The sequence below is a fragment of the Actinomadura rupiterrae genome, assembly GCF_024172125.1.
GTDB lineage: Bacteria > Actinomycetota > Actinomycetes > Streptosporangiales > Streptosporangiaceae > Spirillospora > Spirillospora rupiterrae.
In genome coordinates this window covers 288,358-403,700 of the sequence record NZ_JAMZEA010000005.1, presented here as the reverse complement: position 1 = coordinate 403,700, position 115,343 = coordinate 288,358, and the positions used below count along the sequence as shown (strand labels likewise).

Here is a 115,343-nt window from a genome sequence, read left to right as displayed (position 1 = left end):
CTCCACCCGCTCGGCTGCCGTGAACAGCGCTCCCACGACCCGCAGCTCGGGGTAGGCGGTGATGGCCCGGCACGCGTCCGCCAGCATCACCGCGGCCACCGGATCGACGCGGTCGAGGTCCTCGGGGAACAACCGACCCCCGGCGTCCCCATCGCCCGTAGTCATGCCGGTCATCATCCTCGCGCGCACGTGCCGTGGCGAGTGGTTCAGACCATTTTGTTGCCTTGGCGACCGGGGAACCCGGCGGTTCGGGCAGTTCGGTTAATCGGGACGACGAGCACCAGCAGGCTGGCGGCCAGGAAGCCCAGTCCCGACAGGGCGACCGGGCCGAGGTGCTCGCCCAGGACGGCCACGCCCAGCACGGACGCGACGGCCGGTTCGGCGAGCGTCAGCGTCGTCGCCGTGGTCGCGGGCGTGGTGCGCAGGCCGCGCGCGAACAGCAGGTAGGAGCCGCCCGTGGCGATCACGCCCAGGTAGAGCGCCACGCCCGGGCCGGTGCCGGTGACCAGCCAGCCGGGGGAGTCCAGCAGCAGGACGGGCAGCGACACCAGCCCCGACAGGCCGAACAGCGCGGCGACGACGCAGCGGTCGCGCTCACCGCGCATGATCAGGACCGACGACAGCGTGGCGTACGTCGCGTAGGCGAACCCGGACAGCAGCGCGAGCGCGATGCCGACCGGCTCGACACCCGCGCCGCGTCCGCCGATCACCAGGGCCGTGCAGCCCGCGACGGCCCCGGCGGTGGCGACCAGCCACCGCCCGGTCGGCCGGGACCGCCCGGTGACCAGGCCGATCACTCCGGTGAACGCGGGCGAGCTGCCGATCGTGACGACGGTCGCGACCGCGACTCCGGTCCGTCCGGCCGCTACGAAGAACGCGGTCTGGTAGACGATCATCGCGGCGGCGCCGCCGGCCAGCATCGGCAGCGCGCGGCGGGCGCGCAGCAGCCGGCGCAGGTCGGCACGCGCCGTGGCGAGGACGACCCCGGCGAGCAGCAGCCCGCCGAGGACCATCCGCAGCGCGGCGACCGACACGCTGGACGTCCCGTCCGGCGCGAAGGTGCGGACGGTCCCGGTGGTGCCCCAGAGCGAGGCGGCCAGCAGCACGTCCGCCGACCCGCCCAAGCGCGGCCGGCGGCCACCGGCCGTGCTGTCAGAGGGCGTACCGGTTCCGGAAGAGCGGGTTCCGGACGTGTCGGAAAGGCGCGTCAGGGCACGCCGGGGCAGAGCGGAACGCAGGGACATGGAGAGAACGCTCCCGGTCTCGAAAACGGAGGATGCCATCCGGTTTCGGGACGCGGAAGGACACGGGCCGGGCGCCGATCAGCGCCGGACCCGGTCGTCAGGTCTCAGAAGAGCTCGCCGCGCCCCGGTCAGGAGCGGGGCGGTCCGCAGTTGGGGGTCCAGTACTCCACGCTCGCAGGATAGCGCGTCCGGTGGGATGGCTTCGTCCTGCGGCGGCGTAGAGCGCCCGGGGGCGCCCCCGGAAATCGGCCGGGTGAGGGGGCGGGGTCAGGCGAGGACGGCGTCGGGCTCGGCGGTGAGGGTGCGGCCGACCAGCGGCGGCAGCTCGCGGACGACCTTGGCCAGCTCGCGCAGGTCGCCGTCCACCAGGGCCTGCGGGCCGTCGCACAGCGCGGTCTCCGGGTGCGGGTGGACGTCGATGATCACGCCGTCCGCGCCGACCGCGATCGCCGCGCGGGTGAGCGGCAGCACCAGGTCGCGGCTGCCGCCCGAGTGCGACGGGTCGACGATGACGGGCAGGTGGCCGAGGCGCTGCGCGACCGGGACGGCGGAGATGTCCAGGGTGTTGCGGGTGGCCTTCTCGAAGGTGCGGATGCCGCGCTCGCACAGCACGATGTCGAGGTTGCCGCGCTGCGCGACGTACTCGGCGGCCATCAGCCACTCCTCGATCGTCCCGTTCATGCCGCGCTTGAGCATGACCGGCTTGCCGGACTCGCCGGCGGCCTGCAGCAGCGCGAAGTTCTGCGCGTTGCGGGTGCCGATCTGCAGCATGTCGGCGTAGGAGGCGACCAGCTCGACGTCGGCGGCGTCCACGACCTCGGTGACCACGGGCATGCCGGTCTCCGCGCGGACGTCGGCGAGGATGCGCAGCCCGGCCTCGCCGAGCCCCTGGAACGCGTACGGGGATGTGCGCGGCTTGAACGCGCCGCCGCGCAGCAGCGTCGCGCCCGCGGCCTGCGCCATCTGCGCCGCGGCGAGGGTCTGCTCCGGGGTCTCCACCGCGCACGGCCCGGCGATCAGGGTCATGGTGCCCGGGCCGATCGGGACGCCGCCGACGCGGACGACCGACCGCTCCCGGTGGTTCTCCCGGCTGACCAGCTTGTAGGGCGCCGAGATCCGGACGACGTCGCTCACCCCGCGCAGCGAGCGCAGGTTGAGGGAGCCGAACTGCTGGACGTCGCCGACCAGCCCGATGATGGTGCGTTCCACGCCCCGGCTGACGAACGCGTCGCCCCCCGCCGTCTCGACCAGTGAGACGACGGCCTTGATATCCGCCTCGTTGGCTTCCGGAGCCATGACGATGACCATGGTGGTGCTGCCTCTCGTGCCCGTGCGGGAGTCCGGCCGGATCCCGCGGTGGTCGACCCCGTGAACGAAAAGAGCCCCGGGCCTGTCTAGGCCCGGGGCTCTTCCGCGTGAGGTCTGTCAGCGCAACGTCTGGCAGACCAGCCGCCCGGGCTGGTCGAACCAAAAGAGATAGACGACGTTGCGCACGTGCACACAGTAGCCCATCAGGGCGGGTGCGGGCGGCGAGGGCCCCGAATATGGCTCAGCTCACGCCGGATGGCAGGATGGCCGGGTCATGCCGCGACCCGAGACACCGTCCGAACAGACCCCCGAGCCGAGCACCGGCGCGGCCGCCGCCGCGGGGCCCGGTCCCGACGCCGCCCCCGGGGACGGCGAGCGGGCCGGGCGGAAGGCGCTGCCCCCCGGGCAGTACGTCCCGCGCGGCTGGCCCGTGCTGCACTACGGACCCGTCCCGAAGTTCCGTCCCAAGGAGTGGGATTTCCGCGTCTTCGGCGCGACCGCCACCGGCGGGCAGTACCGCTGGACGTGGGACGAGTTCGACGGCTTCCCGCGGGCCTCCGCCGTCGCCGACTTCCACTGCGTCACCAAGTTCACCATCCCCGACAACCACTGGGAGGGCGTCCCCGGCACGGCGATCGTCGAGCTGGCGCCGCCCGACCCGGACGTCACGCACGTGATGGTGTGGGCCGAGTACGGCTACAGCGCCAACATCCGGATGAGCGACTTCCTCGCCGACGGGACGATGTTCGCCACGCACCGCGACGGCGAGCGCCTGCCCGCCGACCACGGCTTCCCGATCCGCCTCGTCGTCCCGCACCTGTACGCGTGGAAGAGCGTGAAGTGGGTGCGGGCCGTCGAGTACATGGTCAAGGACCGGCGCGGCTTCTGGGAGGAGCGCGGCTACCACAACGTCGCCGACCCCTGGCACGAGCAGCGCTACTCCTACCAGGAGGACGAGACCGACTCCCCGCCCCTCTGACCCCGCCCCGCGAGCGAGATCCCACCGATCATCACCTCCGCCCGCCACCGATCACTACCTCCGCCCGCCACCGATCACTACCTCCGCCCGCCGCCGGTCTCTCCGAGCCCGGCGGCGGGCGGGTCCTTTCCGGCCGGGGTGCAGGGCGTTGGGGCGGCCCTGTCGGCGGGTGCGTTGGTCGGGGCGTGGCCGGAGTCGGCCCTGGGGGGTGTCCGGAAACTGTGACGTGCGGGCGTCAAGGGCGTTACTTTAGGTCGTCATGGGCGCACCGTCCGTACTCGACGTCATGGGCACCGGTTCCATGGCCGCCGTGGCGGCCGGGGCGGCGGTCCTGTCCCGGTTGCGCCGCACCAGGAGGCGCGGCTTCGCCAACCCCGCGGACGAGGCGACCTTCGCCACGCTGCACACCATCTCCCGCGCGTCGCCCGCGCTGCGCGCCGGGCTGACCAGCGACTCGGCGCGCAAGGCGGCCCGGCACCTGCGCGCGCTGCTCGGCGCGGACGCGATCGCGCTGGTCGCCGCGCCACCGGGGACGGTCGCGCCGTCCGGGGCGTCCGCCGCGTCCGGGCGGGTCGCGACGCTGCTTGGCGTCGGCGCGGACGACGAGCCCGACGAGGACGACCCGCTCGCCGCGGCCGTGCTTCTCGCCTGGGACGGCGTCGGCGCGGACGGCCACGCGGACGCCGCTACCCGGCACGCCCGCCCGGTGCTCGCGACCGGGCGTCCGCGCGTCGTCAGCACGGACCCGATCGCGTGCGGCGACGCGTCCTGCCCGATCCGCGTCGCGGTCGTCGCGCCGCTGGCGATCGAACGGCACGTGGTGGGCGCGCTCGTCGCGTACGGGCCGCAGCCGTCCGCTACGCGCGTGCGCGCGGTGGGCGAGGTCGCGCGCTGGGTGGCGGGCCAACTCGAACTCGCCGAACTGGACTCGTCCCGCGCGCGCTTGGCGGAGGCCGAGATGCGGGCGCTCCGCGCGCAGATCTCCCCGCACTTCGTCTACAACTCGCTGACGACGATCGCCTCGTTCGTCCGGACGGACCCCGTGCGCGCGCGTGAGCTGCTGCTCGACTTCGCCGACTTCGCCCGCTACTCGTTCCGCAACCCGCGCGAGTTCACCACGCTCGCGGACGAGCTGCGCTCCATCGACCGCTACCTGCTGCTGGAACGCGCGCGGTTCGGCGACCGGCTCCAGTTCAGCGTGGAGGTCGCGCCGGAGGTGCTGTCGGTCGCGGTGCCGTTCCTGTCGCTCCAGCCGCTCGTCGAGAACGCGATCCGGCACGGGATGCAGGGCCAGGCGCGCGACGAGTTCCGCATCCGGATCGTCGCGCGGGACAACGGCGCGGAGGCCGCGATCAGCGTGGAGGACGACGGTGTCGGCATGGACCCGGAGCGGCTCAGCCAGATCCTCGCGCCCGGCACCGGCGCCCGCGACCGATCCGGTCGCAACGCGTCCGGCGGGAACGGCCGCGGCGGCGGCGCGGGCATCGGCCTCGCCAACGTGGACGAGCGGATGCGGCAGGTCTACGGCGATGAATACGGACTGACCGTTGAGACCGCGCTCGGCGCCGGCACGAAGGTGAACCTGCGGGTGCCCAAGTACCGCCCGGCGTCCTTCCCCGGCTGACGCGCCGGGCGTCCGCGCCCGGCGCGCCGCGCGTCGCCGTTCGAGCCCGTCCAGCGTTACCTGGCGAAACCGATTGCGGACGGACGGTGATGGCGGGCAAGGTCGTCTCATGCTGCGCGTGCTGGCCGTCGACGACGAGGTGCCCGCCCTGGAGGAGCTGTCCTATCTGCTGCGGGAGGACCCGAGAGTGGAATGGGTGGGCGGCGCGGGCGACGCCGCGTGCGCCCTGCGCGACCTGTCCCGGATGCTCGTGGCGGGGGAGCGGCTCGACGCCGTGTTCCTCGACATCCGGATGCCCGGCCTGGACGGGCTGGACTTCACCCGCCTGCTCGCCGGGTTCGCCGCCCCGCCCGCCGTGGTGTTCGTCACCGCGCACGACGACTGCGCCGTCGCCGCCTACGAGCTGGGTGCGCTCGACTACCTGCTCAAGCCGGTGCGGCGGGAGCGGCTCGCCGAGGCCGTCCGGCGGGTGGCCGAGGCGGCGGGCCGCACCGGCAGGCCGGACGACCCGGGCGGGCCCGGCGGCGCGTCCGGCGCGCCGGAGGAGGACGAGATGATCCCGGTCGAGCTCGGCGGCCGCACCCGGCTGGTGTCGCGCCGCTCGGTCACCCACGTCGAGGCGCAGGGCGACTACGTGCGGCTGCACACCGCCGACGGCAGCTACCTGGTCCGGATGCCGCTCGCCTCGCTCGCCCGCCGCTGGGAGGACTCCGGCTTCATCCGCATCCACCGCAGCACGCTCGTCGCGTCCCAGCACATCACCGAGCTGCGCTTCGACGGCGGCCGCGCGGCCGTGCAGATCGGCGACGAGCTGCTGCCGGTGAGCCGCCGCCACACCCGCGCCGTCCGGGACCTGCTCGTCCGCCGGTTCCGGCACGGCGACACCCCGGACACCCCCCTCGCCCGCGCCGACAGCGATGCCTGAGCCGATGCGGCGCCCCGTGCCGACAGCGATGCCTGAGCCGAAGCGGCGGCCCGCGCCGACAGCGATGCCTGAGCCCAAGCGGCGGCCCGCGCCGACACCGCCGCGCAATTCGCCGCCGCCCGCAGCCTCCCCGGCCCCCGAGCCGCCGCGCCCCGCGGTGCCACCGATGCCGGAAGCGGCGCGGGCCGCCGGGGCCGAGCCCCGGCGGGTGGTGGTGGCGAGTCCGCGGACGCGGGCGGCGCGGTCGCTTCCGGTGCGGGCGGATGAGCCGTACACCGGTCCCTACTCCGGCGCCGCCGGGGTCTCCGGGCGGTCCGGGCCGTCCGAGCGGTCCGGGCCGTCCGGGCTGGACCACGACTGGAACATCGCCGCCGACCTGGACGAGCAGACCGAGCTGGGCGCCGTGTACGTCCGCACGCTGGTCCGCGCGCAGCTCCGCACCGCGTTCGGGACGGGCGGCATCGTCCTCGCCGTGGTCGCCGCGCTGCCGCTGCTGGAGCTGGCGTCCGGGCCGGCCCGCGGCCGGATGCTGGGCCTGCCGCTGCCCTGGCTGCTGCTCGCCGCCGGGATCCAGCCGCTCTGGATCCTCGCCGCCCGCCGCCAGGCGCGGCTGGCCGAGTCCGCCGAGCACGACTTCGTCCGGCTGGTGAGCCGTCCGTGAGCGGGGCGGCGCTCGCCGCGGCCCTGTCGGTGCTGACCGTGGTGGCGGCGACGCTCCGCCAGGGCGCGGCCGGGCGCCGGACCCGGCTGACGGCCACGGACCTGCTGGTCGCCTCGCGCGGCGTGACGCCGCTGTGGAACGCCTCGGCGATCAGCAGCGAGTACATCTCGGCGGCGGCGTTCCTCGGCACCGCCGGGCTCGTCCTTGCCTACGGGACCGACACGCTGTGGCTGCCGGTGGCGGCGACCGGCGGGTTCGTGCTGCTCGTCGCGTTCGTCACGGCGCCGCTGCGCCGGTCCGGCGCGTACACGATCTCCGACTTCGCCGAGTGGCGGCTCGGCTCGGTGGCGGTGCGGCGGACGGTCTCGGCGTGCGTGTGCTTCATCGGCTGGTTCTACCTGCTGCCGCAGTTCCAGGGCGCGGGCGTCACGCTGCGGGTGCTGACCGGCGCGCCGGTCTGGGCCGGGTGGATCGTCGTCGTCGGAGTCGCGCTCGCGATCACGCTGTCCGGCGGGATGCGCAGCATCACCGCGGTCCAGGCCGTCCAGTTCTGGGTGAAGCTGCTCGCGGTGGCCGTCCCGGCGGCGGCGCTGCTGGTGCTGTGGCGGCTGGACGGCGCGAGCACGCCCGCCGGGCCGCCGGTGTTCGCCCGCGCGACGACCATCCGGGTGCAGACCGACTCGGCCGTCCGGGTCTCGGTGGACACCGTCGCCACGGTCAGCGGCCCGGTGGACGACGGCCGGCACGACGGCGACGAGGTGGTGCTGACCGCCGGGCTGCACCGCGTCGGGGCCGGGGCCGAGCTGCTGTTCCCGCGCGGCGCGGCCGTCCCGCACGCGGCCCGGCTCGCGCGGACGGGCGGGGCGTGGTCCATGCCGTCCGGGCGCGGCCGCGACCACTCGCTGTACACGACCTACTCGGCGCTGCTGGCGGTGCTGCTCGGGACGATGGGCCTGCCGCACATCCTGATGCGCTTCTACACCAACACCTGCGGGCGCGCCGCGCGCCGGACGGCCGCGATGGTGCCCGTCCTGCTGTCGCTGTTCTACCTGTTCCCGGCCCTGTACGGGACGCTCGGACGGCTCTACACGCCCGAGCTGCTGATGACCGGCGACACCGACGCGACCATCCTCACGCTCCCGGGCAGGCTCGCGCCGGGCCTGCCCGGCTCGCTGCTGGTCGGGCTGGTCGCGGCGGGCGCGTTCGCCGCGTTCGTCTCCACCACCTGCGGCGTCGTGGTCGCGATCGCCGGGACGGTCTCGCAGTGCTTCCTGCGCGGCGGCACCGGGAGCTTCCGGATCGGCGCGCTGTTCGCGCTGGCCGTCCCGCTGTGCGCGGCGGGCGCGGCCGGGACGCGCGGCGCGGCGGGCCTGGTCACGCTGGCCCTCACGGTGTCGGCCTGCTCGCTGTGCCCGCTGCTGCTGCTCGGCCTGTGGTGGCGGCGCCTCACCCCGCTCGGCGCGGGCGCGGGCCTCGCGTTCGGCGGCGGGCTCGCCGTCGTCGCGGGCGGCGCGGGCCTGTTCCTCGGCCCCCGGCACGGCTGGACGGCCGCGCTCCTCGCCCAGCCCGCCCTGATCCTCGCCCCAGCCTCGCTCGCGGTGATGGTCGGCGTGTCGCTGGCGTCCCGGCGGTCCGTCCCGCAGCGCGCCGACCGCGCCCTGGCCAGGATGCACCTGCCGGAAGAGATCGTCGTCCGCTGACCTGCCGCGCGTCCCCTGACCTGCCGCGCGGCCCCTGACGTGCCGTCCGGTGATCCGCCGTGCCGTCCGGTGATCCGCCGTGCGGCCCGCCCGGCGGGCGACCGTTCGTCGTGCTGGAGGTACCGTTCGTCGTGCGACTACGCTACGTATAGCTCTGACTACGCACCGTTTACCGAATCACGGGTTTCGCAAGGCGCCGGACGAGACATCTCACCTCTAGTGTTCTCTGTGTCACCGGGAAGCGACACAGGTCCCGAGAGGACACGAAAGGCAACCACGGAGATCCGGCGAGCGCCAGTCGACCGCCGGATCGCGCCAGAGGATCCCGTACCGGGGGGGTGGGATCCACTGGCCTACCGCTCGGGCGCCGCTGGACAGTCGGGGGGTTGTTCAGCGGCGTCCGAGCTTTTTTCGTCTCGGCGCCCGGTCCGGATTTCCGGACCGGGCGCCGTGCCGCGTCTCAGGCGCCGTGCCGCGTCTCAGCCGTCGCGGAGGCGCTTGAGGGTCGCGATGTCCTCGGCGTGCGGGGCCGGCTCGCGGCCCGGGGTCTCGATGACGAACGGGACGCCCGCCACGGCCGGGTGGCGGAACAGGTCCGCGAACGGCGCCTCCCCGATGTGGCCCTTGCCGATGTTCTCGTGCCGGTCCTTCTTGGACCCGCAGACGTCCTTGGAGTCGTTGGCGTGGACCAGCTTGAGCCGGTTCTCGCCGACGGTCGCCACGAGCGCGTCGATGGTGTCCTTGACGCCGCCGGGCGCCGCGAGGTCGTGGCCCGCCGCGAACGCGTGGCAGGTGTCGAGGCAGACGCCCAGCCTCGGGTGGCGCTCCAGGGCGTCGAAGTAGGGGCCGAGGTCCTGGACCTTGGCGCACAGCATCGCGCCCTGGCCCGCCATGGGCTCCAGGAGCAGGTCCGGGCCGTCCTCGGGGATCTCTTCCAGCAGCGGCAGGACGTGCTCGTGGATCTGCGCCATCGCCGCGTCGTAGGTCTGGCTGACGGCCGACCCGGTGTGGACGACGACACCGCGCGCACCGATGGCCTGGCCGCGCCGCAGCGAATGCCGGACGGCGGCGAGCGACTTCTCCAGCGTCTCGGGGGTCGGCGAGCCGAAGTTCACCAGGTACGGCGAGTGGACGTAGACGGGGATGTCGTCGCGCTCGCGGAGCATCGCGTCCTGCTTGGGGTCGCCCTCGGGCAGCGCCCAGCCGCGCGGGTTCGAGGTGAACACCTGGACCACCTCGGCGCCGATCTTCTCGGCGTACTTCAGGCCCCCGGTGGCGAGGCCCCCGGCCACCAGCACGTGCCCCCCGACGGGGCTCTTCTCAACGGTCATAGACCGTCCAGCCTATCCGGGGGCCACGACATTCCTGCCCGGGCTTCAGGGCCCCTTGACGAGGGTGACGGTGGAGCCGCGCGCGGCCTGGCTGCCGCCGGACGGGTACTGGATGCGGACGGTGTCGCCGAACGCGCCCTGCACACTGACGTGGAACCCGGCGTCCTCCAAGGCGCTGCGGGCGTCGTCGACCGACTGGCCGGTGACGCTCGGCACAGGCAGCTGGTCGGCCTGGTCGCCCTGGTCGTTGTTGTCGCAGCCGAGGTGCCAGCTGCCCAGGTTGACCCAGCAGTCCTGCTTGTTGACGATCAGCGTGACCTTGTCGCCGCGCGACAGGCCGGTGCCCGGGGCGGGCTGCTGCTCCAGCACGGTGTTGGCGGGCTTGCCCTTGTCCTTGCGCTTCTTGGTCTCGACGGTCAGGCCCATCGACTTCAGCGTGTTGGTGGCCTCGTCGGCGTTCCGGCCGACCAGGCTCGGCATGGTCATGCCGGTGCTGACGACGATGTTGACGTCCCCGTCGTCCGGGGAGACCTTGGTGCCCGCCGTCGGGTCGGTGCGCAGCACCTTGTCCTTCGCGACGGTCTGCGAGGTCGCCTGGCTCACCTCGCCGACGGTGAAGCCGGCTTCCTTGAGCTTGTTGCGGGCGTCGCCGAGCGAGGAGCCCGAGACGTCCGGGATCTCCCGCGGCGTCTTGCCGAGGGACGGCGTGAGCGTGACCGTCTGGCCCTTGGACACGCGCGCCCCGGCCGCCGGATCGGACGCCGCGACCGTGCCCTTCTTCGCGCGGTCGCTGTAGGCGGCCCGGCCGAGCCGGACGTGCAGGCCCTCGCCGCGCAGCTTGCTCTCGGCCGCCGCGACCCTCATCCCGACGATCTTGTCCGGGACGTGGTCGTACTGGCCGGACGTCTGCCACCAGATCGCCCAGCCGAGCACCACGGCGGCGACCGCGGCGACGGCGATCAGCGCGTACCGGCCGGTGACCGCGCCGATCGCGCGGTCGGCGCCGGTGCGGCGCGGCGGGACCTCGTCCGGCGGGTAGCCCTCCGGCATCGTGCGCGGGTCGTAGACGGCGGTGTGGCCGCTGCGCGGCTCGCCGGGGTTCTCCAGGACGGACGTCGGCCGCATCTGCGCGTCCGCGATCCGCTGGTCGATGTCGGGCAGCAGGCCGCCCGCGACCTCGGCCGCGGCGGCCAGGAAGGCGTTGGCGTCCTGGAACCGCTCGTCGGGGGAGTGCGAGGTGGCCCGCGTCACCAGCGCGTCCACCTGCGGCGGCAGGCCCTGGACGGCCTGCGACGGCGGCGGGACGACCTCGTTGACGTGCTTGTAGGCGACCGCCAGCGGCGAGTCGGCCTGGTGCGGGAGCGCGCCGGTGAGCAGCTCGTAGAGCAGGATGCCGGCCGCGTAGACGTCGGACCGGACGTCGGCGTTCCCGGACACCACCTGCTCGGGCGCGAGGTAGCCGACCGTGCCGATGATCAGCCCGGTCTTGGTCATCTTGCTCGCCGACTCGGCCCGGGCCAGCCCGAAGTCGGCCACCTTGACCTGGCCGTCCTCGGTGATCAGCACGTTCTCGGGCTTGACGTCGCGGTGCACCATCCCGGCGCGGTGCGCCGCGCCGAGCGCCGCCAGCACCGGCTGGAGCAGGCCGAGCGCCTCGCGCGGCCCGATCCGGCCGCGCTCGGCCAGCAGGTCGCGCAGCGTGCGGCCCGGCACGTACTCCATCACCAGGAACGCGTGCTCGCCGTCGGTGCGCTGGTCGTACATCGCGACCACGTTCGGGTGCGAGAGCGCCGCCGCGGCCTTGGCCTCGCCGATGAACCGCGCGACGAACTCCTCGTCGGCGGCGAGCCCGGCGTGCATGACCTTGATCGCGACGACCCGGTCCAGCCGGACGTCCCGGGCGAGGTACACCGTGGCCATGCCGCCGCGGGCGATCCGCGACTCGATGCGGTAGCGCCCGTCGAGCACCTGCCCGACGAGGGGATCTGCAACCGTGGTGTCCACGCGCCGAGTCTAAAGGCCCTGCCGAACCGTTCTCATCAGCCCGGAGGATGAGCATCGGTCGGACCGCAGGCGGATCTTGCCCCGCCCGCCCCCGCCCAGGTCAGGGGCGGGGTGTGGAGGCGACCGGCTCGGGGGCGGGGGCGGCCGGGGCCGTCCGGGGGCGGCTCCGGGCCACCGCGACGCCCGCCAGGCACAGCACGCCGCCCGCGAGGGCGCCGAGCGGCGGCACCTCGCCCAGGAAGCCCCAGGCCATCAGGACGACGATCGCCGGGACGACGTAGGTGGTCGCGCCGAGCCGCCCGGCCGAGGTGCGGGCGAGCGCGTACGCCCAGGTGGTGAAGGCGATCGCGGTCGGGACGACACCCAGGTAGACCATGTTCAGCGTCGCCGACGCCGACGCGTCCGGGAGCTTGGTGATCAGCTGGCCGGAGAAGGGCAGGCAGAACACCATGCCGACGACGCAGCTGAACGTCGTGATCTGCAACGCCGAGGCGTGCCGCAGCGCGGGCTTCTGCGTGATCACGCCGCCCGCGTAGGAGACCGCCGCGAGCAGGCACAGCACCGCGCCCAGCACGGACGACCCGCCCCCGGTGGACGTGGCGAACCCCACGACCACCGCGCCGCCGAACGCGACCGCGAGGCCCGCGAACAGCCGCGGCGGGAACCCCTCGCGCAGCAGCCAGCCGCCGAGCAGCGCGATCAGGATCGGGCCGATGTTGACCAGCATCGACGCGGTGCCCGCGTCCACCTTCCGCTCGCCCCAGTTCAGCACCACCATGTAGAAGCCGAACCAGAGCACGCCGGAGACCAGGATGCGCGGCCACGCGGCGCGCGGCGGCAGCCCCTCGCGGCGCGCGGCCAGGATCGCCAGGAGCACCACCGAGCCGCACGCCATCCGGCCGAGCGCGAGCGCCCCCGGCGAGTACTCCGAGCCCGCGCTGCGGATCGACACGAACGCCGACGCCCACGCGAGCACCGTCACCGAGGCCGCGAGGATCGCGCGCCTGTCCACCTGCGTCGTCATGCGCCCCAACCTAGATCGCGGATACTTCCACGGCGGACGAAGTATGCCCGGCTACCGTGAACTGGGCATATGCCGTGAATCCGGATCAAGTCTGCAGCCCGGCGAACGTTCAGGTCCAGTGAGTAAAACTGCAACGCACTGGTTAGAGCAACTTAACTGTCGCTCCTGGCGATGCCCTCCCAGGGGGACGACGCCTGCGCGTACCGGCGCTTCGGGATCCGGCCCGCGAGCCGCGCGAGCCGTCCGCCCTCGACGGCGTGCCGCATCGCCGCCGCCATCCGCGCCGGGTGCTGAGCGCGCGTCACGGCCGTCGCCAGCAGGACGGCGTCGCAGCCCAGCTCCATCGCGAGCGCCGCGTCCGAGGCGGTGCCGAGCCCCGCGTCCAGGATGACCGGGACGCCCGCCGCCTCCACGATCAGCTCGATGTTGTGCGGGTTGCGGATGCCGAGCCCCGACCCGATCGGCGAGCCCAGCGGCATCACCGCGGCGCAGCCGACCTGCTCCAGGCGGCGCGCGAGCACCGGGTCGTCGCTGGTGTAGGGCAGGACGACGAAACCGGCGTCCACGAGCTGCTCGGCGGCGTCCACCAGCTCGATCGGGTCCGGCAGGAGGGTGCGCTCGTCGGCGATGACCTCCAGCTTCACCCAGTTCGTGCCGAGCGCCTCGCGGGCCAGCTTGGCGGTCAGCACCGCCTCGCCCGCCGTGAAGCAGCCCGCCGTGTTCGGCAGCACCCGGATGCCGTGCTCGCGCAGCACGTCCAGCACCGAGCCGCGCGCCGCCGGGTCGACCCGGCGCATCGCGACCGTGGTCAGCTCGGTCCCGGACGCCGCGAGCGCCTCGCCCAGCACCCGCATGGACGGCGCGCCTCCGGTCCCCATGATCAGCCGGGACCCGAACTCCTCGCCGCCGATGACCAGCGCGTCCCGGGCCTCCGCCGCTTCCGTCCCCATCGCCGAACCCATCGCCGCCATCGTCAACCCCCCTGCACGGCGGTCAGCACTTCGAGCCGGTCCGCCTCGGCCAGCCTGGTCGCGGTCCACGCGGACCGCGCCACCACCTCGTCGTTCAGCGCCGCCGCCACCCCGCCGGGGGCGGTGGTGACGGTGGCGACCGCGTCGGCGACGCTCGCGCCCGCGGGCAGGTCGCGCGGCTCGCCGTTCACGATGATCTTCATGTGCCTTCCTGGAACTCCACGGGCCCGCCGGAACGCGGGGGCCCGTACGGGAACGTCAAGAGCCCTGCCGGAAGCGGCCGGGGGAGAACGGCCGGGCCACCTCGGGCAGCGTGCCGTCCAGCAGCGCCTCCGCGAGCGCGGCGGCGCTGACCGGGGTGAGCAGGATGCCGTTGCGGTGGTGCCCGACACCGAGCACCAGGCCCGGCAGCGCGGACGGCCCGAGCACCGGGGCGTTGTCCGGCGACCCGGGCCGCAGCCCGGCGGAGACCTCGGCGAAGTCCAGCTCGGTGATGCCGGGCACCAGCTCGCGGGCGTCGCGCAGCAGCTCCCACAGGCCGCCGGCGGTCACGCGGGTGTCGAAGCCCAGCTCCTCCTGCGTCGCGCCGACGACGATCTCGCCGTCCGCGCGCGGCACGAGGTAGATCGACGAGCCGCGGACCGTGCCCCGGGTCGTCCGGCGCAGGAACGGGACGGGCGTGCGCAGCCGGAGCACCTGCCCCTTCACCGGACGGACGTCCGGAACGACGCCCGGCGGGATGCCGCCGACCGCGTTCGACCACGGCCCGGCCGCGAGCAGCACCCGGTCGGCGGGCAGCTCGGTGCCGTCGTCCAGCCGGACGCCGGAGACCGCGTCGCCGCGCACGAGCACCTCGGCGGCCTTCTGCCGGACGAGCCGCGCGCCGCACTTCTCGGCCGCCGCGAGCAGCGCCGGAGCGAGCCGCCTCGGGTCGATCGAGCCGTCCTCCGGCGCGTACAGCCCGCCCCGGACGGTTGGCGCGAGCATCGGCTCCAGCTTCCGGCACTCCCGCCGGTCGAGCGCCTCGGTCGGCACGCCGAGCGCCTCCTGGAACCGCTTCACGTCCGCCAGGACGCGCAGGTCGTCGGCGTCGAACGCGACCTCCAGCAGGCCGTCGCGCCGGTGCCCGGTGTCCAGGCCGGTCAGTTCCTCCAGCTCGGCGACGAACTCCGGGTACAGGTTGCGGGACGCGACGCCGAGCCTGAGCAGCGGCTCCTCGCCGTAGTCGAGCTCGCTGACCGGGGTCAGCATCCCGGCCGCGACGCCGGTCGCGCCGCTCGCGGGCTCCGGATCGACGAGCGTGACGTCCGCGCCGCGCGCCGCGCAGCGCCAGGCAGCGCCGAGGCCGACGACCCCGGCCCCGATGACCACGACGTTCACGGGCGGCTCCCTTCGCCGGCATGACCCGGATCAGGTTCAGGCGGTCGGCGGCCCGTCCCAGCCGCCCTCTCAGCCCGGTACGGCCGGGCTCCCGCGCACTTGTCCCCCTTAGCTTACGGCGGATCGGGCACCGGCTAGCCTGCGGGCATGGAGCGGGTGATCGTGGTGGGCGGCGGGCTGGCGGGCGTGCGCGCGGCGGAGTCGCTGCGCAAGCACGGGTACGGCGGGGCGCTGGTGGTGGTCGGCGCGGAGCGGCACCTCCCGTACGACCGCCCGCCGCTCACGAAGGCCGTCCTGAAGGGCGAGACCGACTTCCCGGCGCTGGACGCCGACCTGCCCGCCCTGGACGTCGAGGTCCGCGCGGGCGAGCGCGCCACCGGCCTGCGGCTCGACGCCGGACGCGGCGGGACGCTCGCCACGACCGCCGGCGACCTTGCCTTCGACGGCCTGGTCATCGCGACCGGCGCGACCCCGATCCGGCTGCCCGGCGAGGGCCCGCAGCACGTCATCCGGACGCTGGACGACTCCCTGGACGTCCGGTCGCGGCTCGTCCCCGGCGCCCGCGTCGTGATCATCGGCGCGGGCTGGATCGGCGCGGAGGTCGCCACCACGGCCGCGAAGAAGGGCTGCGCCGTCACGGTCGTCGAGGCCGCCGCGACGCCGCTGGCGAACGCGCTGGGCCCGGAGCTGGGCGCGCTCACCGCGCCCTGGTACGCCGAGGCGGGCGTCGAGCTGCGGACGGGCGTGAAGGTCGCCTCGGTCGACCACGGCGGCCTGGCGCTCGCGGACGGCGGGCGCATCCCCGCCGATCTCGTCGTGACCGGCGTCGGCGTCCGTCCCGAGGTGGCCTGGCTGGACGGCTCGGGCCTCGATGTCGAGCGCGGCGTGCTCGCCGACGCGTCGCTGCGCGCCTCGGCGGGCGGCGTCGTCCGGAACGACGTGGTCGCGGTCGGCGACTGCGCCGCCTGGTGGTCGAACCGGTACGGCCGCAGGCTGCTGGTCGAGCACTGGGACACCGCGCTGAACGCCCCCGAGACCGCCGCGCGGACCCTGCTCGGCGAGGAGGCGGCCTACGACGTCGCGCCGTACTTCTGGTCCGAGCAGTTCGACCGGTTCGTCCAGTACGCGGGGCACCACTCCGCGGCCGAGCGGATGATCTACCGCGGCGCCCCCGAGGACGGCGCCTGGGCTGTGGCGTGGCTCACAGGCGACCGGCTCGACGCGATCCTCACCGTGGACCGGCCGCGCGACCTCGTCCAGGCCAAGCGGGTCATCGCCGCCGGGACGCCCGTGGACCCCGCGCTGCTGGCCGATCCGGCCGTTCCGGTGCGCGCCTCGGTGAAGTCCTGACGAACGCGGGAAGATCAACGGAAGAAGTCCCTGGGGCCCCAGGTGGGTTTGAGTGCCTCGGGGGCGTGGTAGCAAGGGGGCGTGACGCAGACGCACGCAACCGTAGAGAGCGATCTCGACCCCCGCACGGACGCCCTGGTGGGCGACTGGATCGACCTGGTCGAGGCCGCCGAGCGCCTCAACCTGAAGTTCAACCGGATCAAGCAGCTGCTCGCCGAGCGCAAGCTGCTGGCCGTCCGCCGCGACGGCCACCCGATGGTGCCCGCGGCGTTCATCGCCGACGGCCAGGTGATCAAGGGCCTGCCGGGCACCCTGACACTGCTGTCGGACGCCGGGTTCGACGAGGTGGAGACGCTCCGCTGGCTCTTCACCCCGGACGACACCCTGCCCGGCACGCCCGTGCAGGCGCTCGCGGAGAACCGCGGCACCGAGGTCCGGCGCCGGGCCCAGGCGCTCGCCTTCTGACCCGTCCGCCCGACCGGCCGACATGGCCCGGGCGCTTGGCCCGGCTGCCTGTCCGGCCGACATGAACCGGCCGACTGACGCGGTCGCCTGACCCGGCCGACATGCCCCGGCCGCCTCCGGGCGGGCCGATATCGCTGCTCAGCACGTGAAATGATGCGGGTCACGTGCGCGGATCCCCGCGCGCGTGGCCCGCGCCCCGTTCCGGAAGGACCCCGCCGCCCGTGTCCAGGCACCTGCCCTCCGACCGTGCCGTCCAGCTGCGCGCCCGCCTGGGCCGCGCGCGCCTCTACCTCTGCACGGACGCGAGGGAGAAGCAGGGCGACCTGCCGGCGTTCCTCGACGCCGTGCTCGGCGGCGGCGTCGACATCGTCCAGCTGCGGCAGAAGGGCCTGGAGGCGAAGCAGGAGATCGAGTACCTGCGGGAGTTCCGGGCCGCCTGCGACCGGCACGGCGCGCTGCTCGCCGTCAACGACCGGGCGGACGTCGCGCACGCCGTCCAGGCCGACGTCCTGCACCTCGGGCAGGACGACCTGCCCGTCCCGGCGGCCCGCGCGATCGTCGGCGAGGACGTCCTGATCGGCCGCTCGACGCACTCCGACGAGCAGGCCGCGGCGGCCGCCGCCGAGCCGGGCGTCGACTACTTCTGCTGCGGGCCCGTCTGGCCCACCCCGACCAAGCCGGGCCGGCACGCGCCCGGCCTGCCGCTGCTGGAGGCCGCCACCGCGCTTCGTCCGGCGCGCCCCTGGTTCGCCATCGGCGGCATCGACGCGGGCAACCTCGACCGGGTCCTCGCCGCGGGCGCCGAGCGCATCGTGGTCGTCCGCGCCCTCACCGAGGCCGCCGACCCGGCCGCGGCCGCCGCGGGCCTCGCCGCCCGCCTCCACCGCGAATCCTGACCAGGAAAGACAACACGCCGACACCCGCCGGACGCGCGGACGTCACCGGCGATCCCCCGGGTGGCCGACAATGGAGTCATGAGCGCAACACCGGACGACGACCGCGTGGTCGACCTGGAGGACGACGACCTGCCCGTCCTGCCCGACCAGACCGGAGACGACACCGACACCGGCTGGGGCGAGTGGCGCGGCGGCGGGGACGACGACTCCCGCTTCCTGGACGAGCGCCCGCCGCACTGGTGACCGGCCGTGAGCGGATCTAGAGCAGGAAGCCCAGGAGGAAGCCCGCGGCGACCACGGCGGCCAGGGCGACCATCATCCGCCAGCGGTAGCGGGGGATCTGCTTCGGCCGCGGCCGGGGCGCCGGGGCCTCGCCGTCCCGCAGCGCCCGGACGATCTGCCGGGCCGTCGGACGCGCCGCCGGGTTCTTGTCCAGGCATGCCGCGACCAGTTCGCCCAGCTCGCCGTCCAAGCCGCCGAGGTCCGGCGGGCGGGTGACGATCCGGCGCATCACCGCCGCGCTCGGCCCGCCGCCGAACGGCGGGCGGCCGGTCGCGGCGAACACGACCGTCCCGGCCCAGGCGAACACGTCGGCGGGCGGGCCGACCGGCTCGTCCTCGATCTGCTCGGGGGCCATGTAGGCGGGCGTGCCGACCGCGCCGCCGGTGGTGACCGGGGTCGCGTCGGCGGTCCGCGCCACGCCGAAGTCGATCACCTTCGGGCCGTCCGGGCCGAGCAGCACGTTGCCGGGCTTGAAATCGCGGTGCACCACGCCCGCGCGGTGGATCGCGGCGAGCCCGGCCGCCGAGCGCAGCGCGACGCGGCGCAGCCCGCCGGGGGTGAGCGGCCCGTCCTCCTCGACGCATTCCTGGAGGGACGGCCCGGGCACGTACTCGCTGACGATGAAGGGCCGGTCGCCGGTCATGTCCGTGTCCAGCACGCGCGCGACGTGCCGGTTGGTGATCTCGCGGGCGGCGTCCGCCTCCTTGACGAACCGGGCGCGCGCCCGGGGTGTCGCGGCGGCGCCGCCGCGCAGCAGCTTGACCGCGACCCGCCCGCCGTCCTCGTCGTCCGCCGCGACGGCGAGGTACACCACGCCCTGGCCGCCCTCGCCGAGGCGGCGCAGCAGCCGGTACCCGCCCAGGCTGCGCGGGTCGTCCGGGCCCAGGGGCAGGCCGGAGCGGCCGGACGATGGGTCCAGCGTTCTCCCGGGGGAGGAGGATGGCGGCAACGCGGGCTCCGGCTCGGCGGGGAGGCGAGTGGAAGTTTCCCTCTTTTGTACCGTGTGCCGACCCGGTCCGGGGCCGGAAGGTTGATCTTTTACTTCGGGCAGGCCGCCCCGCCCCGCGCGAACGCGCCGGTCAGAGCCGTTTCGCGCGACGATTCGCCCAGCTCGACGCGGTAGCACCCCGGCGCGACCTTCCAGCCGTTCGCCGCGGTGTCCCAGTAGGCCAGCGACCGGTCGGTCAGCGGGAACGTCACGGTCGAGGACGCCCCCGGCGCCAGGGTGATCTTCTGGAAGCCCTTGAGCTGGCGCGGCGGCTGCGGCGTCGTGACGTTCGGCGCGGGCATGCCGAGGTAGAGCTGCGGCACCGCCACGCCCGTCCGCGCTCCGGTGTTGGTGACCGTCACGCGCACCGACGCCGGCGTCACCTGGAGTCCGCTGTACCGGAACGTCGTGTAGGACAGCCCATGGCCGAACGGGTAGCGCGGCGCGATGCCCTTGGCGTCGTAGTGCCGGTACCCGACCAGGACGCCCTCGGAGAACGTGACCGACTTGTCCACGCCCGGGTACTGCGCCGGGTTCCCGGCCGCCGGCGCGTCGCCCTCGGCGGCGGGGAACGTGAACGGCAGACGCCCGCCAGGATCGACGTCCCCGTAGAGGACGCGCGCGAGGGCGTCGCCGCCGCGCGAGCCGGGGTACCAGGCCTCGACGACGCCTTTGACCTTGTCCGCCCACGGGGTGAGCACCGGGCCGCCCGTCTCCAGCACGACGACCGTGTTCGGGTTGGCGTCCGCGACGGCCGAGATCAGGCCGTCCTGGTCGCCCTTGAGCGGGTCGCCGCAGTTCAGCGTCAGGCACGACCGGTCGAAGAACTCGCCCTCGCTGTCGGTCGCGAAGACGATCGCCACGTCCGCGTCGCGCGCGGCCTGCGCGGCGTCGCCCTGGTTCCGGCCGTCCGTGTAGGTGATCGACGTGCCCGCGCCCGCGCGCTTGGCGATGCCCTGGCGCGGCGTGACCGAGGTGAACGGCTGGACCTGCGCCGACCCGAAGCCGCTCTGGTTGGCGTCCGCCGCGCCGCCGATCAGCGCGATCCTCCTCGGCGCCTTCAGCGGCAGCGCGCCCGCGTTCTTGAGCAGGGTGATCCCGCTCTCCTCCAGCCGCTGCGCCGCCGCCTCGCTGACCGCCCGGCTGATCTTGGTCAGGTCGTTCGGGTAGGCCGCGCGGTCGAACAGGCCGAACGCGAACATCGTCCGCAGGACCGCCCGGACGTGCCCGTCGACCGTCGCCCAGGCGACCTTTTTCTGCGCGATCGCGGCCTTGAGCGCGAAGCCGTTGTACTTGAAGCCGTAGGGGAGTTCGAGGTCGAGCCCGCCGTTCGCCGCGCCGACCGTGTCCTGGGCGGCCGTGTGGTCGGACGAGACGAGCCCCTTGAAACCCCACTCCTTGCGAAGGATCCTGTTCAGGACCGTGCCGTCCTGGCAGGCCCAGCGGCCGTTCAGCTGCCCGAACCCGCACATCACGGTCGCGGCGTTTCCGGTCTTCACGGCGGCCTCGAACGGCGGCAGGTAGATCTCGCGCAGCGTCCGCGGATCCACCTTCATCTTCAGCGCCAGCCGGTCGGTCTCCTGCGTGTAGACCGCCAGGTGCTTGACCGACGTCATCACGCCCTGCGCCTGCGCGCCCCGGATCCAGGACGCCCCGGTCGCCGCCGACAGGAACGGGTCCTCGCCGAAGCCCTCGAACGAGCGCCCGCCGCGCGGGCTGCGCAGCACGTCCACGGTCGGGCCGAAGATCAGATCGTTGCCGCGGTGCCGCGCCTCCCACGCCACGGTCGAGCCGTAGTCGCGGGCCGCGGACGGGTCGAACGCCGCCGCCACGGCGATCGGCGCGGGCAGCGCGGTCGCCTTGCCCTGCCGGACGCCCGCCGGGCCGTCGGCCATGTAGACCGGCGGGATGCCGAGCCGCGCGACGCCGCCGCTGGTGTCGGCGTGCGCATTCTCGGAGATGCCGCCGAGCGGGCCGCCCAGCGGGTCGTCCGAGGCGAGCAGCGAGATCTTCTCGTCGGCGGTCATCTTCGGCAGCAGCAGCGCCACCCGCTGGTCCGGCGTGAGCGACTTCCTGCACCAGGGACGCTTCGCCGGGTCGCCGCAGCGCGTCAGCGCCTTCGCGGCGGACGGCCTCGGCTGCGCGTCCGCCGACGGGACCGTCCACAGGGTCGCGACCAGCGCCGATGCGAGGGCCCCCGCACCCCACACCCGCGTCGCCCGCCCACCCGTGCCCGCGTGCGGGGACATCAGTGGCCGTCCTCGATCTGGACGCGCAGGGCGTTCAGCGCGAACGCGACCATGTGGTACTGCCCGATGAGCAGCACCAGCTCGATCATCTCGCGCTCGTCGAACCGCTCCGCGAGCGCCGCCCAGGTCGCGTCCGAGACCGTGGAGTCGGCGTGCAGCTCGTCCGCCGCGTCGATCACCGCCCGGTCCCCGGCGGACCACGGGTGCTCGTCCGGCGCGCCGCGCAGCGCCTCGATCTCCTCGTCCTTCAGGCCCGCGAGCTGCCCGATCGGGACGTGGTGCGCCCACTCGTACGCGCACGAGCGCTGGTGCGCGACGCGCAGGATCGCGATCTCCCGGACGCGCCCGTCCAGCGTGCCCTCGAACAGCAGCTTGGACCCGAACCCGATCCAGGACGCGAACAGCGCGGGATGCCGTCCGAGCGTGGTGAAGACGTTGAGCGGGCCGGTGTTGGCCACCACGGCCTTCAGCGTCTCGTCCCACTCCTCGGGCGGCAGCGGCGGGATGCGCGGCGTGGCGGAGGCGTCGCGGGGCGTGTCGGGGGACGTGTCGGGGGACGATGCGTCGGCGGACATGCCCTACTTTCTGCCACCGATCGGTGGGACAGTGCTAGCCCGCCCAGCCCCATTGGCCACATCGTGTCACAATATTGACAATCAGTCTGAGAACGGCCCGGCAGATGTCGGCGGCTGCTCAGAACGTGCGGGCGGTGGCGGCGACCGCCAGGTCTGCCAGAGCTTCCCGGGCCTCGCCTGCCACCGGCGCGGCGGCGAGCGCGTCGCGCGCGTCGGCCGCGAACCGGTCGATCATCTCCTCGCAGGCCGCCAGCCCGCCCGTGTCGGTGATGATCTCCCGCAGGTCGGCCACGCCGAGCGCGCTCAGCTCCGGGTCGCCGAGCAGCCGCTCCACCGTCGCGGCCTCCTCGGCGTCGGCGCGCTCCAGGGTGAGCGCGATCAGCACCGTCCGCTTGCCCTCCCGCAGGTCGTCCCCGGCGGGCTTGCCGGTCGCCTCCGGGTCGCCGAACACGCCGAGCACGTCGTCCCGCAGCTGGAACGCCATCCCGAGCGGGCGCCCGTACCCGCTCAGCGCCGCCGCCAGCTCGTCCGAGCCCCCGGCCAGCGCCGCGCCCAGGTGCAGCGGCCGCTCGATCGTGTACTTGGCCGACTTGAAATCGACCACGCGCAGCGCCGTGTCGACCGTCCCGTCCCCGCGGGTGCTCTCCAGCATGTCCAGGTACTGCCCGCACATCACCTCGGTGCGCATCAGGTCGTAGACGCCCCGGCCGCGCGCGCGACGGTCCTCGGTCAGGCCGCTCGTCTCGAACATCTCGCCCGACCAGGCCAGCAGAAGGTCGCCGAGCAGGATCGCCGCGCCCTCGCCGAAGGTGTCCGCCGGGCCGCGCCAGCCGCTCTCGCCGTGCAGCGCCTCGAACCGCCGGTGGACGGACGGCTGGCCCCGGCGGGTGTCGCTGGCGTCCATCACGTCGTCGTGCACCAGGGCGCTGGCCTGGAGCAGTTCGAGCGACGCGGCGGCCGTCGCGATCTCCGGGACGTCCTCGCCGCCCGCCGCGCGCCAGCCCCAGTAGCAGAACGCGGGCCGCAGCCGCTTCCCGCCCGCCAGCAGCGCCCGCAAGGCGGAGACCATCGGCTCCAGATCGGGGCTGATGGCGAGCAGGCCGGGGGCCTGGCGGGCGGTGAACGCGTGCAGCGCCTCGTCGACCTCCTTGCGGAACTGGCCGGTGGACGCGCTGGCGGGCCTGCTGGTGGGCATGGCGAGATCGTATCTTTTCGGACCGGGTCGATAGGATTGCGGGATGCGACGCCAGAACCCCGATCGCGCGCCGACGATCCGCGACCTGCTGGCCACCGGCGAGCCCTCGTTCTCCTTCGAGTTCATGCCGCCGAAGAGCGCCGAGGAGGCCCGCACCCTGTGGCGGACCATCCGGGAGCTGGAGCCGCTGAACCCGACCTTCGTCTCGGTCACCTACGGCGCGGGCGGCAGCACCCGCGACAACACCGTGGAGGTGGTCGAGCGGATCGCCACCGAGACGACCATGACCCCTGTGGCGCACTTCACGGCCGTGAACCACTCCCAGGCCGAGCTGCGGAACCTGATCGGGCGGTTCGCCTCCGCCGGCGTCCGCAACATCCTCGCGCTGCGCGGCGACCCGCCCGGCGACCCGATGGGCGAGTGGGTCAAGCACCCGGAGGGGCTGGAGTACGCCTCCGACCTCGTCCGCATGATCCGCTCGTACGGGGACTTCAGCGTCGGCGTCGCGGCGTTCCCCTACAAGCACCCGCGCTCGGCCGACATCGAGAGCGACACCCGCAACTTCGTGGCCAAGTGCCGCGCGGGCGCCGACTACGCGATCACGCAGATGTTCTTCCGCGCGGACGACTACTTCCGGCTGCGCGACCGGGTCGCGGCGGCCGGCTGCGACGTGCCGATCATCCCCGGCATCATGCCGGTGACCCGGTTCAGCACGATCGACCGGTCCGAGCAGCTGTCCGGCGCGCCGTTCCCCGCCGAGCTGCGGGAGCGGTTCGAGGCCGTCCGGGACGACCCGGACGCCGTCCGGCGCCTCGGCATCGAGAACGCCGCCAAGCTGTGCCGGGAGCTGCTCGACCAGGGCGCGCCCGGCATCCACTTCATCACCTTCAACCGGTCGACCGCGACCCGCGAGGTCTACGAGTTGCTCGAACCCGCCGGGTACGGCGCCAGGGGCAGCGTCCCGCCCATGACGGCGTAGGGCGGGCCGCCGCCGGGGAACTCGAAGTCGACGAGCAGGTCCCGGAGGCCGACCGAACGGTACAGGCGCCGCGCGGGGGACTGCCGGTCCAGGTCGAGCGTGGACAGCACGACCGTGGTCTCCAGCCTGCCCTCGCACAGGGCGTTGAGCAGCGTCCGGCCGTGGCCCTGGCCCTGGTCGTCGGGGTGCACGTGCAGCTCGGCGACCTCGAACGCGTCGTCCAGCCAGTAGGCGGCGTGCTCGGGGCCGTCCTGCTCGGTCAGCGCCCGCCGCACCACGTCGTGCCACCACTGCCCGGACTCGCCGTGGAAGCCGTAGGCGAAGCCGCGCACGCTCCCCGGCACCCCGGGCAGCGGGCGCGGCCGCTCCACCGCGAACGCGCGGAACCGCGGGTAGGTGGTGTGCCGCTGCATGATCGAGTGCCGTCCGGGGAGCTGCTCCCCGGGCGGGCGCATCGCCGCCGCGTAGACCTGAAGGATCGGGTCCAGGCGGCGCAGGAACGCGTGTTCGTCGAGCTGGCGCAGCTTCGGCTCCCTCGGCTTCCTCACGCGGAGAGAGCCTAGACCCGGGTGAGCGTGCGCTGGGTCGCCGCCAACCGGTTGTAGATGTCCCAGAGGATCTGGTCGGCGGCCTTCCGCAGCGCGGCCCGCTGCGCGTCGAGCTGCCCGCCCCACGTCCGCGACTCCGGGCCGATCCACGCGTCCGTCCCGTTCAGCGTCCGGACGGGCCCGTCGAGCGCGCTGCTCAGCGCGTCGATGCTGCCGTACGCGTCCTGGTACGCCTGGTACAGCTCCCGGTACTCGGGGTTCGGCTGCTGGTGCGGACCCAGCTGCGCCGCTGCGGCGGCGTCCAGGGGCGGCGGGAGGGCCGCGGGCGGGGGAGGCGGGCTCATGCCGGACCCTCCGTCGCGTGGTGCGCGTGGATCGTGTCGTGGACGAGCGTGGTCGGACCGTTCCCGCTGCCCGGATCGGGCGCGGCAGGCGGCTGGATCGGATGCCGGGGCGGCGCCGGCGCATGCGAGTTCCCAGGCGCCGGCGCATGATGCGGCACCGGCGTGTTCGGCCCCGGCGCGTGGTGCTGCGGTGCGGGAGTGTGGTGCGCGGGCGGTGCGTGGTGCGGTGCGGGCTCGTGGTGCGCGGGCGCGTGGTGCTCCGGCGCGTGGGGCGCGTGCGCGGGGACGTGGTGGAGGCCCAGCTTGGCCAGCGCGTTGGCGGTCCGGGCGCTCATGTCGGCGGTCGTGAGGACGTGCACGGCGGCCTTGTGGTCGCCGAGGCGGTCCGACTCGTCCAGGAGGGCGTCCAGCCAGCGGGCGTTCATCGTCATGTGGTGGCTCGCGACGCCGAGGGACCGCTCGATGGCCTTCAGGTGCGCGGCGTTCCCGTGCGCGGCCTTGATCAGCTCGGCTGCGCCCTTCGCGCCGAGCCGCTCGTACAGCTCGCGCGTGTAGTCGGGGTCGCCCGCGTGCTCGGCCAGGTGCTTCCACGCCTCCGGCGGGACGGCCCGGTGGTGCTGCAGCGCGTCGCGGATCGCGTGCGCGTCCGAGCGCGCGGCCTTGGCGGCGGCCTCGGGCGTCCTGAACTTGCCGAGGTCGCCGGCGCCGTTGGGGGTCGTCCGGTGCGGGCGCGGGTGCGAGCGCGGCGGCGTGACCTTGCCGGGGCCCTTCGTCCCGCCGCCCCCGCCGGACGAGCCGGGGCCGGGCGCCGGGGCCGGTGCGGGCGGCGCGTGCACGCCGCCGCCGGTGTCTGGGTGCGTGATCGCGAAGTTGTACCGCCGGGACAGCATGCCGATCTGGTCGGACGCCCACTGCGCGACCTGCTCGGCCTGCCGGTACCCGGTAGCCGGGACGCCGGGCGGCGGCCGGTGCCCCGCCAGCCAGCCGCGGATCGCCGCGTTCGCCTGCTGGACCTGCCTCAGCAGCTGGTCCAGCGCGGGCGGGTCGATGCCCCGGAAGTCGCCGTCGCGGCTGGCCGGCCCGGTGCGCATCTCAGCGGTCATCGCCCCTCCGGGTGGTGCCTCGGTCCGCCGCGCCGTCGCGCCGGGGTCGATTCCCCAGAATCACACTCGCAACAGGCGATGTCGAGTGCCGGACGGTCACGGTCAGGCCGCATGACGTGGCCGGACGGTCAGCCGCCCGTGTCCGTCCGGCACGCGGGACGGGCGTCAGGACGCGCCGAGGGCGCGCTCGACCGACTGCGGGTCGCGGGCCACGAACGCCGCCGCGTCCGCGACGATGATCGGACGCTGGATCAGGACCGGGTTCGCCACCAGGACCTCGATCCACCGGGCGCGGTCGTGCGGCAGGTTCTTCAGGTCCAGCTCCTTGGCGACGGCCTCGCCGAGGCGCGCGACGTCCCAGGGCTCGGCGCCGATCGCGGTGAGCGTCCGGTCCAGCTCCTCGGCGGTCGGGGGCTCGTCCAGGTAGCGGCGCTCGGTGTACTCGACGCCCGCCTCGTCCAGGGCCGCCTTCGCGGCGCGGCTCTTCGAGCAGCGGGGGTTGTGCCAGATCTCCATGGCCTCAGTCTCCCACCCCGGGCCTAGTCGCCGACCTCGGCGGCGTCGCCCCCGGTGATGCGCAGCAACTCCGCGTAGGTGGTCGGGAAGACCGTGTGCGGGTGCCCGCCCGCCGCCCAGACCCGCTCGTGCTTGTCCAGCCAGACGTCCACGAGGGTGCGGATCGGCGCGGGGTGCCCGACCGGCGCGACCCCGCCGATCGGCTGCCCGGTGTGCGTCCGGACGAACTCCGGCGTCGCGCGGCCGACCTTCGCCGCGCCGACGAGCGCGGCGACCCGCGCGGTGTCCACCCGGTGCGCGCCGCTGGTCAGCACGAGCAGCGGCGCGCCGTCGGCGTCGAACACCAGGCTGTTGGCGATCGCCCCGACCTCGCAGCCGAGCTGGTCGGCGGCGGCCTGCGCGGTGCGGGCCGAGTCGGGCAGTTCGATGATCTCGCCGTCCGCGCCCTGCTCGCGCAGGACGGCGGCGACGCGTTCGGCGTTGGGGTGCATGGACCGCACCCTAGGCCGTCCCGCAGGGGATGCGCCCGCCGTTATCGCGCCCCCCGCCATCCGGCGTCATGCGGCGCCGGGGTCACGCGGCGGCGGGGTCGTGCGGGGTCATGCGGCGGCGGGGATGGCCTGGGCGGTGTCGACGACGTGGTCCACGAAGCCGTAGTCGAGGGCCTCCTGCGCGGTGAAGAAGTGGTCGCGGTCGGAGTCGGCCTCGATCCGCGCCACGCTCTGCCCGGTGTGCGCCGCGATCAGCTGCTGCATCTGCCGCTTGGTGGTCAGCAGGTTCGCCGCCTGGATCCGGATGTCGGACGCCGTCCCGCCGATCCCGCCGGACGGCTGGTGCATCACGATCCTCGTGTGCGGCAGCGCGTACCGCTTGCCCGGCGCGCCCGCGCACAGCAGGAACTGCCCCATGGACGCGGTGAACCCGAGCGAAAGCGTCGCCACGTCGTTCGGGACGAACTGCATCACGTCGTAGATGGCCATCCCGGCGGTCACCGAGCCGCCGGGGGAGTTGATGTACAGGTGGATGTCGCGGTGCCGGTCTTCAGCCGACAGCAGAAGGATCTCGGCGCAGAGCCGGTTGGCGATGGCGTCGTCGACCTCCTGGCCGAGGAACACGATGCGCTGGCTGAGCAGCCGCTGGAAGACGTCCTCGGAGGGTTGGCGCGCTTCGTTGGTCATGCTCCGAGGTAACCGGCGGGCGGCCCGCGACGTCCAACAAGAGTTCCGGGCGCTTTGACAACGCGCGCTTGTCGAACCCACATTTGGGGCGTGGACGTGGACGTTCCCGGATTGCGGGCCTTCGTCGCGGCCGCCGAGGAGATGCATTTCGGACGGGCCGCGCGGCGCCTCTTCCTGACCCAGCAGGCGCTGTCCCAGCGCGTCCGGCGGCTGGAGTCGGTGCTCGGCGCGCCGCTGTTCGAACGCACCACCCGCCGCGTCGAGCTGACCGACGCGGGACGCCGCCTCCTCCCGCGCGCACGCGAGGCACTTTCGGCCGTTGACGCGGTCGTGGCCGCCGTGCGCGGCGAGCCGCAGCGGCTGCGCGTGGACGTCTACGACCAGCGGTTCAGCCCGATGACCCTGGTGCGCGGGCTGCTCGACCTAGAACCGCGCGTGCGGGTCGAGATCAGCATGCGGCAGGGCTTCGAGCAGGCCGTCCCGGCGCTGCTCTCCGGCGAGATCGACGCCGCGTTCGGCCAGGCCAGGGACCTGCCCGGACGGTGGCCGCCGGAGCTGTCGTCCCGGGTCGTCCAGCTGGTGCCGCTGCACGCGTTCGTCGCCGCGGACCACCCCCTCGCGGCGCGCGAGACGATGCGTCCGGACGAGCTGCGCGACCACGGCATCGTCATGCCGGACCCGGTCGCGGCCGAGTCCCGCGCCTTCCTGAACCGGATCGCGGACCGGTTCGACGTGCCGATCCGGTTCGTCGAGCCCGCCGTCGGCCTCTGGCACTACGGCGAGCTGGTCGCGCGCGAGGCGCCCGGCGTCGCGCTGGGGGAGGCCGGCGTCGAGGTCCCGAAGGGCACGGGCCTGCACCGGATCCGCCTCGTGGACCCGGTGCCGCTCGTCCCGTGGTGCCTGACCTGGCGTTCCGGCGACACCTCGGCGGCGCTCAAGGCCGTCCTGCGGGCGCTGCCCCCGGCCGTCCCGCCCCCGCCGGACGACCCGTCCCACTGGCTCGCCGACGCCTACCGCGACTGATTGTCCGACCCTGCTGTTCTACTGGTCCGTGTGGCGCTGACCTGCACGATCATTCCCGTGATCGCTGTGAGTGGCGACACGCGTTCGAACGTATTGACGAACCGTCACCGAGGCGGTTTACTGTGAACGCGTCGAACTTATGTTCGACGTGGTGCGGGACTCGCGGCCCGTGCCACGGGCGACGCTCCCGTCGCGTCCAGCGCGCGGACGCGGCGGGGGCGCACGGCCGGGCGGAGAGAGGGGAAGCTCTCCGCCCGGCCGCGCCCGACGCCCCGGAAGGAGGCAGACATGACCACGCTCACCCGCGGAGCACGCTCCGCCGCCCATAACGTCTCCGGCGCCGCCCAGCACGAGGCGCCGAGGCCGCGCCCCCGCGCGCTGCCCGCCCCGCGCCCCGCGCACACCGCCGTCGGCCAGCTGCACGCGGCCCGCGTCGGCCTCGTCGAGGCCGCCGAGGCGACCTCGCCCGCCGTCCGCTACGTCAGCGCGCACCTCGCCGCGCTGCGCGCCGCGGCCGCCGTCCTGGCCGCCCACCAGCCCCTCGACCTCACCCGCCGCCGCTCCCGCCCGCGCAGCGTCTGGGTCCTGCTGCCCGAAGCCGACCCCGCGCTGCGCGAGTGGGCCGCCTACTTCGCCGCCGGCGCCGACAAGCGCGCCGCCGCCGAAGCCGGCCTCCCCCGAGCCGTCACCCCCCGCGAAGCCGACGAACTCCTCCACGACGCCGAGATCTTCGTCACCCTCGTAGAAGACACCCTCGGCATCCCCGCCCAGCAGACCCTCCCGGCTGTGTTCATGGAGCCTCCGGCTCCGAGCGGCTCGCCTGGGGCTCGCCTCTCGGCCCGGTGACTCGGGCGAGCGCGGCATCGCTTCGCGATCAACCGGACGGGGGTTCGCCTCCGGCGTCACCCCCGCCCGGTTGGTAACGCGCTCGGCGGGCTGAGCTTGTCGCGTGGTCGGCGGGCAGAGGTCGCCGCCAAAGACTCCCGGAGGCGCATGTTGCGGGATCCCTGTGTTCATGGAGCCTCCGGCTCCGCGCCCTCGCCTAGCGGCTCGGGCGCGGCCCGGTGACTCGGGCGAGCGCGGCATCGCTTCGCGATCAACCGCGCGGCGACTCGCCTTCGGCATCGCCGCCGCCCGGTTGGTAACGCGCTCGGCGGGCTGAGGTCGTCGCCAAGAAAGACTCCCGGAGGTGCGTGTTGCGGGGCCGCTCCTCCGGGCCTCACGTCCCGGTGTGAAGGGGCGGACGGCTCGTCCGCCCCGTCCGCGCCCTCACGCCGGGGCCTGGACCGGCCGCCGCGCCCCTTGAGGCGGCCGAGCCGGGCCGCCGAGCGCCAACCTCACCGCGCTCGGCGGCCCGGCCCCACAGGGCGAGCGAGCCGCCGTGCCGGTGGGTGTGCCATCCCCCGAGGGCGCCCACCGGCACGGCCTGCCAAGCGGCGCGCTGCGTTGATCCGCCCTCCGGAGCGCCGGGCCAAGGCGTCTCCGCGGCGCAAGGCGGGGATGCGAAGCGCGCGGCTCATCGACCGAACCCCGAACGATCGGGCCTGAGCTCCCCGAAGGCAGACGTCGGCGCCACAACGTGGCGCACGCCAAGCGCCGCGCTGTGTTGATCGGTCCTCGGGAAGCGCCGTGGGAGGGGGCGTTCAGCCCTGTTGTGGTGTGGGGACGGTGGTGTGCGGGTCGGCGGGGGTGCTCGTCGGCGCGGGGTTCGGCGTGATCGTTTTGGTGGGGCTGAACACGGCGGGTGTTGGTCACTGGGGGGCTGACGGGCTGGTGGTGGGGGAGTTGTGGGTGGGTTATTTCACTCACTAAGTGGTTTATGAAGTGCGGGCCGGTTTGTCGCTGGACGACAATGCTCGCGTGGCGATGCGGCGAAAAGGGCGGAATGAGCAACCTGCGCGCGAGCGCGTTACCAACCGGGCGGGGGTGACGCCGGAGGCGAGCCCCCGCGCGGTTGATCGCGAAGCGATGCCGCGCTCGCCCGAGTCGCCGGGCCGAGAGGCGAGCCCCCAGGCGAGCCGCTCGGAGCCGGAGGCTCAATCAGCACTGCCGGGGCTCCTGGCGTTTTTGGGGGTTGTGGGGTATTCGCTGTCGATGGCGGTGTTGACGCCGGCCATGCCACTTGTGCAGCGGGATCTGGGGACCAGTGCGGCGGGGGCGGCTTGGGGGCTGACGGCGATGATGCTGTCGGCGGCGGTGTCGACGCCGGTGGTCGGAAGGCTGGGGGATCTGTACGGGCCGCGGCGGGTGCTGCTGGTGGTGCTCGCGGTGGCGACGGGTGGAACGGTCCTCTCGGCTCTCGCGCCGTCCCTGGGGGTGCTGCTCGTGGGGCGGGCGCTGGCAGGGATCGGCGGGGGAGTGTTCCCGCTGGCGTACACGGTCATCCGAAGCGTCCTGCCGCCCGCGCGGACGGCGTCGGCGGTCGGGTTGATGTCGTCGATGCTGGGGCTGGGCGGGGCGCTGTCGTGGTGCGTGGCGGGGCCCGTCATCGACCTGCTGGGGTGGCGGTGGCTGCTGTGGATGCCCGTGGTCGGGCTGGTGCCGGGGTTCGTGGCGGCGTGGCGGCTCGTCCCGCAGGTGCCCGGACGGCCCGGAGCGGGCGTCGACTGGTGGGGCGCCGGGTTGTTCTCGGCGTGGATGGTCGCCGCCCTGACGGCCCTCACGCAGGGCATGGCGTGGGGATGGACGTCGGCGGGGGTCCTGGGCCTCGCGGGCGCTGCGGTGGCGCTGGCGGCCGTCTGGTGGCTCGTGGAGAGGCACGTGGACGAGCCGCTGGTCGATCCGAGGCTCATGCGCGTGCGCGGGGTGTGGACGGCCAATGCGGCGTCGCTGCTGGCCGGTTACGGCCTGATGGCCGGCGGCGTCCTGTTCCCGCTGCTCGTCCAGGCGCCGGGGCCGACGGGGTTCGGGGGGAGCGCGACGCAGGCCGCGATGCTGCAGCTTCCGGCGAGTATCGGCATGACGCTGGCGGGGATCGCGGCCGGACGGCTCCACCATCGCGTCGGGTCCCGGGCCGTCCTGGTGGCGGGGGCCGTGCTGACGGGGCTGGGGTACGCGTTCGTCGCGGTCGTCCACGACACGATGTGGCAGCTGTACATCGGCGGCACCGCGCGGGGGATCGGGCTCGGGCTGGCCTACGCGGCGGTCGCGAACCTGGTCGTCGCGGCGGTGGAGCCCGCGCAGACGGGGGTGGCGACCGGCGTGAACACGCTGCTCAGGACGGTCGGCGGCTCGCTCGGGACGCAGGTCAGCGCCGTCATCCTCACGGCGTCGGCCGTCCACGGGCATCCGGCGGACGCCGGGTACGCGACGGGTTTCGCCGTCACGGCCGTGGCGATGGCGGGCGTCCTGGCGCTCGCGCTCGCCGCGCCGAGGCGGCGGGCGGCGCGTCCCTCCGGGGCGCTGGATGCACAAGCGCATGAATGTGCATCTGCACAACCCAGCGCACAGCGTTAACAACCGGCTGCCCGGCACCCCCGCGCGCGGGGGTGCCGGGCAGCCGAACGGCCCGGCGGCACAGGGCCGCCGGGCCGTTCGACAGAAGCGCGTCACCTCGTCCCCGGACGGCTTCCGGGGCCAGGCCGAGGACGGCTAGAAGGACTCCACGGCCCGGCGGGCCTCGGGGTCCAGGACGCCCCAGCCGATGAGCTCCTCGGTGAGCTCGGTCGGGGACTTGTCGTAGATCACGGCAAGAGAACGCAGGTCCTCCTGCCTGATGGACAGGACCTTTCCGTTGTAGTCGCCCCGCTGGCTCTGGATCGTCGCGGCGTAGCGGGCGAGGGGACCGGCCTTGTCCTTCGGAAGCTGCTGCAGGCGCTCAAGATCGATGACGAGCTTGGGCGTTGGCCCGAGCGGGCTCGGCGCGGCTCCGCCGGGCAGCAACTCGGAGACCGGCACGCCGTAGAAATCGGCGAGCTCGGCCAGCTTCTGAACGGTGACGGCGCGGTCGCCCCGCTCGTACGAACCCACGACGACGGCCTTCCAGCGGCCACGGGACTTCTCCTCCACACCGTGCAGGGACAGCCCCTGCTGGGTGCGGATGGCGCGCAGGCGCGCGCCGAGAGCCTTAGCGTATTCAGACGGCATTTCGCGGCCCCCCAGGCTCACTCTCGTCGTCGTTCTCGGATGGCCCCGGCACCGGCCGGTCCGGCGTCGGGGGAGGCGGTTCCCGGGCCCGTCACGGCCCGGAAGTCGTCCTCCAGGGATGGTTACGGACAGTGACGGTAAAACGGTGACGCGCCCAGGTCAAGCCGATTGGAAAAAAGCGGTCGAATCCGTAGGTGTCGATCCGGGTCGTCCGGATCGCCGCGAAGGCCCGCACGCCCCGCCCGGCGGGCGTTGCCGGGCCCCCGCGCGCAGCGGTCCGCGCGGCGCCGCCGCGACCCCTGTGTGACCGCTCTCACCAGGCATGATACGGCGGGGAGGGGTTCGGAAGAGGGGGCCCCACCTGCTACCTTGTCGGGGACAAGGCGTCCTTTAAGACCCGTCCTGTGAGGCGGGAAAGGAGGTTCAGGCGGTGAATGCTGCCCACCGGCCGGACGATCCGGCCGACACGCGCGTGACCGACCGTGGCACCGGAGACCCCCGGCAGAAGGCCGTTCTGGAGGGTCCGGACATCCGGCGCGCGCTGACCAGAATCGCGCACGAGATTCTCGAACGCACCAAAGGCGGGCAGGACGTCGTCCTGCTCGGCATCCAGACCCGCGGCGTGACGCTCGCCGAGCGGCTGGCCGCGGCCCTGCACGAGGTCGAGGGGCGGCCCGTCCCGTGGGGCTCGCTCGACGTCACCATGTACCGCGACGACCTGCGCCTGCGCCCCGCCCGCGCGATCGGCCGCACCGAGCTGCCCAAGGGCGGCATCGAGGACCGCGTGGTCGTCCTGGTCGACGACGTGCTGTTCTCCGGCCGGACCGTGCGCGCCGCGCTGGACGCGCTGAACGAGCTCGGCCGCCCGCGCGCCGTCCAGCTCGCCGTCCTGGTGGACCGCGGGCACCGCGAACTGCCCATCCGCGCCGACTACGTGGGCAAGAACCTGCCGACGTCCATGCGCGAGACGGTGAAGGTCCTGCTGGCCGAGAACGACGGCCGGGACGCCGTCCTCCTCGGCCCGAAGGGGGAGAAGAAGTGAAGCGCCACCTGATCTCGGCCGCCGACCTCAGCCGCGACGACGCCCTGCTCGTCCTCGACACCGCCGAGGAGCTGGCCCGCGCCACCGAGCAGTCGGTCCGCAAGCTGCCGACGCTGCGCGGCCGGACGGTCGTCAACCTCTTCTTCGAGGACTCGACCCGCACCCGCATCTCGTTCGAGGCGGCCGCCAAGCGGCTCAGCGCGGACGTCATCAACTTCTCCGCCAAGGGCTCGTCGGTCAGCAAGGGCGAGAGCCTGAAGGACACCGCTCTGACCCTGGAGGCCATGGGCGCGGACGGCGTGGTCATCCGGCACGGCGCGTCCGGCGCGCCGCACCGGCTGGCGAACTGGGTGCAGGGCAGCGTCGTGAACGCCGGCGACGGCACGCACGAGCACCCGACCCAGGCCCTGCTGGACGCCTTCACCATGCGCCGCCGCCTCGGCAGCCTGGAGGGCCGCAAGGTCACCATCGTCGGGGACATCCTGCACAGCCGCGTGGCGCGTTCCAACACGCTGCTCCTGAACACCCTCGGCGCCGAGGTGACCCTGGTCGCCCCGCCGACGCTGCTGCCGGTCGCGATCGACACCTGGCCCGGCGAGGTCTCCTACGACCTGGACGCGGTGCTGCCCAAGAGCGACGTGGTGATGATGCTGCGCGTCCAGCACGAGCGGATGAACGCCAGCTACTTCCCGACCGTCCGCGAGTACAGCCGCCGCTACGGCCTGGACGCCGAGCGGATGGCGCGGATGGCCGACCACGCCATCGTCATGCACCCCGGCCCGATGAACCGGGGCGTGGAGATCGCGGCCGAGGTCGCCGACTCCGTCCGGTCCACCATCGTCGAGCAGGTCGCCAACGGCGTCAGCGCTCGCATGGCCGTTCTCTACCTGCTGCTCGGCGGCTCGGAGTCCGCCATCGGCAAGGAGGTCTCCGAATGAGCACCGCGTACCTGATCAAGAACGCCCGCGTCCTCGGCGGAGAGCCCGCGGACCTGCTGGTGCGGGACGGCGAGATCGCCGCGATCGGCCCCGATCTGGACGCGGCGGACGCGCAGGTCATCGACGCGCGCGGCCTGATCGCCCTGCCCGGCCTGGTCGACCTGCACACCCACCTGCGCGAGCCCGGCCGCGAGGACGCCGAGACCGTCGAGTCCGGCACCCGGGCCGCCGCGAAGGGCGGGTACACCGCCGTCCACGCGATGGCCAACACCGACCCGGTCGCCGACACCGCGGGCGTCGTCGAGCAGGTCTGGCGGCTCGGCCGCGAGGCCGGGTACTGCGACGTCCAGCCGGTCGGCGCGGTCACCGTCGGGCTCAAGGGCCAGCAGCTCGCCGAGCTCGGCGCGATGGCCGACTCGGCCGCCGGCGTCCGGGTGTTCTCCGACGACGGGCACTGCGTCTCGGACGCGGTGATCATGCGGCGCGCGCTGGAGTACGTCAAGGCGTTCGACGGCGTCGTGGCCCAGCACGCGCAGGAGCCCCGGCTGACCGAGGGCGCGCAGATGAACGAGGGCGAGATGAGCGCCGCGCTCGGCATGCGCGGCTGGCCCGCGGTCGCCGAGGAGGCGATCATCGCCCGGGACGTGCTGCTCGCCCAGCACGTCGGGTCCCGGCTGCACGTGTGCCACGTGTCCACGGCCGGCTCGGTGGAGATCATCCGCTGGGCCAAGTCCAAGGGCTGCCGGGTCACCGCCGAGGTCACCCCGCACCACCTGCTGCTCAGCGACGAGCTGGCCGCGTCCTACGACCCGATCTACAAGGTCAACCCGCCGCTGCGCACCGCCGACGACGTCACCGCGCTCCGGCACGCCCTCGCCGACGGCACCATCGACATCGTCGCCACCGACCACGCGCCGCACCCGGTCGAGGCGAAGGAGACCGAGTGGGCCGTCGCCGCCATGGGCATGATCGGCCTGGAGACCGCGCTCTCGGTCGTCCAGGAGGCCATGGTGGAGACCGACCTGCTCGACTGGGCCGGGGTCGCCGAGCGCATGTCGTTCGCGCCCGCCCGCATCGGCCGCCTCACCGGACAGGGTCGTCCGCTGGAGGCGGGATCGCCCGCCAACATCACGCTGTACGACCCGTCGCCGCGCCGCGCCGTGGACCCGACCGCGATGGCCTCCAAGAGCCGCAACACCCCGTACGCGGGGCTGGAGCTGCCCGGACGCGTCGTCGCGACGTTCCTGCGCGGCCGCCCGACCGTCCTCGAAGGGAAGCTCCAGTGACCCACCCCCCCGCCCCTGGCCGCGCGCCGTCTGGACTGAGGAGCGCAGGGAGCCTGCGACCGGAGCGACGAGGGAAGACGGTGCGTCACGGCGGCCAGGGGCCCGCGAACGGAGTGAGCCAATGAGCACTGCTCTACTGATCCTGGAAGACGGGCGCACGTTCCAGGGGGTCGCCTACGGGGCCGAGGGGGAGACCTTCGGTGAGATGGTCTTCAACACCGGAATGACCGGCTACCAGGAGACCCTCACCGACCCCTCGTACGCCCGGCAGATCGTGGCGATGACCGCCCCGCACATCGGCAACACCGGCGTGAACGACGAGGACCCCGAGTCGGCCCGCATCCAGGTCGCCGGGTACGTGGTGCGCGAGCCCGCCCGCGTCGCGTCCAACTGGCGGGCCACCGGCTCGCTCGGCTCGGCGCTGCGCGCGCAGGGCGTGGTCGGCATCGCGATCACCGGCACCCGGGCGCTGACCCGGCACCTGCGCGACCGCGGCGCGATGCGCGCCGGGATCTTCTCCGGCCCCGCCGCGCAGGCCCCGGTGGACGAGCTGCTCCGGCGCGTCCAGGAGTCGCCGCAGATGACCGGCGCGAGCCTGGCCGAGGAGGTCGCCACCAAGGAGGCGTACGTCGTCCCGGCGATCGGCGAGAAGAGGTTCACTGTCGCGGCCGTGGACCTCGGCATCAAGGGCATGACGCCGCACCGGATGGCCGAACGCGGCATCGAGGTGCACGTCCTGCCCGCGTCCGCCACCGCCGAGGAGATCCTCGCCCTCGACCCCGACGGCGTGTTCTTCTCCAACGGCCCGGGCGACCCCGGCACCGCCGACCACCAGGTCGCGGCGCTGCGCGGCGTGCTGGACGCCGGCAGGCCGTTCTTCGGCATCTGCTTCGGCAACCAGATCTTCGGCCGCGCGCTCGGCCTCGGCACCTACAAGCTGCGGTTCGGCCACCGCGGCGTGAACCAGCCCGTCCAGGACGTCCGGACGGGCAAGGTCGAGATCTCCGCGCACAACCACGGGTTCGCCGTGGACGCGCCCAAGGACGGCCCGTTCGACACCCCGTACGGCCCGGCCGCGGTCTCGCACGTCAACCTGAACGACGGCTGCGTCGAGGGGCTTCGGCTGCTCGACCGCCCCGCGTTCAGCGTCCAGTACCACCCCGAAGCGGCGGCGGGCCCGCACGACGCCTCCGGACTGTTCGACCAGTTCGTCCAGCTCATGTCGGACCAGACCGCGTCGGACCAGGAGAAGGAGGCCGGAATCTAATGCCGCGCAGGGAAGACATCCGGTCCGTCCTGGTCATCGGCTCGGGGCCGATCGTGATCGGGCAGGCGGCCGAGTTCGACTACTCGGGCACGCAGGCCTGCCGCGTGCTGAAGGCCGAGGGCCTGCGGGTCGTGCTGGTCAACAGCAACCCGGCGACGATCATGACCGACCCGGAGATGGCGGACGCGACCTACGTCGAGCCGATCACCCCGGAGACGGTCGAGAAGATCATCGCCAAGGAGCGGCCGGACGCGCTGCTGCCCACGCTGGGCGGCCAGACGGCCCTCAACACCGCGATCGCGCTGTTCGAGGGCGGCGTCCTCGCCGAGTACGGCGTCGAGCTGATCGGCGCCGACGTGGACGCGATCCAGGCGGGCGAGAACCGCGAGAGGTTCAAGGAGGTCGTCGCCAAGGTCGCGCGCGAGCAGGGCCTGAACGCCGAGTCCGCGCGGTCGCTGATCTGCCACACCATGGACGAGGTTCTCGCCGCGGCGGAGCAGCTCGGCTACCCGGTCGTCGTCCGGCCGTCGTTCACCATGGGCGGCGCGGGCTCCGGCTTCGCGCACGACGAGGACGACCTGCGCCGCATCGCGGGCGCCGGCCTCGACGCGTCCCCGACCAGCGAGGTGCTCCTGGAGGAGTCGATCCTCGGCTGGAAGGAGTACGAGCTGGAGGTGATGCGCGACCGCAACGACAACGTCGTCATCGTCTGCTCGATCGAGAACCTCGACCCGATGGGCGTGCACACCGGCGACTCGATCACCGTCGCGCCCGCGATGACGCTCACCGACCGCGAGTACCAGAACATGCGGGACGTCGCGATCGCGGTGATCCGCGAGGTCGGCGTCGACACCGGCGGCTGCAACATCCAGTTCGCCGTGCACCCCGGCACCGGCCGGATGATCGTCATCGAGATGAACCCGCGGGTGTCGCGGTCGTCCGCGCTGGCGTCCAAGGCCACCGGGTTCCCGATCGCCAAGATCGCCGCCCGGCTCGCCGTCGGCTACACGCTGGACGAGATCCCGAACGACATCACCCGCGAGACCCCGGCGTCGTTCGAGCCGACGCTCGACTACGTCGTGGTCAAGGTGCCGCGGTTCGCGTTCGAGAAGTTCCCCGGCGCGGACGGCACGCTCACCACGCACATGAAGTCGGTCGGCGAGGCCATGGCCATCGGCCGCAACTTCACCGAGGCGCTGCAGAAGGCGCTGCGGTCGCTGGAGCAGAAGGGCTCGTCGTTCTCCTGGGCCGGCGCGGTCGGCGCCAAGGACGAGTGGCTGGCCAGGGCGGCCGAGCCGCACGACGGGCGCGTCCGGGCCGTCCAGCGGGCGATGTGGGCGGGCGCGACGGTCCAGGAGGCCTACGAGGCGACCCGGATCGACCCGTGGTTCCTGGACCAGATCGCCGGGCTGAACGAGATCGCCGACGAGATCCGCACCGCCGAGGACGCGCTCACCCGCGACAAGATCCTCAACGCCAAGCGGCACGGCTTCTCCGACGCCCAGATCGGCGAGCTGCGCGGGCTGTCGGAGGAGGTCGTCCGCGAGCTGCGGCACGCCCTCGGCGTCCGGCCCGTGTACCTCACCGTGGACACCTGCGCCGCCGAGTTCGCCGCGAAGACCCCGTACCTGTACTCCGCGTACGACGAGGAGACCGAGGTGCCGCCGGGCGAGAAGCCCAAGGTGATCATCCTCGGCTCCGGGCCGAACCGGATCGGGCAGGGCGTCGAGTTCGACTACTCGTGCGTGCACGCGTCCTTCACGCTCGCCGAGGCGGGCTACGAGACCGTCATGGTCAACTGCAACCCCGAGACCGTCTCGACCGACTACGACACCTCCGACCGGCTCTACTTCGAGCCGCTCACCCTGGAGGACGTCCTGGAGGTCGTGCACGCCGAGCAGATGTCCGGCGAGGTCGCGGGCGTGATCGTCCAGCTCGGCGGGCAGACCCCGCTCGGCCTGGCGCAGAAGCTCAAGGACGCGGGCGTGCCGGTCGTCGGCACCTCGCCCGAGTCGATCCACCTCGCCGAGGAGCGCGGCGCGTTCGGCCGCGTCCTGCACCGCGCCGGGCTCACCGCGCCCAAGCACGGCACCGCCACCTCCTACGAGGAGGCGGTGGAGATCGCCGCCGAGATCGGCTACCCGGTGCTCGTCCGGCCGTCCTACGTGCTCGGCGGGCGCGGCATGGAGATCGTGTACGACGACGCCACGCTGGAGTCGTACATGGCCAAGGCCACCGAGGCGTCGCCCGAGCACCCGGTGCTGGTCGACCGGTTCCTGGACGAGGCCATTGAGATCGACGTGGACGCCCTGTTCGACGGCGAGGAGCTCTACCTCGGCGGCGTCATGGAGCACATCGAGGAGGCCGGCATCCATTCCGGCGACTCGGCCTGCTCCCTCCCGCCGATCACCCTCGGCCATGACGACCTGCACCGGATCCGCGCCGCCACCGAGGCGCTCGCGCGCGGCATCGGCGTGCGCGGGCTGATGAACGTCCAGTACGCGCTGTCCGCGGGCGTGCTGTACGTCCTGGAGGCCAACCCGCGCGCGTCCCGGACCGTCCCGTTCGTGTCCAAGGCGACGGCCGTGCCGCTCGCCAAGGCCGCCGCGCGGGTCATGATGGGCGCGACGATCGGCGCGCTGCGCGCCGAGGGCCTGCTGCCGCCGTCCGGCGACGGCGGGGCGCTCCCGCTGGACGCGCCGATCGCGGTCAAGGAGGCCGTCCTGCCCTTCGACCGGTTCCGCAACGCGGCCGGCCAGGGCGTGGACACCGTCCTCGGCCCCGAGATGCGGTCCACCGGCGAGGTCATGGGCATCGACGAGGTGTTCGGCACCGCCTACGCCAAGTCCCAGCAGGCCGCCTACGGCGTGCTGCCGACCAAGGGCCGGGCGTTCGTGTCGGTCGCGAACCGGGACAAGCGGCACATGATCTTCCCCGTCAAGCGCCTTGCTGACCTGGGCTTTGAGATTCTTGCCACGGAAGGGACCGCCGAGGTCCTGCGCCGCAACGGCGTGCGTGCCAAGATCGTGCGCAAGCACAGCGACGGCCCCGGCGCCGGGGGCGAGCCCACCATCGTGCGGCGCGTCCTCGACGGCGAGGTGGACCTCATCGTCAATACTCCCTTCGGGAGCCCCGGACAGTCCGGGCCCCGGCTGGACGGCTACGAGATCAGGACCGCGGCCGTCCTGCGCGGCGTGCCGTGCGTGACCACCGTCCAGGGGCTGGCCGCGGCCGTGCAGGGCATCGAGGCCATCGCCGGCGGGCAGGTCGGCGTCCGCTCCCTCCAGGAGCACGCCGAGCGGCTGAGCGGCGCGCACGGCGTGCTCGGACAGGGGTGAGCTGAGGAAGCGGGCCCCGGCGGGCCGTCCCTGCGGGGACGGCTCGCCGGCCCGGACGAGGACGAGAGGGAGACGGGTGTCCGACTCACCGGTGCAGACGTCGGCGACGGTCCTGACGGTCCGCCAGGTGCAGGACTACACGGCGCTGACGCTGGTGGCCCCCGCGGCCGCCGAGCGGTTCCGGCCCGGCCAGTTCGTGGCGCTCGCCGTCGGCGGCGAGCACTCCGGGCGGCTGGTGCGGCGCTGCTTCTCGGTGTACGAGGTCAAGTCGGACTACGGCGGGACGATCGAGATCGTGTTCGCCGACACCGAGCCCGGCACGTCCTGGCTGGCGTCCCGGCGGTCCCGCGACCAGGTCGACCTGCTCGGGCCGCTAGGCCGCCCGTTCCGGCTGCCGCGCGACCCGGTGAACTGCCTGCTGGTCGGCGGCGGCCCGCAGGGCGCGGCGCTGTTCGCGCTCGCCGACACCCTCGCCCGCCGCGGCTGCAAGATCCACTTCGTGCTCGCCGGGTCGTCCGCGCGGGAGGTGTTCGGCTCCCGGATGGCCCAGCGGATCGGCGACTCCGCCGTCACCGCCACCGCGGACGGCACCCTCGGCGAGCGCGGCGACGTCCGCGACGTCCTGCCCCGCGTCATCGACGAGACCGGCGCGGACGTCGTGTACGCCTGCGGACCCACCTCGCTGCTGCGCACGGTCACCCGCGTCGCGGGCGACTTCGGGCTGCCGTCCCAGGTGTTCCTGGAGGAGTTCCTGCAGTCCACGGCCGTGTGCGGGATCGGCGTCTGCATGACCTGCGTCCTGCCCTTCCACGGCGACGACGGCGTCACCCGCATGGTCCGCGCCTGCGCGGACGGCCCGGTCCTGCGCGGCGACCGCGTCCGGTGGGGCGACCTCGGCACCATCCCGTTCGACGCGCTCGGCGCCCCCCGCGTCCTGTCGGCCGTCCCACCCGAAGGAGCCGACCGATGACCCCCGCGCTTGTGCAGCCGCCCGTGCCGTCGCGTGAGGGGACCGACCGATGAGCGCCGCGTCCACCGACATGACCGTCCGGATCGGCTCGCTGGAGCTGCCGAACCCGGTACTCACCGCGGCCGGGTGCGGCGGGAGCGGGCGCGAGCTGGCGCCGTTCCTCGACCTCACCCGCCTCGGCGCGTTCACCACCGCGTCGGTCACCACCCAGCCGCGCGCCGGGCGCCCCACCCCGCGCGCCGCCGAGACCCCGAGCGGGCTGCTCACCGCGATGGGCCTGCCCGGCCCCGGTGTCGAGCCGTTCCTGGAGCGCGAGCTGCCCTGGCTCGTCGACCGGGACGTCCGGACGGTCGTCTCGGTCGCGGGCAACAGCGTCGAGGAGTTCGCCGAGGTCGCCCGGCGGCTGCGCGGCGTCCCGAACATCGCCGCGATCGAGGTCAACGTCGCCTGCGCGAACGTCGCCGACCGCGGCCGCATGTTCGGCTGGCACCCGGACGCGGCGGCCGCCGTCGTCGGCGCCGTCCGGCTGCACTCCCGTCCCGGCACGCCCGTCCTGGCCAAGCTCGCCCCGGACGTCACCGACATCGCCCGCATCGCGCTCGCCTGCGTGGACGCGGGCGCCGACGGCCTGACCCTGGTCAACACCATGGACGGCATGGCGATCGACCCGGTCACCCTGCGCCCGGCGCTCACCGGCGTCTCGGGCGGCCTGTCCGGCCCGGCGATCCGGCCCGTCGCCGTCCGCTGCGTCTACCAGGTGCACGCCGCGCTGCCCGACACCCCGATCATCGGCGTCGGCGGCATCGACTCCGGCCTCGCCGCCCTGGAGTTCATCCTCGCCGGCGCGAGCGCCGTCGCCCTGGGCACGACCCTGTTCCACGAGCCCGCCGCGCCGCTCCGCGTCCTGCGCGAACTGGAGGACGCCCTGTCCTCCCGCCGCATCGCCCACCTCGCGGACGCCGTCGGCCTGGCGCACAAGCCCGCGGGCTACGTGCCCCCGCGCGTCCTCCCGCTGCCCCCGTCCGACGCGGAGACCCCCGCAGAAGCCGCTGAGACCGCCAACGCCGCGTCCGCGCCCCGAATCCGCTCCACAGTGCGCATCACGTCCCCCAACGCCGCTGACGCCCCGTCCAGCCCCCAGTCAGACCCCACCCCGTCACCCCGCACCCCCGCCCCCGCATCGCCCCGCGCCGAGCCGGAGGCCCCCGCCCCCGGCAACGGCGTGCGCCGCGCAGCCGACACGACCGGACGCCGCGAGCCGGACGCCCCGGCGGAGCCCGCACCCGCCCCCAAGCCCACCCGCCGCTTCGGCACCAAACCCACCCCCCCGGCCCCCCACCCAACCCCCACCCCGGACGCGCACTCCGCGCCCACCCCGGACGGCCGCCCCGCAGCCGGTTCGGACGCGGACAGCGTCCCGCCCGCCCGCCCCGACCGCGGCCCGGCCACGCACAGCGACCGAGCCCCGAACGGGCGCGCCGCTCTCGCCCCGGACGGGCGCCCCAGTCCCGCCCCGGACGGACGCGCCAACCTCGCCCCGGACGTGCACTTCGCGCCCGCCCCGGATGCGCGCCCCAGCCTCGCCCTGGACGGCCGCACCCCCCTCGGCCCGGACGGGCACCCCAACCCCGCCCCGGACATGCACTTCGCGCCCGGCCCGGATGCGCGCTCCAGCCTCGCCCTGGACGGCCCCACCGGCCGCACCCCGGACGGACGCTCCAGCCTCGCCCCGGATGCGGGCACCGACCGTGCCCCGAACGGGGGCGCCGCGCCCGGCCCGGATGCACACTTCGCGCCCGGTTCAGGTGCGGACAGCGTCCCGGCCGCCCGCACCGATCCCGGCGCCGACACTGCGTCCGGCGCCGACACTGCGTCCGGCGCCGACACTGCGTCCGGCGCCGACACCGCGCCTGACGCCGCTCGCGGCGTCCACCCCGAGGACGGACCGGCCGCCGGCCCTGCCGCGGCAGAGACCAAGGAGAGACTCCCGTGACCGCTGCACCGGCCCCCATCGCCGTCGCGCTCGACGCCCCCGACCTGGACACCGCCGCGCGCTGGGCCAGCCAGGTCACCCCGCACGTCAGCACCGTCAAGGTCGGGCTGGAGCTCTACCTGCGCTACGGCCCGGACGTGGTCGCGAGCGTGCGCGGGGCGAGCCGCGTCCAGGTGTTCCTGGACCTGAAGCTCCATGACATCCCGGCGACCGTCGCGGGCGCGACCCGCGCGGTCGCCCGGCTGCGTCCCACGTACCTGACCGTGCACGCGGCGGGCGGCCCGGCCATGATCCGCGCCGCCGCGGACGCCGCGCCGGACACCCGGATCGCCGCCGTCACCGTCCTGACGTCCCTGAACGACGCGGACCTCGCCGCCATCGGCCTCGCCGGCCCCGCCTCGGACGCCGTGCTCCGCCTCGCCGCCCTGTCCGTGGACGCGGGCGCCCGGGCGCTGGTGTGCTCCCCGCAGGAGGCCGCCGCCGTCCGCGCCGAGGTCGGCCCGGACATCACGCTGATCACTCCCGGCGTCCGCCCGGCGGGCGCCGCCACCCAGGACCAGGCCCGCGTAGCCACCCCCGAGGACGCCCTGGCCGCCGGCGCCGACCTCCTGGTGATCGGCCGCCCCATCACCGGCGCCGCCGACCCCGGCGCCGCCGCCGCCACCATCGCCGCCACCCTCCGCCGCAACACCGCCCCCACCCCCTAACCCAGCGGCCCCGCGCCGCCCCCGAGGACGCCCTGGCGGCCGACGCCGACCTCTTGCTGATCGGCCGCCCCATCACCAGCGCCGCCCCCCTGCGCCGCAACACCGCCCCCACCCCCTAACCCAGCGGCCCCGCGCCGCCCCCGAGGACGCCCTGGCGGCCGACGCCGACCTCTTGCTGATCGGCCGCCCCATCACCAGCGCCGCCCCCCTGCGCCGCAACACCGCCCCCACCCCCTAACCCAGCGGCCCCGCGCCGCCCCCGAGGACGCCCTGGCGGCCGACGCCGACCTCTTGCTGATCGGCCGCCGCAGCACCGTCCGCACCTCCTAGCCCGCCTGCCCCCCACTCACGACGGTCGTCTGCCCGGCGGGGGCGCTGGGCAGGGCCGGGCCCGTGGCGTCCCCCGGGGCGCTCTGGGGGACGGTGCCGGGCTCTTGGGAGCGGGCGGCGGATCATCGGGGTTGCCGTCGCCTTTGCTGCTGCGGCGTTTTCGGTCTCGGGGGCCGCGACGTTGCTCTCGGTCCCTAACGCCGCCTCTCGGTCTGCGGACGTGCCGGGCGTGTTCGCGAGAGCTCAGGCGGCCTCGGTGGGGGGCTTGGGCGCGGTGCTCTTTGCGGTGGGGTGGGGTGGGGGTGGCTTGCGGGAGTGGTGGGGGGTGAGGGGTGGTTTTTGGGACGTGGTGGGAGGGTGGCTGGAGGGGGTGGGGAACGTGATCAAGATCATTTGGGGTGGGGGTGGAGAGTGACGGCTTTCGGGGTGTTTTGGGGGGAAAGTTGCGATCTTGGGTAAGTGTCCAGGTGGCGGGCTCGGGGGCGCCGAGCGGGCCCGAGTTGGGTACACTCTGTATTCAGGACACTCCAAGGAGTGATTTTCGTGATTTTGTGGCGGGTAAAACGGCACTTCACGTTGCCTTATGGGCCGTGAACTCGCTAGTTTCCCGTCCCGTCCGACTCCGTCGAGTGGAAACCTGAGGTGACCCGGCGTGGCTCTTCCGCCCCTAACCCCCGAACAGCGCGCCGCAGCCCTGGAGAAGGCTGCCAAGGCGCGCAAGGAGCGTGCCGAGGTTAAGAACCGGCTGAAGCACGGGGGGACCTCGCTCGCCGAGGTTCTCAAGGAGGGTCAGTCCGACGACGTCATCGGAAAGATGAAGGTGTCGGCTCTCCTGGAATCCCTGCCCGGTGTGGGCAAGGTCCGTGCGAAGCAGATCATGGAGCGTCTGGGCATCGCCGAGTCCCGCCGTGTGCGGGGCCTCGGTGCCAACCAGCGCGCCTCCCTGGAGCGTGAGTTCGGCGGCGGTGGAAACCGCTGACCCCCGATCCGCGAGCGGGCGCGACGGTGCTGCCGTCGCGGCCGGCCCGGGCGTGCCCGGATCCGGCACCACCCCGTTCAGCTCCGGTGCGCCCATGACCGCGCCGGACGGCTCCCAGCTGACGCAAGGTCGGCTCGTCCGTCGCCTCACGGTCCTCTCCGGGCCGTCGGGCGTCGGCAAGAGCACGGTCGTCGCCGAGATCCGGCGGGCCCACCCCGAGGTGTGGCTGTCGGTCTCGGTGACCACCCGGTCCCCCCGACCGGGTGAGACCGACGGCCTGCAGTACCACTTCGTCGACGATGCCGGTTTCGACCGGCTCGTCGCCGAGGGCGAGCTCCTCGAATGGGCGGAGTTCGCGGGCAACCGCTACGGGACCCCGCGCCGCCCGGTCGAGGAGCGTCTCGCCCGCGGCGAACCCGTCCTGCTGGAGATCGACCTCCAGGGCGCCCGGCAGGTCCGGCAGAGCATGGCCGAGGCCCGGCTGGTCTTCCTCGCCCCGCCCTCATGGGACGAGCTGGTCCGCCGCCTGACCGGACGCGGCACCGAGCCGCCGGACGTCATCGAGCGCCGCCTCGAGGCCGCCCGGGTCGAGCTCGCCGCCGAGAAGGAGTTCGACATCACCCTGGTGAACACGTCCGTCCAGGACGTGGTGGACGAGCTGCTAGTCTTGATGGTTGTTCGTTCGTAAGCATCCGCGCCGCGCATCCGACGTCCCGTCAGGGACCGGCCCCGGCGTGGTCATCTAGTGGAGGGCCACCGCGTGGCAGCCAGCAACGACGGCATCACCAACCCGTCCGTCGACGACCTGCTCGAGATCGTCGACACCAAGTACGGTCTCGTGAGCATCGCGGCCAAGCGTGCCCGGCAGATCAACGCCTACTACGCCCAGCTGGGCGAGGGCCTGCTCGAGTACGTCGGCCCGCTCGTCGAGACCCAGGTGCAGGAGAAGCCGCTCTCGATCGCGCTCCGCGAGGTCCGCGAGGGCCTGCTGAAGGCCGAGCCCGTAGAGGGCTGACCCGGCGTCCAGGCCGCGGGTGGCCGCGTCCTAGAGTCGGCCGTATGACAGCCCCCGACAAGCCCCGCGTGGTGCTCGGCGTCGCCGCCGGGATCGCCGCGTACAAGGTGTGCGAGCTGCTGCGACGGCTCACCGAGTCCGGTCACGACGTCACCGTCGTGCCGACCGAGGACGCGTTGCGCTTCGTGGGCGAGCCCACCTGGGCCGCCCTGTCCGGCAACCCCGTCTCCACCCGCGTGTGGGACGGGGTTTCCGGCGTTCCGCACGTGCGCATCGGGCAGTCCGCCGACCTGGTGTTCGTCGCCCCGGCCACCGCCGACCTGCTCGCCAGGGCCGCGCACGGCCTCGCGGACGACCTGCTCACCAACACCCTGCTCACCGCGCACTGCCCGGTCGTGTTCGCGCCCGCGATGCACACCGAGATGTGGGAGCACCCCGCCACCCAGGCGAACGTCGCCACCCTCCGCGAGCGCGGCGCGATCGTCATCGACCCCGCGTCCGGCCGCCTCACCGGCAAGGACACCGGCCGCGGACGCCTCCCGGACCCGTCCGAGCTCTTCGACGTAGCCCGCCACGTCCTCACCCGCTGGCACAAGGCCCGCGCCGCTTTCGCCACGCAGACCGGACCCGGACGGAACGGTACCGTTCCGTCCCGTCCGGCCACGGCTCCAGAGCACGCTGCGACGCCCGGCAACGGCCGCGACGGTACCGTTCCGTCCACGCCGCGCGTGGCTTCGCCTGGTGCCCAGCCCTCAGACGATGGACGGGACGCTACCGTTCCGTCCACTCCGGAGATGGGTGCGGGCGGCGAGCCCGGGGCTTCTGGTGGTGGACGGGACGGGGGCGTTTCGTCCGTTGACGGCGGGGGAGTGGTGGCGGCCGGGCGGCGCGTTGATGTCCGGGCGCTGGGGTTGTTCGATCTTGCTGGACGGCATGTCGTGGTCTCGGCCGGCGGGACGCGGGAGGCGCTCGACCCCGTCCGGTTCCTGGGGAACCGGTCGTCGGGGCTCCAGGGCTACGCGCTCGCCCGCACGGCGGTGGCCCGCGGCGCCCGCGTGACGCTGGTGTCGGCCAACGCCTCCCTGCCGGACCCCGCGGGCGCCCATGTCGTGCCGGTCGGGTCCGCGCGGGAGATGCGCGACGCGGTGCTCGCCGCCGCGAGCGACGCCGACGTGGTCGTCATGGCCGCCGCGGTGGCCGACTTCCGGCCCGCCGAGTACGTCGAATCCAAGATCAAGAAGAATCCGGACGGCGAACCCGCCCCGATTCGGCTGGTCAAGAATCCCGACATCCTGGCCGAGCTGAGCGCGGGCAAGCGTCCGGATCAGGTCGTCGTGGGATTCGCCGCGGAGACCGACGACGTGCTAGCGAACGGCCGGGAGAAGCTCAAGCGCAAGGGCTGCGACCTCCTCGTCGTGAACCAGGTGGGGGCCGACCTGACCTTCGGGCGGCCCGACAACGCCGCGGTCGTGCTGGGCGCGGACGGTTCGGCGACCGAGGTCCCGCGCGGTCCGAAGGAGGATCTCGCCGACGTGGTGTGGGACCTCGCGGCCGCCCGGCTCGCCGCGCATGATCGCGAACCTGGAGGGCATGACCGAGACGCGCCTCACCCGAGGTAGGGGCGCGGAGCTACCTGAATTCGAGGTCATTCCCTATAGACTCCGACGGAAAACTCAAACGCAAGCCTGCGGCGGGGGCGGCGTCTCCCGCCACAAAGACCGAAAAGTCCGTTCTGCGACGTCAGTCAGCAGCCGCTGCAAGGAGTTCACGTACGTGTCTCGCCGCCTGTTCACCTCCGAGTCCGTCACCGAGGGGCACCCGGACAAGATCGCGGACCAGATCAGTGACGCCATCCTGGACGCGATGCTCAAGGACGACCCCACCTCCCGGGTCGCCGTGGAGACGATGATCACCACCGGTCAGGTGCACGTGGCCGGTGAGGTCACCACCGAGACCTACGTCGACATCCCCGGCGTGATCCGGGAGAAGATCCTCGAGATCGGCTACGACTCGTCCAAGAAGGGCTTCGACGGCCACTCCTGCGGCGTGTCGGTGTCCATCGGCGCCCAGTCCCCCGACATCGCGCAGGGCGTGGACGACGCCTACGAGTCCCGCGAGGAGGGCCAGGAGGACGACCTGGACCGCCAGGGCGCGGGCGACCAGGGCCTGATGTTCGGCTACGCCACCAACGAGACGCCCGAGCTGATGCCGCTGCCGATCACCATCGCGCACCGGCTGTCGCACCGGCTGTCGGCGGTCCGCAAGGGCGGCGTGGTGCCCTACCTCCGCCCCGACGGCAAGACCCAGGTCACCATCGAGTACGACGGCGACCGCGCCGTCCGCCTCGACACCGTGGTCGTCTCGTCCCAGCACGCTCCGGACATCGACCTCAAGGAGCTGCTCACCCCGGACGTCAAGGAGCACGTCGTCGACCCGGTGCTCGCCGAGTTCGACATCGACACCGAGGGCTACCGCCTGCTCGTCAACCCCACCGGCCGGTTCGAGATCGGCGGCCCGATGGGCGACGCGGGCCTGACCGGCCGCAAGATCATCGTGGACACCTACGGCGGCATGGCCCGGCACGGCGGCGGCGCCTTCTCCGGCAAGGACCCGTCCAAGGTGGACCGCTCGGCCGCCTACGCCATGCGCTGGGTCGCCAAGAACATTGTCGCGGCGCAGCTCGCCGACCGCGCCGAGGTCCAGGTCGCCTACGCGATCGGCAAGGCCCACCCGGTCGGCGTGTTCGTGGAGACCTTCGGCACCGAGAAGGTCCCGGTCGCCAAGATCCAGCAGGCCGTCGCGCAGGTCTTCGACCTCCGCCCGGCCGCGATCGTCCGCGACCTCGACCTGCTCCGCCCGATCTACTCCCAGACGGCGGCGTACGGCCACTTCGGCCGCCCGGAGCCCGACTTCTCCTGGGAGCGCACCGACCGCGCCGGCGACCTCGCCAAGTACGCCGGCCTGCTCTAAGCACCTGCTCCACCCCGAGCCCCAGGGCCCGGACACACGTAAGGCCCCCGCCCTCGCGGGGGCCTTACGCATTTCAGGGCGTGGCCGGCGCGGTCACCTGCGCCGCCTCGCGGGGCGGGCTTGCGCGTGCAGGGGCTCTTCTTGCGCGTGCGGGGGCTTCTCGCGGGTGCGAGGCGTGCGTGGTCCCGGAGGTGGGAGGGGCCTGTCTCGCAGCGATCCTGGCCACGCGCGCGAACGCGTGACCAACCCGGCGGAGCGAAGCCGAAGGGGAGCGAAGCCGGGTTGATCGCGAAGCGATGCCGCGTTCGCCCAGGCACGGTCACGTAGCGAGCCGCTAGGCGAGCGAAGTGGGCCGGGACTTTATGAGCACGGAGTGCCGCGGGGGAGGCCGTAGCGGGCTCCCACGGTGTAGCGGCCGGGGGCGGGGACCTTCATCTGGACGAAGTCCTTGTCGGGGCCGGTCTTGGGGGAGGCCAGGCAGGCGCCCTTGCCGGGGCCGTGGACGCTGAGCCACGGCGAGTAGGCCACGCGGACGAGGTAGGTGCCCGCCGCCGGGGCGTTCACGATGACCTTGTCGGGGCGGAAGCGGTGCACCGAGGCCGGGGCGGCGACCAGCGGCGTCGGGTCGGTGACCTGGTAGAGGCGCCAGTGCGGGTCGCGCCAGACCTCGGTGAGGTAGGGCTGGCCGCCGCGGACCAGGACGTCCTCGTTGTGGGACGACCAGTCGATCTCCTGCTCGGGCAGGACGACGTAGTGCACGGCCCACTTGTGCAGCCAGTCGCGGTAGGCGTCCGGTGTGAGGGTCTTCTCATAGAACAGGGCGTTGCGCTCGGCGTCCACCTGGCGGTTCCAGCCGCGCGCGAGGATCACCTGGCGGCTGAGGCCGGACGCCTCCCAGTGCGAGCGCAGCGGGACGACCTCGACCCGGCCGCGGCCCGCGCCGCGCTGCTTGAGCTGCGCGATCAGCGCGCGGGACTGGTCGGCGGCGGTGGCCGCCGGGGTGGTGTGGATCAGGTCGTCCATCGGCTTCACGACCTGCCAGACGCCGGTCACGATGAACGCGGCGCAGAGCACGGCGAGCCGGCGCCGGTCGGTCACCCGGCCGACGGCGCAGAGCAGGAACACCCCGCCGAACACCAGCGACAGCCGCTCCACGTTGCTGCCGACCGGGGACGGGACGAGCCAGGTCAGCGCGATGCCGAGCAGGTAGACGGCCGCGCCGATCCGGATCAGCCGCCAGTCCTTGGGCGCGCACACCAGCATCGCGGCGACGCTCGCGATCGCGGGCAGCACGATCGCGGTGAGCGAGATCGGCTGGACGCCGGTGAACGGGAACAGCAGCGTGGTCGTCCCGACGACCAGCGGCATGCCGAGGCAGATCGCGATCCCGGCGCGGCGGCGTCCGGTGAGGAACATCGCCGCGCCGACGACCAGCAGGAACAGCCCGGCGACGGGGCTGGCGAAGGTGGCCAGCAGGCCGAAGCCGACCATCCCGGAGGCGCGCAGGAACGGCGTCCCGCGCCCGGTGAAGGCGCACATCACGGCGGCGAGCGCGAACAGCAGGCCGAGGCCGAAGGTGGTGCGCCCGGACGCCGAGTTGCAGGAGATCGCGAACGCGGCCCACACGGCGGCGGGCAGCGCGACCGGCGCGCGGAACCGGACCAGCATCAGCGCGGCGAGCGTCGCCGACAGCGTCCCGCTGATCACCGCGACCGTCCGGATGCCGAACCAGGCCATCAGGAACGGCGAGATCACGCTGTAGGAGGCGACGTGGATGCCGCCGTACCAGGACAGGTTGTAGGCGGCCCACGGGTAGTGCCCGACGAAGTGCGTCCAGGCCGCCTGGGCGGACAGGTCGCCGCCCTCGGTGGCCAGGAACAGCGCCCAGACCATGTGCAGGACGAAGGCCACGGCGGTCGCCGCGACGACGGGGTTGCGCGGGTTCGCCCAGCGCCTCCAGCGCGGCCCGGATGCGGGCGGCGCCGTGGGGGCGGCCGGGGCGGAGCCCACCCGCGCGGAGGCCGATGCGGTGGTCAACGCTGCCTACAGGATCCGGAGGGACGGTCGGGGCCCGGGGGGCACCGGCCAATGATCCACCGAACCCCGGCCGAGTTCAAACCGGTCGCGCGCGCTTCCACGGGACTGGCGCACCCCCTGATCTGGTAGGACGATCCTGTGAGCAACGACGGCGGAGACACCGGGCTGATCCCGGGACTGGACGCGCTTCCGGACGGCCCCGGCGGCACGACGGTACCGTCCGGCGCGACCGCCGCGCCCGGAAAGTCCGCCGGGAAGGCCGGGACGCGAGGCAAAGGCAAGGCCAAGGCGGCGGGGAAGTCCGGTACGGAGGGGAAGGGGAAGAAGGGCGCGCGCGTCCCGTCCGAGCACCTCCCGGTGGCCCGGGTCGCCGTGGACATGTCCCTTCCCCATCTCGACCGGCCCTTCGACTACCTCGTACCCAACGAACTGGACGCCATGGCCGTGCCCGGATGCCGGGTCCGCGTCCGCTTCGCCGGCCAGCTCGTGGACGGCCTGCTGCTGGACCGCGTCCAGGAGAGCGACCACGAGGGCCGCCTGTCGTTCCTGGAGCGGGTGACCTCGGCCGAGCCCGTCCTCGCCCCCGAGGTCGCGGCGCTGGCCCGCGAGGTCGCCGACCGGTACGCCGGGACGCTCGCCGACGTGCTGCGGCTGGCGATCCCGCCCCGGCACGCCAAGGCGGAGGGCGAGCCGCCGCGCGAGGCCGCGGCACCGCCGGACCCGCCGGACGGGCCGGGACCCTGGTCACGGTACCCGGCCGGGCCGTCCTTCCTGACCGCACTCGCCGGGGGCCGCGCGCCACGCGCCGTCTGGACGGCCCTGCCCGGGCCGGACCGGGTCGCGGCGATCGCGCGGGCCGTCCGCACCGCCCTCGCCGCCGGACGCGGCGCCCTGGTCGTCCTCGCGGACGGCCGGGACGTCGCCCGCGTGGACGCCGCGCTCGCCGAGGAGCTGGGTGACGGCCGCCACGTCGCGCTCACCGCCGATCTCGGCCCGACCGAGCGGTACCGGCGCTGGCTGGCGATCCGTCGCGGCGCGGTAAGGGCCGTCGTCGGGACGCGGGCCGCGATGTTCGCGCCCGTGCACGAGCTCGGCCTGGTCGTCCTGTGGGACGACGGGGACGACGTCCACGCCGAGCCGCACGCGCCCTACCCGCACCCGCGCGAGGTGCTGGCATTGCGCGCGCACCGAGCCGCGGCGGCGGCGCTGATCGGCGGCTACACGCGCACGACCGAGGCGACCGTCCTGGTCGAGACGGGCTGGGCGCACGCCCTGACCGCTGACCGCGAGACCGTCCGGGCGGCGATGCCGCGCGTCCGGCCGGTCGGGGACGACTTCGACATGGCCCGCGACGAGGCCGCCCGGGCCGCGCGCCTCCCGCACGTGGCGTTCGAGACCGCGCGGCGGGCGCTGGAGCACGGCCCGGTGCTGGTCCAGGTGCCGCGCCGCGGCTACCTGCCCGCCCTCGCCTGCCAGCGCTGCAGGACGATGGCGCACTGCACGTCCTGCCAGGGGCCCTTGGCGCTCACGTCCGCGCACGCCGCGCCCTACTGCCGCTGGTGCGGGCGCATCGCGGGGGACTGGCACTGCCCCGAATGCGGCCACTTCCAGCTCCGCGCCGTCGTCGTCGGAGCCCGCCGCACCGCCGAGGAGCTCGGTCGCGCGTTCCCCGGCGCCGCCGTCCGGACGTCCGGACGCGACGGTGTCCTCGACACGGTCGGCCCCGGCAAGGCGCTGATCGTCTCCACTCCGGGCGCCGAACCCGTCGCCGAGGACGGCTACGCCGCCGCGCTCCTGCTGGACGGCTGGGCCCTCCTCGGCCGCGCCGACCTGCGCGCCGCCGAGGAGGGCCTGCGCCGCTGGATGAACGCCGCCGCCCTCGTCCGCCCCGGCGGCCCGGTCGTCGTCGCGGCGGACGGCGCGCTCCCCGCCGTCCAGGCACTGATCCGCTGGGACCCCATCACCTTCGCCGAGCGCGAGCTGGCCGAACGCCGCGAGGCCGGCTTCCCGCCCGCCTTCCGCATGGCCTCCCTCACCGCCACCCCGGCCGCGATCCGCGAACTCCTGGACGACGCCCGCCTCCCCGCGTCCGCCGAGGTCCTAGGCCCCGTCCCGCTCACCGAGCAGCCCCAGCCGGGCCAGCCCGCCCGCGAACGCGCCCTCATCCGCGTCCCCCGCGCCGACGGCCTCCCCCTGGCCCGCGAACTCCAGGCCGCCCAAGGCGTCCGCAGCGCCCGCCGCACCCCCGAATACGTCCGAACCCAAATGGACCCCCTCGAACTCATCTGACCCCCCGGTCTCCCCAGCGAAAGCAGCCTGGAGTGGTGGCGCGGGATCTTAGACTGAAGGGTTCGTAGACTGGACGCGTCACCGCGCACCCTGGAACGGAGTCCTCCTTGTCCGTCAAGCCCATCCGCCTCTTCGGCGATCCCGTGCTGCGCACCCCTGCCGAGCCGGTCAGGGACTTCGACAAGGAGCTGCGGCAGCTCGTCAAGGACCTCACCGACACGATGATCGACGCGCCCGGCGCGGGGCTGGCCGCGCCGCAGCTGGGCGTGGGCCTGCGGGTGTTCACCTACTACGTGGACGACGTGCTCGGCCACCTGGTCAACCCGACGCTGGACCTGTCGGACGAGGAGGAGACCGGCGACGAGGGCTGCCTGTCGCTGCCGGGCCTCGCGTTCCCGACGCCGCGCGCGGTCGGGGCCGTCGCCAAGGGCTTCAACATGCACGGCGAGCCGATCACCGTGGAGGGCACGCACCTGCTGGCCCGGTGCGTCCAGCACGAGACCGACCACCTGGACGGGATCATCTTCATCGACCGGATGGACCCGGAGCAGCGCAAGGCCGCGATGAAGGCGATCCGCGAGGCGGAGTGGTTCGGCGACCCGGTTCCGCAGGTGAAGGTGTCGCCGCACAAGACGCTCGGGAAGGCGATCTGAGCATGCGCCTGGTCTTCGCCGGAACGCCCGAGACGTCCGTCCCGTCCCTGAAGGCGCTGCTGGCGTCCTCGCACGAGGTCGCCGCGGTCGTCACCCGGCCCGACGCGCCCGCCGGACGCGGCCGCAAGCTGGTGCCGAGCCCGGTGGCCGAGGCCGCCGCGGAGGCCGGGATCGAGGTGCTCAGGCCCGCCAAGGCGTCCGACCCCGAGTTCCTGGACCGGCTGCGCGCGATCGCCCCGGACTGCTGCCCGGTCGTCGCCTACGGCGCGATCCTGCGGCCCGCCGCGCTGGAGATCCCCCGGCACGGCTGGGTGAACCTGCACTTCTCGATCCTGCCCGCCTGGCGCGGCGCGGCGCCCGTCCAGCGGGCGATCCTGCACGGGGACGAGATGTCCGGCGCGTCCACCTTCCAGATCGAGGAGGGCCTGGACACCGGGCCGGTCTACGGGGTGCTGACCGAGCCGGTCCTGCCCACCGACACCTCCGGCGACCTGCTCGGACGGCTCGCCGTCGCGGGCGCCAAGCTGCTCGCCGACACGATGGACGGGATCGAGGCCGGGGTGCTGGAGCCCCGCCCGCAGCCCGCCGAGGGCGTCTCGCACGCCGCCAAGCTCACCCCCGAGGACGCCCGCGTCGACTGGACGTCCCCCGGACGGCACGTGGACCGGCTCGTCCGCGCCTGCACGCCCGCGCCCGGCGCCTGGACGACGTTCCGCGACACCCGGCTGAAGCTGTTCCCCGTCCGCCCCGTCCCGGACGCGGACGCCGGCGCGGAAGCGCTCGCGCCCGGCGAGATCCGCGCCGGTAAGAGCGAGGTGCTCGTGGGCACCGCGACGCACCCGGTCGCGCTCGGCGACGTCCAGCCGCAGGGCAAGCGCCGCATGCCCGCCGCCGACTGGGCGCGCGGGGTCTCCCTCACCGACAAGGACACGCTCGCCTGATGCCGCCCACCCGCCACCACCGCGGCCGGAGCAACGCCAACCGCCGCCCGGACGGGCCGCGCCGCACCGGCCGCCCGCAGGACCTCGTCCGCCGCACCGCGTTCGACGTGATCCGGGCCGTGGACTCCCGCGACGCCTACGCCAACCTGCTGCTCCCGGCCCGGCTGCGCGAGCGCGGCCTGACCGGTCGGGACGCGGCGCTCGCCACCGAGCTGACCTACGGGACGCTGCGCGGCCGCGGCACCTACGACGCGATCCTCGCGCTGTGCAGCGACCGCGAGCTGCGCCGCATCGACGCCCCGCTGCTGGACGTCCTGCGGCTCGGCGCCCACCAGGTGCTCGCCACCCGGATCCCGCCGCACGCCGCCGTCGGCACCGCCGTCGAGCTGGCCCGCGACGTCACCGGGCCGGGCCAGTCCAAGTTCGCCAACGCCGTGCTGCGCAAGGTCGCCGGGCGCGACCTCGCCGCCTGGCTGGAGATCGTCGCGCCGGACGACCTGGACGCCACGACCCGGCTGTCCATCGCGCGCAGCCACCCGAAGTGGATCGTGTCCGCGCTGCGCGACGCGCTCGGCCCCGACCGGGACGAGATCGACGCGCTGCTCGCCGCCGACAACGACCGTCCGCGCGTCACGCTGGTCGCCCGTCCCGGCCGCGCCACGCTGGACGAGCTGGCCGGCACCGACCCCGCGCCGTACTCGCCGGTCGGCGCTCTGCTGCCGGACGGCGACCCGGCCGCGTTCGCCGCCGTCCGCGACGGCCGCGCCGCCGTGCAGGACGAGGCCAGCCAGCTCGTCGCGCTCGCCCTCGCCGCCGCCCCGCTGGACGGTCCGGACGCCCGCTGGGCCGACCTCTGCGCCGGCCCGGGCGGCAAGGCCGGGCTGCTGTCGGCGGTCGCCACGCAGCGGGACGCCCGGCTGCTCGCCGCCGACGTCACCCCGCACCGCGCGGGCCTGGTCACCCGCGCCGTGGACGCCCGCGCCGGCGTGATCGTCGCCGACGGGACCGTTCCCGCGTGGCGTCCCGGCGCGTTCGACCGGATCATGCTGGACGCGCCGTGCACCGGCCTCGGCGCGCTGCGGCGCCGTCCCGAGGCGCGCTGGCGGCGCGGCCCCGAGGCCGTCGCCGAGCTGGGCCCGCTCCAGCGCGACCTGCTGCGCAACGCGCTGGAGTCGCTGCGTCCGGGCGGCGTGGTCGCGTACGTCACCTGCTCGCCGCACCTCGCCGAGACCCGCGTCGTCGTGGACGACGTGCTCCGCGGCCGCGACGACGCCGAACGCCTCGACGCCCCGGACGTCCTGACCGGCATCGCGCCGTCCCTCGACCGGATCCGCGTCGGCGACACCCCGTACGCCCAGTTCTGGCCGCACCGGCACGGCACCGACGCGATGTTCCTGTCCCTCATCCGCAGACTCTGATCCCGGCGCCGTCGGGCGGCCCTGCCGTCCGGCGGCGGGACGGGGACTTCTAAGCTGGGGGCCATCATGGCTCCGCAGATCTCTCCCAGCATCCTGTCCGCCGACTTCGCCTCCCTCGGGAGCGAGATCGAGCGGATCGCCGACGCCGCCGACTGGGTGCACGTCGACGTGATGGACAACCACTTCGTCCCGAACCTCACCCTCGGGCTGCCCATCGTGGAGGCGCTGCTCAAGACCAGCCGCCTGCCGCTCGACTGCCACCTGATGATCGACGACCCGGACCGGTGGGCGCCGCAGTACGCCGAGGCCGGGGCGAAGAGCGTCACGATCCACGCGGAGGCGGCGTCCGCGCCGATCCGGACGCTCCGGACGATCCGCGCGGCCGGGGCACGCGCCGGGCTCGGCGTGAACCCGGCGACACCGGTCGACCAGTTCGAGGACATCCTCGGCGAGATCGACATGCTGCTGCTGATGACCGTCGAGCCGGGCTTCGGCGGCCAGAAGTTCCTGGACGTCGTGCTCCCCAAGGTGCGCCGCGCCCGCGACCTGATCAAGGGCCGCGACCTGGACATCTGGCTCCAGGTGGACGGCGGCGTCAGCAGCGAGACGATCGAGCGCTGCGCCGAGGCGGGCGCGGACGTGTTCGTCGCGGGCAGTGCCGTGTACGGCGCGGACGACCCGGCCGAGGCCGTCCGGAACCTGCGCGCGCAGGCGAAGCGCGCGACGAACGAGGCCCGCTGGTCCGCCACCTGATGGTCTTCCTGCCGTGCTCGGCCGTCCTGTTCGACGTGGACGGCACGCTGGTCGACTCCACGCCCCTGATCGAGCGGGCGGCGCGGGAGTGGGCGGCCGAGTACGGTCTGGACGCCGACGAGTTCCTCTCCGGCGCGCACGGCCGCCGGACGTCCGAGCGCGTCGCCGAGTACCTGCCCGCCGACGCGGTCGCCGAGGCCACCGCGCGGCTGGACGCGCTGGAGGCGTCCCGCACCGACGGCATCAGCGCGCTCCCCGGCGCCGTCCGCCTCCTGTCCTCCCTGGACGGGCTGCCCTGGGCGCTGGTCACCTCGATGGACATCGGGCAGCTGCGCGTCAGGACCGGCGTCGCTGGTGTGCCGCTGCCGCCCGTGGTCGTCACCGCGGAGCGGGTCACCCGCGGCAAGCCCGACCCGCAGGGGTACCTGCTGGCCGCGCGCGAGCTGGGCGTCGATCCGGCGGACTGCGTCGTCATCGAGGACGCGCCCGCCGGTATCCGCGCCGGACGCGCCGCTGGAGCGACCGTCCTAGCCGTCGCCACCAGCCACGACGCGTCGCTGCTGACCGAGGCCCACGCCGTCGTCCCGGACCTGGGACAGATCACCGCCGCCCCCGGCGGCCTCGTCCTCTCCGCGATCTGAAGGCGCATCCCGCGCCGAGGCGGAAAAGGATACACCCTAACGAGCGCTTGGTTGGCCTACTCCGGCCGTGGGCGGTCTCACATCCCCTCGGGAACAAGGGCCGTGGCACACTGGTTGGCAGCAGTGCAACGCGTGCTCCGGGGTCGGTGAAAGTCCGAACCGGCGGTGACAGTCCGCGACCCGGCCGAAACCATCGGCCGGTTGACCCGGTGGAACTCCGGGACCGACGGTTAAAGTCCGGATGGGAGGCAGCGCGCGAACGGCCCCTGCTCACGTGGGAAAAGGGGCTGCACGCCGTACGCGACCGTCGTGCTGGCAGGAACCCCGGAGCCTGACCCCGAAAGGGAGGCCCGGGACATGTTCACCGGCATCGTCGAGGAACTCGGCGAGATCAGGGAGGTCGCGTCCGAAGGGGACTCGGCCCGCCTCACCATCCACGGCCCGCTCGTCACCTCCGACGCCGTCCACGGCGCATCGATCGCCGTCAACGGCGTGTGCCTGACCGTCGTCGACGTCAAGGACGAGACCTTCACCGCGGACGTCATCAAGGAGACGCTCGACAGGTCCAGCCTCGGCGGCCTCGAACCCGGAGCGCGAGTCAACCTGGAACGACCCGTCCGGGTGTCCGACCGGCTCGGCGGCCACATCGTGCAAGGCCACGTGGACGGCGTGGGCACCATCCTCTCCCGCGAGCCCGGGGAGCGCTGGGACGTCGTGACCGTCTCGCTCCCGTCCGACCTCGCCCGGTACGTGGCGAACAAGGGCTCGATCACCATCGACGGCATCAGCCTCACCGTCGTCGAGGCCGGCGCCGACCGGTTCACGGTCGCGCTCATCCCGACCACGCTCGCCCTCACCACGCTCGGCCTCAAGGGCCCCGGCGACACCGTGAACCTCGAGGTCGACGTCGTCGCCAAGTACGTCGAGCGCATGATCACCGCGCGTCCGGGCACGACCGTCCCGCAGCCGAAGGCCGAGGACGCGTCGTGAACTGGTTGAACGCGAGCTTCACCCTCCTCGGCGAGCACGTCCTCTGGACGGACCTCGTCGGCAACGTCCTCTCCCTCACCGTCGTCTACCTCGCCATGCGCAAGACGCTGTGGACCTGGCCCGTCCAGATCACCGGCGCCCTGCTGCTGCTCGCCGCCTCGCTGCACGCACACGTCCCGGGCAACGCCCTCAAGCAGGGCCTGTTCGTCTTCCTCGGCGCGTACGGCTGGATCATGTGGGCGCGCGGACGGCACGGCGGCGAACCCCTCGTCATCCGCAAGGCCACCGCCCGCGAGCGGGCCGTCCTGCTCGGCGCGCTGGCGCTCGGCACGATCCTGGTCGCGCAGCTGTTCATCCACCTGACCTGGCTGAAGGTCGCGTGGTCGCCGTGGGCGAACGCCTACATCTTCGTCGGCAGCGCCGCCGCGACGTTCGCGCAGAGCCGCGCCCTCGTCGACTTCTGGATCATCTGGGTGCTGGTGGACCTGGTCGGCGTCCCGCTGGCCCTGAAGTCCGGCCTCTGGGTGTCCGGCGCCGTCTACGGCATCTTCTTCGTCATGGTCATGGCCGGGTTCCGCAAGTGGCTCAAGGAGGCCCGCCGGAACCCGTCCGTCCCGTCCCACACCGACAAGGCGGTGACCGCGTGATGAGCGGCAACGACCAGTCCCTCACCTACGACGACCAGTCCACCGGGTTCGCGGACGGACCGTCCGGGATCTTCGACACCGTCGAGGAGGCCCTCGCCGCGATCGCCGCGGGCGAGGCCGTCGTCGTCGTGGACGACGAGGACCGCGAGAACGAGGGCGACATCATCTTCGCCGCGGCGAAGGCCACGCCCGAGCTGCTCGCCTTCACCATCCGCTACACCAGCGGCGTGATCTGCGCGCCGATGCTCGGCCCGGACCTGGACCGCCTCCAGATCCCGCTGATGACCACCCAGAACCGCGACCGGATGCGCACCGCGTTCACCGTCAGCGTGGACGCCCGGGACGGCGTGACCACCGGCATCTCCGCCGCCGACCGCGCGCACACCCTCCGGGTGCTGTGCGACCCGGGCAGCGAGCCCGCCGAGCTGGTCCGTCCGGGCCACATCTTCCCGCTGCGCTACCACGAGGGCGGCGTGCTGCGCCGCCGCGGCCACACCGAGGCCGCCGTCGACCTCGCGCAGCTCGCCGGGCTGCCGCCCGCGGGCGTCCTCGCCGAGGTCGTCAACGACGACGGCACCATGGCCCGGCTGCCCGAGCTCCAGGTCTTCGCCAAGGAGCACGGCCTCAAGCTGATCTCCATCGAGCAGCTCGTCGAGTACCGCAAGCGCACCGAGCCGATGGTCACCCGCGCCGTCGAGACCCGGCTGCCGAACCGGTTCGGCGCCTGGCGCGCGGTCGGCTACTCCAGCGCCGTGGACGGCGGGGAGCACGTCGCGCTCGTCCTCGGCGAGATCGGCGACGGCGAGGACGTCCTGGTCCGCGCGCACTCCGAATGCCTCACCGGCGACGTCCTGCACTCCGAGCGCTGCGACTGCGGCACCCAGCTGGACGCCGCCATGGCCCGCATCGCCGAGGAGGGCCGCGGCGTCGTCCTCTACCTGCGCGGGCACGAGGGACGCGGCATCGGCCTGCTCGCCAAGCTCCGCGCCTACTCCCTCCAGGACAACGGCTCCGACACCGTGGACGCCAACATGGAGCTCGGCCTCCCGGTGGACGCCCGCGAGTACTCCAACGCCGCGCACATGCTGCGCGACCTGGGCGTCCGGTCGGTCCGCGTGCTGACCAACAACCCGGCCAAGCTCAAGGGCCTGTCCGGTTTCGGGCTGGACGTCCGCGGCCGCGAGGCCCTGCCCGTCGTCGTCACCGAGCACAACCGCCGCTACCTGACCGCCAAGCGCGACCGCCTCGGCCACCAGATCGGAGACCTCGCATGACCGGCCAGGGACGCCCGGGGGACGGGACGGCTCGCGTGATGCGGAAAGGCGATCAGGGCGGGACGGCTCGCGTGATCCGCGTCGTCCGCGTGGAAGGAGGGCGCGCATGACCGGCCAGGGACGCCCCGAGGACGGGGTGGTCGACGCGTCCGGGCTGAGCCTGGGCATCGTCTGCACGCGCTGGAACGCGGCGATCACCGACCGGCTGCTGGCCCGGGCGGTCGAGGCCGCCGAGGCGTGCGGCGTTTCGGACCCGGTGGTCGTCCGGGTGGCGGGCGCGCTGGAGATCCCGGTCGTGGCGCAGCAGCTGGCCCGCGATCTGGACGCCGTGGTCGCGCTCGGCGCCGTCATTCGCGGTGAAACCGCGCACTTCGACTATGTCTGCGATTCGGTCACCGCCGGTGTGACACGCGTCGCATTGGACGAATCGACGCCGGTCGGCAACGGAGTTCTCACTTGCAACGATCTCGACCAGGCCATGGCCCGGGCGGGATTCCCCGACAGCCTTGAGGACAAGGGCTGGGAATCGGTCGTCGCCGCCCTCGACACCGCCCTGACGCTGCAGACGCTGCGGCTGCACGGCGCCGCGGCCGAATAGCCGGGGGCCTCGCCGGGCGGCCGCGGGAAAATCTGCGGCCGCCCGGCGCGCGGGCCGAATATGCCCGCGCGGCGGACGGTCAATTGATCAATTCCGAAGACCCGGGAAATGGCCGGCGGCCCAGCGCGGAGCGCGTTCTTCGGGGACGTCCCGGGGAAGTGCCGTGTTCACGGCATGGTAGGTTCTTTGTTGCTACAGCAGGTGACGATGTCAAAGCGACGGGAGGCGACGGTGGCCGCACTCGGCACGGTTCTGTCCTTGCGAGGTTCGCGGCATCACGGCCACACCGGGCATCGCGCGGAGCATTCGGGCTCCTGAGCGCCACCCCGGTTCCGTCAGACCGTCCACCTCTCTGAAAGGCACTGCTGTGCTGTCTCTCGTCCTGCCCAAGGGGTCCCTGGAGAAGGCGACCCTGGAGCTGTTCGACGCCGCCGACCTGACCGTCCGGCGCTCGTCCGACCGCGACTACCGCGCGTCCATCGACGACCCGCGGATCGACCGGGTGCGCGTGCTGCGCCCGCAGGAGATCCCGACCTACCTGGAGCAGGGGCTCTTCGACCTCGGCATCACCGGCCGCGACTGGATCACCGAGACCGACTCGGACGTGGTGAGCCTCGGCGAGCTGAAGTACTCCAAGGCCACCTCCAACCCGGTCCGCGTGATCATGGCGGTGCCGAACGACGCGCCCTGGCAGTCGGTCGCCGACCTGCCCGAGGGCGTCCGGATCTCCACCGAGTTCCCGGAGATGACCCGCCGCTACCTGGCGCGGCACGGGGTGAAGGCGAAGGTCGTGCCGTCCTACGGCGCCACCGAGGCGAAGGTCCCCGACATCGTGGACGCCATCGTCGACCTCACCGAGACCGGGTCGTCCCTGCGCAAGAACGGGCTGCGCATCCTCGACACGCTGCTCACCAGCTACACCGAGCTGGTCGCGAACCGCGAGGCCTACGAGGACGCCGGGAAGCGCGCCGCCATGGAGGACGTCGCGCTGCTGCTCCAGGGCGCGATCCGGGCCCGCGGCAACGTGCTGCTGAAGCTGAACGTCGCGCAGTCCGACCTCGCCGGCGTCCTGGACATCATGCCCGCGATGTCGTCGCCGACCGTCACCTCCCTCGCCGGCGGCGAGGCGAGCGCGGTCGAGTCCGTCGTGCCCAAGCGCGGGGTGAACACCCTGATCCCCGCGCTGAAGGCGGCCGGCGCGCACGACATCCTCGAGATCCCGATCAGCAAGATCGTTGACTGACGTCCCCGCGCTGCCGGTGGTGTGGCGCCCCCGCACCACCCGGCTCGTCGCGTACGTGACGGCGGGCGCGAGCGTGCTCGGCATGGTCCTGCTCGCCGTCATCGTCGCCCCGCAGTTCAAGGCGTTCGACCGCACCATGATGGTCCTTTTCGGGCTGCTCATGGCGTGGATCCTGCACATGCTGGCCCGCTGCCGGGTCAGCGCCGACGAGGCGGGGGTGACGGTCGTCAACGCCTTCCGCACCCGCCGCCTCGCCTGGGCCGAGATCGTCGACGCGAACATGAGCGTCGGCGAACCCTGGCCGACCCTCGACCTGGCGGACGGCACGTCTCTCGGCGCCATGGGCATCAACGGCGCCGAGAAGCACCTCGCCGCCCGCCAGCTCACCGAACTCCAATCCTTGATCCACGCCAAGGCCGAAGCCCGCGACCACTGACCGCCCGCCCGCGCCGTCCGCCCGCGCTGCTCGCCCGCCCGCGCCGTCCGTCCGCGCCGTCCGTCCGTCCGCGCCGTCCGTCCGTCCGCGCTGACCGCCCGTGCGGCCCGCCCGCGCCGTTCGTCCGCGCCGTCCGGCCGGCGCGGGGCTGCGGTGGTGGGCCGACGTCCGCGGTGCGTGCCGGGTCGGCCCGTCCGGAGCCGGCGGTTGGTCAGTCCTCCTTCTTCAGGAACTGTTCGAGGACGGTCCTGATCCACTCCTCCGCCTCGTCCTTGTCGAGGTCGGCGTCCAGGAGGGGGCTGCCGTCGTCGAAGTAGGCGAGGAGCAGGTGCTCGGTGCCGATGTAGTTGTGGCCGAGCCGGAGCGCCTCGCGGACGCTCCGCTCCAGCACCTTCGCCGCGTCCTGCGCGTAGGGGATGTTCTCGGGGATCGGCGTGTCCACGCGCGGCGGCAGCGCCCGGACGGCGATCTCCCGCAGGTCCTCGACCGTGACGCCCTGCTCCTGGATCGCCTTGACCGCCAGGCCCTCGGGCTCGGTCAGCAGCCCGAGCACCAGGTGGGGGAGCCGGATCTCGTCGTTCCCCGCGCTCCGCGCCGCCTCCTGCGAGGCGAGCATCGCGTTGACCGCGCGCTTGGTGAACCGCGAGAACGGCCCGGTCGCCTCGACCGTCCCGCCGCCCGGCTTGGGGACGAACCGCTTCTGCGCGGCCTGCTTCGTGACGCCCATGCTGCGCCCGATCTCCGTCCAGGACGCCCCGGACCTGCGCGCCTGGTCCACGAAGTGCCCGACGAGGTGGTCGGCCGCCTCGCCGATCTGCTCCGACACGACCACCGCGTCCGACAGCCGGTCGAGCGGCCCGCCCTGGGGATGCTGACTGTTCACGTACTCGATGAGGTCACCGAGCCGCACCGGAAGTTCGCTCATGCGTCAACCATAGGTTGACGCCTCCCGGCCGTCAACCTCGGGTTGACGGTCGGCGCCTTTTCGGAGGCTCAGTGCGTGTATCGGCTGCTGTCTCCGTCCGCCCAGGTGATGGTGAACGCGCCCTTCGCCGGCGGTTTCGCATCGCCCGCCATCGTGGACGACCCGCAGGTCATCGTGAACCGGTATACGGGGGAGACCCGGGCGACGCGTCCAGTGCAGTCCGTGGTGCTCCTGAAATGCAGACCGCCGTTCTTGGCGACGGTCATCGTGGTCATATCCGTGTGCCAAGTGCCCGTGAACGGCGTGGCGTCCTTCGGCTCGGACGCCGAGCATGCCGCCATGAACAGCGCGATGGCCAGGGCTACCGCAATGCGCATCTCAATCGCGGTCCGCGGACGAGGCGCGGAACTGCGGAATGGTGCGCGAGCGAAGCCCGAAACCCCAGTCGAGCATCCGTGCCGCATCGGTGAACCGCGCAGCGGACGACGGCTCCCCGAGGACGACCCCGTACACGTTCCGCGCTCCACGTTCAGCGGTGAAAAGCAGGCAGTACCCGGCCGAGTTCGTGAACCCGGTCTTCACGCCGCCCGCGCCCTTGTAGGACCCGAGAAGCCGATTGGTGTTCGTCCACCCGTAGGCGCTACGCGACCTCGACTTGGCCAGCCCATAAGTGCGAGTGCCGACAACGCGCCGAACGATCGGGTCGGTCAGGGCCTCACGCGCGAGCTTCACCAGGTCGCGCGGTGTGCTGGAGTCGGCGGAGTTCGACGGCCACGGCAATCCGTCGAAGTTGTCATAGCGGGTACTCGACATCCCGATCTGCATGGCGGTCGCATTCATCTTCGCCACGAACTTCGGCCACGTCGGACCATAGGACTCGGCCAGCGCATACGCCGCGTCCGACCCGGACGGCAGCAGCATCGCATACAGCAACTGCCGCGCGGTAAGCCGATCCCCGGCCCGAAGCCCCGCCATGCTGGCGCCGTGCCGCACCCCGTAATCCAGATATTTCTGCTTGATCGTGATCGTCCGCCCCAGATCCCCGGACCGGACGACCACCAGCGCCGTCATCAGCTTCGTCACGCTCGCGATAGGCCGCCGAACATCTGCGGACCGTCCCCAAGCGCCACGCCCCGAGACCAGATAGGCCCCCTTCGCCGAAACCCCCGACAACTGAGTTTCCGCCGTCCCGGCGTCCGAGGGCACGACCCCCGCGCTGGCCGCCGGCAAGGCGTCCACCAGGGACACCGTGAGGACCATGGCCGCCATTAATCCCGTGCGTCGCATCAGCGTTCCCGTTCCGCTCGTCCGACGAAGGCCCGAGCAGCCTCCCGGCCCCCAGCCCCACCCGCAACCGGTTCACCGAAACACACCCCGCCCCGAACCCAAAACGCGACACGGCCCACCCCAACAAATCCAGAACCACCCTCCCCACCCCGCCCCACCCCCAACCAAACCCCGCCCGCCCTCCCGCCGCCTCCGAACAACCCCGCAACGGCCCCGGCACCGGCAGCACGCCACCGCACCGCCACACGGCGCCGCGCTGGCGTCAACGCCCGCACCGGCGTCAACGTCCGCACCGGCGTCAGCGTCCGCCGCCAGCGCCAGCGTCCCGCAGCAGCGCCAGCGTCCCGCACCAGCGCCAGCGTCCCGCACCAGCGCCAGCGTCCCGCACCAGCGTCGGCGTCCCGTACGAGCGTCAGCGTCCCGCATCAGCGTCAGCGTCCCGTACCGACGTCAGCGTCCTGCGCCAGCGGCAGCGTCCCGCACCAGCGACAGACTCGCGCACCGATCAGACGGGTCCGCATCGGCGGCAGGACTTCACGCCAGCGATAGGCCTACACATTGGTTACAGGGTCTAACGTCAGCGATAGGACTTCACTAGAGCGACAGAGCTTCTTGCCATCACCGGCGTCAAGCTGTTCGGAGGACCTCACCCCGATCACCTCCACTGGACTCGGTCGGCTCCTTTCACCTGCAGCGCCGCCGTAGCGGGCAGGCTGGCAGAGCCGGCGACGTCCTGGCCCAGGAGGACGCGCCCTCCGGATGGACGGCCGCGGTCTCCACCCACACCAGTTGCATGGGTTGGCTGCCTGGCACGAATCGGGCCGAGAACACGAAAGCTGGCTGAGAACGCGAAAGCCCCCCGCGTCGTGCGTTGCACGACGCGAGAGGCCGGGGAGAGGGGGGAGGGAGGTGGTGCGTCAGTCGACGTTCGCGCCGGCCGGGACTGGCGGGACGACCCAGACGTCCGCGGAACGGACGCCGAATCCCCAGTTCAGGACCTTCGCGGCGTCCGTGAAGCGGGCCATCTCAACGGTCTTGGAGCTGTCCATGACCACGCCGATCAGCGTCTTCTTGCCGCGCGTGGCCTCGAACATCAGCGAGAATCCGGCCGCGTTGGTGTGACCGGTCTTGATGCCGATCGCGCCCTTGTAGGCACCCTTGCCCGAGCCGAGCAGCCGGTTGGTGTTCCACGGGTAGTAGGCGTGGTGAGCGCTCGTCGCCCCGAGGAGGTAACGCGGCTGCTTGACGACGGCCCGGAAGTTGGCGTTCTTCATCGTGAAGTAGCCGAGCCGGGTCATGTCCCAAGCCGTCGAGTAGGTGGAGCTCTCGGACGGCCAGTTCAGGCCGTCGAAGTTGGCGAAGTGGGAGTTCTTCATGCCCAGCTTGCGCGCGTTGGCGTTCATCTTGCCGACGAACTTCTGCCAACCCGGACCGACGGTGTCGGCCAGGACGTACGCGGCGTCGCATCCGGACGGCACCATCATCAGGTTCAGCAGCTGCCGGACGGTCAGCTTGTCGCCCACCACGAGCCCGGCGCGGCTGGCGTCGGTGTGCTGCTTGGTGACGTACTCGACGTGCTTGCGCTGGATGGTGATGACCTTGTCCAGGCTGACACCGCTGTTCAGCACCGTGTAGGCGGTCATGACCTTGGTCATGCTGCCGATCGGACGCCGAACCTTGTCCGCCCGGGCCCAGCGGGCCTTCTTGGCGGACACGTCGTACAGGTAGGCGGACTTGGCCGCCACCCCGGCCGGTCCGGCCGCGGCCCAGGTGTCCGGGCCCGCGGCCGGGGCCGCATGCGCGGCCGTCCCGGCCACCGTGAGCAGCGGTGCGGCGGTGAGGGCCGCGACCGTGCATCGCACGGCATGTCGTGCAGAAGCCTTCATGGCATCCCCGTTCGCGAATTATCCCATGCGTCACTGATGTCCCATGGGTCCCCCAGGAGCCTCCCACCCCACACCCCCCACCGCAATCGACCACCCAACCCCCATGCCACCACCCACGCTCCGCACCCCCGCCCCCGCTCCACCGCGCCCCACGCGCCACCGCGCCCCACGCGCCAGCGCCCGCCCCACGCGCCATCTCCCGGGCTACGCGCCATCTCCCGCCCGCGCTTCGCGTGAAGGTCGGCGCTCGCGTAAACGTCCGGGCTCAGTGACGTCGCTCGGGCGTCGCGCCACCGCCCACTTTTGCGTAGCGTCCGCGCTTCGCGCCGCCGTCGGGGCTTCTTGCCACCTTCCCCGGCGTTCTGCGTCTGCGCTTGCGTTCTGCTCCACGTCCCGCCCACGCGTCACTGTCCGTGCCGCGCACCACCGCCCGTGCCGCGCACCACCGCCCAGGTCTCGCCCTAGCGCCCGTGCTTCGCACCGCTTCCCGCCTGCGCTTCGCGTCCGTGTCCAGGCATGCGCCCACTTCGCATCACCCCGATCCAGGCTTCGCACCACCGCTGCGCTTCGCGCCACTGTGTGCGCTCTGCGCGGGCGTCCGCGCTTCGCGCCGCCGCCGGGGCTTCCTGCCACCCCCCGCCCGCGTTCTGCGTCTGCGCCCGCATCCCACGCCACATTCCGCCCACACGTCACTGCTCGCCGACGCACGCGTACCGGCCCCCGGACTTCGGCTCAGCGTCCGGGCTCAGTGTCCGGGCTTCGCGCCACCCCCGTCCGCGCTTCGCGGGAGCGTCTGCGCCCGCGTCAGCGCCGCGCTTTCGCGTCTGCGCGCCCGGGTTCCGCGCCACATCCCGCCCCACGCGTCACCATCCGAGCCCGCATGACCGCCGTGTGTCGCGACAGCGTCCGCGCTTCGCGCCATCTCCCGCCCGCGCTTCACGTCAGCTTCAGCGTTGAGCGCGAACGTCCGCGTTTAGCGTCTGTGTCCGGGCTCGGGCCGCCCCCTTCCTGGCTTCGCTCCACCGCCCGGTCATTGCGTCGCCGTCCGCTCCTGCCCACAGCGTCCGGGCCTTGTGTCAGCGTCCGGGCTTCGCATCGCCGCCGACCTTCGGGCCACCTCGGCCCGCGCTTCCGGCTGCGCCGGCGCTCCGCGTCCGGGCCGCGTGCCGATCCCACGTCCAGGACGGGCCGCGCCCGTGCTCCCGCCCCCGCTCGCGTCTGAGCCCGCACTCCGAGTCTGCGCTCGCGTTCCGCGCCACGTCCCGCCCATGCGACGCTGTCCATGCGCAGCGTTACCGCCCGGACATCGCCTCAGCATCCGGGCTTCGTGCCACCCCCGTCAGGGGCTTCGCACCACCGCCCGCACTTTTGCGCCGCCGTCCGCTCTGTGCATCAGCGCCCACGCTTTGCATCAGTGCCCGCGTTTCGCGTCAGCCCCGGTCTTCGCATCGCCGCTGCTTTGTGCTGCCTCCAGGGGGCCAGGGCTCCGTGTTCGGGGCCGCGTGCCGATCCCATGTTCAGGACGCGGCCGCGCCCGTGCTCCCGCCCGCGCTCGCGTGAGCGCCCGCGCGTTGCCTCAGCGCCTGCGTTTCGCCTCGGCGTCCGGGCTTCACGCCGCCGGGCTTCGCGTCCGCGGCGCGGGCTTTGTGCCACCCCGCGCCCGTGCTTCGCGTCAGCGTCTGCCCTTGGCCCCGCGCCCGCGCTTGCGTCGGGGTGTGGATTCGCGTCGCTCGCTGTTTGGTGGTCGCTCTCCGTTGTGTTGGCTGTCCGGGCTTGCTTGCCGCTGGTCCCTTACATGCGGCACGCGCTGTCCTGATTTTGCGGGGCTTCGGTGCTGTTCGCCGATTTGCCCTGTGCTGGTCGCGTCAGGTGCCGGGTGTGAACGCCAAGCAAGAGTTAGACCCTCTAATTCTTGCGATGGTGCCTTTCGCGGGGGAGAGGGGTTGGTGTGGGGGTTAGGCGGTCGCTAGGGCTACGGCGCCGGCGCTTACCAGGGCCACTGCCCAGAATCGGTCGAGGTTCAGCCAGGTGTGGCGGAGGACGGTCAGGCCCAGGACGTCGTAGACGAGCAGTGCGATGATTCCTGCCGTTACGAACATGGCGAGGGTGTGGACGCCCGTTACGAAGATGGCCGCGGAGACGGCGCTGCCTGCGGCGTGCCCGAGTCCGTGTGCGTGGGCAGTGGCGGGGCCGGTCGTGGACGTCCCGGAGGCGGCGATGACCGGGAGCAGCATGAGGCCCGCGCCGTGGGCGGACGACATCAAGAAGGACCATCCCGCGAGTTGCGGCAGGGACAGGCGCATGCCGACCCAGCGGAAGTGCCGCTTCGACAGCAGCCGCCACATGCCGAAGCCGACCAGCGCCAGGCCGCCGACTATGGCGACGACCTGGGCGGCGACGACCGAGCGGGTGAGGGTGAGCAGGAGGGCGACGGCGCCTACGGACGCGGCGTGTCCGGCGGCGATGGCGGGCAGGGATTGGAGGACGCGCGTCCGGCTGCGTTCCTGGAGGCCGCGCGCGACCGCGAACAGCCAGCCCATCGCGGGGTTGAGCCCGTGGAACGCGCCGAGGACGACCAGCGCCGCCAGCGATCCGTCCGTCACCGGGTCACGGGTAGCAGTAGGAGTCGGACGAGGCGTCGCCGCCCTGCAACCGCGTCTGGTGGACGCGCAGACCGCCGAAATCGTCCCCATGCGGGAAGAACCGGGAGTCGAAGTCGAAGCCGGTGTCGGACGAGTCGAGCTTGGCCATCCAGGCGCCCACGCCGTCCGGATAGAACTGGTCGTCCCATGACCGGTAGAGCGAGTTGGTCACGTAGACGCGGCGTCCGTCGCGGCTGACCTCGACCATCTGCGGGCCGCCGGCGAGCGGGACGTCCGGCAACGAGGGGTGCGGCGTGCGCCTTACGATGCCGCCGATCTGCACCGACCCGGCCTCAGTTGGATGGAACGGGTCGGTAACGTCGTAACGCTTCAGTTCGCCGGTGCCCCAGCACGACACGTACAGCCAGCGGTCGTCCACCGACAGGTCGATGTCTGTGACCAGCGGTGGGACGGCTCCGAACGGCTGGATCACCGGCGGCAGCGCCTCGGCGGGCGCGGGCTCGGCCGGAATGCTGATGACTTTCGTCGCCGTCCAGGGACCGTCGCTCGCGCCGTCCTCGCGATGCCATAGCCAGATGGACGCGGACAGGTCCTCGACGCTGACGACGACGTTCACGAACCCCCACTGCCTGGTCGGATCGTGCGCCGGACGCAGTTCCAGCGCCATCTGGTGCTGGTCGCCGAGGTCCACGCGCTGGACGTGGCGGCGTTTGCGCAGGTCCCAGAAGTGCAGCGCGTGCCCGTAGCGGCGGCCGAGCAGGAGCTCGCCGACCACGCCGTCCTCGATCATGGACGGCGTGCCCCACTCGGAGGTCACCAGCACGTCGTGCGCGATGTGCCACCAGGCGTCGTACGCGAGGTGCTGCGGCCCGCGATCGACCTCCCACCGCCCGAGGACCTCGAACGAGTCGTGATCGAGCAGCGCGATCCCGCCCGGCCCGTCATTGCCGTTCGCGCCGCCGAGCGACGACACGTACAGTCCCTCCGGGCCGCAGTGGACGGTGTGCGGACGCGAGTACCCGGCGTGTTTCGCCAGCTCCTCCGGCTCCAGGACCTTGGCGATCTCGGGCGCGGTCGGGTTCTTCTTGACGTCCAGGAAGTAGATCCGGGACGACCGAAGCCCGGGGACGACCAAGTACCGGCGTTCGACGTGCGGATGCGGCGCGTATGGGCACAGTGCGCTGCTGCACGCGTTCCATCCCATGTGGTGGAGTTCGTCCCCGGTGTTGGGCAGCGACGTCCGTCCGACGACCGTCCCGTAGCCGGCGGAGTCCGGATCGACGTCGACGACAAGGACGGCGTCCGGCCCCTGGGAGGACGGATCGAACGCCGCCACATAGGCGAGCCCCTCGGGAGGTGCCGACACGGCGTCGCGCGGAGAGGCATAGAAGGTCGGGTCGGGCTTCCACAAAGCCATAGGGCTCTCCTCAGCGGGGTCCTCTGATCCTCACTCGACGCGTCCGGTTCTCCAACGTCCGCTTAAGGCCACCCCTCCCGGCCCCAGCGGCATCCCGCTCCCGCAACACAACGGCACGTCTCGAACGCAACGGCACGTCCGGGACGCACCGGCGCGTACGTATGGCAACGCCGCTTTGGTGTGGCAACGGCGTACCCATTTGGCAACGGCGTGTCTGCAACGCCACGGAACGTCCATAACACGACGGCCTGTCCGACGCATCGGTACGCCCGCAAGCCAACGGCGCGTCCGCATAGCGGCGGCGTGTCCGCATGGCGACATGGCGGCGGCGTGTCCGCATGGCGCGACGGCGTGTCTGTAGCGCGAGGGCGTGTCCGCATGGCGACGGCGTGTCCGCATGGTCCGACGGCGTGTCTGCAGCGCGAGGGCGTGTCCGCATGGCGACCGCGCGTCCGCGGCGCATCGGCACGTCCGCAAGGCGATGATGGGGCCGCAAGGCGACGATGCGGGCGCATAGCGACGGCGCGTCCGCGGCGCGACGGGTGTCGGCAGGACAACGGTGCGTCCGCAGGACAACGGCAGGTTCGCAATGCGACAGAGCATCGGCATGGCAGCGGCGCGTCCGGGGGCAGTGGACTGCTGGCCGCTCCGCGGCGGCCGCGCCGAGTTGAGGGGCGAGGATCCGCGCGCCGCTCGCCAGGGATCGCGCGCCGCGCTCCAGCGATATGGACGACCTGGGGCGTTGCGGCCAGGCCCGCACGCCGTTGCGTGCGCGTCCCGCACGATGCTCCGGGTGTGTCCGTGTCTCGAGGCGTTGGAAGGGGAGCGGCGGAGGCAACAGGGACGCGAAAGGGCAAACAGGGTCGGCCCGGGGTATCACGGACGCGAAGGCGCACATGGGGCCGGCTCAGGAGATGGTGACCGGGTGCCGGACGACGGCGCCGAACAGGTATCCCAGGGTGTTGTAGGTCGCTGTGCTCGGCTGGGTGTGGCCCGAGTCGTCCGTCGCGCGCGCGAGGAGTTCGTAGCTGCCCGGAGCGGGAGGACGCCAGCGCAGCGACCAGCGCGCCCACGCATCGGAAGGGCCGTGCAGGTGCGCCCGCTGCCAGTGCGCGCCGCCGTCCGTGCTGACTTCGACGCGCCGGACGCGGCCGGTGCCGGACCAGGAACGACCGGTCAGGGTGACCTCGCGGCCGTCGAGCGTGGCGGGGAAGGGCAGCTCGAAAGCGCTCTTCACGTTCATCGTGGTAAGCGGCTCGCTGCCCTCGGGTGGGAAACTCGGCCCGAACATCCGGTAGTAGCGAGTGTTCCAGGGGGACGTGAGCGCGTGGTCGGCCACCTCGATGTCGCCGAGCCATTTGATGGACGCGATGCCGACCCAGTGCGGAACGACCAGCCGCACCGGAAAGCCGTGGTCGGGCGGCAGCGGTGCGCCGTTCATCTCGTACGCGACCAGGACGTCCTTGAGCGCCTTCTCGATGGGTAGCGGACGCCGCACGCGGCCCATGTTCTCGCCGCCGTCCACGAAGTCGGCGTCGAGCCCGCGCGGCAGGACGTCCACGGCGGTGGGGGAGAGGCCGGCCCGACGAAGGACGTCCGCCAGCGGCACGCCCCGCCAGCGTGCGACGCCGACCGCGCCGAGCGTCCATGGCGTTCCGCTCACCTTTTCGTTCTGTTGTGTCGTATAGAACGAACGACCATTGCCCGTACATTCGATCGCGGTCGTGATCGTACGAGCACGCATGGTGAGCAGTTGTGTGTAGCTGAGCTCGAATGCGCGGTCTTCGGTCGGTGAGCCCTGCAGGCCGCTGCCCCACAGTTTGAGCCGCCACGTGCGCGCATCGATCCGGGGCGTCGCGACGTGGTTGCGCACGAAGAACCGGTCGACCGGCGTGATCAGTCCCTGCCCGCGCATGGCCTCCCAGCGCATCTCGGCGTTGGTTCCGCGCGGGATGAACAGCTCGGGCGGCAAGGGCTTGATGATCCCGCTGGCAGGCACGTCCGCAACTGTGCCCGAACGCACCCCGCGAGAGGAAGCACCGACGGCGGACGCCGCTGACGCGGAGGCCGTCCCGCTGGAGGCGATGCCCGCGGCCCCCGCGACGCCGCCCGCGACCGCGCCCGCTGAAAGCCGCAGGACCCCGCGCCGCGAGAGCGGTCGCGCGTCCGCGGTCCGCCGCGTCCGGTCGCGGAGATGCTCGTAGGTCGCCTCGTCGGTGAGATCGGGATCCATGGGATCGATGCTGCTGAGCGAACGCCCATAAGTCAACTTTCCCTACTCAATTAATCTATTTCCTACCTCGGTAGGCTGTGTGGCGTGGCGCACACCACTCCGCCTCCGCCGCGTCCGCCGGACCGGTCCCCGGCGTCGCCCGGCGCGTTCGCCGAGTCGCCCGCCGCGGTGGCCGAGCTGCTCGACCGGCACGCCTACCTGTGCGACGAGGGCCTCGCCACGGCGTGCTACCTCGCGCTGCGGATGGGCCGCCCGCTGTTCCTGGAGGGCGAGGCCGGGGTCGGCAAGACCGAGCTGGCCAAGACGCTCGCGCGCGTCCTCCACGCACCGCTGATCCGGCTCCAGTGCTACGAGGGACTGGACGCGACGCAGGCGCTCTACGACTGGGACTTCCCGCGCCAGATCCTGCACCTGCGCGCCGCCGAAGCCGCCGGCGTCACCGACGCCGCCCGCCTGGAAGGCGAGCTGTACGACCGGCGCTTCCTGCTGGCCAGGCCACTGCTACGCGCGCTGGAGACCACACCGTCCGTCCTGCTCGTGGACGAGGTCGACCGCGCGGACGACGAGTTCGAGGCGTTCCTGCTGGAGGTGCTGAGCGATTTCACGATCTCGGTGCCCGAACTCGGCACGATCCGCGCCGAGACGCCGCCCGTCGTTGTCGTTACGTCCAACCGAACACGAGAAGTGCACGATGCGCTCAAACGACGATGCCTCTATCACTGGCTCGAACATCCGTCGTTCGATCGCGAGGTCGCGATCATCCGCCGCCGCCTCCCGGAAACAACCGACCGCCTGGCCGGCCAGGTCGCCCGCGCCGCCGCCACCCTCCGCTCCGCCGACCTGCTGAAACCCCCGGGCGTCGCGGAGACCATCGACTGGACCGAAGCGCTCGTCGCACTCGGCGTCCGCGACCTGGACCCGGACACCTCCGCCCTCACCCTCGGCGCCGCCCTGAAGTACCGCGAAGACCACCACCGAGGCCTAACCGCCCTATTCAACAGCCAGTGACCCAACTGCCTGCCCCCGATCCCAGCCCTGCCCCCACCCTCACAGCCCGCGAAGAGCAACCCCACCCCGAACCCGCGCCGCCCTGCCAAAGAGCCACCACAGCACGCGGCCAACACCCGACCACCAAACCCCGCCCCACCCCGCACCCATCTGCCCTGGTGCAGAGCAGTCTCACCCGTGCCGGTTCCAGCTCAGGAAACCCCTGCCGCGCCCCGCTCGTCCGCCTTGATGAAGGGCCGTCAATCCGCGCGCCGATGCCAGATCACCGAGCGCCGTCGCGCCCATCGCCCGTCCGGCCTGGTGCGGGGCAGTCAGATCGCGCGCCCGTGGGAGGTATCTCTCTAGGTGTGGAAAGTGATCTTGTTGGGGAGCAAGTGATCAGTGGGCGAAGCGCCCACGTTCTTCGGGGGGAGAACCACACGTCATGTCTGTGATCGATGGTGTCGACGGCACCACCTCGACCACCGTAAGTGATCTTCCGGCTACCGTGTTGGAGGTGGGTGAGTCCGAGCAGGAAACGGTGCGTCGTCCGATCCGGGAGCTGATGGACGATCGGCTGCTGGATGAGTTGCTGGCCAGGTCCCGGGACCAGGACGGCGGGCTGCGGCTGACCGGTGAGGGCTCGATGCTGGGTGATCTGGTCAAGGCCGTCCTGGAGCGGGCGTTGGAGGCCGAGCTGACCGCGCATCTGGGCTATGACCGGCATGTGCAGGGCGCGGGCGCGGTGGCGGGCAACGCCCGGAACGGGAAGATCCGCAAGACGGTGCAGACCGGGGTCGGGCCGGTTCAGGTGGCGGTGCCGCGGGACCGGGCCGGCAGCTTCGAGCCGATGCTGGTGCCCAAACGCGCCGGGCGCGTCTCCGGCGGCCTGGACGACATGGTCATCAGCCTGTACGCGCACGGCATGACGGTCCGTGACATCGTCCACCACCTCGACCAGGTGTATGGGACCCGGCTCAGTCCCGAGACCGTCTCCCGGATCACCGAGCAGGTGATGGAGGAGGTCAAGTCCTGGCAGCGCCGCCCGCTCGACCCCGTCTATGCCGTGGTGTTCCTGGACGCGATCGTGGTGAAAGTCCGCGACAACCACGTCGTGCACAACAAGCCGGCGTACCTGGCAGTCGGGATCGACACCGACGGCGACAAGCACGTGCTGGGCATCTGGGTGCCCAAGGCCGCCGACGGCCCGGTCGGAGAAGGCGCCGGGTTCTGGCGCGGTGTCGTCACCGACCTGCGCAACCGTGGAGTCACCGACATCCTGATCGCCTGCTGCGACGGGCTGGGCGGGTTCGAGGACGCCATCACCGCGGCCTTCCCCCACGCCACCGTCCAGACCTGCGTGGTCCACCTGATCCGCAACGCACTGCGGCCGGTCCCACGCAAGGACCGCGCCGCGGTCGCGGCCGAACTGAAGAAGGTCTACACCGCCGTCGACGCCGACGCCGCGTTCGACGCCCTGGCCACCCTGGCCACCAGCGAGCTGGGAAAACGCTACCCGCAGGCGGTGAAAGTGTGGGAGACGGCCTGGGAACAGGTCACCCCGTTCCTGGCCTTCACACCCGCAGTCCGCCGATTGCTCTACACCACCAACAGCATCGAGTCACTGAACTACCAACTCCGCAAGGTCACCAAGGCCCGCGGCCACTTCCCGACCGACGACGCAGTCGTCAAACTGCTGTGGCTGGCCATCGTCAACATCGAGGACAAACGCGCCCGCGAACGCGCCGCCAAACGAGCCAACGGCGACAAGCATCCCTTCCAACCCGCCCGACTCGTCGAGGGCACCAAAACCTACGGCTGGCCCGAAGCACTCAACGAACTCGCCCAGGCCTACCCGGGCCGCATCCGGTAAACACAACCAGACCCACCACAAGATCATCTTTACACACCTCGAGTTACAAGCTCCTGCGTGCGCTCTGCGCGCAGCGGGCGCTCTGCGCGCAGCGGGGGGACTGTCAATTTTTCGGTGTAAGTCGATCTTGGATGGGTTAGTTGTTCCTGGTCAGGCGGCCGTCGAAGTGGATGTCGAAGGCGTTGAGGGCCGGCTTCCAGCGGCGGACCCAGGCGCCACGGCCTTTGCCGGTGGGGTCCAGTCCCATGAGCGCCATGTAGAGGCATTTCATCGCGGCCTGCTCGGTCGGGAAGTGGCCGCGGGCGCTCACGGCCCGGCGGAGCCGGGCGTTGATGGACTCGATCGCGTTCGTGGTGGCGATGACCTTGCGGATCTCGACGTCGAAGGCCAGGAATGGCACGAACTCGGCCCAGGCGTTGGTCCACAACCTGACGATCGCGGGATACTTGCGCTCCCACTTCTCGGAGAACTCGGCGAACCGGTCGAACGCCGCGGCCTCGGTCGGGGCGGTGTAGACGGGCTTGAGATCCTTGGCGAGTTTCGACCAGTCCTGCCTGCCGGCATAGGCGAAGCTGTTGCGCAGCAGATGAACCACGCAGGTCTGCACCACGGTCTGCGGCCAGACCGCAGCAACCGAGTCAGGCAGCCCCTTCAGCCCATCACAGACCAGCATCAGGACGTCCTTGACACCGCGGTTCTTCAACTCGGTGAGGACACGCAGCCAGTACTTGGCGCCCTCACCGTCACCGTGCTCACCGGCCCACAGCCCGAGGAAGTCGCGCTGCCCGTCGACCGTGACGCCCAGGGCGAGGTAGATGGGGCGGTTGGCGACCTGGCCGTCCCGGATCTTCACCCGCAACGCGTCGATGAACACCACCGGATACACCTCGTCCAGCGGACGCGACTGCCACTCGGCCATGCCCTCCAGCACCCGGTCGGTGATCGCCGAGATGGTGTCCTTCGACACCGACGCGCCATACACCTCGGCCAGATGCGCCGAGATCTCACCCGTCGTGAGCCCCTTCGCGCTGAGCGACAACACCATGCCGTCGATCCCGTCCAACCGCCGCTGCCGCTTCCGCACGATCTGCGGCTCGAACGAGGCGTCCCGGTCCCGCGGCACCTCGATCTGGACCGGACCCGCCTCGGTCAGCACCGTCTTGGACCGCTTCCCGTTCCGGGAGTTCCCACTGCCGCGACCAGCGGCATCGTTTTTGGCATAGCCCAGATGAGCGTCCAGCTCGCCCTCAAGCGAAGACTCCAGCACCAGCTTGGTCAGCTGCTGCAGCAACCCACCCTCACCCGACACCGGCAGACCCTGCGCCTGCAACTGCGCCACCAGATCAGCAACCTGCCCAGCCACAGCCGAAGGCACCTCACCAGCGGACTCACCGCCATCAACCGGCTTGCTCACGTTCGTCACAGGTGTCTCCTACACCTCAGGAGTTACACCGAAATTTCTACAGTCCCCCCAATAGCCGTCCAGTCCGGTGGGGAGGCGTCGCGCGACGGTGTCAGGGCACAAGGCGCTGTCGTGGTTAGTGCTCGTCCAGTCGCGTGTAGAGCCTCCACACTGCGCGCCGATGTCCGGGGGCAGGCAGCGCCACTGTGGCCAGTGCAGGTCCGGTGGGGTGGAGAGGTGCTTCGCCGGGCGGCAGTGTCAGGGGCGAAGCGTCACCGCCCGTGTGACGAAGGAGCGGTCTATCGCGCTTCGTGCTGGTGCGGGACGGTGAAGGGGCGGCCTGTTCCGTGCTTGTGCGGGCTCACAGAGGGGTGTTGCGCTTCGCTCTCGTCGGGGGCGAAGGGGGCGAAGGGGGCGCAGTCCGCCGAATTGTTCTGGGTGAAGAGGCGGCGCGCGCAGCCTACGGGCTTGGGACTGCGAGGTTCTATGCAAGGCGGGGCCGTGCGAGGCCGGGAGGTTCCGTGGTTGCTGTGCTTGTGTGGAAGGCGGGAGACGTCTTGGGGCGTCGTCCGAGCGGGCTTCGAGAGGCGGAGTCGGAGTGGTCATGGCGGGCTTGTGAGGTTTGCTCTGGTTTGCGGTTGGGCGGGGTTGTGAAGAGTTGAATGCGTTGCGTTCGTGTGGGGTGGGAGGGACGTTGCGGGGCTTAGGAGGGACTAGGCGTGCCGGTGCGGGATGTGGTCGAGACGGTTGTCGGATTTGCTCGGACGTTGCGGGCTGCCGGCGGACGGGCCGATCCTGAGCGTGTTCAGGTGATGCTTTCTGCGCTCGGCCATCTCGATGTGCTTGAACCGCGTGACGTGTACTGGGCCGGACGCCTCACGCTCTGCGCCGATCCTGAAGACCTGCCGCGCTATGACCGCTGTTTCGCCGCCTATTTCTCCGGACGGACGGCAAGTGCAGGCCCGCGCCGACCGCAGCCGCCTGTTGTTCGTACGGTGCGTGTTCTCCCTCCTGTGCCCGATCCGCCGCCCGCTGACGGCGATGATTCAGCCCGTGAACTGGACGTCGCCAGTGCGAGCGGAATCGAAGTGCTGCGGCATCGGGACGTCTCGGGGCTGACGGCGGATGAGCGTGCCGAGGTAAACCGGTTGATCGCCGTCCTGGGCGCGGTGACTGAGCCTCGGCGGTCGCGTCGCTTCACTTCCGCCTCGTCCGGACGGCTTGATCCGGCGCGGACGGTCCGCGAAGCGCTTCGGCGTGGTGGTGAACCCGTCGTCCTGCGTCACCGCAAGCATCGCTCGCGGCCGCGCCGTCTCGTCCTGCTGGTGGACGTCTCGGGCTCGATGTCCCCTTACGCCGATGCTCTTCTGCGCTTCGCTCATGCTGCTCTGCGTGCCTCCATGAGCACGGCCTCGGCGGGCGGCGCCGAACAGTCACCTCGTGCGCGTCCGGCCATCGAGCGCTCAAACGAACAACCGAGCCCGAATGGCGGTGCTGGGTTCGCTTCTGAGCGAATCGACGGTCGGCTGTTCGAAGGGTGGTTGTCTGACCGGTCGCGCGGCGATGATTCTGGTGTGCGCGATCGCAGCGGGCAGGGCCGGGGTGGACGTTCGAACGATCAAATGCGAGAGAGCGGAACGGATGCCCCCCAGATGCCATCCCGTGATCAGCGGCCGGTTCGGGGGCTCGATCAGGGGGCGGTGCAAGGGCGCGCTCAGTCGGCGGTTCGGGGAGCCGGTGAGGGGGCGCCTCGCAGGGACGCTCAGCGGGAGGTTCGGGGAGGCGGTGAGGGAGTGCTTCGCAGGGATGCTCAGCGGGAGGTCCGGGGAGGCGGTGAGGGAGTGCTTCGCAGGGACGATCAGTTGGGGGTTCGGGGAGGCGGTGAGGGGGCGCCTCGCAGGGACGCTCAGCGGGAGGTCCGGGGAGGCGGTGAGGGAGTGCTTCGCAGGGACGATCAGTGGGGGGTTCGGGGAGGCGGTCAGGAGGTGCCTCGCAGGGACGATCTGCGGGCGGTTCCAAAGGGTGATCAGGGGGTGGGGCGAGGGGGACGGCGGGCCGGGGCTCGCGCTATGGGGGCGTCCGGGAGAGTGGTTGAGGTGTTCAGTGTGGGGACTCGGCTCACCCGGCTGACCCGGGAGTTGCGGAGCCGCGATCCGGATGCGGCGATGCGGGCCGCGGCCCAGGCGATTCCGGACTGGAGCGGCGGGACGCGGTTGGGTGAGGAGCTCAAGGAGTTCCTCGACCGGTTCGGCCAGCGGGGCCTGGCGCGGGGCGCGGTCGTCGTCATCGCCTCGGACGGCTGGGAGCGTGGCGACACGGCCCTGCTCGGCGAGCAGATGGCCCGGCTCGCACGCCTCGCACATCGGGTCATCTGGGCGAATCCGCACAAGGCGCGGCCTGGGTACGAACCACTCACCGGCGGGATGGCCGCCGCGCTGCCGCACGTTTCCGCGTTCACCTCCGGGCACAGCCTCGCCGCCCTGGAGGAGCTCGCACGACTGATCGGAGATCCGGGCCATGCGTGACGTGCTCGATGACATCGCCTCCTGGTACGCGTCCGGGCGGACGTTCGGCCTGGCCACGGTGGTCGGGACGTTCCGCAGCGCGCCGCGTCCGCCGGGCGCGGCGATGGCGGTGTCGGCGGACGGCGAGGCGGCGGGCAGCGTGTCCGGCGGATGCGTCGAGGGCGCGGTGTACGAGCTGGCGCGGGAGGTCGTCGCGTCCGGGCGGCCGGTCGTCCAGCGGTACGGGGTGAGCGATGACGACGCGTTCGCGGTCGGTCTGACCTGCGGCGGCATCCTGGACGTGCTGGTCGAGCCGGTCGACGCCGCGACCTTCCCCGAGTTCGAGGCCGTGGCGGACGCGATCCGGGCGCGCCGCCCCGTCGCGCTCGCGACGGTCGTGGCCGGGCCGGGGCGGATCGGCGCGCGCCGGGTGATCTGGCCGGACGGCGCGTCCGGAACCCTCGCGCCGGACGAACCGTATGCCGCGCGCCTCGACGCCGCCGTGGACGACGACGCCCGCGGCATGCTCGCCCAGGGAATCACCGGTCAGCGCCACTACGGCCCGCAGGGCGAGCGGCGCCTGGACGATCTGACCGTGTTCGTTCACAGTTTCGCTCCGCCACCGCGACTGCTCGTGTTCGGTGCGATCGATTTCGCCGCCGCGGTCGCCCGGATCGGCAAGTTCCTCGGCTACCACGTGACGGTGTGCGATGCGCGTCCGGTGTTCGCAACGTCCAAACGCTTCCCGGACGCGGACGAGGTCGTGGTCAAGTGGCCGCACAAGTTCCTTGACGAGGTCGAAGTGGACGAACGAACAGCCATTTGCGTCCTCACTCACGACCCGAAGTTCGACGTCCCGCTCCTGGAGATCGCATTGCGCACCCGCGCGGGGTACGTCGGCGCGATGGGTTCGCGCCGCACGCACGAGGACCGCCTCGCGCGCCTGCGCGAAGCTGGCCTCACGGATGGGGAACTGTCACGGCTGCGGTCGCCGATCGGCCTGGACCTCGGCGCGCGCACGCCTGAAGAGACCGCGGTGTCCATCGCGGCGGAACTCGTCCAGCTGCGTTGGGGCGGTTCGGGCCGTCCGCTGTCGGACACCGGCGGCCGTATCCACGGCGAGACGTGATTCAGCGGCTACCCTGCCGGGATGACCCTGCACGGAGCGCAACCACCCGCCGGGCTGCTGCTCGCCGCCGGTGGCGGCAGCCGGCTCGGCCGGCCGAAGGCACTGCTCGAACTGGACGGCGAACGCCTCGTGGACCGCGGCGTCCACACCCTGCGCGACGGCGGCTGCGCGCCCGTCGTGGTCGTCGCCGGAGCCGTCACCGTCGAGGTGATCGGCGCCGTCGTCGTGCCGAACCCCGACTGGGCCACCGGCATGGGCTCGTCCCTGCGCGCCGGCCTCGCCGCGCTCCCGCCCGAGTCCCCGGCCGCGGTCATCGCCCTCGTGGACCAGCCGCGCATCACCGCCACGGCCGTGTCCCGCCTGCTCACCGCCTGGGAGAACGGCGCCCGCGTCGCCATCGCCACCTACGGCGGCCAACCGCGGAACCCCGTCCTCATCGCACGCGAGTACTTCGCCGCCGTCGCCGCGTCCGCCATCGGCGACACCGGCGCCCGCCCGTTCCTCCGCGCCAACCCCGACCTCATCACGCCCGTGCCCTGCGACGACGTGGCGTCCCCGGACGACATAGACACCCCAGCCGACCTAGCCGCCTACCAACCCTAACCACCGTCCGCACGCGGTCCGTCCGCACGCGGTCCGTCTGCACGTGGTTCGTCTGCACGTGGTTCGTCTGCACGTGGTCCGTCCGCAGGCGGTCCGTCCGCAGGCGGTCCGTCTACAGGCGGGCCGTCCACGCGGGCCGTTTGTCCAGTGCCGTCCGCCGGGGGCCGTTCACCTGCAGGCCGTTCACCTGCAGGCCGTTCGCCCGAGTGCTGTTCACTCGCAGGCCGCCCGCCCGGAGGGCATTCGACCGCGGGCCGTTCACCCCCGGGACCGTTCACCCCGAGGCCGTCCGCCCGCGGACCGTCCGCCCGTCGGCCGTTCGCCCGCGCGCTGTCCGCCCGCCCGTCCGCCCGCAGGCCGTTCGCCCGGGGGCCGCCGTCCGCCCTGGGGGCGTTCACCCGCGGATCGCGGGGGTGTTGGTCGCGTGCCCGGGGTGGCGATGTTCGGACTGTGCGCGGCTCGCTGGGCGTGGAGGCGTGTTTGAGGGGGGGGCCGAGTGCTGGGGGACGGGTTAGAGGGTTTGTTGGGGGAGGGCGGTTGGGGGGAGGGCGCCGCAGTCGACGGCTCGTTGGAGACGGGCGGTGAGGGTTTTGATGGTGGCGGGCTCGTCCAGGACGCCGCCGTCGTTCGGGGCGGCTTGGTCCTGCCAGGCGCGGACTCGGGCCAGGGCCTCGTCGGCGCCGGCCAGGTGGAAGGCGTAGACGGCGGCGTAGCGGCTGGGGAGGTGCGAGGGGTGGAGGTCCCAGCCCTGGTAGAAGCCGTTCGCGAGGGAGTGGCGGACGTGGGCGGCGTGGGTCGTCCAGGTGCGGTGGACCTCGTCGGCGGAGTCGCCGCGGGGGACGAGGTTGGTCGAGCCGTCCGAGAGGCGGATGCCGGTGCCGGCGAGGGTGACCTGCATGATGTTGCGGGCGAAGTCGCAGGCGGGGTGGTCGAGGCGCTGCTGCTCGGGAGGCAGGCCGCAGGCGGCGGTGTAGTCGAAGACGCCGAAGTGGGCGGCGGTGAGGCGGCCACGTCCGGCGGAGGCGATGCCGCGCAGGCCGACGCGGCCCTGCTCGTCGACGATCGCCTCGGTGGTCTCGATCTGGACCTCGAAGCGGAGGATCCCGGCGGGCAGGCCGAGGGCGCCTTCGAGGCGCTCCAGGTAGTCCACGAAGATCGCGACGTGGTCGGCCATCACGACCTTGGGGAAGGTGATCGTGAACCCGCCGGGCAGGCGGCCGAGGCGGTCGCGGAGCGCGGTGAGGAAGGCGTCCAGGGTGCGCATCGAACGCTCATGGCCGCCGTCGGCGAACGACTTGACGCGCAGACCCCAGTAGTGCGGCAGGGTGCGCGACTGGTAGGCGGCGGCGACGGCCTCGACGACCTGGCCGACGTGGCCGTCCTCCTCGGCGTCGGGGCGGACGCCGTAGCCGTCCTCGAAGTCGATCCGGACGTCCTCGACCGGCTCGCTCGCGAGCTTGGCGGCGACGCGCTCGTGCACGGTCCCGGCGAGGGCCGGGTCGAGGCCGAACACGCTCCCGAACGTGCCCGCGCCGGGCGCGTGCGCGTTGAGCAGGCGCAACGCCTCCGCGCCGAACTCCGCGGCGGTGCCGGCGGTGAAGCGGTCCGCCGGGACGTAGACGGTGTGCACCGGCTGCCGTCCCTCGGCCGGGCCGGGGAAGGTCTCGTCGTGCGACGCCCGGACGGCGTCGACGCGGGCGGACAGGTCGTCGATCGAGGGGACGCTGAGGTTCACGACGCCATGATCCCCCATGAACCGCCCGTGCGGGCACCCGGTGCGAGTTCGATCAGGTCCGTTCCGGTGACGAAAGCGTTCGGTGGGGCGGTCATCGGCTCGACGGCGAGGCCGAGGCGGCGGTTCCCGGCCGGGATGGTGTGGGCCGTGTAGACCTCGATCCAGGGGTGCGCCTCGTCCGCCCAGAGCTCGACCGTGCGTCCGCCTCCGGACAGGCGCGCCCATGCTCGTCCGTGTTCGTCCCGGGCGAGGCCGGTGTACGCGTTGTCGATCTCGCGCGCCCCGAGGACGCGTCCGCCGCGCAGGTCACGGTCGGTGCCGTCCACCGGGACGGGGGCTCCGGGCGGGATCATTCGATCATCGGTGGGCAGGAAACGTTCAGCATCGAGCACGGCTGTGCATTCGTCGATCGGAACGCCCACCGTGAGGTACGGATGAGCACCGTGCGCATACGGCGCAGGACGCGTGCCGGTGTTCTCCGCGCTGAGGTGGACGGTCAGACCGTCCTCGGCGTGCAGGACGTACTCGACGGTGAAGGCCAGCCGGAACGGGTACCCCTGCGCGCCGAGCAGGTCGAGGGCGAGCGTGACGCGGTCGTCCGCCTGCTGAACGGCCCTCCACGGCGCCCAGCGGGCCAGTCCGTGGATCGCGTTCTCGAACTTCGGCTCGGACAACGCGAGCTGGTACGACTCGCCGCCGAACGTGTACCGACCGCGGTCGACCCGGTTCGGCCACGGGACGAGCAACTGGCCGAAGGCGGCCGGAGCGAGCTTGTCCGCGTCATGCGTCAACACCACGTCGAGTCCGTCGTGCGTGAGACTGCGCAGCCCCGCCCCCGACTCGGTCACCACGGCCCGATACGGCCCCGCAGCCAGAACATGCTGATCTCCAGTGATCGGACGCTGCTCACTCATGCCGCGCAGGCTATCCCGCCCACCACCACGCCTTCCCCAATGCCCCACCCACCCACGCACCAGCCACGCCTCCCACCCCACAACCCCGCCCGTGCCCCGTAACGCACCCCCTCTTCGCAGCCCCCCGGCCCCCAAGCCCCACCCGCAGCCCGTCGCCCCACCCGGAGCCCGTCGCCGCACTCGGAGCCCGTCGCCGCACCCGGAGCCCGGCCCGCCCGAAGCCCGCCGGCCCCGCGCGCTGGCCCCGCCCGTAGCCCGCTGCCGCACCCGTAGCCCGCCGACCGCAGTGCCCGACCCGCAAGTCGTTGCCCTCGCGGCCGTCTGCTCGCGCGCTCGTGATGTCCACACCGCGACCTGCGGCCGGTCCGCCGGAGCCCGGCGCCCCACCCGGGGCCCGGCCCGCCCGAAGCCGGCCGGCCCCGCGCGCTGGCCCCGCCCGTAGCCCGCTGCCGCACCCGTAGCCCGCCGACCGCAGTGCCCGACCCGCAAGTCGTTGCCCTCGCGGCCGTCTGCTCGCGCGCTCGTGATGTCCACACCGCGACCTGCGGCCGGTCCGCCGGAGCCCGTCGCCCCACCCGGAGCCCGCCCCACCCGAAGCCCGCTGGCCCCGCCCGTAGCCAGCCGACCGCAGTGCCCGACCTGCAAGTCGTCGCGCTCGCGGCTGTCTGCTCGCGCGCTCGTGATGTCCACACGCGACCTGCGGCCGGTCTGCTCGCGGGTCGGTCATGTCCGCGCTCTGGGCCGGAAGCCTGTCCGCAGGTCATCAATGCCGACCCAGCAGATCTCCTGGCGTCGTCGTCTGGCGGGTGGTCGTTCGGTCATTGAGGTTCGGTTGATCGGGGTTGTTCCCGCCTGAGCGTTCTTGGTCGGGTGAGCGGCAGTTGAGCGTTCTTGGTCGAGTGGGCGGGGGTGAGCGTTCTTGGGCGGGGTGAGTGGTGGTGGTCGAGGGTGGTTGGTTGAGCGGGTTTCGATCGCGGGGGATCGAGGGTGAGCGTTAGACGTTCACTGTTTGCGGTCTTGGGGTGGGGGAGTGGCGGGCGGCCAGGGAGAGGGCGGCTCGGCAGCCGGCCAGGACGCCCCAGGCGAGGTCGGCGCCCGACGTGTGGCCGACGGTGAGGAGGCGGCGGACGGCGGGGCCGGGGGGTTCGTGGCCGGCGATGCCGCGCAGCACGGCCGCGACCTCGCCGCCGGCCTGGCCCTTCGCGGCGCAGTGCAGGAGGGTCGCGGCGAGCGCGGTCGTGCGGGTGTCCGCGTCCTCGGTGACGGCGGCGCCGAGCCAGTCGGCGAGCCAGACCGCCGGGCCGCCGCCGCGCACGGCGCGTCCGAGCAGGCGGGCCGCGACCAGCAGACCGGCGAGGACGTCGTCGCCGCTCGGAGTGAGGCCGGGGCCCAGCCCGACGATGCGTTCGGCCGCCTCGACCGCGCCCGCGAGGTCGCCGTCGGCGCAGGCCTCGGCGAGCTGCGTGGGGCCGCGGTGCCCGGCGAGTCCGCCGACGGCGGCGGGTCCGGCGTCGCGGAGCGCGACTTCGAGGCCGCGGATCCCGTGGGCTAGGGACGCGGGGGACAAAGCGGCCAGAACCGGCGTCGGATCCCACCAGCGGCGGGCCTTGACGCGCAGCCCGCACGTCTCGACGCAGCCCTCGCCGATCCACGCCTCGGCGCCCTCGCGGACGCGGGCGAACGGCCGGTCCCGCGCCGGGACGACTAGGACGACCGCGTTCGGAAGCCGGACCGCGCCCTCCGCGACGATGGCCAGCACCCGGGGCTCGGGGACGCCTCTGACCTCGATGTACACCGCCGCCGGGAACACCGCGATCACGCGCGCCGGACGGAGCGGGGCGTCCAGCAGCCGGCGCAGCGGGAGCGCCGCGGCCCCGGCCGGAGCCGGACCCTGCCTGGCCGTCGGCTGCAGCGCTTCGCGGACCGGCACGCCCACCCAGCCTCCCGGGAACTCGTCCCCGGCCCGCGACGCTGCGGGCCGAGCCTCCCGGCGACCGTAGACCGCCCCACGCGAGGGGCGTATGGGAAAAGCTGCCAAGACTGCTTGTCATGGTTCGTCTTTGTTGTCAGGGTTGATCGCGAAACGGTAGCGATCGCGCCTCATCCGGCGATCGACGCACCTAAGGCGAGGTGACCCCTGGCATGAGTGACATCCGCGTTGAGGCGGGCCCACCGGCCCGCCGTTTCGCGAGCACCGGCACCCTCACCCGGGGCCTGCCGGTCGGCGAGGTCCTCGAAGTCTCCGCTCTGCGCGGCGCGCGGCTCATCGCCGGACGCGCCGGACTCGGCCGTGTCGTCCAGCGGCTGAACGTGATGGAAGTCCCCGACATCCTGCCGTGGGTCAAGCCGAACGAGCTGCTGCTGACCACCGGCTACCCGCTGCGCGGAACCCCGCGCGGCCTCCTGGACCTGGTCGGCGACCTGGACGAGCGCGGTGTCGCGGCGCTCGCCATCAAGCCCGGCCGGTACCTGGCCGAACCGCCGCAGGAGATGCTCGAACAGGCCGACCGGCGCGGCTTCCCGCTGATCCTGCTGCCCGCTGACGTCGGGTTCGACGACGTCCTGAACCAGGTCCTCACCGACATCCTGAACCGGCAGGCGGCCGTCCTCGCCCGCACCGAGGAGGTGCACCGCGCGCTCGTGCAGACCGTCCTGTGCGGGGGCGGGCTCCGCGAGGTCGTGGACGAGGTCGCCGCGCACCTGGACGCGGCCGTCGCGGTGCTGGACGGCGAGCGCCGGATCCTGGCCGCGTCCGGGACGGAAGAGCAGGTCAGAGCCGTCCGCGCGATCGCGCACCGCGGGGACGCCGCGCCCGGCGCCGAGGGTGACCACCTGGTCGTCCCAGTGGTCGCGGGCGGCTTCGACCACGGCCGCCTGGTCGCGTTCCGGCCGGACGGCACGCTCGGCGAGGGCGCCCTCGGCATCCTCGAACGCGCCGCCACCGTCGCCGCGCTGGTGGTGACCAAGCAGCAGGCCGTCGCCGCCGTGGAGAGCAAGTACCGCGCCGACTTCCTGCGCGACATCCTCGCCGGACGCGCCGGGGACGACGACCGCGTCATCGCGCACTGCTCCGGTTTCGGCTGGGACCTCGACCGTCCGGTCCTGGTCATCGTGGCCGAACTGGACGGCCGTCCGCGTCCGGAGCCGGAACCGGTGGCGCAGGCTCGTCCGGTCCGTTCCGCTGGGGGCGACCCTCGTGCACGCGCGCGACCGGCGAAGGGCGCCGACGCGCATCCGGAGGTCGTGTCCGCAGTGACAGCCCGCCCGGGAACGTCCTCCCGGAAGCCCGAAACGGGACGCGCCGACTCCGAGGCCGTCCAGCCCCTCGGCGTGGAGGCGCAAGCCGAACCCGACCTGACCCTGTCGTCGGGCGACGCCTCCGCCGCGGTCTACACCTCGGACAACGGCACCCGCGTCGCCGTCGAACTGGGCACCCGAACCGCCCTCGACCCCCTCGACCCATCCCGAAACGGTCCGAGCGATGGATCTTCGCTTGGCCCGAACGACGAGTCCCGGCACGGCCCGAGCGAGGCTTCTTCGCGCGGTGCGGACGGCGCGTCCGGGCGCGGCCCGAGCGGTGCTTCTTCGCGTGGACCAAACGATGCGTCACGGCGGGACTCGGACGACGCGGCTTTGGGGGACGCGGCAGGGCGTGGCTCGCGTGGCGAGGCTGGGCTGGACGACGGGGAGGGGAGTGTTTCGCGCGGTTTGGCCGGACGTGGGGTGCCTGCCCCCGATCTTGCCGATGCAGCCGGACGGGACGTCCTCGACCTAGCCGACGGAACAGGGCATAACGCTCACGGACGCGGCGCAAACGCCGTGGGCCGCGACACATCCGACGCCGGCCCCTCCGCCGGAGACCGGTCCGGAGCCGCGGGGCGAACCGGTGGATCCGGTCACGGCGAGCCAAGCCAACGCGGGCAACGCGGCGCGGGCCCCGGCACGAGCAGGCACGACGACGCGGGCCTCTCCGGGCGTGCAGCGAGCAGTGCGCGGCCCGCTGACCTGGGCGGACGTGGCCTCGAAGAGGCAGGCGCCAGCGGCGCCGGACGTTCGGCCGAGGGCGTCGGCTCTCGGCGCGGCGCGGACGACCCCGCCGCCTCCGGGCGCGGCGCGCCTGATGCCGGCGGGGCCGGTCGTCCGGCTGAGGCCGGCGGACGACGCGCCGCAGGCGACCGTGCCGAAAGCAATCGAACGGACGCCGCAAACCCGAGCCGTGGCGCCACTGACCTGGGCGGACGTTCGGCGACCGCCCGTCCGGCCGCCGGGGCGCGTGCTGCGGCAGGACGTCCCGGAGCCGGCCCACGCGGCGGCGGACGCGGGGCCGAGGAGCGGGCGGCGCAGGAGCGGCTCGCGGCGGCGTGGGCGGCGGCCGTGCGGCGGCACGACCGGGGCGCGGCCGTGGCGAGCTTCGCGCACGAGGTCGTGGCCGTGGTCGGCGCGGACGGCGACGATCCGGACATGGACGGTGGACCGGTCCACACCCTGGTCAAGGAGGCCGCCGCGCTGTTCGCCGAGCACTCGTCCGTCCGCCGGACGTTCTCGACCGGCATCAGCCGCACCGTGGTGTCCCCGGCCCGGCTGCCGGAGGCGTACGAGCAGGCGCTGAAGTCCGTCCGCGTCGGGCGGCAGCTGCACGGCGACGGCGCCCGGGCGCACTTCGACCAGCTCGGGGTGTACCGGCTGCTCAGCCTCGTCCCGGATCCGGAGGAGCTGCACGCGTTCGTCCGCGAGACGCTCGGCGACCTGGCCGCCGACGACGAGCCCGAGCTCGTGGACCTGCGCCGGACGCTGCAGGTGCTCCTGGAGACCAACCTCAACGTCGCCGAGACCGCTCGGCGGCTGCACTTCCACTACAACACGCTGCGTTACCGCATCGGGAAGCTGGAGCGCCTGCTGGGACCCTTCACCGAGGACGCGCACCTGCGCCTGAACCTGACGCTGGCCCTGCACGTCCTGCGAATGCGCGGAATCTAGCCTTTCGCGCCCTGCGCATACGCGCAAACGGACCCGTCCGGCTTTCGTATGTGCGGAATCCGATCGCCGTGTGCGGAATCCGATCCTCGCGCGCGGGCAGCGGTCGCTGCGCCACCCCCGGTGGTGCGTGGCCGCGCCCGCTGCGGCATCCTCGTTCACGTAGCGTTAGCGTTGACGAGGAGTTCCGGATGGGGTTCGGCTGGAAGGTGCACGGCGACGGGAAGACGCCGCCGCCGGGGGAGGTCGTCCGCCCGGACGAGCGGCTGTCCTGGCCGCGCACCGCGGGCATCGGGGCCCAGCACGTGGTGGCGATGTTCGGCGCCACGTTCGTGTTCCCGGTGCTCATGGGGCTGGACCCCAACCTGGCGATCATGATGTCCGGCGTCGCCACCATCCTGTTCCTGCTGATCACGAGTGGGAGGGTGCCGTCCTACCTCGGGTCGAGCGCGTCGTTCGTCGGGGTCGCGGCCGCGATCCGCGCGGCGGGCGGCGACTCCGGGACGGTCACCGGCGCGATCCTGTGGGTCGGCGTGGCGCTGCTCGCGGTCGGGCTCGTGATCCACTTCCTCGGCGCGAACGTCCTGCACGCCGTCCTGCCGCCGGTGGTGACCGGCGCGGTCGTCGTGCTGATCGGGTTCAACCTCGCGCCGGTCGTCGCGAACGTCTACTGGCCGCAGGACCAGTGGGTCGCCATCGCGACGATGGCGTTCGCCGTGCTCGGCGCCGTTCTGCTGCGCGGGTTCTGGGCGCGGATCAACGTGCTGCTCGCGCTGGTCTTCGGCTTCGCGCTGTCCTGGGTGCTGGACCGGACGGCGGGCAAGGTCACGTCCGTCCAGGGCGGCAAGAACCTGCTGGACGCGGCGGGCCACCCGTGCCCGAAGGAGGGTCCGTACTGCATCGCGACCGCCTTCCCGCACCACCGCGTGGACCTGTCGGCGGTGAGGACGGCCGACTGGCTCGGCCTGCCGCACCTGCACGGGCCGAACTTCAAGATGTCGGCGATCCTGCTGGCCCTGCCCGTCGTGATCGCGCTCATCGCCGAGAACACCGGGCACGTGAAGGCCGTCGCCGCCATGACCGGGGACGACCTGGACCCCTACCTCGGCCGCGCCCTCGCCGCCGACGGCCTCACCACCACCCTCGCGACCGCGGTCGGCGGCGCGCCCACCACCACCTACTCCGAGAACATCGGCGTCATGGCCGCCACCCGGATCTACTCGACGGCCGCCTACTGGGTCGCCGCCATCGTGGCCATCGCGGTCGGGTTCATCCCCAAGTTCGGCGCGCTGGTCGCGGCGATCCCGGGCGGTGTCCTCGGCGGCATCACGGTCGTCCTCTACGGCATGATCGGCCTGCTCGGCGCCAAGATCTGGGTCGAGAACCGGGTGGACTTCGCCGACCCGGTCAACCTCGTCCCGGTCGCCGCCGGCCTCATCCTCGCCATCGGCAACGTCACCCTGAAGATCACCGACGACTTCCCGCTGCAGGGCATCGCCCTCGGCACGGTCGTCCTGCTGCTCGGCTACCACCTGCTGAACGCCGTGGTGAAGCGCCGGGAGCCGTCCGACATGGGCGCCGGCCTGATCGCCCCGATGGAGACCGAAATAGGCGGCGACGTCCGCCGCACCACCGACTAACCTCGCGCGGGGCCGCCCCCGGACCGCCGTCGAAGGGTGCTCCGGGGCTCACGTTGGCTGGACGGCTCCGGCTGGACGCGTTTGAACGCTGCCTTGGACGAGCCGAGCGGGCCTGTTCGCGGGGAGTTCGTGCGAACAGGTCTGGGGACGTCAGCTCGGGAGCGGCCCGAAAGGCGTCCGAACGAAAACGCCTTGAAGAACGTCCCAGCGGTGCCGTCTGAGGAGCGTTCGGGTGGCGCCGTCCGAGGAACGTCCAGGCGTGGTTGTTCGAGGCGTGCTCGGATGTGAGCGTTCGAACGGGACCGGACACGGTTGTTCGGGGTAAGTGCTGGCGGGGTTGTCTCGGAGAGCGGGGGACCTCAACCCCGCCAGCGTGTGAACCTTAGTGCGACGTCCCCTGCCCTCTCAGCGCAACAGGGAATCGTCCCGATAACCGGGGTTAGGGGCGCGACCTGGGGTTTCGGCAGCCAGAACACAAGAGGTCGAGGGGTGGCAGCGCCAACGAGCTTGTACGCGACCGCCCACGCACTCGGGCCGAACCGTCCCCTGGGCTAGGGACGTCGCGTCCTCGCCTTGGAGCGAAGCGCGCTCTCTACCTTGAAGAGGACGCCCTTTGCCTCGGGCACCGATACACATTCGGCTTGGGACGCGCCGCGCTTGTCGCGGGTCGGCCGTCCGCCCGACACGCTTGTCACGGGTCGGCCGTCCGCCCGCGGAACCGGCGTCCGTCAGCTCGCGAGTCGCAGACATGAGCCAGCGGAACCGACGTCCGGGAGCCGCGCGCCAAGCGGCTCAGGAACCTGCACGACAGGCGGACGTGAGCTCGGACGATCGGCATGAAGCCCAGCCGGGCCGGCTTGGGTTCGCGGGCCCGCCAAACGTGACCTAGGGACGGTCGGACGGATTTCACGGGCCGGCGTGTGCCTACAGGCCGACGCAGTGCGTTCGCACACCGAAGGGCCAGAGGAGTGCTCAAGGGTCGGCTCTTGAACCCTCAGGTCAGGCGGACGTGTGCTCGGGGCAGGCACCGCCTACTCGCCGGACGTGCGGACGCGAGCATTGGCCGGAGCCGTGAGCTTGTGGTCCCGGACGAGGTTGATATGCGCTCGTGGGCCGACGACCTGAGCCCGTGCGTCGGACAACGTGCACCCCGGGAACGGCGGCATGTCCTTGTGACGGGACGTTTTCGCTCAAAGGGCCAGGGCGTGCGCCTGTAGGGGAGCGGGCATGCGATCGCGGACTGACCACCTGAGTCCGCGGGGCGGGGCCGAGCGACCTCACGAGCGGACGACATGCGGCTACAGATGGCGACATAGGCGCCCATGAGGTGACGAGGTGAGCTCCCGGCCGGGCGGACGTGCGCTTGTGGGACGGTGACTTGGCTTGTGGGACGGGCGGCGTTGCGCTGAACGATCAGGGGCGTAGCCATGCGGAGTTTGGTGGATACGCGCACGCCAGCTGACGACGTGCGCTGAGGGCTGAGGTGCGCGCTTGCAGGGCAGGTGGTGCGCCTTCACGGGCTGGCGACATGAGCGGCGGGCCTGCCGCGCCCGAACGAATCGACCCGCCCGCGCTGGTCACGCGCCCGCGCAGGCCACGCGTCCGCACGGAGCGACGCACCCGCGCAGGTCGCGCACCCCGCGCAGGTCGCGCACCCGCGCAGGTCACGTGCCTGTGCAGGCCATGGGTGCGCACTGGCCGAGGGGTCAGGCGCATATACGCCGACGGGCCATGGGGCGGCTGGGGCGCGGGTCGGCGGGCGCGTGGGTTGGTTGGCGCGCAGCGTTTGGGTGATGGGGGCTTGTGGGACGGCGGCGTCCGCTGTGGGGCGAGTGGATTTGCGATCAGGGGTGGGGACGTAGGCATGGGGGTTGGGCGGAGGTTACTGGGAGTGGCTCAGGTGGTGCTTGGGGGTGGGGGTTACGAGGTCGGGGTGTCGGGGGCGTCGCCGCCGAGGGAGCGCGGGATGTAGTTCTGGACGGCGGCCGGGCGGAAGCCCTGTTGCCGGACCCAGCCGAGGAGCATCCGGAACTCCCCGGCCAGGCCCTTTCGGTAGTGCATCAGGACGATGTCGCCAGGCCGGAACCCCTTGCCCAGGCCGTCCCCGCGGGCGAACCCATTGAAGCCGACGCCCGGCCCGCTCGTCCCGTTGTAGAACTCGGCCGTCCAGGTCAGGATCGACTTGATCCCGCACGCTTTGGCGGCCTGCCGGGTCGCGGTGTTGTAGGACCCGAACGGCGGCCGGAAGATCTCAGGACGCCGTCCGTACTGCGTGGCGATCGTGTCGGACGACTGGCAGATCTGCCGCTGCTGCCCTTCGAGGGACAACGTCTTCATGTCGGGGTGCGTGACGGTGTGGTTCTCCATGCGCGAGCCCGCGTTGCGCAGCGCCCAGAAGTACTGGCCGTGCCCGCGCACGTACGTCGTGGTCAGGAAGGTGAGGATCGGTACCTTCTCGTTCCGGACGATGTTGACGAACTCCGGGTCGTACTCGTAGCCGTCGTCGATCGTGAGGAACACGACGCGGTCCTGCGTGTCGATCTTGCTGATCACGGGCGGCAGGCCGTCGGCGGACGGCTTGGGCGGCGTCCACGAGCCGGGTTTGGGCTGCTCCCACTGGTGGTCGGCGAGCGCGGCGACCAGGTCTGTCCGCGTGCCGGCGCTCCCGCCGCCTCCGGATGGCAGGGCCGACAAGGCGGGCCAGATGCCTACCGCGACCCCGAGCCCCGCCGCAACCGCCGTGTACCCCTTCGGAACACCCCCGCGCATCCCTGCGTCCCCCGTGCTCATGCTGCGTGTCGAACAAGAACGGACATATCTGATCACGTCCGCTCATCTACCGCGGCATCGACGCTCCTACGTTGCACACCTGTGTCCGAACTCTCCTCCCCGCTCACAAACGAACATCACGCCGCTCGGCCGGATGAAGCCGGAAAGCCAGATCGTGGGACGTTGCATCGGACCGTCCTTCGGGCCGTTCCGGCCCAGGCCAGGCCAGGGCGGCCGAACCAGGGCGGGCAGGGCCGGGCGGGCAAGGCCGGGGCGGGGCGGGACCCGAAAATGTGGCGATTGGAGCGCGTGCTGGCGCAGGTCGGTCGAGGTTGGGAGGACGCGGGCCGCTGACCGCCGCGAAGTGGTCGGCGATGCCCGCGGTGGAGAAGCTGACGACGCTGGTGTAGCCGGGGCGGGCCGTGTTGAGCAACGGATACAGGGGGTGCAGCCGGGTGGGCGGGCGTCGCGTAGCTGCTCCTTCGCGGCGGAGGCGTGCCCGCCTGGCTGGGCAGGCCCGGCCCCGCGTCCTGCTGGTCGCCTTCCCACGGGCTGGTCTCTGGTCGTGCCGTCCGCTTATCGACCCGTGTGGGCGCGCATCGTTCGCGGGCTTGTGGTGAATGCGGACACCGTTCGCCGGGGCGTGGTCGGTACAGGCGTTGTTTGCTGGGCTGTCGTGCGTCCAAGCGGGGACTGCCGGGGAGTTGTGAGCGCCCGCGGGCCTGTTGGCGTGGATGGTGCTGGGGGCGACGCGGCGGGAAGGGGGAGCTGGGAAGTCCCGTCGGGTCGGGGTGCGCCCCGGGAGCCGGGCGGGTCAGGCGTCTCGCTTTTGGAAGACCACGAGCGCGATGACCAGCAGGACGACCGTGTAGAGGGCGAATACGCCGATCCCGGTCCAAGGGGACAGGCTGTCCGCTGTGGGACGGGTGGACATCACCGCGCCGCCCGCGTTGGACGGCAGCAGCTTCCGGATCGTCCGGCCGAGGTCGCCCGGCAGGAACGTACCGATGATCGGGAGGACGAACAGCAGCCCGAGAACGGTCGTGACCGATCCCGCGGTGTGCCGCAGCAGCGTCCCGATCGCGAGGGCGAACAGCGCGATCAGCGTCAGGTAGAGGCCGCCGCCGATCACCGCGCGCAGCACGCCGTGGTGCCCGAGGCCCTCGTCCAGGTTCTTGCTCGCGAAGATCAGCTGGGACAGGAAGTACGCGGCGAACGCGACCGCCTCCCCGACGACCAGGACGACCAGCCCGAGCACCAGCGCCTTCGCCGCGAGCAGGCGGGGACGGCGCGGCACCGCGGTGAGCGATGTCCGGATCATCCCGGTTGCGTACTCGCCGGTGATGACCAGCACGCCGAGCACGCCGAACGCCACCATGCCGAAGTTGATCCCGACCAGGCCGTAGGCGGTCGGGTCGAACTGCGCCTTGTCCTGCGGGTTCAGCTGGTCGTACGCGGACACGAAGAACGAGGCCAGCAGGACGCTCAGCCCGATCGTCACCAGGATCCCGGCGAGCAGCGTCCAGAACGTCGACCGGACGGTCCGGATCTTGATCCACTCGGCGGCGAACGCGTCGGCGAACGAGGCCGGAGGCGTCGGCGTGTCACGTTCCACGATGGTCGCCATCAGGTCCGCCCTCCGTTCGAGGTGGTGCCGCTCAGCCGGTCCGAGGGAAGGGCGTCGGAGCGGCGCTCGGGGTGCCGCCGGATGGGGGCCTGGGCGAGTGCCCGCCGCCAGGGGGTGGGCTGTTGGGCAGGGGGCCAGGCAAGGGCGTCGGCCCGACGTCCGGGGTGTCGCTGGACGGAGTCCTGGGCGGGTGCCCGCCGACAAGGGGCGGGCCGCTGGGGGGCGGGCGAGTGCAGGGCGTCGGCTCGACGTCCGGCGTGTTGCCGGGCGTTGGGCGGCGTGAGTGTTCGCCGCCCGGGGGCGGATCGCTGGGAGGGGGACGAGGGCAGGGCGTCGGCTCGACATCCGGGGTGTTGCCGGGCGGGGGTCGGGGTGAGTGCCCTCAGCTCAAGGGCGGGTTGCTGGGCAGGGAATGAGGACAGGGAGATCGTTCGGACTCGCTGGGCGAGGGACGAGGGCAGGGGGCTCGTCCGGGCTCTGTGGGCGAGGGACGAGGGTGGGGAGATCGTTCGGCGTTTGGCGGGTTTTGGTGCTGCGAGGAATGTCGTGCGTCCGGTGTCGCTTGGGGGTGTGGTGGCCGTTCGCTGTTCGAGAGCGGGGGGATGGACGGGTTTGGGGCCGGGGCGGGCGTTGCGTCGGGTGGGCTCCTGCGCACGGGCGTGTTCGGTTTTGGTGGGGCGGGTTCGAATGGTCATGACCGTCCTCCGACCGTGCTGCGTGTTCCTTTTGCGTGAGCGATCGATCACGAGCGTCCGCCCTCCGGGCCGGTGATGGGCGGGGCCGCGGGAGGGGGAGCGTCTGGTGGCGGGGTGTCGTGGTCGTGCAGGCCGCCCGCGTGGTACTCGACGGTGTCGCCGGTGAGGCGCATGAAGGCGTCCTCCAGCGAGGGCTGGACGGGCGACAGTTCGTGGAGGCGGACGCCGTTGTCGGCGGCGACGTCCCCCACGGCCGCCGGGGACGCGCCGAAGACGCGGAGCGAGCCGTCCGGATCGATCTCGACGCGCCAGCCGCGCCCCGCCAGCAGCGGACCGAGGTCCGAGAGCTGCGGCGAGCGGACCTTCACGTGGCTGGTCGCGTTGGCGTCGATGAACTCCTGGACGGACGTGTCCGCGAGGATCTTGCCGCGTCCGATCACCACCAGGTGGTCGGCGGTGAGCGCCATCTCCGACATCAGGTGGCTGGACACGAACACCGTCCGGCCCTCGGCGGCGAGGCTCCGCATCAGCGTGCGGATCCACAGGATGCCCTCGGGGTCCAGGCCGTTCACCGGCTCGTCGAACATCAGGATGCCCGGGTCGCCGAGCAGCGCGGCCGCGATGCCGAGCCGCTGCCCCATCCCGAGCGAGAACCCCTTGGCGGGCTTCTTCGCGACGCCTTGCAGGCCGACGAGCTCAAGCACCTCGTTCACGCGCTCGGACGGGATGCCGTTGCTGCGGGCGAGGCAGCGCAGGTGGTTGTAGGCGCTGCGCCCGCCGTGCACGGACTTGGCCTCCAGCAGCGCGCCGACCTCCCGGAGCGGCGCGCCGAGGCCGGAATAGGGGACGCCCGCGACCGAAACCGTCCCGCCGGACGGGTGGTCGAGGCCGAGGATCATCCGCATCGTGGTGGACTTGCCCGCGCCGTTCGGCCCGAGGAAGCCGGTCACGCGGCCGGGCCGCACCGTGAAGGTCGCGTGGTCGACGGCCGTTTTCTCCCCGAACCGCTTCGTCAGCCCCCGCGCCTCGATCATGCAGGGCTGATACCGACCCGTTCCCTCCCGGAAACGGCGACGGCGGGCACCCGGAGCAGGATTTCACTCCCGGATTGCCCGCCGTTGGAACGGCTTTCGCGGGGGTTTGGGCCCCCGCGAACGCGCTAGTTCACGCCGAGGAGGTCCACGACGAAGATCAGCGTCTCGCCCGGCTTGATCTTGGGGGACGGGCTGCGGTCGCCGTAGGCCAGGTGCGGCGGGATGACCAGCTTGCGCCGGCCGCCGACCTTCATGCCCTGGACGCCCATGTCCCAGCCCTTGATGACCCGGCCGGCGCCGAGCGGGAACTCGAACGGCTCGCCCCGGTTCCAGGACGCGTCGAACTCCTCGCCGGTCGAGAACGACACGCCGAGGTACTGCACGGTCACGGACGAGCCCTTGGTGGCCTCCGCGCCGTCCCCGACCGTGATGTCGGTGATCTCCAGGTTCTGCGGGGGCTGCCCCTCGGGAAAGTCGATCTCGGGACGTTCAAGCGCCATCGTCCGGCTCCACCGTCTACTCGTCTTCGATTACGAACCCGGTCAGCCTAGTGGCCCCCCGCGCCCCGTCCCACCCGCATCGCCCTCCCGCCTCCCCATTTACGTCCCACGCTGTCCTCCTTCACGCCGAACCCTGGCGTCACCGGAGCGTCCGGAACTCACCAGATCACGCCACAGCCGGGGCGCTTGACCTCCGGCCGTCTGGGCGCCATGAAGGCTCTGCGCTGATCGATTTTCGTTCAGCAGGCCAGCCCGCGAAAGCCGGCGCAGTCACGCGGCAGCTCGACCTGCAAGGGCCGTAGGACGCGCCCGCAACCTGGGGGAGGAGGGCGATGATTTGGCGGGCCGGCTGCGTCGGTCTTCCGGGACCAAGAAGGCCAGGACGACTGAGGTCGTCGGTCGCGAGGAAGGCGCGACGTCGTCGTCCAGGTGACAGGGCTTGTGGAGGGCACACCCATGGCTGCCAGGTTGAGGGCTATGGGGTGCTCGGCGCGGGCCTGCGCCCCGCGAATCATTCGGCAACTCGGACTCGCAACATGTCCGGTCGCGCAGCAGCTTCGTTCAGGACGTCTGAACGTGATCGGTCGAACATCGGCTTCGCTGAGGACGCCTGAGCGCGCATTGCTCGGATTCGATCATTTGATCGGTCGGATGTTCGGCGGGTGTCGGGGGTCTTGGCGGGCGTCGGTCGCGTGGAAGGCGGGGCCGGTGACGGACGTCCCGTCCACGATGAGGTCGACGCGGTCCAGGGTGCGGTCGGACGCGTAGTGGCGCGATTCGAGTTCGGCCCATTCGTCCCAGGCGTCGGCGTAGGCCAGGCCGTCCCGTTGGAGGGCGCGGGCCCGGCGCAGGTCGCGCGAGGCGTCCACCCAGATCCGGAACGCGGCGGGGGAGCCGCGCCAGGCCGCGCCGACGCCCTCCACGACCAGCGCCTTTCCAGGCGGGATCTCCTCGGACGGGCCGTACTCGTCGCGGTGCCAGTCGTATCGGCGCAGGTGGCCGGGGTGCCCGGCGCGCAGTGGCGTCAGCACGTCCCGCTCGAAGGACGGCCACCAGGTCAGCGGATCGGCGTCCCACGGCACGCGGAAGTCGTCCGACCGGATGAGTGGCACGCCGCTCCCGAGCGCGGCCGCCAGCCGAGGAGCGAACGTGGACTTTCCGGACCCGCTCGGACCGTCGACCGCGACCAACCGCACCTGCCCCAGCGAAGGGGGCAGGAGGCGCAGCCGGTCCGCGAGGGCCGGGTAGGTCGTCGGGGCGTCCGTCACGGACGGCATACTTCCAGCAGACGCCGGAAGATCCGGCATCGCGGAACGCCCCTTTGCCGGGTGTTTCCCGTCCTTCCCGGACCGAAGCGAAGGGACGCGCCACCGATGCACCTGCCCGGCGGACCCCTGGACCTCCTCGGCGGCCCCTGGCCGAACCGCCCCGGACTCCCCGCGACGACCGCATCCGGAGAACCTGCGCAGACAGAGGCCAACGACTCCGGTACCGCGCTGCCCGAACGCCCCGCGCCCGGCGCAACCGCGCCTACTGAGCCCGGTGGATCTCCTGCCAGCGGAACCAGAGGCGCTGCGGCTGCCTCGCCTGGCCGGTCCAGTGATGAAAGAGGCCTTGTGGTTGCTGAGCCTGCAATCACAGTCGCTGGACGCGCTCTGACTCGTCCGGAACTGTTCGCATGGTCGGCGTCCGTGGTCGCCGAGATCCGGGACGCGGGCGTTGTTGCCGTGCACGCGACGGCTTCCCTTGAAACCGTCGTTGCCGTCGTGGCGGGCCTGACGGCCGGCGTGCCCCTGGTGCCGCTTCCGCCCGACTCGGGACCGGACGAGCGGGCGCACATCCTGCGCGACTCGGGCGCGACGCTCATACTGGGCGCGCACGACGCCGCCATCTCGGGCCCGGACGTCCCACCCCTCATCGCCGTGGACCTGCTCCGCCCCGCCAAAGCCCCGCACTCGGACCCTCCCGCCGAAGCCTCGAACGGCGACCGTCCGGCTGGGGCGCTTCGTTCCGCTGCGGTGCCTCACAAGCAGCCTTCGACCGCTGCGGCAGACGGGCGCAGCTCGATCGCGGCACGAGGCGGGTCCGATTCGCCCTCAGCGCCATCGGGACGTGGGGCCACAGAAGTTGCAGACGCCGGGGGCGAGGCGGTGCCGGACGCCGCTGCGACTGCGCTCATCCTGTACACGAGCGGCACGACGGGAGCGCCGAAGGGCGTTCTGATCTCGCGTGCGGCGGTCGCCGCCGGGCTGGACGCGCTGGCCGAGGCGTGGGGATGGACCGCTGACGACATCGTCGTCCACGGGTTGCCCCTGTTCCACGTCCACGGACTGGTGCTGGGAGTGCTGGGCCCGCTGCGCGTGGGGTCGCGGCTCGTCCACACGGGACGTCCGACGCCGCAGGCTTACGCGGACGCCGCCCGGAACGGCGGGACGCTGTTCTTCGGCGTCCCGACCGTCTGGTCGCGCGTCGCCCGCGATCCCGAGGCCGCCGCGGCGCTGCGCGACGCGCGCCTTTTGGTCTCGGGTAGCGCGCCGCTTCCGGTCCCTGTGTTCGAGCGGCTCGCGGAGCTGACCGGCCATCGGCCGATCGAGCGATACGGGATGACCGAAACCCTGATCACCCTGAGCGCGCGTGCGGACGGTGAGCGCGTGCCCGGCTCGGTCGGCCACCCGCTCCCCGGCGTCCGGACCCGCCTGGTGGCCGAGGACGGCAGCCCGGTGCCGGCGGACGGCGAGACCCCCGGCGAGCTCGAGGTCTCCGCACCGACGATCTTCGACGGCTACCTCGGCCGTCCGGACGCCACCGCGAAGTCCTTCACGGCGGACGGCTGGTTCCGGACGGGCGACATCGCGATCATCGACCCGACCGGCCGCCACCGCATCGTCGGCCGCGCGTCCACGGACCTGATCAAGAGCGGCGGCTACCGGATCGGCGCCGGCGAGGTCGAGAACGCCCTGCTGGCCCACCCCGCCGTCCGCGAGGCCGCCGTCATCGGCGTCCCGCACGAGGACCTGGGCGAACAGGTCACCGCCTTCGTCGTCGCGGAAGACGGCACCGGCGAAAAGGACCTGACCGATTTCGTCGCCACGCGCCTCTCCGCCCACAAACGTCCCCGCGTCGTCCACCTGGTCGAAACCCTCCCGCGGAACGCCATGGGCAAGGTCGTCAAAACCCAGCTGACCCGCTGACCCTGCCTTCGCGTCCACGAGCCGTCCGATGAATCAAAGGTGGCCGGGCGCACCCGGGCAGGTTTCGTCGGATGAGAGCCTTGGTGGCGTCAGGCGCGGGTCTGGGGCGGCAGGGTGAGCGTGACGGTCGGGCCGTTGGCGGTGACGCGGACGTGGTCGCGGAGGCGCGGCTCGGGAGATTTCGGCGCACGCCATCCGCGGGGACCCTCGAAGTGGCAGTGCAGGGCGCCGTCCCGCGCCCATACCCGGACGGACGCGACACCTCCGGCGCGCACCGGGCCGGACTCGATGAGCTGCCCCGCGACCTCGCCCGCGGCGATCACCAGCATCGCCGCACGGTTCCCGATCACGCCGAAGCGGGCGGCCTCGCCCGCCACGAATCCGCACACCACGAGCAGGTCGTTCCGGAAGGACATGGCACGTCCTGCTGTGCCCGGTTCGTCCGTCCTTGCAGGTATTTCGGGGCGGAGGGGGACGTGCCCGTCCGCAGCCGCATTCGCGGTATTTGCGACGCCGGTTCGCCCGGCGAGCGCGCTCCGCGATGAACCGTCAGCGCGGGAGGGCGATTTCGGCACGTTCGCCCTGATGGGCGGCGCCGTTTCGGGGAGGTCGTCCGCTCGCCCCGGTGGGGCTGGGACGGGCGTGTCGTCGGCGTCCTGCGGGCCGCGCGGCTGCTCGGGGACCGCTGGATCCTGCACGGGGTCGGCGGCCGGCGCGCGGGGCGTGCCGATCCGATCCGTCCGGGGCGCGGGGCGGCCGGACTCGCCGTACGGTGCCTCCATCTCCGTCCGGTTCCCTCCACTGGACGACGCAAGCGGTCCTCTCCACGAGGCTAGCGAGATCACGGTGCGCGGTCGCGGCGAACCTCCTTTTCGGTCGCCGGAACTCCGACTACCAGCAAGGATCTATCGGACGCTCCCGAACGCTTCACGCACAGTAATCAAAGCCGGGACAGTCGGCCACACCCTCGTATACCGCCGTTCCCCGCGAGGACCCTCTCCCCGAAATCCCCCACCCGAAACCGCACCCGACAAGCTCCCGCATTGCGGCCGAGCCGGGGATCGACCGCGCGTACCGCGGCACCGCGCCGCAAGTCCCACACCAAGGACGCGCGTCCCGGGCAACCTGGCGAAAGCGGCCCAGGCGCGCATCCCGAAGCCCCGCCCCCGCCACACCACGCCGAACGCGCCAGACGGCCCGTCCAGCGGACGGCTCGATCACCGAGGCCAGGTACATGACCTGCGAGGCCCTCGACCTCAAGGATCTCGCGGGCTCGTCCGCCGGGCACTTCGCCCTCGTCACCATGCGTGCAGGGAGAACGCGCCGAACGGCGAGTGAAGTTGCTCGGCAGTGGAGCCGCAGGGTTAGGCAACCGTCCCCGGGCGGTTAGGGAGCAAGGCGGGCAGAAGCGGCCGGACGAGGCGTTCGGCGTCCTCCTCGGCGGGATCGGGGCCGTCCGTCCCGGCGGCGAAGAAGAGCAGGAACCCCTGCTGGAACGTCGCGCCGATCAGCAGCGCGGCGATGGACGAGGCGTTGGCGTCCGCGCGGACGCGGCCGAGCTTGATCTCGGCGCGCAGGTACTCGGCGACCCGCTCGATCGGCTCGTGCGGGCCCGCGCCGTACTTGCGCAGCGAATCCCTGGTCGCCTCAAGGACGCGGGGCTGGGTGAGCATCCCCGCCATCATCGGGAACGCCTTCCTGTAGAAGCGCAGTCCGCCGTGCACGGTCGCGACGAGATTCTCGCGGACGCCGCCCTCGCCGGGGGTGAGGCGGTGCGTGAACGCGGGCATCCGCTCGCGCAGGACGCACAGCATGAGCTCTTCCTTGTCCCGGAAGTGCTTGTACAGCAGGGCCTCGGAGCAGCCCGCCACCCGAGCGATCTCCTTCGTGGTGGCCTCGGCGAGACCGCGCGTCCGCATGATCTCGGCGAGAGCGTCGAGCAGGCGCTCGCGAGCGGTGGTCATTCTCGGCGTCCCCCTTGACAGGTGAGTGAGTGTTTACCCACTCTAGGGGTGAGTGAGCGTTTACTAACCCTGGGGGAGTCACATGAAACTCACGATCTTCGGGGCGAGCGGCGGGACCGGCACGGCCCTCTACCGCGAAGCCCTCCGCCGCGGCCACGAGGTCACCGCCGTCGTCCGCGACCCCGCGCGCCTCCCGGAAGACCTGCGCGATCGAGCCGACGTCCTCGTCGCGGACGTCATGGACCCCGCCGCCGTCGAGCCCGCCGTCCAGGGCCGCGACGCCGTCATGTCCTGCCTCGGAACCCGCACCGGCCGCGCCCCCACCACCGTCTGCACCGACAGCGTGACGTCCATCCTCCAAGGCATGCGCGCCTCCGGCGCCCGCCGCCTCCTGGTGATCAGCGCCACCGCCCCCTACCCGGACCCGGGCGACGACGCGCTCAACCGCTACCTCGCCAAGCCCCTGGTCAGCAAGATCCTCGCCGCCCCCTACAAGGACCTCCTCCGCGCCGACCGCCTCGTCGAGGACGCGACCGACATCGACTGGACGATCGTCCGCCCACCCCGCCTCCAGGACGGCCCGCCTCGCGGCACCTACCGCCTCGGCATCGACCGCACCCCGCCCCGAGCCCGCACCATCCGCCGCGCCGACCTGGCCAACGCCATGCTCGACCTCTCCGAAGACCCAGCCGCCACCCACCACATCGCCTGGATCACCTCCTAACCCCGCAACCCCCTCCCGCCCCCGCCCCGCGCCCCGCCCCGCGCCCGGCCTGCGCCCCGCGCGCGGCCAGCCTGCGGTCCGCGCGCGGCCAGCCTGCGGTCCGCGCGCGGTCGGCACCGGGCCTGCGCCAGGGACGTACCCGGCCTGTGTCTAGCGTGCGTCTGGCCTGTGCTCGGCGTGCGCCCGGCTCCGGCCGACGAGCGCCAGCGCGGGCAGCCCGTCCGAGCCTGCCCCGTGTCCGCGCCCGCTCTACGTCCGCGCGGGCATTGGTTGCCGCGCCCGCTTTGGGGCGGCGTGTGCCGCCCGGTGCGCATCCGCGCCCTCCGTCGGCCACGTCCGTCCGCGCCCGCTTTGGGGCCGTGCCCGCATCAGGTCCGGGTGTGCGGCTGGGCGCGTCCGCGCTTTCGTCCGTTCGCGCATGCCTTGCGGGCGTCTGCGCCGTCCCTTCGTGCTTGCCGGGCGTTCGTGTGCGCGGAGTCGGCGGGTTCGGCGCGTTGTCTGTTTGTAGGTGCCTTGGGGTGCGGGTCTGGGCGGTCGCGGGTGCCGTCCGCGGTTGGGGTGGTGTTAGAGGACGTCGCGGCGGCGGTGGGTTAGGGAGGGGAGGGTTCGGCGGACCTTGGGGGTTATGGCCGGGTCTAGTTCCAGGACGCGGACGGACGGGAACGGGCCCAGGTCCGCTAGGACGGTGCCCATGGGGTCGATGAGGCTGCTGCGGCCGACGCCGCCGGGGATGCCGCGTGGGGGAGGGGTGCGGTCGGGGGCCTTGTCCACGGCGACGACCCAGGTGGTGTTCTCGATGGCTCGCGCGCGCACGAGGGTGGTCCAGTGTTCTTCCTTGAAGACGCCCTGTGCCCATGCGGCGGGGATGACGAGGATGTCGGCGCCCTCGTCCACTAGGGCCCGCGCCAGTTCGGGGAAGCGGACGTCGTAGCAGGTGATGATGCCCAGGCGCTGGCCGGCCAGCTCCAGCACTACAGGACGGTCACCAGGAGCGACGCGTTCGGATTCGCGGTCGCCGAAGGCGTCGTAGAGGTGAAGCTTCCGGTAGGAACCGACGATCTCGCCTGTGTCGGAGATGCCCACGACCGTGTTGTGGACGCGGCCGTCCGGGGTGGGCTCGAAGACGCCGATGACCACGTTCACGGCGTGCTCGCGGGCCGCGTCACGGACGGCGGTGACCCACGGGCCTGTCAGGGGTTCGGCGAACTCGGCCAGCTCGTTGCCGAAGCGGACCTGTGAGGCCTCCGGGAACACCGCGAGGTCGCAGCCGCCTGGGGTGGACGCGGTCTCGGCGATCGCCGAGACGACGCGGTCCAGGTTCTCTTTCGGGTCGTCCCCGACCTCGATCTGACACAGAGCCACGCGCATGCCCCCATTCTGCCCCGCCTCCGCAGGGACGCCACAACCGCAGGGTGTGCGGATGGACACCGCTCGGGAAGTGGCTGAGATGGCATCGGATATGCGCCCGCCGGAGGCTTCAACGTGATGCGGAGGCTGGACTGCCTGGTTTCGGCCGGGCGGCTGGACGCGGCGATGTCCTGTCGCGTGAGTGAGAAAGAAGGTGGGGCATTGCGTCCTTTGCGCCGGGTAATTGTCCGGCGTGGCGCGTTCTGTGCGCGGCTCAGGTGGGCGTGAGCAGGGGAAATGACAGGTGTCATCTGGACGGCGTGATAGGCGCCTGCCGCATCGGTGATGGCTGTGTCTACCCCGCTTGACGTCCCCGGCGCGAGCCTTGAGGCATGGTCAAAAGGACAGGGGACGGCGAGGCCGTTCGGGTAAGGGAATTGCGGCAGCGGTATGGAGAGTTCGAGGCCGTCACCGGGATTTCGTTCGACGTCGCGCACGGTGAGCTTTTCGCGCTGCTCGGCACGAACGGGGCTGGGAAGACGACCACGATGGAGGCGCTCGAAGGGCATCGGCCCGCGCACGCCGGCGAGGTCCGGGTGCTGGGCCGGGACCCGTACCGCGAGCGGCGGGCCGTCCGGCCGAGGCTCGGGATCATGCTGCAGGAAGGCGGGTTCTTCGCCGACCTGACGACGGCGGAGACGGTCGACCACTGGCGCGGGTTCGTCCCGGACCCGCGGCCGCGGGACGAGCTGCTCGACATGGTCGGCCTGCGCGAGCAGGCGAAGGTCCGGACGCGGCAGCTGTCCGGCGGGCAGAAGCGCCGCCTCGACCTCGCGCTCGCCCTCACCGGACAGCCCGAAATCCTCTTCTTGGACGAGCCGACCACCGGAATGGACCCCGAGGCAAGGCATGCCACCCGCCGGACGGTCGCCGAACTCGTCCGGAACGGCCTGACCGTATTGCTCACCACGCACTACCTGGAGGAGGCGGAGCAGCTCGCCGACCGGCTCGCGATCATGCATCGGGGACGGATCGTGGTGTCCGGGACGGTGCCGGAGGTCGTCCGAGGGCACGGAGACCGGGTTCGGTTCCGCGTCCCGGCCGGGCTTCCGGTGGGGGAACTGCCGCTGCTGCGCGGGGTCGCCGCCGGGATCGAGGTGGACGCAGGGCACGCGACCGCCACCTACACGCTCCCGCCGGACGACCTGCAACCCGGCGTCTACGGGCTGCTGCGCTGGGCGGACGAGCGCCGCCTCACCCTGTCCGGCCTGCGCGTCCACAACGCGTCCCTCGAAGACGTCTTCCTCAGCACGGCGGGAGTCCCCTCATGATCGTCAACCGCGGCCCCCGCGCGCGCCTCGTCCGCTTCGCGCGCCTCGATCGCGTCAGCTTTGCGGCGGATGCGCGCCTCGACCGGGTTCGGCTCGTCCGGGTGGCGCGTCTCGATGCGACGCTGCTCTGGCGGAACCGGACGGCGCTGTTCACCACGGTCGGCCTGCCGCTGCTGTTCGTCGGGATGCTCTTCCCCATGCGCGGCCAGAAGATCCAGGGCGTGGACGCCGCGCTCCTCCAGGGCACCGGCCACCTCGCGTTCTTCCTGCTCTTCGCCGTGTTCATGAACCTGGCGACGGTGTTCACCGCGCGCCGCGAGGACGGCACGCTCAAGCGGCTGCGCGGCACGGCGCTCGGCGACGCGGAGATCCTCGGCGGCAGCGTCCTCACGGCGACCGTCCTGTACCTGGCGCAGGTCCTGGTCCTTGGGGTGGTCCTGGTGGCGGCGCTCGGCGGCCGTATGCCCGCCGACCCGCTGCTCATGCTCGCGGGACTGGCCTGCGGCGTCGTGGTGTTCGCGCTGCTCGCGTTCCTGGTCTCCGGGATCACGCCGAACGCCGAACTCGCGCAGCTGACCGTCCTGCCGGTGATGTTCGCCTGCATGGCGGGGGCCGGTGTGATGTTCCCGCTCGGAGAGCTGCCGGAGATCGTCCAGAACCTGCTGCGCGCGCTGCCGCTCACCCCGGTCGTCGAGACCGTCCGCACCGGGTATTTCGGACGCGACTTCACCGCCCACGGCGTCCCGCCGGAAGTAGGTTTCGGCCGCGGATGGCTCGCGTGCCTGCCGTCCTTCGCGATCATGGCCGTCTGGATGGGGTTCGGCCGCTGGCTGGCGGAACGATCCTTCCGCTGGGAACCCCGGCGCTCCTGACACGGAAGTAAGGTCATCGCCCATGGACGCGACCACCTCCGCCGAGCTGGAACGACGCGCGGCGACGCGGTTCGAGCGGTACCGGCGGGTCACCTACCGGTCGTTCCTGATCGCGGGCGCCGGCATCATCAGCCCGACCGTCATCGGGCTGTTCCTGGGACACCGCGACGGACGGCTCCCGGTGCCGCTCATAGCGCTCGCCCTCGCCGGACTCGCGCTGCTGTTCGGGTACTACGCCCGGATCGTCCGCGCCGGGCTGGACGGATCCGCCGACCGCCGGGACGTCGTCGCGGGCGGCGCGGTCGCGCTGCTGCTCGCGCCGCTGCTCATCGCGCACCCGCTCGCGATCATGATCCCGTACTTCTGGCTGTCGGCGGTCGTGCTGTCCCCGATGCGCGTCCGGACGATCGTCTGGATCTGCCTCGGGACGGCCGCGGTAGAGGTGACCTTCGCGGGCGTCGGCTGGGCGCTGGTCGCGGACCGTCCCGTCCACTGGTGGGCGCTGCCCGTCGCGTTCGCCGCCTTTGCCGGAACCGCCGGGATCGTCGCGTTCGTCAACCGGTACCAGCGCCGCATCTGGGACCTGCACGTCGAGACCCACGCCGTCCGGCAGGCGCTGGCCCGGGTCGCGGTGTCGGAGGAGCGGCTGCGCTTCTCCCGCGACCTGCACGACCTCCTCGGGCACAGCCTGTCGCTGATCGCGGTGAAGAGCGAGCTGGCGATGCGGATGGCCGAAACCGACCCCGCCCGCGCCCGCGCCGAAATGGCGGACGTGCGGCGGGCCGCGCGGGACGCGCTGCGCGAGGTCCGCGCCGCGGTGCGCGGCTACCGCGCGATCGAGCTGGACGCCGAGCTCGCCGGGGTGCGCGCCGTCCTGGAGACGGCGGGCGTCCGCTGCGAGGCCGGCCCGATCCCGGACGACCTGCCCCCGGACGTCCGGACCGTCCTGGCCTGGGTGATCCGCGAGGGCGCCACCAACGTGATCAAGCACAGCGACGCCCGCACCTGCACGATCGACCTGACCCGCTACGGTGACACCGTGGTCCTGGAACTGACCAACGACGGCGTCACCACCCCGTCCAACCCCCGCAAAACCCCCGCCACCGTCCCGAACCCGAAGGCGCCGGGCCCGAACGGGCCCTTCGCGGAAAAGCCGGGAGTGGAAGGCGCGGTCGGCCTGCCGGAGCCGGGCATGAACGAGTCCCGCCCGACAGTGCCAAGCTCGGGCGTCGCCGGTTCGAAGATCGCCGGTTCGAAGATCGTCGACGTGCGCGACGCGGAGCCGGGCGACGGAGGTGGGCCCGCTCGGTCGGCTGGCGACGATCCCGGCGGACGGGGGTTCGGTGGTGGCGAAGGCGGCGGTTCCGGGCTTGCAGGACTGAGGGAGCGCGTTGCGGTTCTCGGCGGCGAGCTAAGCGCCGATCTGGACGGGCGTGACCGGTTCGTCCTCCGGGCCGTCCTGCCGCTGGACGGGTCGGTACGGGCGCCGCGGGGCGCGGCGTGATCCGGGTGCTGCTCGCGGACGACGAGCACCTCATCCGCGGGGCGGTCGCGGCGCTGCTCGGCCTGGAGCCGGATCTCGACGTGGTCGCCGAGGTCGGCCGGGGCGACGAGGTCGCGGACGCGGTCGCCGCACACGATCCGGACGTGACCGTTCTGGACATCGACATGCCCGGAATGGACGGCCTGACCGTCGCCGAACGCCTCAACCAGCAGGGCGCCCGCTGCGCGGTGTGCGTCCTGACCAGTTTCGCCCGGCCCGGCTACCTGCGCCGCGCCATGGCCGCCGGAGTGCGCGGCTTCGTCGCGAAGGACGCGCCGACCGACGAGCTGGCCGCCGCGATCCGCAAGATCCACGGCGGCGGCCGCTACCTGGACGCCGAGCTGGCCGCGAGCGCCATGGCCGTCGGGGACAACCCGCTCACCGACCGCGAACGCGAGATCCTCCGGCTGATCGGCGCTGGCACCGAGACCGCGCGCATTGCGGAGCTGCTGCACCTCACCGAGGGGACGGTCCGCAACTACCTGTCCACGGCGATGACCAAACTGGGCGAGCCGAACCGCGTCGCCGCCGTCCGCGCCGCCCGCGAAATGGGCTGGATCTAGCTCCGGGCCGCGGCACCTGCGAGCACCGACCCAGCAAGAACCGCAGCGCTTGCCGTGCTCCGAACGTCGAAGACAGCCCCCTCAAGAAGGGCAACAGCTCCACCACCTTCGGACGCCCGCAGCAACCATCGGACGCCCGCAGCAACCATCGGACGGTGCAGCAACCATCGGGCGGCGCCGTGACCTTTTGGGCAGCGCTGTGGCCTTTGGGTAGCAGCGATGCGGCCTTCAGGGAGCGCCGCGACTTTCGGGCGGCGCCGCAACCTTCGGGGTGCCGAGGGCTTCGGGCAGCGGCGTGAGCTTCGGGAGGCGCTGCGGCCTTTAGGGTGCGACGCGGCCTTCAGGGGGACGCGGCCTTTTGCTCAGCGGGCGGCCCGGACTTCAGGCCTTCGGCGAATATCTCGGGACGGCGGCGTGCTGGTCGAGAGTCAGGTAAGGCCTAGGGCGGACTTCCAGATCGGGAGGGACGGGGCGACCGACAGCGGCGACTCCGTGATCGCGTTGTCCCAGATGCGCGAGATGCGCGTGGACGGTTCGTAGCGCGTCCAGCCGGGATCGCCGGTGGACGCGAACGACGTCCACGATTTCCGGACGGCGTCGGACAGCGCGCCGAAACTGTCCGGAACCGGTGAGCCCAGCTGGCGGACGGCGAAGCGGGAATCCGGAATTCCGAACACGAACGGCACGTCGACCGAGTGCCCGGTACCGCCCGCCGGGTTGCGCCAGGTGAAGTCGAACAGCCATGTGCGGCCGCCCGCCGCGGCGTGAGCCTCGGCGACGAGCGAGGTCGCCATGCGGAACATCGCGTCCGACAGCAGCTCCACGGCCAGATCCAAGTCGCTGAGCTGCGGATACGCGGTCCGATACTGTTCGGCTCCTGCCTCGCCGAGTTTCGTCGTCCCCGAAACCATTTCGGGCGTCAGCTCGGGCGGTACGGGCGAGGGCAGGAACGCGCGCGCCTCCTCGTGGACGAACCCGCAGACCAGATCGACGTCCCGGCCCGCCGCCACGCCCGTCCACGGCGGACCCGCGACCAGGTCACCGTCGATCACCGGCGCGAACGCCGTGACAGGCCGCGTCACCGGATCCAGCGGCGCGTCCTGGACGGCGAGGACGGCCTCGGGCGACAGCCCTGCGAAACCTTCCCACGTCGCCTCCACCCCGGCCGCCTTGGCGATGATCCCCGTGATCTCGGTGGCCTCCGCAGGGTCGAGGTAACCGTCCGGAACGCTGTGCACGATCGCCCGCCGAAACAGGCCGCGCGCCGCCGGCGCACCCATCAACAGCGTGATCGACGCCGCCCCGGCCGACTGGCCGAACGCGGTGACCTGGTCCGGGTCGCCGCCGAACGCGGAGATGTTGCGCCGCACCCACTCCAGCGCGGCGATCTGGTCGTGCAGACCGCGGTTGTCCGGAACTCCGGGAAGGTGTCCGAAACCCTCGAAACCCGTCCGGTAGTCGAACGTCACCACGACCACGCCCGCCCGCGCGATCCGCGCCGCGTCGTAGTGCGGCATCGAGCTCGAACCGACCCGCCACGCACCGCCGTAGAACCACACCATTACGGGCAGCCCGCTACCGCCCGGGTCGGGAGTCCAGACGTTGACGTTGAGACAGTCCAGGCCGTCCCCGGCCTTCCAGATCGCCGGCACCGTCGGCAGCGGCGGAAGCTGAGGCGGGGGAGTGCCGAACCCGGTCGCGTCCCGCACGCCGTCCCACGCCTCGGCCGGAACGGACGGCCGAAACCGCAGCTCGCCTTCGGGCGCGGCCGCATACGGGATCCCCCGGAAGACCGCCAGCCCGTCCACATCGAATCCGCGCACCGCACCGAGGTCCGTCCGCGCCACCACATCAGTCACGCCGCCGACGCTACCGGCCCCGAACCCCCTTCAGCACCGCCCGCTCCACGCCAGCCCCGGACCCGTAACCCGCCGAGCCCCGCCCTCTTCACGCCGGACCATCCCGCGACGTGTGTCCGGGTGCCGCCGTTCATGCCGGACTCGCCTGAAGCGCGCCTTGGGCGTCATCAGCTTGGTGCCGGTCCGACTCGCCACGTCTCGGAGGGCGTCTGTGTCATGTGGGACGCGCTCCCTTCCTTTGAGCGCTGCGCGTTCAAGCCGGACCGACCCGCGACGCCTTCCAGGCGCCGTCTCGTGCTGCGCCCGCTTCGTGCTGCGCCCTCGGGGTCCGCCCGCCTGAGCCTGCGATGATCCGCGATGTCTTCGGGCGCAGTCCCGCGCGTCCTGCGCGGCGACTTCGGGGCCCGTGCTGCTCCGGTTCGCGTTGAGCCAGGTCCGCGTCGGCGTTGGGTGTTCTCCGGTTCGCGGTGGGTCAGGGGGCGTTGCCGTTGGGTGTCGTCCGGTTCATGCCAAGTTCTTTGGATGTGTCCGGGCGGGATGAAGATCACCGGTACGCTGGCGCGGTTTCCGTTCCGGGAGGACGACACCACATGCCGCGCCGCACAGCTCTCCTGGCCGCCACCGGCACCCTGTCCGTGGCCGCCGCGCTCGCTCCGACCTCAGTCGAGGCCGCGACGCCGACTGCGGCCAAGCCGGAAACCGCCGCGACGAAGTCCGAAACAGGCGCGTCCAAGCCGAAAGCGGCCACAGCCCTCCCCGCGGTCGGTCCTTGGCAGGCGACGGGGTCCTACCTGGTCAGCAGCCTGTTCCAGAACCAGGGGCTCGCGACCGTCCGCGCGCTCGGCGGCTCGCACCTCTGGTACACGGGGAACGTCGTCGCCCCGGACGCCCAGCTCAAGGGCTGGAACCACGTGGGAGACCCCGACTTCTCGCACGGCTACGTCGTCGAGCCGTACCAGTCGGGCGCAGCGGCCCCGACGTCCAAGATGTTCCGTGTGTACGACACGGCGCACGGGTTCCGGTCGTCCGATTTCACGCACCGGCTCGTCCCCGGCGAGGCGATGAACAACTCCTTCGCGGCCGTCAGCCGGGACGGCCAGTGGCTCGTCTCCGGCGAGTGGGAGACCGAGAACCGCCTGCTCATCACCCCGATGCCCGTGGTCAACACGAGCGCCGCCGACCCCTCGAAGGACCTTCCGCTCACCGGACGCGTCGTCCTCGACAAGCCCGTCCGGAACGTGCAGGGCTGCGTCTTCACCACCGCGACCCGCCTCGTCTGCTCCTCGGACGACGCGACCGGTGCCGTGGACGGCGTCGTCCGCCCGCTCCTCCAGGTCGACCTCGCTCACGCCCCGGACGGCCGCGACGTCCCCGGACGCGTCACCGCCCTCGGCCCAATGCCGCTGGTCAGCGCCTGCAAACCGGACGCCCAGCACAACTTCGAGACCGAGGGCCTCGACTACGACGCCGAGACCGGCGTCCTGCGGGTCGAGGTCGTCCAGCCCGGCCTGTGCATCCCGCTGACGACCGTCTGGGAGTTCAAGAGCCGTACCGTGGGTGGGTGACCGATCAACTCCCCAACGAACCGGCCACGCAGGCCCCCGACCAAACCGCCGCTAATCGGCCCGGTCCGGACGCCGATGCGGTCGCGCGCGTCCCGGCGTCGGCGCGGCTGAGGCGCTGGACGCGGCGGACCCTCCTGGTCCTGGTGACCCTCTGGGGGTTGGTGACGGCCGCGTCCATGATCGTCGTCGTCACAACCTCGAAGCGAGCCGCCGTCCCCGCAGGACTGTCGTTTGTGCAGGCCGGGGACGTCCGGACGCGCTACCGCGAGTGGGGGAGCGGCGGCAGCCCGGTGGTCCTCGTGCACGGCGCGTTCGAGTCGGCCGACGCCTGGACGCCCACCGCCGACGTCCTCGGACGCACCCACCACGTCTACGCGCTCGACCTCACCGGCTACGGCTACAGCGAGCACAAATCGCCCTACAACGCCGCCCACATGGCCGATCAGGTGAACGCGTTCATCGCCGCGATGCACCTCGCGAAACCCGTCATCGTCGGCCATTCCAGCGGCGCGGCGGTCGTCGCCGAGGCGGCCCTCCGCCGTCCGTCCGCGATCGGCGGGCTCATGCTCCTCGACGGGGACGCCCTCCTCACCGGCGCGGGCCAGAAGAGTCCTGTCTCCTACCTGCTCATCGACCCGTACCGGACGGCCTTCCTACGCGTTGCCCTGCGTTCCGACTGGCTCGTCCGCACCGCCTACGCGCGCGCGTGCGGGCCCCGCTGTCCGCGCCTGGACAAACAAGGCGTCGACCAATGGCGGCGTCCCTTCATGGTCCCGGGCGCGGAGAAAGCCGCCTGGCAGATGCTGCGCAACGGCGTCGTGGGCATTCCGACCAAACGCCTAGAGCAGGTGCGGACGCTGCCCATGCCGAAGTCCGTTGTCTTCGGCGCGGACGACTTCGTCTTCAGCAAATCCACGCCGGCCGAAACCGCGGCCCGCATCGGCGCTCCGTCCCCGACCCTCATCCCGCGCGCCGCGCACATGACCTTCATCTCCGACCCCGTTCCGGTCGCCACCGCCATAAGCGCCCTGGCATCCCGCTGATCACCGCCAGGAGCCCAACCTCCTGAAGGCGCCTCCATGCCCTGATCGTCCGCTTGCGTCGTAAATGCGACCTGCGGAGCGCGGCGGCCGTAACCCCTCCGAGCCGCCGCGCCCAGCGGTTTCGATGCCGAGCGCGGCACCACGCCGAGCGTGCGCCATGCGTCCGCCGGAGATCGCGCCAGTGGCGTTGCCGGGAGGAGACGAGGACGGGCGGACGGTTAGAGTGCCGGGGTGAGTGAGCCACTGGTCCGCCGGATGCGCGAGTTCGGCGAGACGATCTTCGCGGAGATGTCGGCACTGGCGGTACGGACCGGCGCGATCAACCTCGGACAGGGTTTCCCGGACGAGTCGGGCCCCACCGAAATGCTCCGCCGCGCCGCCGACGCCATCCTCGCGGGGGACAACCAGTACCCGCCGGGCCCGGGTGTTCCCGAGCTGCGGGACGCCGTCGCGGAGCAGCGACGTGCCCTTTACGGACTGGAGTACGACCCGGCGACCGAGGTGTTCGTGACGGTCGGCGCGACCGAGGGGATCGCCGCCGCGCTGCTCGGCCTCGCCGAGCCCGGCGACGAGGTGATCGTCTTCGAACCGTACTACGACTCCTACGCCGCGATGATCGCGATGGCCGGGGCCGTCCGGCGGACGGTGACGCTGCGTCCCGAGCACGGCCGGTTCACCTTCGACCCGGACGAGCTGCGCGCCGCCGTCACCTCCCGGACCAAGCTGATCATGGTGAACTCCCCGCACAACCCGACCGGGACGGTGTTCACCCGCGCCGAACTGGAGCAGATCGCGGCCGTCTGCCGGGAGCACGACCTCGTCGCGATCACCGACGAGGTCTACGAGTACCTGACCTTCGACGACGTCGAGCACATCAGCCTCGCCACCCTGGACGGCATGCGCGAGCGGACGGTCGTGATC

95 protein-coding genes and 2 riboswitches (2 of these 97 only partly in view) are annotated in these 115,343 nt (G+C 72.6%); of the genes, 54 read left to right on the top strand and 41 right to left on the bottom strand.

Going from position 1 to position 115,343, the window contains the following annotated elements; translation table 11 throughout:
* The 3 genes from FHU30_RS18650 to aroF all read right to left on the bottom strand — a co-directional run.
* Window positions 1-165, bottom strand: the beginning of a protein-coding gene (locus tag FHU30_RS18650) for a DUF5954 family protein (RefSeq protein WP_253877352.1). The gene continues 738 nt to the left of window position 1, outside the view; the window shows 165 of its 903 coding nt (coding positions 1-165); it begins with the start codon at window positions 163-165; its stop codon lies off the left edge, out of view.
* Between the two features lie 41 nt (window positions 166-206).
* Window positions 207-1,124, bottom strand: coding sequence for an EamA family transporter (locus FHU30_RS18645; RefSeq protein ID WP_253877351.1), 918 nt, complete (start codon window positions 1,122-1,124; stop codon window positions 207-209).
* A 387-nt stretch (window positions 1,125-1,511) separates the two neighbouring features.
* A complete protein-coding gene (gene aroF, locus FHU30_RS18640; RefSeq protein ID WP_253877350.1) occupies window positions 1,512-2,552 on the bottom strand; it encodes a 3-deoxy-7-phosphoheptulonate synthase in 1,041 nt (346 codons plus the stop codon).
* A gap of 274 nt (window positions 2,553-2,826) precedes the next feature.
* Here aroF and FHU30_RS18635 point away from each other — a divergent pair, with 274 nt between their 5' ends.
* From FHU30_RS18635 to FHU30_RS18615, 5 genes are all read left to right on the top strand, one after another.
* Window positions 2,827-3,531 (top strand): molybdopterin-dependent oxidoreductase, encoded by a 705-nt coding sequence (locus tag FHU30_RS18635; protein WP_253877348.1) that lies wholly within the window; start codon window positions 2,827-2,829, stop codon window positions 3,529-3,531.
* Between the two features lie 259 nt (window positions 3,532-3,790).
* Window positions 3,791-5,155 carry a histidine kinase gene (locus FHU30_RS18630; RefSeq protein WP_253877346.1) on the top strand — a complete coding sequence of 455 codons (1,365 nt, stop codon included), beginning with the start codon at window positions 3,791-3,793 and terminating at the stop codon, window positions 5,153-5,155.
* 109 nt (window positions 5,156-5,264) lie between these two features.
* Window positions 5,265-6,080, top strand: a complete 816-nt coding sequence (locus tag FHU30_RS18625) for a LytR/AlgR family response regulator transcription factor (protein ID WP_253877344.1) — start codon at window positions 5,265-5,267, stop codon at window positions 6,078-6,080.
* Between the two features lie 166 nt (window positions 6,081-6,246).
* Window positions 6,247-6,741, top strand: coding sequence for a hypothetical protein (locus tag FHU30_RS18620; protein ID WP_253877342.1), 495 nt, complete (start codon window positions 6,247-6,249; stop codon window positions 6,739-6,741).
* Window positions 6,738-8,441 (top strand): sodium:solute symporter family transporter, encoded by a 1,704-nt coding sequence (locus FHU30_RS18615; RefSeq protein WP_253877340.1) that lies wholly within the window; start codon window positions 6,738-6,740, stop codon window positions 8,439-8,441. The genes FHU30_RS18620 and FHU30_RS18615 overlap by 4 nt, the downstream gene beginning before the upstream one ends.
* 479 nt (window positions 8,442-8,920) lie before the next feature.
* Here the strand turns inward: FHU30_RS18615 and FHU30_RS18610 are convergent, their stop codons facing one another.
* From FHU30_RS18610 to thiO, 6 genes are all read right to left on the bottom strand, one after another.
* Window positions 8,921-9,772 carry a deoxyribonuclease IV gene (locus tag FHU30_RS18610; protein WP_253877338.1) on the bottom strand — a complete coding sequence of 284 codons (852 nt, stop codon included), beginning with the start codon at window positions 9,770-9,772 and terminating at the stop codon, window positions 8,921-8,923.
* Between the two features lie 45 nt (window positions 9,773-9,817).
* A complete protein-coding gene (pknB, locus tag FHU30_RS18605; protein WP_253877336.1) occupies window positions 9,818-11,776 on the bottom strand; it encodes a Stk1 family PASTA domain-containing Ser/Thr kinase in 1,959 nt (652 codons plus the stop codon).
* 100 nt (window positions 11,777-11,876) lie between these two features.
* Window positions 11,877-12,800: a DMT family transporter gene (locus FHU30_RS18600; RefSeq protein ID WP_253877334.1), complete on the bottom strand. Its 924-nt coding sequence runs from the start codon at window positions 12,798-12,800 to the stop codon at window positions 11,877-11,879.
* A gap of 152 nt (window positions 12,801-12,952) precedes the next feature.
* Window positions 12,953-13,777 (bottom strand): thiazole synthase, encoded by an 825-nt coding sequence (locus tag FHU30_RS18595; protein WP_372503910.1) that lies wholly within the window; start codon window positions 13,775-13,777, stop codon window positions 12,953-12,955.
* Window positions 13,774-13,974 carry a sulfur carrier protein ThiS gene (thiS, locus tag FHU30_RS18590; protein ID WP_253877332.1) on the bottom strand — a complete coding sequence of 67 codons (201 nt, stop codon included), beginning with the start codon at window positions 13,972-13,974 and terminating at the stop codon, window positions 13,774-13,776. Before thiS ends, FHU30_RS18595 begins: the two co-directional genes overlap by 4 nt.
* A 55-nt stretch (window positions 13,975-14,029) precedes the next feature.
* The gene (thiO, locus tag FHU30_RS18585) at window positions 14,030-15,151 is read right to left on the bottom strand and encodes a glycine oxidase ThiO (protein WP_253877330.1); all 1,122 of its coding nucleotides are present in this window, start codon (window positions 15,149-15,151) and stop codon (window positions 14,030-14,032) included.
* Window positions 15,141-15,256, bottom strand: a riboswitch (TPP riboswitch). It overlaps the preceding gene by 11 nt.
* 42 nt (window positions 15,257-15,298) lie before the next feature.
* Here thiO and FHU30_RS18580 point away from each other — a divergent pair.
* The 4 genes from FHU30_RS18580 to FHU30_RS18565 all read left to right on the top strand — a co-directional run bounded on the left by FHU30_RS18580 (window position 15,299) and on the right by FHU30_RS18565 (window position 18,105).
* Window positions 15,299-16,501, top strand: a complete 1,203-nt coding sequence (locus tag FHU30_RS18580) for an NAD(P)/FAD-dependent oxidoreductase (protein ID WP_253877328.1) — start codon at window positions 15,299-15,301, stop codon at window positions 16,499-16,501.
* A gap of 81 nt (window positions 16,502-16,582) precedes the next feature.
* Window positions 16,583-16,966 carry an Rv2175c family DNA-binding protein gene (locus FHU30_RS18575; RefSeq protein ID WP_253877326.1) on the top strand — a complete coding sequence of 128 codons (384 nt, stop codon included), beginning with the start codon at window positions 16,583-16,585 and terminating at the stop codon, window positions 16,964-16,966.
* A 221-nt stretch (window positions 16,967-17,187) separates the two neighbouring features.
* Window positions 17,188-17,862, top strand: coding sequence for a thiamine phosphate synthase (thiE, locus tag FHU30_RS18570; protein ID WP_253877324.1), 675 nt, complete (start codon window positions 17,188-17,190; stop codon window positions 17,860-17,862).
* 78 nt (window positions 17,863-17,940) lie between these two features.
* Window positions 17,941-18,105 (top strand): hypothetical protein, encoded by a 165-nt coding sequence (locus FHU30_RS18565; protein ID WP_253877322.1) that lies wholly within the window; start codon window positions 17,941-17,943, stop codon window positions 18,103-18,105.
* Between the two features lie 16 nt (window positions 18,106-18,121).
* On the opposite strand, the gene FHU30_RS18560 is transcribed toward FHU30_RS18565, so the two are convergent.
* The 4 genes from FHU30_RS18560 to FHU30_RS18545 form a co-directional block, all read right to left on the bottom strand.
* Window positions 18,122-19,093: a serine/threonine-protein kinase gene (locus FHU30_RS18560; protein ID WP_253877320.1), complete on the bottom strand. Its 972-nt coding sequence runs from the start codon at window positions 19,091-19,093 to the stop codon at window positions 18,122-18,124.
* An 89-nt stretch (window positions 19,094-19,182) separates the two neighbouring features.
* On the bottom strand, window positions 19,183-21,381 hold the full coding sequence (locus FHU30_RS18555) for a glycoside hydrolase family 3 C-terminal domain-containing protein (protein ID WP_253877318.1): 2,199 nt from the start codon (window positions 21,379-21,381) through the stop codon (window positions 19,183-19,185).
* Entirely contained in the window at window positions 21,381-21,956 is a 576-nt protein-coding gene (locus FHU30_RS18550; protein ID WP_253877316.1) for a carboxymuconolactone decarboxylase family protein, read from the bottom strand. Before FHU30_RS18550 ends, FHU30_RS18555 begins: the two co-directional genes overlap by 1 nt.
* Window positions 21,957-22,074: 118 nt before the next feature.
* Window positions 22,075-23,151 (bottom strand): polyprenyl synthetase family protein, encoded by a 1,077-nt coding sequence (locus FHU30_RS18545; RefSeq protein WP_253877314.1) that lies wholly within the window; start codon window positions 23,149-23,151, stop codon window positions 22,075-22,077.
* Window positions 23,152-23,194: 43 nt separating this feature from the next.
* On the opposite strand from FHU30_RS18545, the gene metF reads away from it, so the two are divergent.
* A complete protein-coding gene (gene metF, locus FHU30_RS18540) occupies window positions 23,195-24,130 on the top strand; it encodes a methylenetetrahydrofolate reductase [NAD(P)H] (RefSeq protein ID WP_253877312.1) in 936 nt (311 codons plus the stop codon).
* Here the strand turns inward: metF and FHU30_RS18535 are convergent.
* The 6 genes from FHU30_RS18535 to FHU30_RS18510 form a co-directional block, all read right to left on the bottom strand.
* A complete protein-coding gene (locus tag FHU30_RS18535; protein ID WP_253877310.1) occupies window positions 24,067-24,678 on the bottom strand; it encodes a GNAT family N-acetyltransferase in 612 nt (203 codons plus the stop codon). The genes metF and FHU30_RS18535 overlap by 64 nt on opposite strands.
* Before the next feature lie 11 nt (window positions 24,679-24,689).
* Window positions 24,690-25,022 carry a hypothetical protein gene (locus FHU30_RS18530; RefSeq protein WP_253877308.1) on the bottom strand — a complete coding sequence of 111 codons (333 nt, stop codon included), beginning with the start codon at window positions 25,020-25,022 and terminating at the stop codon, window positions 24,690-24,692.
* A complete protein-coding gene (locus tag FHU30_RS18525) occupies window positions 25,019-26,125 on the bottom strand; it encodes a hypothetical protein (protein WP_253877306.1) in 1,107 nt (368 codons plus the stop codon). Before FHU30_RS18525 ends, FHU30_RS18530 begins: the two co-directional genes overlap by 4 nt.
* Window positions 26,126-26,290: 165 nt before the next feature.
* Window positions 26,291-26,641, bottom strand: a complete 351-nt coding sequence (locus tag FHU30_RS18520; RefSeq protein WP_253877304.1) for an ArsC/Spx/MgsR family protein — start codon at window positions 26,639-26,641, stop codon at window positions 26,291-26,293.
* 23 nt (window positions 26,642-26,664) lie between these two features.
* Window positions 26,665-27,132 (bottom strand): YbaK/EbsC family protein, encoded by a 468-nt coding sequence (locus FHU30_RS18515; RefSeq protein WP_253877302.1) that lies wholly within the window; start codon window positions 27,130-27,132, stop codon window positions 26,665-26,667.
* 108 nt (window positions 27,133-27,240) lie between these two features.
* Window positions 27,241-27,966: a ClpP family protease gene (locus FHU30_RS18510; RefSeq protein ID WP_301323288.1), complete on the bottom strand. Its 726-nt coding sequence runs from the start codon at window positions 27,964-27,966 to the stop codon at window positions 27,241-27,243.
* On the opposite strand from FHU30_RS18510, the gene FHU30_RS18505 reads away from it, so the two are divergent.
* The 3 genes from FHU30_RS18505 (at window position 27,910) to FHU30_RS18495 (ending at window position 32,298) form a co-directional block, all read left to right on the top strand.
* Window positions 27,910-28,842, top strand: a complete 933-nt coding sequence (locus FHU30_RS18505; protein ID WP_253877298.1) for a LysR family transcriptional regulator — start codon at window positions 27,910-27,912, stop codon at window positions 28,840-28,842. The genes FHU30_RS18510 and FHU30_RS18505 overlap by 57 nt on opposite strands.
* Before the next feature lie 288 nt (window positions 28,843-29,130).
* Window positions 29,131-29,688 carry an SAV_6107 family HEPN domain-containing protein gene (locus tag FHU30_RS18500; protein ID WP_253877296.1) on the top strand — a complete coding sequence of 186 codons (558 nt, stop codon included), beginning with the start codon at window positions 29,131-29,133 and terminating at the stop codon, window positions 29,686-29,688.
* 1,269 nt (window positions 29,689-30,957) lie between these two features.
* Window positions 30,958-32,298, top strand: a complete 1,341-nt coding sequence (locus tag FHU30_RS18495; RefSeq protein ID WP_253877294.1) for an MFS transporter — start codon at window positions 30,958-30,960, stop codon at window positions 32,296-32,298.
* Window positions 32,299-32,433: 135 nt separating this feature from the next.
* Here the strand turns inward: FHU30_RS18495 and bldD are convergent, their stop codons facing one another.
* Complete coding sequence (bldD, locus tag FHU30_RS18490) at window positions 32,434-32,928, bottom strand: transcriptional regulator BldD (RefSeq protein ID WP_021597992.1); 495 nt, start codon at window positions 32,926-32,928, stop codon at window positions 32,434-32,436.
* 472 nt (window positions 32,929-33,400) lie between these two features.
* Here bldD and pyrR point away from each other — a divergent pair, with 472 nt between their 5' ends.
* From pyrR to metK, 13 genes are all read left to right on the top strand, one after another.
* On the top strand, window positions 33,401-33,970 hold the full coding sequence (gene pyrR, locus FHU30_RS18485; protein ID WP_253878042.1) for a bifunctional pyr operon transcriptional regulator/uracil phosphoribosyltransferase PyrR: 570 nt from the start codon (window positions 33,401-33,403) through the stop codon (window positions 33,968-33,970).
* On the top strand, window positions 33,967-34,908 hold the full coding sequence (locus FHU30_RS18480; RefSeq protein ID WP_253877292.1) for an aspartate carbamoyltransferase catalytic subunit: 942 nt from the start codon (window positions 33,967-33,969) through the stop codon (window positions 34,906-34,908). Before pyrR ends, FHU30_RS18480 begins: the two co-directional genes overlap by 4 nt.
* Window positions 34,905-36,194: a dihydroorotase gene (locus FHU30_RS18475; RefSeq protein WP_253877290.1), complete on the top strand. Its 1,290-nt coding sequence runs from the start codon at window positions 34,905-34,907 to the stop codon at window positions 36,192-36,194. The genes FHU30_RS18480 and FHU30_RS18475 overlap by 4 nt, the downstream gene beginning before the upstream one ends.
* A gap of 121 nt (window positions 36,195-36,315) precedes the next feature.
* The gene (gene carA / locus FHU30_RS18470; RefSeq protein WP_253877288.1) at window positions 36,316-37,461 is read left to right on the top strand and encodes a glutamine-hydrolyzing carbamoyl-phosphate synthase small subunit; all 1,146 of its coding nucleotides are present in this window, start codon (window positions 36,316-36,318) and stop codon (window positions 37,459-37,461) included.
* Window positions 37,461-40,799, top strand: coding sequence for a carbamoyl-phosphate synthase large subunit (gene carB, locus FHU30_RS18465; protein WP_253877286.1), 3,339 nt, complete (start codon window positions 37,461-37,463; stop codon window positions 40,797-40,799). Before carA ends, carB begins: the two co-directional genes overlap by 1 nt.
* A 76-nt stretch (window positions 40,800-40,875) precedes the next feature.
* Complete coding sequence (locus tag FHU30_RS18460) at window positions 40,876-41,769, top strand: iron-sulfur cluster-binding protein (protein WP_253877284.1); 894 nt, start codon at window positions 40,876-40,878, stop codon at window positions 41,767-41,769.
* Window positions 41,770-41,818: 49 nt separating this feature from the next.
* Window positions 41,819-43,762: a dihydroorotate dehydrogenase gene (locus FHU30_RS47125; protein ID WP_308211332.1), complete on the top strand. Its 1,944-nt coding sequence runs from the start codon at window positions 41,819-41,821 to the stop codon at window positions 43,760-43,762.
* Window positions 43,759-44,469: an orotidine-5'-phosphate decarboxylase gene (gene pyrF / locus FHU30_RS18445; RefSeq protein ID WP_253877282.1), complete on the top strand. Its 711-nt coding sequence runs from the start codon at window positions 43,759-43,761 to the stop codon at window positions 44,467-44,469. The genes FHU30_RS47125 and pyrF overlap by 4 nt, the downstream gene beginning before the upstream one ends.
* A 982-nt stretch (window positions 44,470-45,451) precedes the next feature.
* Complete coding sequence (mihF, locus tag FHU30_RS18440) at window positions 45,452-45,778, top strand: integration host factor, actinobacterial type (protein ID WP_026411631.1); 327 nt, start codon at window positions 45,452-45,454, stop codon at window positions 45,776-45,778.
* A gap of 94 nt (window positions 45,779-45,872) precedes the next feature.
* Window positions 45,873-46,466, top strand: coding sequence for a guanylate kinase (gene gmk, locus FHU30_RS18435; RefSeq protein WP_253877280.1), 594 nt, complete (start codon window positions 45,873-45,875; stop codon window positions 46,464-46,466).
* A 72-nt stretch (window positions 46,467-46,538) separates the two neighbouring features.
* Window positions 46,539-46,793 carry a DNA-directed RNA polymerase subunit omega gene (gene rpoZ, locus FHU30_RS18430; protein WP_026411629.1) on the top strand — a complete coding sequence of 85 codons (255 nt, stop codon included), beginning with the start codon at window positions 46,539-46,541 and terminating at the stop codon, window positions 46,791-46,793.
* A 44-nt stretch (window positions 46,794-46,837) separates the two neighbouring features.
* Window positions 46,838-48,412, top strand: coding sequence for a bifunctional phosphopantothenoylcysteine decarboxylase/phosphopantothenate synthase (locus tag FHU30_RS18425; protein WP_253877278.1), 1,575 nt, complete (start codon window positions 46,838-46,840; stop codon window positions 48,410-48,412).
* A 154-nt stretch (window positions 48,413-48,566) separates the two neighbouring features.
* Window positions 48,567-49,763, top strand: coding sequence for a methionine adenosyltransferase (metK, locus tag FHU30_RS18420; protein ID WP_253877276.1), 1,197 nt, complete (start codon window positions 48,567-48,569; stop codon window positions 49,761-49,763).
* A gap of 360 nt (window positions 49,764-50,123) precedes the next feature.
* On the opposite strand, the gene FHU30_RS18415 is transcribed toward metK, so the two are convergent.
* Complete coding sequence (locus tag FHU30_RS18415; protein WP_253877274.1) at window positions 50,124-51,800, bottom strand: DUF8823 domain-containing protein; 1,677 nt, start codon at window positions 51,798-51,800, stop codon at window positions 50,124-50,126.
* A gap of 138 nt (window positions 51,801-51,938) precedes the next feature.
* On the opposite strand from FHU30_RS18415, the gene FHU30_RS18410 reads away from it, so the two are divergent.
* From FHU30_RS18410 to FHU30_RS18355, 12 genes are all read left to right on the top strand, one after another.
* Complete coding sequence (locus tag FHU30_RS18410; RefSeq protein ID WP_253877273.1) at window positions 51,939-54,089, top strand: primosomal protein N'; 2,151 nt, start codon at window positions 51,939-51,941, stop codon at window positions 54,087-54,089.
* A 107-nt stretch (window positions 54,090-54,196) separates the two neighbouring features.
* Window positions 54,197-54,742 (top strand): peptide deformylase, encoded by a 546-nt coding sequence (gene def, locus FHU30_RS18405; protein ID WP_253877272.1) that lies wholly within the window; start codon window positions 54,197-54,199, stop codon window positions 54,740-54,742.
* 2 nt (window positions 54,743-54,744) lie between these two features.
* Window positions 54,745-55,683, top strand: coding sequence for a methionyl-tRNA formyltransferase (gene fmt / locus FHU30_RS18400; RefSeq protein WP_253877271.1), 939 nt, complete (start codon window positions 54,745-54,747; stop codon window positions 55,681-55,683).
* Window positions 55,683-57,101: an RsmB/NOP family class I SAM-dependent RNA methyltransferase gene (locus FHU30_RS18395; RefSeq protein ID WP_253877270.1), complete on the top strand. Its 1,419-nt coding sequence runs from the start codon at window positions 55,683-55,685 to the stop codon at window positions 57,099-57,101. Before fmt ends, FHU30_RS18395 begins: the two co-directional genes overlap by 1 nt.
* Window positions 57,102-57,167: 66 nt before the next feature.
* Window positions 57,168-57,854, top strand: a complete 687-nt coding sequence (gene rpe / locus FHU30_RS18390) for a ribulose-phosphate 3-epimerase (RefSeq protein WP_253877269.1) — start codon at window positions 57,168-57,170, stop codon at window positions 57,852-57,854.
* Window positions 57,854-58,495, top strand: coding sequence for an HAD-IA family hydrolase (locus tag FHU30_RS18385; protein ID WP_253877268.1), 642 nt, complete (start codon window positions 57,854-57,856; stop codon window positions 58,493-58,495). The genes rpe and FHU30_RS18385 overlap by 1 nt, the downstream gene beginning before the upstream one ends.
* Before the next feature lie 128 nt (window positions 58,496-58,623).
* A riboswitch (FMN riboswitch) is annotated at window positions 58,624-58,754 on the top strand.
* A 98-nt stretch (window positions 58,755-58,852) separates the two neighbouring features.
* On the top strand, window positions 58,853-59,485 hold the full coding sequence (locus tag FHU30_RS18380) for a riboflavin synthase (RefSeq protein ID WP_253877267.1): 633 nt from the start codon (window positions 58,853-58,855) through the stop codon (window positions 59,483-59,485).
* Window positions 59,482-60,132 (top strand): nicotinamide mononucleotide transporter family protein, encoded by a 651-nt coding sequence (locus tag FHU30_RS18375; RefSeq protein ID WP_253877265.1) that lies wholly within the window; start codon window positions 59,482-59,484, stop codon window positions 60,130-60,132. The genes FHU30_RS18380 and FHU30_RS18375 overlap by 4 nt, the downstream gene beginning before the upstream one ends.
* Window positions 60,132-61,406 carry a bifunctional 3,4-dihydroxy-2-butanone-4-phosphate synthase/GTP cyclohydrolase II gene (locus FHU30_RS18370; RefSeq protein ID WP_301323286.1) on the top strand — a complete coding sequence of 425 codons (1,275 nt, stop codon included), beginning with the start codon at window positions 60,132-60,134 and terminating at the stop codon, window positions 61,404-61,406. The genes FHU30_RS18375 and FHU30_RS18370 overlap by 1 nt, the downstream gene beginning before the upstream one ends.
* 106 nt (window positions 61,407-61,512) lie before the next feature.
* Window positions 61,513-62,004, top strand: coding sequence for a 6,7-dimethyl-8-ribityllumazine synthase (gene ribH, locus FHU30_RS18365; RefSeq protein ID WP_253877263.1), 492 nt, complete (start codon window positions 61,513-61,515; stop codon window positions 62,002-62,004).
* A gap of 367 nt (window positions 62,005-62,371) precedes the next feature.
* Window positions 62,372-63,247, top strand: a complete 876-nt coding sequence (gene hisG, locus FHU30_RS18360) for an ATP phosphoribosyltransferase (RefSeq protein ID WP_253877261.1) — start codon at window positions 62,372-62,374, stop codon at window positions 63,245-63,247.
* Window positions 63,240-63,683, top strand: a complete 444-nt coding sequence (locus FHU30_RS18355; RefSeq protein WP_253877259.1) for a PH domain-containing protein — start codon at window positions 63,240-63,242, stop codon at window positions 63,681-63,683. Before hisG ends, FHU30_RS18355 begins: the two co-directional genes overlap by 8 nt.
* 211 nt (window positions 63,684-63,894) lie before the next feature.
* Here the strand turns inward: FHU30_RS18355 and FHU30_RS18350 are convergent, their stop codons facing one another.
* From FHU30_RS18350 to FHU30_RS18320, 7 genes are all read right to left on the bottom strand, one after another.
* Complete coding sequence (locus FHU30_RS18350) at window positions 63,895-64,608, bottom strand: Clp protease N-terminal domain-containing protein (RefSeq protein ID WP_253877257.1); 714 nt, start codon at window positions 64,606-64,608, stop codon at window positions 63,895-63,897.
* Between the two features lie 68 nt (window positions 64,609-64,676).
* Entirely contained in the window at window positions 64,677-64,985 is a 309-nt protein-coding gene (locus FHU30_RS18345; RefSeq protein ID WP_253877255.1) for a hypothetical protein, read from the bottom strand.
* A 1-nt stretch (window position 64,986) separates the two neighbouring features.
* The gene (locus tag FHU30_RS18340) at window positions 64,987-65,856 is read right to left on the bottom strand and encodes a D-alanyl-D-alanine carboxypeptidase family protein (RefSeq protein WP_253877253.1); all 870 of its coding nucleotides are present in this window, start codon (window positions 65,854-65,856) and stop codon (window positions 64,987-64,989) included.
* Window positions 65,857-66,812: 956 nt separating this feature from the next.
* Window positions 66,813-67,757 (bottom strand): D-alanyl-D-alanine carboxypeptidase family protein, encoded by a 945-nt coding sequence (locus FHU30_RS18335; RefSeq protein WP_253877251.1) that lies wholly within the window; start codon window positions 67,755-67,757, stop codon window positions 66,813-66,815.
* Between the two features lie 1,979 nt (window positions 67,758-69,736).
* Window positions 69,737-70,384: a hypothetical protein gene (locus FHU30_RS18330; RefSeq protein WP_253877249.1), complete on the bottom strand. Its 648-nt coding sequence runs from the start codon at window positions 70,382-70,384 to the stop codon at window positions 69,737-69,739.
* A 4-nt stretch (window positions 70,385-70,388) separates the two neighbouring features.
* Window positions 70,389-71,801, bottom strand: coding sequence for a selenium-binding protein SBP56-related protein (locus FHU30_RS18325; RefSeq protein ID WP_253877247.1), 1,413 nt, complete (start codon window positions 71,799-71,801; stop codon window positions 70,389-70,391).
* 907 nt (window positions 71,802-72,708) lie between these two features.
* Window positions 72,709-74,034 carry a sulfite oxidase gene (locus FHU30_RS18320; protein WP_253877245.1) on the bottom strand — a complete coding sequence of 442 codons (1,326 nt, stop codon included), beginning with the start codon at window positions 74,032-74,034 and terminating at the stop codon, window positions 72,709-72,711.
* 168 nt (window positions 74,035-74,202) lie between these two features.
* On the opposite strand from FHU30_RS18320, the gene FHU30_RS18315 reads away from it, so the two are divergent.
* Window positions 74,203-75,042, top strand: a complete 840-nt coding sequence (locus FHU30_RS18315) for an AAA family ATPase (RefSeq protein ID WP_253878038.1) — start codon at window positions 74,203-74,205, stop codon at window positions 75,040-75,042.
* A 544-nt stretch (window positions 75,043-75,586) separates the two neighbouring features.
* On the top strand, window positions 75,587-76,894 hold the full coding sequence (locus FHU30_RS18310) for an IS256 family transposase (RefSeq protein ID WP_372503903.1): 1,308 nt from the start codon (window positions 75,587-75,589) through the stop codon (window positions 76,892-76,894).
* 136 nt (window positions 76,895-77,030) lie between these two features.
* Here the strand turns inward: FHU30_RS18310 and FHU30_RS18305 are convergent, their stop codons facing one another.
* The gene (locus FHU30_RS18305) at window positions 77,031-78,269 is read right to left on the bottom strand and encodes an IS256 family transposase (protein ID WP_372503872.1); all 1,239 of its coding nucleotides are present in this window, start codon (window positions 78,267-78,269) and stop codon (window positions 77,031-77,033) included.
* Window positions 78,270-79,015: 746 nt separating this feature from the next.
* Between FHU30_RS18305 and FHU30_RS47120 the strand changes: the two genes are divergently transcribed.
* The 3 genes from FHU30_RS47120 to FHU30_RS18285 are packed head-to-tail and all read left to right on the top strand — an operon-like array spanning window position 79,016 to window position 82,532.
* The gene (locus FHU30_RS47120) at window positions 79,016-80,821 is read left to right on the top strand and encodes a VWA domain-containing protein (protein ID WP_504928361.1); all 1,806 of its coding nucleotides are present in this window, start codon (window positions 79,016-79,018) and stop codon (window positions 80,819-80,821) included.
* Window positions 80,814-81,929, top strand: a complete 1,116-nt coding sequence (locus FHU30_RS18290) for an XdhC family protein (RefSeq protein ID WP_253877244.1) — start codon at window positions 80,814-80,816, stop codon at window positions 81,927-81,929. The genes FHU30_RS47120 and FHU30_RS18290 overlap by 8 nt, the downstream gene beginning before the upstream one ends.
* A 21-nt stretch (window positions 81,930-81,950) precedes the next feature.
* The gene (locus FHU30_RS18285; RefSeq protein ID WP_253877243.1) at window positions 81,951-82,532 is read left to right on the top strand and encodes a nucleotidyltransferase family protein; all 582 of its coding nucleotides are present in this window, start codon (window positions 81,951-81,953) and stop codon (window positions 82,530-82,532) included.
* A gap of 511 nt (window positions 82,533-83,043) precedes the next feature.
* Here the strand turns inward: FHU30_RS18285 and FHU30_RS18280 are convergent.
* The 3 genes from FHU30_RS18280 to FHU30_RS18270 form a co-directional block, all read right to left on the bottom strand.
* Window positions 83,044-84,267: a DUF6986 family protein gene (locus tag FHU30_RS18280; protein ID WP_253877242.1), complete on the bottom strand. Its 1,224-nt coding sequence runs from the start codon at window positions 84,265-84,267 to the stop codon at window positions 83,044-83,046.
* Entirely contained in the window at window positions 84,264-85,181 is a 918-nt protein-coding gene (locus FHU30_RS18275; protein ID WP_253877241.1) for an aldose 1-epimerase family protein, read from the bottom strand. Before FHU30_RS18275 ends, FHU30_RS18280 begins: the two co-directional genes overlap by 4 nt.
* 994 nt (window positions 85,182-86,175) lie before the next feature.
* Entirely contained in the window at window positions 86,176-87,117 is a 942-nt protein-coding gene (locus tag FHU30_RS18270; protein ID WP_253877239.1) for an oxamate carbamoyltransferase subunit AllH family protein, read from the bottom strand.
* 206 nt (window positions 87,118-87,323) lie between these two features.
* On the opposite strand from FHU30_RS18270, the gene FHU30_RS18265 reads away from it, so the two are divergent.
* Together FHU30_RS18265 and FHU30_RS18260 are read left to right on the top strand one after the other, a co-directional pair.
* Entirely contained in the window at window positions 87,324-90,158 is a 2,835-nt protein-coding gene (locus FHU30_RS18265; protein ID WP_253877238.1) for a PucR family transcriptional regulator ligand-binding domain-containing protein, read from the top strand.
* A 188-nt stretch (window positions 90,159-90,346) separates the two neighbouring features.
* A complete protein-coding gene (locus FHU30_RS18260) occupies window positions 90,347-91,795 on the top strand; it encodes a uracil-xanthine permease family protein (protein ID WP_253877237.1) in 1,449 nt (482 codons plus the stop codon).
* Between the two features lie 1,920 nt (window positions 91,796-93,715).
* Here the strand turns inward: FHU30_RS18260 and FHU30_RS18255 are convergent.
* The 5 genes from FHU30_RS18255 to FHU30_RS18235 form a co-directional block, all read right to left on the bottom strand.
* Window positions 93,716-94,564, bottom strand: a complete 849-nt coding sequence (locus FHU30_RS18255; protein WP_253877236.1) for a polysaccharide deacetylase family protein — start codon at window positions 94,562-94,564, stop codon at window positions 93,716-93,718.
* 814 nt (window positions 94,565-95,378) lie between these two features.
* Window positions 95,379-96,191, bottom strand: a complete 813-nt coding sequence (locus FHU30_RS18250; protein WP_253877235.1) for a DUF2705 family protein — start codon at window positions 96,189-96,191, stop codon at window positions 95,379-95,381.
* Between the two features lie 742 nt (window positions 96,192-96,933).
* The gene (locus FHU30_RS18245) at window positions 96,934-97,920 is read right to left on the bottom strand and encodes an ABC transporter ATP-binding protein (protein WP_253877234.1); all 987 of its coding nucleotides are present in this window, start codon (window positions 97,918-97,920) and stop codon (window positions 96,934-96,936) included.
* A 125-nt stretch (window positions 97,921-98,045) separates the two neighbouring features.
* Complete coding sequence (locus tag FHU30_RS18240) at window positions 98,046-98,420, bottom strand: FKBP-type peptidyl-prolyl cis-trans isomerase (protein ID WP_253877233.1); 375 nt, start codon at window positions 98,418-98,420, stop codon at window positions 98,046-98,048.
* Between the two features lie 635 nt (window positions 98,421-99,055).
* Window positions 99,056-99,697, bottom strand: a complete 642-nt coding sequence (locus FHU30_RS18235) for a uridine kinase family protein (protein ID WP_253877232.1) — start codon at window positions 99,695-99,697, stop codon at window positions 99,056-99,058.
* 414 nt (window positions 99,698-100,111) lie between these two features.
* On the opposite strand from FHU30_RS18235, the gene FHU30_RS18230 reads away from it, so the two are divergent.
* Complete coding sequence (locus tag FHU30_RS18230) at window positions 100,112-101,611, top strand: acyl-CoA synthetase (RefSeq protein ID WP_253877230.1); 1,500 nt, start codon at window positions 100,112-100,114, stop codon at window positions 101,609-101,611.
* Window positions 101,612-101,700: 89 nt separating this feature from the next.
* Here FHU30_RS18230 and FHU30_RS18225 read toward each other — a convergent pair whose 3' ends face one another.
* Both FHU30_RS18225 and FHU30_RS18220 read right to left on the bottom strand, forming a co-directional pair.
* On the bottom strand, window positions 101,701-102,027 hold the full coding sequence (locus tag FHU30_RS18225; protein ID WP_253877228.1) for a hypothetical protein: 327 nt from the start codon (window positions 102,025-102,027) through the stop codon (window positions 101,701-101,703).
* A 948-nt stretch (window positions 102,028-102,975) separates the two neighbouring features.
* Window positions 102,976-103,575 carry a TetR/AcrR family transcriptional regulator gene (locus FHU30_RS18220; RefSeq protein ID WP_253877226.1) on the bottom strand — a complete coding sequence of 200 codons (600 nt, stop codon included), beginning with the start codon at window positions 103,573-103,575 and terminating at the stop codon, window positions 102,976-102,978.
* An 82-nt stretch (window positions 103,576-103,657) separates the two neighbouring features.
* Here FHU30_RS18220 and FHU30_RS18215 point away from each other — a divergent pair, with 82 nt between their 5' ends.
* Window positions 103,658-104,299 carry an NAD(P)-dependent oxidoreductase gene (locus FHU30_RS18215; protein WP_253877224.1) on the top strand — a complete coding sequence of 214 codons (642 nt, stop codon included), beginning with the start codon at window positions 103,658-103,660 and terminating at the stop codon, window positions 104,297-104,299.
* Between the two features lie 564 nt (window positions 104,300-104,863).
* On the opposite strand, the gene FHU30_RS18210 is transcribed toward FHU30_RS18215, so the two are convergent.
* Entirely contained in the window at window positions 104,864-105,667 is an 804-nt protein-coding gene (locus FHU30_RS18210) for a carbon-nitrogen hydrolase family protein (protein WP_253877222.1), read from the bottom strand.
* A 371-nt stretch (window positions 105,668-106,038) separates the two neighbouring features.
* Here FHU30_RS18210 and FHU30_RS18205 point away from each other — a divergent pair, with 371 nt between their 5' ends.
* The 4 genes from FHU30_RS18205 to FHU30_RS18190 are packed head-to-tail and all read left to right on the top strand — an operon-like array spanning window position 106,039 to window position 109,955.
* Window positions 106,039-106,977 carry an ABC transporter ATP-binding protein gene (locus tag FHU30_RS18205; RefSeq protein WP_253877219.1) on the top strand — a complete coding sequence of 313 codons (939 nt, stop codon included), beginning with the start codon at window positions 106,039-106,041 and terminating at the stop codon, window positions 106,975-106,977.
* Window positions 106,974-107,849, top strand: coding sequence for an ABC transporter permease (locus FHU30_RS18200; protein WP_253877217.1), 876 nt, complete (start codon window positions 106,974-106,976; stop codon window positions 107,847-107,849). The genes FHU30_RS18205 and FHU30_RS18200 overlap by 4 nt, the downstream gene beginning before the upstream one ends.
* 22 nt (window positions 107,850-107,871) lie before the next feature.
* Complete coding sequence (locus FHU30_RS18195) at window positions 107,872-109,353, top strand: sensor histidine kinase (protein ID WP_253877215.1); 1,482 nt, start codon at window positions 107,872-107,874, stop codon at window positions 109,351-109,353.
* Window positions 109,350-109,955, top strand: a complete 606-nt coding sequence (locus FHU30_RS18190) for a response regulator (RefSeq protein ID WP_253877213.1) — start codon at window positions 109,350-109,352, stop codon at window positions 109,953-109,955. The genes FHU30_RS18195 and FHU30_RS18190 overlap by 4 nt, the downstream gene beginning before the upstream one ends.
* A 428-nt stretch (window positions 109,956-110,383) precedes the next feature.
* Here FHU30_RS18190 and FHU30_RS18185 read toward each other — a convergent pair whose 3' ends face one another.
* Window positions 110,384-111,814 carry a carboxylesterase/lipase family protein gene (locus tag FHU30_RS18185; protein ID WP_253877211.1) on the bottom strand — a complete coding sequence of 477 codons (1,431 nt, stop codon included), beginning with the start codon at window positions 111,812-111,814 and terminating at the stop codon, window positions 110,384-110,386.
* A 590-nt stretch (window positions 111,815-112,404) separates the two neighbouring features.
* Between FHU30_RS18185 and FHU30_RS18180 the strand changes: the two genes are divergently transcribed.
* The 3 genes from FHU30_RS18180 to FHU30_RS18170 form a co-directional block, all read left to right on the top strand.
* Window positions 112,405-113,379 (top strand): hypothetical protein, encoded by a 975-nt coding sequence (locus FHU30_RS18180; RefSeq protein ID WP_253877209.1) that lies wholly within the window; start codon window positions 112,405-112,407, stop codon window positions 113,377-113,379.
* A complete protein-coding gene (locus tag FHU30_RS18175) occupies window positions 113,376-114,422 on the top strand; it encodes an alpha/beta fold hydrolase (RefSeq protein WP_253877207.1) in 1,047 nt (348 codons plus the stop codon). Before FHU30_RS18180 ends, FHU30_RS18175 begins: the two co-directional genes overlap by 4 nt.
* A 231-nt stretch (window positions 114,423-114,653) precedes the next feature.
* A protein-coding gene (locus FHU30_RS18170; protein ID WP_253877205.1) for a pyridoxal phosphate-dependent aminotransferase crosses the window boundary here: on the top strand, window positions 114,654-115,343 show its 5' portion. Its footprint extends 477 nt past the window's final position; the window shows 690 of its 1,167 coding nt (coding positions 1-690); the start codon lies at window positions 114,654-114,656; its stop codon lies off the right edge, out of view.

What these genes read in the sequence shown, in the direction of transcription:
- FHU30_RS18620 (WP_253877342.1), top strand. Translation starts at nt 6,247, where the DNA reads ATGCCGGAAGCGGCGCGGGCCGCCGGGGCCGAGCCCCGGCGGGTGGTG.
- FHU30_RS18530 (WP_253877308.1), bottom strand. Translation starts at nt 25,022, where the DNA reads ATGAGCCCGCCTCCCCCGCCCGCGGCCCTCCCGCCGCCCCTGGACGCC.
- FHU30_RS18495 (WP_253877294.1), top strand. Translation starts at nt 30,958, where the DNA reads ATGCCACTTGTGCAGCGGGATCTGGGGACCAGTGCGGCGGGGGCGGCT.
- FHU30_RS18370 (WP_301323286.1), top strand. Translation starts at nt 60,132, where the DNA reads ATGAGCGGCAACGACCAGTCCCTCACCTACGACGACCAGTCCACCGGG.
- FHU30_RS18220 (WP_253877226.1), bottom strand. Translation starts at nt 103,575, where the DNA reads ATGACCACCGCTCGCGAGCGCCTGCTCGACGCTCTCGCCGAGATCATG.
- FHU30_RS18255 (WP_253877236.1), bottom strand. Translation starts at nt 94,564, where the DNA reads ATGCGCGGGGGTGTTCCGAAGGGGTACACGGCGGTTGCGGCGGGGCTC.
- thiS (WP_253877332.1), bottom strand. Translation starts at nt 13,974, where the DNA reads ATGAAGATCATCGTGAACGGCGAGCCGCGCGACCTGCCCGCGGGCGCG.
- FHU30_RS18395 (WP_253877270.1), top strand. Translation starts at nt 55,683, where the DNA reads ATGCCGCCCACCCGCCACCACCGCGGCCGGAGCAACGCCAACCGCCGC.
- FHU30_RS18310 (WP_372503903.1), top strand. Translation starts at nt 75,587, where the DNA reads ATGGACGATCGGCTGCTGGATGAGTTGCTGGCCAGGTCCCGGGACCAG.
- FHU30_RS18380 (WP_253877267.1), top strand. Translation starts at nt 58,853, where the DNA reads ATGTTCACCGGCATCGTCGAGGAACTCGGCGAGATCAGGGAGGTCGCG.
- FHU30_RS18565 (WP_253877322.1), top strand. Translation starts at nt 17,941, where the DNA reads ATGAGCGCAACACCGGACGACGACCGCGTGGTCGACCTGGAGGACGAC.
- FHU30_RS18350 (WP_253877257.1), bottom strand. Translation starts at nt 64,608, where the DNA reads ATGAGCGAACTTCCGGTGCGGCTCGGTGACCTCATCGAGTACGTGAAC.
- FHU30_RS18545 (WP_253877314.1), bottom strand. Translation starts at nt 23,151, where the DNA reads ATGCCCACCAGCAGGCCCGCCAGCGCGTCCACCGGCCAGTTCCGCAAG.
- FHU30_RS18625 (WP_253877344.1), top strand. Translation starts at nt 5,265, where the DNA reads ATGCTGCGCGTGCTGGCCGTCGACGACGAGGTGCCCGCCCTGGAGGAG.
- FHU30_RS18515 (WP_253877302.1), bottom strand. Translation starts at nt 27,132, where the DNA reads ATGCACCCCAACGCCGAACGCGTCGCCGCCGTCCTGCGCGAGCAGGGC.
- FHU30_RS18385 (WP_253877268.1), top strand. Translation starts at nt 57,854, where the DNA reads ATGGTCTTCCTGCCGTGCTCGGCCGTCCTGTTCGACGTGGACGGCACG.
- FHU30_RS18205 (WP_253877219.1), top strand. Translation starts at nt 106,039, where the DNA reads ATGGTCAAAAGGACAGGGGACGGCGAGGCCGTTCGGGTAAGGGAATTG.
- FHU30_RS18285 (WP_253877243.1), top strand. Translation starts at nt 81,951, where the DNA reads ATGACCCTGCACGGAGCGCAACCACCCGCCGGGCTGCTGCTCGCCGCC.
- FHU30_RS18200 (WP_253877217.1), top strand. Translation starts at nt 106,974, where the DNA reads ATGATCGTCAACCGCGGCCCCCGCGCGCGCCTCGTCCGCTTCGCGCGC.
- fmt (WP_253877271.1), top strand. Translation starts at nt 54,745, where the DNA reads ATGCGCCTGGTCTTCGCCGGAACGCCCGAGACGTCCGTCCCGTCCCTG.
- FHU30_RS18195 (WP_253877215.1), top strand. Translation starts at nt 107,872, where the DNA reads ATGGACGCGACCACCTCCGCCGAGCTGGAACGACGCGCGGCGACGCGG.
- FHU30_RS18510 (WP_301323288.1), bottom strand. Translation starts at nt 27,966, where the DNA reads ATGCATCTCCTCGGCGGCCGCGACGAAGGCCCGCAATCCGGGAACGTC.
- FHU30_RS18345 (WP_253877255.1), bottom strand. Translation starts at nt 64,985, where the DNA reads ATGCGCATTGCGGTAGCCCTGGCCATCGCGCTGTTCATGGCGGCATGC.
- FHU30_RS18225 (WP_253877228.1), bottom strand. Translation starts at nt 102,027, where the DNA reads ATGTCCTTCCGGAACGACCTGCTCGTGGTGTGCGGATTCGTGGCGGGC.
- ribH (WP_253877263.1), top strand. Translation starts at nt 61,513, where the DNA reads ATGACCGGCCAGGGACGCCCCGAGGACGGGGTGGTCGACGCGTCCGGG.
- FHU30_RS18550 (WP_253877316.1), bottom strand. Translation starts at nt 21,956, where the DNA reads ATGTCCGCCGACGCATCGTCCCCCGACACGTCCCCCGACACGCCCCGC.
- bldD (WP_021597992.1), bottom strand. Translation starts at nt 32,928, where the DNA reads ATGCCGTCTGAATACGCTAAGGCTCTCGGCGCGCGCCTGCGCGCCATC.
- carA (WP_253877288.1), top strand. Translation starts at nt 36,316, where the DNA reads ATGAGCACTGCTCTACTGATCCTGGAAGACGGGCGCACGTTCCAGGGG.
- FHU30_RS18520 (WP_253877304.1), bottom strand. Translation starts at nt 26,641, where the DNA reads ATGGAGATCTGGCACAACCCCCGCTGCTCGAAGAGCCGCGCCGCGAAG.
- FHU30_RS18240 (WP_253877233.1), bottom strand. Translation starts at nt 98,420, where the DNA reads ATGGCGCTTGAACGTCCCGAGATCGACTTTCCCGAGGGGCAGCCCCCG.
- FHU30_RS18630 (WP_253877346.1), top strand. Translation starts at nt 3,791, where the DNA reads ATGGGCGCACCGTCCGTACTCGACGTCATGGGCACCGGTTCCATGGCC.
- FHU30_RS18320 (WP_253877245.1), bottom strand. Translation starts at nt 74,034, where the DNA reads ATGGATCCCGATCTCACCGACGAGGCGACCTACGAGCATCTCCGCGAC.
- carB (WP_253877286.1), top strand. Translation starts at nt 37,461, where the DNA reads ATGCCGCGCAGGGAAGACATCCGGTCCGTCCTGGTCATCGGCTCGGGG.
- FHU30_RS18555 (WP_253877318.1), bottom strand. Translation starts at nt 21,381, where the DNA reads ATGTCCCCGCACGCGGGCACGGGTGGGCGGGCGACGCGGGTGTGGGGT.
- FHU30_RS18425 (WP_253877278.1), top strand. Translation starts at nt 46,838, where the DNA reads ATGACAGCCCCCGACAAGCCCCGCGTGGTGCTCGGCGTCGCCGCCGGG.
- FHU30_RS18525 (WP_253877306.1), bottom strand. Translation starts at nt 26,125, where the DNA reads ATGACCGCTGAGATGCGCACCGGGCCGGCCAGCCGCGACGGCGACTTC.
- FHU30_RS18180 (WP_253877209.1), top strand. Translation starts at nt 112,405, where the DNA reads ATGCCGCGCCGCACAGCTCTCCTGGCCGCCACCGGCACCCTGTCCGTG.
- FHU30_RS18235 (WP_253877232.1), bottom strand. Translation starts at nt 99,697, where the DNA reads ATGCCGTCCGTGACGGACGCCCCGACGACCTACCCGGCCCTCGCGGAC.
- FHU30_RS18600 (WP_253877334.1), bottom strand. Translation starts at nt 12,800, where the DNA reads ATGACGACGCAGGTGGACAGGCGCGCGATCCTCGCGGCCTCGGTGACG.
- FHU30_RS18580 (WP_253877328.1), top strand. Translation starts at nt 15,299, where the DNA reads ATGGAGCGGGTGATCGTGGTGGGCGGCGGGCTGGCGGGCGTGCGCGCG.
- FHU30_RS18610 (WP_253877338.1), bottom strand. Translation starts at nt 9,772, where the DNA reads ATGACCGTTGAGAAGAGCCCCGTCGGGGGGCACGTGCTGGTGGCCGGG.
- FHU30_RS18265 (WP_253877238.1), top strand. Translation starts at nt 87,324, where the DNA reads ATGAGTGACATCCGCGTTGAGGCGGGCCCACCGGCCCGCCGTTTCGCG.
- FHU30_RS47125 (WP_308211332.1), top strand. Translation starts at nt 41,819, where the DNA reads ATGAGCGCCGCGTCCACCGACATGACCGTCCGGATCGGCTCGCTGGAG.
- FHU30_RS18635 (WP_253877348.1), top strand. Translation starts at nt 2,827, where the DNA reads ATGCCGCGACCCGAGACACCGTCCGAACAGACCCCCGAGCCGAGCACC.
- FHU30_RS18260 (WP_253877237.1), top strand. Translation starts at nt 90,347, where the DNA reads ATGGGGTTCGGCTGGAAGGTGCACGGCGACGGGAAGACGCCGCCGCCG.
- FHU30_RS18210 (WP_253877222.1), bottom strand. Translation starts at nt 105,667, where the DNA reads ATGCGCGTGGCTCTGTGTCAGATCGAGGTCGGGGACGACCCGAAAGAG.
- FHU30_RS18245 (WP_253877234.1), bottom strand. Translation starts at nt 97,920, where the DNA reads ATGATCGAGGCGCGGGGGCTGACGAAGCGGTTCGGGGAGAAAACGGCC.
- FHU30_RS18275 (WP_253877241.1), bottom strand. Translation starts at nt 85,181, where the DNA reads ATGAGTGAGCAGCGTCCGATCACTGGAGATCAGCATGTTCTGGCTGCG.
- rpe (WP_253877269.1), top strand. Translation starts at nt 57,168, where the DNA reads ATGGCTCCGCAGATCTCTCCCAGCATCCTGTCCGCCGACTTCGCCTCC.
- FHU30_RS18290 (WP_253877244.1), top strand. Translation starts at nt 80,814, where the DNA reads ATGCGTGACGTGCTCGATGACATCGCCTCCTGGTACGCGTCCGGGCGG.
- metF (WP_253877312.1), top strand. Translation starts at nt 23,195, where the DNA reads ATGCGACGCCAGAACCCCGATCGCGCGCCGACGATCCGCGACCTGCTG.
- FHU30_RS18215 (WP_253877224.1), top strand. Translation starts at nt 103,658, where the DNA reads ATGAAACTCACGATCTTCGGGGCGAGCGGCGGGACCGGCACGGCCCTC.
- FHU30_RS18325 (WP_253877247.1), bottom strand. Translation starts at nt 71,801, where the DNA reads ATGGCTTTGTGGAAGCCCGACCCGACCTTCTATGCCTCTCCGCGCGAC.
- gmk (WP_253877280.1), top strand. Translation starts at nt 45,873, where the DNA reads ATGACCGCGCCGGACGGCTCCCAGCTGACGCAAGGTCGGCTCGTCCGT.
- FHU30_RS18250 (WP_253877235.1), bottom strand. Translation starts at nt 96,191, where the DNA reads ATGGCGACCATCGTGGAACGTGACACGCCGACGCCTCCGGCCTCGTTC.
- aroF (WP_253877350.1), bottom strand. Translation starts at nt 2,552, where the DNA reads ATGGTCATCGTCATGGCTCCGGAAGCCAACGAGGCGGATATCAAGGCC.
- FHU30_RS18475 (WP_253877290.1), top strand. Translation starts at nt 34,905, where the DNA reads ATGAGCACCGCGTACCTGATCAAGAACGCCCGCGTCCTCGGCGGAGAG.
- FHU30_RS18500 (WP_253877296.1), top strand. Translation starts at nt 29,131, where the DNA reads ATGACCACGCTCACCCGCGGAGCACGCTCCGCCGCCCATAACGTCTCC.